Raw genomic sequence first — 114919 nt, 5'->3', positions numbered from 1 at the left:
TCGACGAAATTCGAAAACGTCGGCGCGGCGCGATCAACCACAGGAACGGTGTAAGGCGCGCGCGGTTCGCCCTCACCCTGCCAGTCGGCGAAGACCTGCGCGATCTTCGCCTCAATCGCGTCAGGGTCGATGTCGCCGACCACGACAAGGGTCGCGCGGTCGGGACGGTAATAGGCCCGGTAGAACGCCTGAAGTTCCTGCGCGGAAATCCCACGAATGCGCTCGGCATTTGCCGTGACCCTGTCACCAAGCGGCGTTCCGGGCAGTGCTGTTCGCAGATAATCCGCCGCGCGGCGTCGGTTGGCATCGTTGCGGTCCTGCGCCTCGCGAAGGATGACGCCGCGTTCCCGCTCGACCGCCGCCGGATCGAATGTCAGGCGACCGGCCATCTCGCGCATTACCATGAACGCGGTATCGACTGTTTCGTTATCGGTATTGGGCAGGCCTAGCTTATACATGGTGTAGTCCAATGACGTCTCGGCATTCGTATCCGCACCGAACGCAAGGCCGAGCCGTTCGAGCATCGGCAGCAGTTCGCCTTCGGGAATGTTCGTCGATCCGTTGAACGCCATATGTTCAACGAAATGCGCGGCCCCATTTTCGGCATCGGTTTCGTCCCGTCCGCCGACCAGCAAGTTGAAACGTATGACTGCCTCGCCCGGCGGGGTCGTGTTGCGCCGGATCGCATAGCGCATGCCGTTAGGCAGCGTGCCGAAAACCACGCCGGGGTCGGCTTCGAAATCGGAACTAGTGATACCCCATTCCGGAATGCCGCCAGACGATGCCGGCTCAGCGGCAGCTGCTGTCTCCTGGGAACATGCCGGAGCCGGCGGTGCCCCGATGGCGACCGCTAAGGCGATCGAGGACACGAGTATGGAATGAATGCGCATGATTAGACCCCGTGTTTTCTAGACTTGCAACTTGAATTAGCGATCGCGCTGTTGCTGATAACCGATAATCGATCAACGACAGATGTCACAGCACAATAAGCGAGTTGCCCTCCAACGCGTCCGGTGCCTGCCCCGCATTTTTCCTCATACGAAGAAATCGGGTATGCGAGAGCGGCGGATCGAGGAGTGGCGCTGTGCGATTGAACGGAGCGGGACGATGCATGATCGATGTCCGCACTTTCCGCCACAACTGAAACGTCTGCTAGTCAGAAAAGTTGCTCCGCCTTTGGAAGGTTTGCAATTGAGGTCGCTTGCCGAAGGGCAGCTTTCCGCAGTTTTGCAACTGGGACCGGACAGTCCGAAAGCGGCCCAACTTCCGCCGTTCAATGAGGCGGTTGAGCTGCCAGTTTTCGCACATTAGTCGGCCGATCGCACCCTTGTAACGGTTTGGCGCAAATTCGGGATTCTGGGGGTATCGGTGGGGGTATTTTCCAAGAGTTGGGCGGAAAAAACGATCAATGTCAGAACGTTATATGTTCGCTATATGTTCCTCCTCCGCTACCAAAATTCCCACTTTGCAGAACTTTCTATGCCTCGGTGGCCTTGCAGTACTGCGCGAGGTAAGCCTCGTGATGAGGTAGTCCGGCGACTGTCTTCGTCACGTTCTGACGCAGCGTGGTGAGGAAGCGGTCGATTTCCTCGTCGCTCATCTTGCCTGCGACCGGGTGATGCGCGTGCGGAGTGATTCCCTGGCCCATCATGACCTGCACCCAGCTGTTTTCGACGAACAGTTCGTCATTCTTGCGAAAGACCCGCCCGGTGTCGCGGAACAGCTCGATCTTCTGCTGCAGCGTGTCTGGCACCTCCATCGCCGCGCACTGACGCCAGAAGGCGCTGTCGCGGCGGTCGGTGGCCTTGTAGTGCAGGATCAGGAAGTCGCGCACCTGGACCATGTCTGTAAGCTGCTGGTCGTTGAATTCGGCAACGTCGCGCTCGCTGATGCGGCCCGATGGCATCATCCGGATGAGGCGCACCACGGCACGCTGGATCAGGTGGATGCTGGTGGATTCGAGCGGTTCGAGGAAACCACTCGACAGTCCGATGGCGACGCAATTTCGGTGCCACTGTTTTCGCCGCGCGCCGGTACGAAAGGGGATCGCGCGCGGTTCGCTGATGGGTTTGCCCTCCAGCGTCGACATCAGCCGTTCGCGCGCTTCGTCCTGCGATAGATAGCGGCTGCAGTAGACGATCCCGTTGCCGCCGCGATGTTGCAGCGGAATGCGCCATTGCCACCCTGTATCATGCGCGATGGCGCGGGTGTAGGGCAGCGGCGGTCCGGTCAGCTCGGTCTGAACGGCAATGGCGCTGTCGCACGGCAGGTGGTGGGTCCAGTCATCGTAGCCGACATGGAGCGCACCTTCGATCAACAAGGCGCGAAAGCCCGTGCAATCGACGAACAGGTCACCTTCGATGCGGCTGCCGTCTTCAAGCGTGATGGCCGCGATGTCGCCGCTTTCGCCGTGAAGGTCGACGCTGGCGATCTTCCCCTCGCGCCGCGAAGCGCCTGCCTTCTCCGCGACGTCGCGCAGGAACGCCGCATAGGCCGTCGCATTGAGGTGGTAGGCATAGTTGAGGCCGTTATCGGGCAGATGCGCGAACTTGCGCGCATAGGCCGCCTTTAGCTCGAGGCAGTAGTCGTCGTAGCTCTGTTCGTGCCCGCGCGCCTTTCCCTCGGCCCAGAAATGCTGAAATCCGGCGGACCAGTGGTCGCGGCCCGTCGTCCCGAACGAGTGAAAGTAACTCTCGCCATCCACGCGCCAGTTCTGGAATTCGATGCCCAGTTTGAAGGTCGCCTGCGTTGCGCGCATGAAATCGGCTTCCTTCACGCCGATCAGACGATTGAACAGGACCAGCGGCGGGATCGTCGCTTCGCCAACGCCGACGGTGCCGATCGCATCGCTTTCGACGAGCGTAAGGTCGACTGCCTTTCCCATGGTATGCGCGATTGCGGCAGCGGCCATCCACCCGGCGGTGCCACCGCCCGCGATCACGACGCGCATCGGCGTTTGCTGAAACGTCATCGGTTGAGTGCCCTCAGAAGGAATGCGCGAATGCTGCCAGCGCCCTCGGCCGTGAGCGGGGCAAGGATGCCGCGCGCCTTTTCCGGGATGTGCTCGGTGACTTCCGGCGGGTTGTCGAACACGTAATGGTCGAACAACTGGCGCCAGAAAGCGCGCTCTTCGCGCGGAAGGTCGCGCAGGGCGAGGATCGCATGGTTGAGCGCCTCCTGCGGCTGCCCGAGGAAGGCGGGCGTGTCACGCCACCAGTAATTGACGAGAATGTTGAACGGCTCCAGCCCTTCGACATGGTGCCACCACATGGACGGGATGTAGACGGCATCACCCGGTTCCAGCTCGACGACCAGCGCATGGCGCAGCGCATCCGCAAAACGGGGATAGGCGCCGAAATCGGGCGCGTGGAAATCGACCATGCTCACGGCCCGACCGGCTGGCGTGTTCTCCAGCGGACCGATGTAGAGGTTGGCGAATTGCTCGGGCGGGAAAATGGTGAACCGCCGCCGCCCGACGGCGCAGCAAGCGAGATTGCGCGGAAAATCGTTGTGCGCCGCGATGCGCGTGTCCGTGCCGATCCATATGCTTTCGAGCGGTTCGCGATCCGCAACCGGAGACGGGTTGTCCTCCACGAGGCCGTCAAAAAACAGCTTCATGTCGACAGAAGTCAGGTAGATTGCGGGGGCGTCACTGCGGCCTTCATTGTCGTCGAAGCCGCGGAATATGTCGGCGAGCCTGCCTTTCGCTGTGCGAAAGTTCATCGCGTAGTCGTCGTCGTAGAACAGCCTCCCGTCCCGGCCGGGCTGTCCGATGGTCACGGTGAACGGGGCGGGCCGGGCGCGTTCCAGCAGATATTCGCGCGCAGCCCTGGAGGACGTCCTGCCGGCCTTGATCAGCGGCCAGTCCCGAACGAGGCCGCGCACCACGAAGGGGCGGTCGGCGCTATCGAGCAAGTCGGAAAGTGCCGCGGGCGAGCTTGCTTGCCGCTCCTCCACCGGCGTCATGTCGTCGAAAATACTGGCGGCCGCACTAGCCACGGGCGAGCTTTGCCTCCTTGCGCGCAATCAGGTCGGTGAAATGGGAGAGCGAGGCGAGGGACATGAAAATCGGCATCAGGTGACCTTCGGCGTGCAATGCGCCGAGCGCCTCGCCATCGAGGCTGCGCAATTTGGCTTCGTCGATGATGTGGAAGCCGACCAGCGCCTGTTTCGATCCGTCGCTCAGAGGGACGTTGAGGGTGAACGGCTCGAGCAATTCGTAACGGGCAAGGGCGGCGAAGAACGCACCGCTTGCCTCGAACGCGGAATGGAGCAGTCCGAGCTTGTCGGCGATGCCTTCCAGATACGGTGTCGCGCGGCCGGTTGCGTCGAAGACGCGCGTGCCCTCGCCGTTAGGTGAGATGCGCGGGTGATCCATGTCGACATGGACCTGCCCGTCGCCTTCGCCACTCGCGGGTCGGCCGAACAGGAAGGGCTGAATGTCGATCGAGAGCGGGCGGTAGGCCGCGTCCCAATTCTCGCCTTGCAGAAACAGGTTCTCCCCGTTCTCGAAACCGAACAGCGCCAGCGCGGAGAAGTTACCCTTGTCGTCGCGGCGAAAGACAATGGGATAGTGCGCCTGCAGCTTGCGGAATTCCTCCGGCACAGCCAGCGCGGCCATCACCGCGTCGCCACGGTCCGCGCTGGCGCCCGTGTGCACGCGCAGCTCGGCGTGATCGTTTGTATTGAGGATCTGGTGGTTGCTCATTGCTGGACGGCTTCTTCCCGTAATGGATTGAGTGCATCGAAATAGGCGCGGTTGGTCGGCAGTGCTGCCGCCAGCGCGCGCGCCCGTTCGGCGGTTTCCCGAACCTGCGCGAGAGCAGTATCCGAAGGCGTAGGCGAAGCGCAGGCAGGTGTCGGCCACCCCATGCCGTAGAGCACGTATTGCTGGCTGGCTGCGGAGAACATCTCGTCCACTTGCGGGAGGTCGATGGTGGAAGGCGGATGGTCGCGCCAAAGGGCCAGCTGCTCCTTCAGCGCAGGCGGAAGGGTCGCCGGGTCGCGTTGATCCCGCCAGTAGTCGCCGGATCGCTCGCTAAGGACGTAATGCAGCTTGAGAAACTCGACCACGCGGTCCCAGCGATAGCGGAACAGCCGGTTGAACCGCGCCGCGTGCTGCGGAAGAGCTGCGCGCGATTGCGGAAAGTGGTCCGCTAAAGCTTTCACCGACAGTTCGATCAGGACGATGGCCGACGCTTCGAGCGGTTCGATGAAACCGGCGGAGAGGCCGACGGCGATGCAGTTGCCCCGCCAGAATTCGGCCCGGTGGCCGGTGCGAAACTGCAGCAGGCGAGTTGCGATCGAGGCTGCATCGGCGCCCGGCACCTTGTCCGCGATGTAGCTGGAGAGAATGTCCTTCGCCCGGTCATCGCTCAGGTGACGGGAGGAATAGACGCAGCCGATACCGCGGCGGTTCGGCAGGGAGATGTCCCACAGCCAGCCCGCTTCATGCGCAGTCGCGATCGTCTGGGAAGCGATTGGGCTGTCGGACGCCGTCGGAACCTGCACTGCCAGCGCGCGATCGTTGAACGAGGTGTCGGAACGGTCGACCCATTCCGTCCCAAGTTCTTCTCCGATCAACCGCGCGGCCATTCCGGTGCAGTCGAGGAACAGATCGCCGGTCAGCGCACCGCCGTCGCGCAGCGTCAGGGCAGCAATGTCGCCGCTTGCCCGACGTTCCACGGCAACCACGACATCGCGCTGGTGCGTCACGCCGAGCCGATCGACAGCGTGGCGGCGAAGCAGGCGCGCGAACTTGCCCGCATCGAGATGATAGCCGTAGTTCAACGCTCCGGCGTAGCCTGGCATCGCGCGTTGGCGCGGCGCGAGATCGGCATCGCAAACGGCCGCTTGCGGGGTCGCGGCATGGGCGAAGTCGCTCTTGCCAGCAGCAGCCAGCAATTCACCGACATCGCCCTGCGGCGGAGGGGTGAAGGGGTGGTAATAGCGGTCGCCCGCCGATCCGTCCTTCCATCCGTCGAAGCGCGTGCCCTGCTTGAAGGAAGCATCGCAGGCGGTCAGAAACTCTGCCTCGTCGATGCCAATGGTGGCGAGGGTCTGCCGAAGTGTCGGCCAGCTTCCTTCGCCGACGCCGACGGCCGGAATGTCGGGCGCTTCGACCAGGATAATCGCCAGACCGGGATGCCGCGCGGCAAGGTAGGCAGCGCTCAGCCAACCGGCTGTGCCACCGCCGACGATCACGACTCTCCCGAATTCCGTATTCATCCTGCTGGCCTTCTAGCCGCGAATTCGCTCCCGGACAAAAAGAGCCGCATTGCCCGTGCAGCAACGCGGCTCTCTTGTCCGGCGGAGAGAGACGGGGGACTGTGTCCAGCCCCCCAGCCGGGTTACCAGGTGAAGCGCACGCCGCCGGCGTAGCGCGCATGGCCGGGCGCTGCGAAATACACCGCCTGATCCGCACGCCGGTGGCCCTTGCGGTCTTCGTTCAGCAGGTTGATCGCCTCTGCGAAGATGGTCACGCCATTGTCGAACTCGTAGCTCGCGCTGGCATCGACCTGGCCATAGGCTTCGACGATGTACGGGTCGAAGTCGTAACCGGCGAGGAACTCGTCACGCCAGTTATAGGCAACGCGCGCCTGCAGGCCGTTCTTGTCGTAGTAGAGCACTGCGTTGGCGCTGTCCGACACGCCCGTCACGGCGAACTGCGGCTCGGTATAGCGCAGCGTGCTGTCGTACGAAGTGTCGCTGTTGACGACGGTGTAGTTCAGGATCGCCCCGAAGCCGGTGTCCCAGAAGCTGTGCTGGATCGCGAATTCGAACCCGTCGAGATTGGCCGACTGGTCGCTGTTGTCCGGCTGCGTGAAAGTGAATTCCAGTGCCGGATCGCCGGGCGCGCCCAGCAGCCCGACCGGATCTCCGTTCCCGTCGAACGTGACGAGATCCGGGAAATTCACCGCGGCGTAGTTCAGGATTTGGTCGAATGTCGCATTGGCACCCAAGGCTGCCCGCGCTGCCTGCGCAGCCGCACCCTGGCTCGGGTTGGTCAGGCCGAAAGCCGGACCCTGTGTGGTCGAAGTCGTGATGAAGTTGGTGACGTTCTTGTGGAAGTAACCGACCGAAATGTAGCTTTCGGGCCCGTAATACCATTCGCCCGAGACATCGATATTCTTCGACAGATACGGGATCAGCCCCGGGTTGCCGGCGCCCCCGGTGCTTCCGCCATTGGGGCGGGCAGGGGAGTTGACCGTCAGGCCGCCATTGAGCTGGTTATAGGCTGGTCGTGTCAGCGTGTGGCTGTACGATGCGCGCAGCACCACGTCCGCGATCGGAGAAATGTCGAAGTCGACCGATGGCAGCCAGTTTTCGTAGCTGCCCTTGAAGGTGGTGAAGCCCGCTTCGCCGCCATCGTAACGGATGGCGATTTCGTTTTCCGACGACTGCTCCGTCCCGGTCGGGATCGGAACCAGCGCGGACGAGGTCACGTCGGTGACTTCGTAGCGCAAACCAAGCCGCAGATGCGCTTCGTCGGCGAGAATATCGAAGCTGTGGAGCGACTGGATGTACGGTGCGACCGTCTTTTCGTTGAGGCGACGGTCCACGGAATATTCCGCAAGGCAGCCCACCCCGGTCGGCGTGCCGACGAAGGGAGTGGTGCAGATGCCGAGTTCACGGTCCAGCAACTCGATAAGGTCTTCGGTCGCTATGTCGTAATAGGTCGAGATGATGCCGGCGGCATCCGACCCGCTCATCCCGGCAAGATTGTCCGACACGCTGCGAGGAATGAAGAAATCGTCCGGCGTGTCTTCCGCGCTCAGCGTGCCGCCCCAGGTTTCGTTCTGGAGGAAGCCGTAAGCCGTGCGCACCTTGTTGTCGGTGTAGGTGACGCCGAAATCGAGGCTTTCGATGAAGCCCGCGTCGAAGTCATATCCACCGCGGAAGGTCGCTTCGATGATGCGATCCTTCATGTAGGCATTGCGGAAGGCGTTGCCCGAAGGACGAATGTTTGAAGGATCGATTTCCGAGCCCGGATACATGTCGACCGAGATGACCGGCAGGTCGGTGGTGAAATCGGTGTTCTGGCTCTGCACCCCGAAGATCGCGGTGCCGACAGCGCTGTTGCTGCCATAGGGCGAGGTCGGCTTGGACACGGCGGTCGAGTGATGACCGTCGAGCACGAAGCGGAAGCCGCTGGGATGGTTCCATTCCAGGTTGCCGCCGATGGAATGATTGATGCTGCGATTGGCCGCGACCGCGCCGGTGATGGCGAGGTCCTTGCCATTGTCACCGATCGTCGGGTTGGGTGCGCCGAAGTTTTCCGAATAGAAGTTCGGGCCGGCGACCGGTCCGTCGGTCCAGCTCGAGCTGACATCGCCGTGATTGTACCACACGCCGATGCTGCTCGTCCGCGCGTCGATGGTATTCTGCGAGAATGTGTAGTCGAGCGTTGCGTTGAACTGTTCGGACGGCTGCCACTGCAGCACGGCCTGGCCGTTGATACGCTCCCGATCGATGTCGGTGAAATCATAGGCCGTGTTCTGCGGCACCTGATAGATGTCGTCGCCTTCCGGACGGTTCTCCACATTGGCGTAGCGCGGATCGCCGGGGAACGGGAGCGACCCCCAGTTGCCTTCGCTCGCCAGATAACCCTCGCGCCAGCCGGCGCCGAACTGCGAAAGGCTCGCCTTGCGGCGCTGGTAGGAGCCGCTGACCAGAATGCCGAAGGTGTCGTCGGCAAAGGTGTTGCTGACGATACCCGAGACTTCCGGTGTGACCTTCGTGTCTTCGAACGTGTAATCGAGCACGGCCTTGGCGCCGATGCTGCCCTGGAAACCGGGGCGATCGAGGGGGCGCGGCGTCTTGATGTTGATCGTCGAACCGATGCCGCCCGTCGGCAGCGATGCGCGGCCCGACTTGTAGACCTCGACACCTGCAATGCCTTCGGAAGCGAGGTTGGCGAAATCGAACGAACGCGAGGCCGGGGCCGAGCAGCAATCGCCGAGCGACGATGCCGGCATCTGACGACCGTTCAGCAGCACGAGGTTGAAGTCGGGACCGAACCCACGGACCGTGACCTTGGAGCCTTCGCCGCTCTGGCGGTCGATCGAGACACCCGTGATGCGCTGGAGCGACTCCGCGAGATTGGTGTCTGGGAACTTGCCGATGTCTTCCGCGCTGATTGCGTCGACGACGCCGATCGCTTCGCGCTTGATGTTCATCGCGTCCTGGAGACTGGCGCGGATGCCGGAGACGACGATGACGTTCTCGTCATCCGAGCTGCTGGCGGCTTCCTGCGCGGAATCGGCCTGCACTGTGTCCTGTGCCATAGCGCTCGACGCGCTCATGCCGAGGGCGACGACGGACGCGCCGGCCATCCACACGGCAAGATTCGGCTTGCGGCCAAAGTTCATCAGTGATTCTCCTCCCAAAACATGCACTTGATGTGCATTGCAACTTTTGTGAACGTTCACCTAAATGATAACGTTCACTTGGTCAATTGCATCGTCTTGACCGGGGGGGTGGGAGGAGGTCAGGGATAGCCCGTTGCAACCGTGAGAGCGATCGCAATGCGCGAGGAAGTCTGCGCGCCGCGCGAAGGGTTGCAACGGGTGCGAAACTGTTACGTCAGAAGACCCGTCGCAGATGTGGGGCGCTTTCCGAACCCGCGCCGGAAGAGCGACGCAACTCTTCCTCCAGCGCGCGGTGTTTCTCGCGCTCGGCACGGGCGTCGAGCAGGCGCTGGACCTTGTAGGTCAGGTCTTCCGGTCGGAACGGTTTGCGGACGTAGTCCTGCGCGCCGTTGTACCGGGCGGCCTCTTCGTCAGCGATGCCGTTCATCCGGGTAAACATGATCACCGGCAGGTCGTAATGATAGGCAGACCCGCGCAGCTCTCGCAGGAATTCGCCCCCCGTCACGCCGGGCATGTCGTGGTCGAGAAGCAACATGTCGGGCCGTCGCCACTTGAGCAGCGCGCGCGCCTGTTCCACCCCCGTCACCCAGCCGCAGGCATGACCCGCTTCCACGAGAATATCCGATGCAAGTCGGGCGATCAGTTTGTCGTCGTCGACAATGATTATCATGGCCATGGCGTGCGATCCCTTCGGGGCTGGTGTGGGCCGAAACATCGACACTCTTTCACGGCAGGGCTACGAACGCCTGAATGTGCCGCTAGGGGCAATTACGCAGCCGCTCCTGCGCGCAGATGTGGATGAGTGATGCGGGTGTGGCGTGACTCGCGCGCATCGCTTCCCATATAGGCGGGACTTTGCACCCCAGGACGACAGAAGGCTGTTTCATCATGGCGACCCATTCCACCCGCATGCTCATCATCGGATCGGGCCCGGCGGGACTTTCGGCGGCAATCTATGGCGCGCGCGCCGGGATGGAGCCGATCGTGGTTCAGGGACTTCAGCCGGGCGGGCAGCTGACCATCACGACCGATGTCGAGAACTATCCCGGCTTCCGCGACGTCATCCAGGGTCCGTGGCTGATGCAGGAAATGCAGGCGCAGGCCGAGCATGTCGGCACGCGGATGATGTGGGACACGATTACGGAAGTGGACATCGCGGGGGGCTCGCCCTTCCGCGCGAAGGGCGACAGCGGCGATGAATACGTGGGCGACGTTCTGGTGATCGCCACCGGCGCGCAGGCCAAGTGGCTGGGCGTTCCGGGCGAAGCGGATCTGGGAGGCAAGGGCGTGTCGGCATGCGCGACATGCGACGGCTTTTTCTATCGCGGCAGGAAGGTCGCAGTGATCGGCGGCGGCAACACTGCGGTGGAAGAGGCGTTGTACCTCACCAATCATTCCGACGACGTGACGCTGATCCATCGCCGCGACGAGCTTCGCAGCGAGAAAATCCTGCAGGATCGCCTGTTCAAGAGCAACAAGATCAGCACCATGTGGAACAAGACGGTGAAAAGCTTCGAGGCGGGCGAGGACGGGATGCTCGATCACCTCGTGCTCGAAGATACGCAGACGGGCGAGCTTTCCACACTGCAGGTCGACGGGGCCTTTGTCGCGATCGGTCATGCGCCCTCCACAGAGCTGTTCAAGGGCAAACTGCCGATGGACAAGACCGGCTATCTGATCGTCGAGCCCGGAACGCCCAAGACCGAAGTCCCCGGCGTGTTCGCCTGCGGCGATGTGATGGACCACACCTATCGTCAGGCCGTGACGGCGGCAGGCACCGGCTGCATGGCCGCGCTCGATGCGGAGCGCTTCCTCGCTGGCCTCTCGGTCGACCTCTCCGGCCATGTGGAAGCCGCAGAGGCCGCCGAATAAGGCCTAGTGAAACACCGCGATCGCGGCGTGCAAAACCAGCGCAATCAGTGCCAGTGACGACAGCATGAAAATCGCGAAACGCAGTGCGATGCGATTGACCGTTGCCTGCACCAGCGAATGGGCGACGCGCAGCGCGACGTAAATCCATGCGATGATCGCATTCCAGCCATCGCCCTGACCGACTATGGCGAGGGTGATCGCAATCGCATAGAACACCGTCGGCGCTTCGTGGAGATGGTTGTAATTGTCCGCTTTCCACTGGACGTCCTGCGGCAGCACGCCCTTCAGGTCCGCCCCGGTCCCTCCGCGCAGGGCGCCGATGTCGATCTTCGCGCGGCGCATGGCAGGCAGGCGGGTTATATACATCCATAGCCACATGACCATCGTCCAAGCCGCCAGCGCGACGACCGGGCCGAGCGTTCCCATCCCGATCATGCTGCCACCGCCGGACCGGCGAACAGCGTCAGGGCGAGCGCGCGCCATGCCAGCACGACCAGCGCAATCGTCGAGACCACGAAGAGCATGAAGCGGATGGAAACGATATTGACCATCGCTTGCCAGATCGAGTGGACAATCCGCAGCGCCACGTAAATCCACGCGACAAAGACATCGAAATCGGAGCCGCCCATCATCGCAATGATCACGACGACCGCGTAGAACAGGGTCGGCTGCTCCATGAGATGCGCGTAATTGTGCGCTTTCCAATTGATGCGATTATCGAGCACGCCCTCGAGGTCTTGTCCCCTGCCACCGGGTTTCGCCTTGCCAATCCCGCCGGTCGCCTTCGAAAGCGCTGGCAGGCGCGTGCCGGCCATCCACAGCAGCATCACCAGCGACCACGCGATCAGCACCGCGGCGGGTGCGAGTATCTGTGCCTGCATCGTCAATTCCCCCTACAAGCGACCCGGCGGGAGACTGCGTCGGGCAAATTTGATTGTCAATTGCAACCGATCGCGCCGACGACCGAGGCGAACTGCGCGGGATCGACGTTTCCGCCGGTCAGCATGATCACGGTGTCCGCGTCGAGCGGGACTTTGCCCGCAAGCGCGGCCGCCAACGCCGCGGCTCCGCCGGGTTCCAGCACGAGCCGCAGCTGCGAGAAGGCGAACGCCTGTGCTGCGCGAACCTCATCGTCCGTCACGCTGACGCCCCGTTCGGCGCGGCCCTGCAGGACAGAAAGGTTTATTGGCTTGGTCGCATCTGGTTGCAGGGCATCGCAAATCGTCGAGGGCGGGTTGGCTGCCGCGCGGACCACGCTTCCTGCCGCCATCGCCTGCCCACCATGTCCCAGCCCAATGGCTCGACGACATGGATTGCCGCGCGGGGGCAGGCGAGGGCGAGCCCCGCGGCCAGCCCGCCGCCGCCGCAACAGGCAATGAAGCGTGAAGGGGTGTGGCCAAGCTGGGCCTCGGCTTCGATACCGGCGCTGCCCTGACCCTCGATCACCCACGGGTCGGCAAAGGCGTGCACCAGCGTACCGCCCTTTTCCGCGATCAGGCGCGCGGCGACCTCGTCACGGTCTTCTCCGGGCCGTTCGTAGAGCACGATCTCGGCGCCCAGCGCGCGTGTCGCGTCGAGCTTCACCTGCGGCGCGTTTCGCGGCATCACGATGGTTGCCTTGATACCGAGCCGCTGCGCCGCCCAGGCCACGCCTTGCGCGTGATTGCCGCTCGACACGGCAACTACGCCGCGCGCGCGTTCTTCCTCGCTCAATTCGGTCAGCCGGTGCCAAGCGCCGCGAATCTTGAACGCGCCGATGGGTTGCAGGCTTTCGCATTTCACGCGGAGCGTCACGCCGCGGATCGTCACCGGAAACAACGGCGTCGGCGGCAAGATCGCAGAGACCTTCTCCGCCGCGCGCAGGACGCCTTCGCGCGTTGGCGCACGCGACGCAATCACTGCGAACGTGCCTCAGGATGAAACACATGGAACACAGTCCTGAGACTGGAACCGGAAGCGGGCGGGCGGGGGAATCTCATCGCCCGCCTTCATGCGCCAGCGCGATAACATAGGAAAGCATCGGACCGTTTATTTGCCCCGCGCATTCCCCTAATGCGCCCGCAACAGCGAATCCCATTCGGAGAAATCCCCATGTCCACAGTCCTCGTCATCGGTGCCGGCGGCGTCAGCTCGGTCTGCGTCCACAAGATGGCCTTCAATCCCGACATCTTCTCGGAAATCCATCTCGCCAGCCGGACGAAGTCGAAGTGCGACGCCATCGCCGCAAGCGTGAAGGAACGCGCCGGAGTGGACATCGCAACGTATGAGATCGACGCCGAGGAAGTGCCTGCGATGGTCAACCTGATCCGCAAGGTCGGACCCGAACTGGTCGTCAATCTCGCCCTGCCGTATCAGGATTTGCCGATCATGGACGCCTGCCTCGAAGCGGGCGTCGACTATCTCGACACCGCCAATTACGAACCCAAGGACGAGGCGAAGTTCGAGTACCACTGGCAATGGGCCTATCAGGACCGCTTCAAGAACGCGGGCCTCATGGCGCTGCTGGGGTCGGGCTTCGATCCGGGCGTGACCAGCGTCTTCACCATGTGGCTGAAGAAGCACAAGCTTAAGACCATCCGCCAGCTCGACATTCTCGACTGCAACGGCGGCGATCACGGTCAGGCCTTCGCCACCAACTTCAACCCGGAAATCAACATCCGGGAAGTAACCGCGCCCGCACGTCACTGGGAAAACGGCGAATTCGTCGAAACCCCGGCGATGGGCAAGAAGGTCGAATTCGACTTCGAAGGCGTCGGCCCGAAGAACATGTACATGATGTATCACGAGGAGCTGGAAAGCCTCGCCAAGTTTAATCCGGAAATGGAGCGCGCGCGCTTCTGGATGACCTTTGGTGATGAATACATCAAGCATCTCACCGTGTTGCAGAACGTCGGCATGACGCGGATCGACCCGGTGAAGTATCAGGGCAAGGACATCATCCCGCTGCAATTCCTCGCCGCCGTGCTGCCCAAGCCCGAAACGCTGGGCGAAACGACCAAGGGCAACACCAATATCGGCGTGATCGCCACCGGCGAGGCGCTGGATGGCTCAGGCGAGAAGACGTTCTACATCAACAACATCTGCTCGCATGAGGCGGCTTACGAGGAAACCGGCAATCAGGCGGTGTCCTATACTACAGGTGTCCCTGCGATGATCGGTTCGGCCATGATGATGACCGGCAAGTGGGCAGGCGACGGCGTCTTCAACATGGAACAGATGGACCCCGATCCGTTCATGGAAATGCTGAACGCGCATGGCCTGCCGTGGCAGGTTGAGGAGCTGGACGGCCCGGTTCAGTTCTGATGGAAACCAAAGCCGGCGATCCGGGCGCCTTCGCCCAATTCGATCTTTCGCGCGTAGATAGCCCAGCCTTCGTCGTCGATGCGGCGAAGTTGCGGGCGAATTGCCGCGTGCTGGCGGAAATCCGCGACGAGGCGGAGATCAAGATGCTTGCCGCCTTGAAGGCGTTCTCGATGTTCTCGGTCGCGCCGATCATCGGGGAGTATCTCGATGGCGTCTGCACCTCCGGTCTGTGGGAAGCATTGCTCGCCGCGGAACATTACGACGGCGAGATCAGCACCTATTGCGCCGCCTACAAGCCGGAGGACCTGCCCGAGGTCATCCGCCTGTCCGACCACGTGATCTTCAATTCGCCGCAGCAGATCGTGCGGGCGAGCGCGATGATCGAGCACGCGCGCGCGCGCGGCGAGACCTTCGATGTGGGCCTTCGGATCAATCCGATGGTGCCGACCGGCGAAGTGCCGCGCTATGATCCTTCCAGCCCCGGCAGCCGCCTCGGCTTTCCGATCGACCAGCTGACGCCAGAGCACATGGAGCTGGTCGACGGCATCCATTTTCACAATCTGTGCGAGCAGGACTTCGAGCCACTGTCGCGGACCTGGGACAAGGTCTTCGACGCGATCGAACCCTGGTTCGGGCAGCTCAAGTGGATCAACATGGGCGGCGGCCACCACATCACCCGCGCCGATTACCAGCGCGAGGAGCTGGTGGAATTCCTGCGCGACGCGAAGGAAGATTCCGGCGCGGAAATCTACCTCGAACCGGGTGAAGCGGTGGCGCTGGATGCCGGCATACTGGTGGGCACCGTGCTGGATACAGGAGTGAACGAAGTGCCATTTGCGATCACCGATGTTTCCGCCACCTGCCATATGCCTGACGTGATCGAGGCGCCCTACCGCCCGGCAATGCTGGGGGAGGGTGGCAACGGCGCTGCGGTGCGGCTGGGCGGTCCTTCATGCCTCGCGGGCGACATCATCGGGGATTACCAAGTGCCGGGCGGGGCGGAGGTCGGTACGCGCTTCGCCTTTCTCGATCAGGCGCATTACTCGATGGTCAAGACGATGACCTTCAACGGCGTTCCGCTTCCCAGCATCTGGCTGTGGGACAGCGAAACCGACCAGCTCGAACAGATCCGCAAGTTCGGATACGAGGACTTCCGCGATCGGTTGAGCTGAGCGCCTAGCGTTCCGGTTCCTGCAAGGCGTCGGCAAGGTCGGCGAGCCGCGCGAACTGGTCGATCGTGCGCGCGACGCGGATGTGATCGTCGCCTGCGTCGATCGAGCCACTTTCGAACAGGTTGCCGCAATTGAGCGCCACCACCAGTTCGCCGTCGGAAAAGATGCTGGTGATCTTCTCGCCCGCGAACGCCTGCTCCACGGCGATCAGCCGTTCGATATAACGGGGGTGCACGATGTAGCGCGCCTCCACCTGGTCGTTGGTGTAGACGTCGAAAGTGTCGACGAACTCGGGATGCACCATGTCGGCAAAGTCGAGCCGAACACCCTCGACCGAAATGTAATCCCTGCTCCCGCCGAACAGCTTGCCGTGCCGACCCTTGCGCGCGACCAGCGTGGTGCCGTGGAACCTGCGGCGAAACCCCATGGTCAGGATGGAGCCGCGGAATACGGTGACCCAGCGGGTGTTCTTGCCCGAACCCCGGCGCTCTTCCAGATGCGCTTCGTGCAGCACGAAGGGGTGGCCCGCGTAATGCCCGCTCCACATGTCCTCGAAGCTCGCGCGGTCGTAACCGGGCACCATGTGCGCCGCCTTGGCCAGGGCAAAGCCGCGGCCCGGTTCCAGATCGTGAACATAGGCCAGGCCGAGCGCGCCTGCGATGGCCTCGTTGATGCCGGTCTTGACCTGCTTCACCGCCGCGCGTTTCGGGGCTTGCGACCAGTACCAGATCATCGCCGCCGCACCGAACCCGAAGTAGAGCAGGGTCGTCGGTTCGAGCACTCCGAGGATTCCGACGAACAGCCAGACCGGCCCGGCAATGATCGCGCCCTTCCACAGCCGGTTGATCGCCTCTTTCTTGGCGTCTTCGCGCACGGCGACCTGCGAATGGAGCCACTGGCCCAGTTCACCGGCCATCAGGCGTTCTGCGCTGGGATACTCCGCCATTACCCTACGAAACCCCCGCAATCCGTTTGCTTAACCCTTCGCATCCTATACTATGCCGCTATTGGCAATGGGAGGTTAAGGCGTGACGGTTGTCATCATTGTTCTGGCGATTATCGTGTTCGTCGCGATCCTTGTCGTCGGGATTTACAATTCGCTCGTCGGGCAGCGGCAGAACGTCTATCAGGGCGTTGCCGATATCGATGCGCAGTTGCGCCAGCGGCACGATCTGATCCCCAATCTCGTCGCCACGGTGAAGGGCTATGCCACGCACGAGAAAGACACGTTCGATGCGGTGATCAGCGCGCGCAACCAGGCCGCCAGCGGCGCGATGAACTCGGGCGACGAAGGGCAGCTTCGCATCGCGCTCGACAGGCTGCTGGCCCTCGCGGAAGCCTATCCGGATCTTAAGGCGAACGTGAACTTTCAGGAATTGCAGCGCGAACTGAGCGACGTTGAAGACAAGCTTGCTGCCGCACGCCGCGCGCTCAATGCTGCGGTCTCGCGCTACAATACCGCGCGTGAAAGCTTCCCGGCCGTGATGTTCGCATCCGTGCTGGGGTTCCAGCAGGCCGACTTCCACAAGCTCGACGACAGCGAGAAGGGCGTAGTCGACCAGGCACCGCGCGTCGATTTCCAGCCAAGCTGACACCGGCGGTCACGTCCCGGCGAACAAGCGCCACGGCTCGGCCACTCTGCGGGAGCCAATCTGCAGCCCACTCGCTAACCCCTAAACCAGGGCACATTTCCCTTGCGGTTCGGTCGCGGCTCTCTATATGCGCCCTTCCTGCCCCAAGGGACACGAACCGCAAGGCAGCCCTGTTGACCGAAAGGTCAGAAACTAAACCTTCTGGGGGTCCCTTGAATTGCACATCTATCCTGACGCTCGGTCTGTAGTTCGCGACCTCGCACCGGACGAACCGGTCATCTGCAATCGCCCGCACGCCGCCGCGCGCGCTGGCCATTTCTTCGCGCAGAAATTCCCCGGCAAGTCGATGTATGCGGTGAAGGCGAATCCGTCGCCTGACTTGCTGCGCGTGCTCTACGACAGCGGAATCACCCATTACGACGTCGCTTCCATCGCCGAAGTGCGGCTGGCGCGTGAAACGCTGCCCGAGGCGACCCTGTGCTTCATGCACCCGGTCAAGACTCGCGCCGCGATTCGCGAGGCGTATTTCGAGCATGGCGTAAAGACCTTCAGCCTCGACCATATCGAGGAACTGGAGAAGATCGTCGAATGCTGCCGCGGAGAAGACGGCGAAGCCGCCAGCGACCTGCGCCTGCTGGTGCGGCTGCGCGTGTCGTCCGACTATTCGGAGCTTTCGCTGGCGTCGAAGTTCGGCGTCGATCTTGCGGACGCGGCGCCGCTGCTGCAGGCGACCCGCCAGCATTGCGACTGGCTGGGCGTGTGCTTCCACGTCGGCAGCCAGGCGATGACGCCATTCGCCTATGTTCAGGCGCTGGAGCGTGTGAAGGCCGCCGTGGCGGAAGCCGGCGTCGTGATCGACATGGTCGATGTCGGTGGTGGTTTCCCGAGTGTCTATCCCGGCATGGAGCCGCCGCCGCTCGAAGATTACTTCGCGATCATCCACAAGCATTTCGAGGCGTTGCCGATCGCCTACAACGCGGAACTCTGGTGCGAGCCCGGTCGGGCCCTGTGCGCCGAGTATTCCTCGATGATCGTACGCGTCGAAAAGCGCCGCGGGAACGAGCTTTACATCAACGACGGTGCCTATGGTGCGCTGTTCGATGCGGCCCACGTAGGCTGGCGCTTCCCGGTCGCCTCGCTGGAGGAAGGCCGCCAAGGACCGCAGGAAGATTTCGCGTTCTTTGGCCCGACCTGCGACGACATCGACTTCATGCAGGGGCCGTTCCAGCTTCCCGGCGACATCAAGTCCGGCGACTATATCGAGATCGGTATGCTGGGCGCCTATGGTGCGGCGATGAAGACCGGCTTCAATGGCTTCGGTAATGCGCAGCAGGTCGTGACCGGAGACGAGCCTATGGCGAGCCTCTATCGCGGCGACCGCGAAGTGCGCCAGAGCGACAATGTCGTAAGCCTGCGGTGATGCGCGTGTTCCGGCGAGGCCTGCTGTGTCTCGCCGGGGTTTTTATGGCGTCCGACGTCGCTGCGCGAAGATCGCACCGCCGCATCCATCGACGTTAGACTGATTCGATTCCGGGTCGATGCCCCAAGAGACAATGCGCGGCCGGCTGCTGACCGGAAACGTCGAGCCGGCGAAACGCCAGAAGGCGCTCGCCGGCTCGTAGAAGGGCAGGGCAGCCCGCAGGCCGTCCTTGTGCAAACAGACCTAGAGTCCGTCGACGGCCTTGCTGACCATGATGTTCACCGCCACGCGGCGGTTCTGGGCCATGTTCTGCGCGGAATCGTTCGGCGCAATCGGGTCGGCCTCTGCCATGCCGGTCGGCGTCAGCATCCGGTAGGGCTTCCAGCCGCAGGCCTGCTGCAGGTAGTTCACCACGCGGGCCGCACGCTTCTCGCTCAGATCCTGGTTGAACTCGTAGTCGCCGGTCGAATCGGTGTAGCCGACCACCAGCAGCAGGGCGTTGTCCATGCCTTCCGCTTCGGTCGCGGCGTTGCACAGCGCGGCCTCGGCATCGGGCGACAGCGCGGCCTTGCCGGTGTCGAAATAGACATTGGTGGTGTTCTTGAGGTTGTAGTTGTCGATGTCACCGACGCGCCCGCGCAAAGCCTCCGTCGCGGCAGTCTGTTCGGCGAAGCCCTGCGCCGTGCCGGTGCGGATCATCGTCGCGGTCTTCATGTCCTTGGTCTTGAGCGCGATCTTGCTCGCCACGAGGCCGTTGGCCCATTCGACGGTTTCGACTTCGACCGGCAGGCCGTTCATCAGTTCGTTGACCGACAGCTTCTCCTTCGACAGTCCGAGGAAGCCGCCGCTGGAGCGAATTTCGGTGCCCTGGCTGAGCGAAACGACAGTGCGCTCGCCGCCCGGCGTCGTAACCTGGATGCGGTCGCCCGAACGGGCCGAGATGAAGCCTTCGAGATCGGGCCCTTCGTTCATGCCCGAAAGGTCGGATGGCGGGGAGCCGTAGACGGTGGTGAGGACTTCGCCTTCGCCTTCACTCGCCTGCTGGGCGCCCGCGGGGACGGACATCGCCAGTGCGGCCAGCGCGCTGGCCGAAACGATAGTCTTGGAAATGGTGGTCATCGCAATTCTCCTTACGTAATCAACGAGCCTTCATCCTTCCCTTGCGAACCTGCTGAAATTGCAGGCCCATTTCCCTGTCGGACGCTTATGGCTTCAACTGCCCCCTTGAAAATATTGAACAAATTTTTCGCAGTCGCCCACAGGTTGTGAGCGGGTCGACCGGAACCAGCAGGCTCCGGATTGCCAGTCAATGAACTGAACCCGCCTCGTATCCTACCATGAGGACGGGCGGGGCGGGTGGTGCGATGAGTCGAGTTGTGCGTTTCGCGCGGTCAGTCGCCGAATCCGACGAAATTCGCTGCGTCCGACACTTCGCGGCGGGTGATCTTGACCGCGTTTGCGGGGAAGTCCGGATCCGGCCAGCCCATCGCCACCGCCTTCATGATGACCTGGTCGTCGGGTATCCCGGCGTGCTCTCGCACGACGGGCGACTGCATGATCCCCTGCGAGTTGATGACGCAGCCCAGCCCGCGCGACCACGCGGCGTTGACCAGCGCAGTCGTGACGGCACCGCAATCGAAGGCGGTGTCGTCGCTGCCGGAAAGCTCCCTGTCGTAACTCACGATCACGCAGACCGGCGCGTCGAACTGGCGGAAGCCGCGAAGCACCCACTCCTGCCGCATTTCCTTGTCGTCGCGTTCGATGCCCATCGCTTCGAACAGCTGCACGGCGCAACCGATCTGACGTTCGCGGTGCTTGCCCGCGAAAGCGTCCCCGCGCCGGAACTCACGGCTGTCGGGCAGGCCGGCGAGAATGTTCTCGGTATTGCCCTTGCGAATCCGATCGAGCGGCTCGCCCGTAATGACGTGGAAGTGATAGGGCTGGGTGTTCATGGACGAAGGAGAGCGCATGGCGAGAGCCAGCACTTCCTCGATCAGTTCGCGCGGTACGGGCTTGTCGAGGTAGCCACGGATCGAGCGGCGGCCAAGCACCACGTCATCATAGGTCTGTTCGGAATTGCCGCGCATGTTCTCTCCTTGTGGGAGAGCGGCCTAGCGCAGGCCGAAGCAATCGCAAATTCCGCTACGGCAATCCTGCGCTCAGGCTGCCCTTGCCAGCTCCAGTTCCATGCGATCCCAGATTTCGACCAGCGCGCGGACAAGCTCGCGCATCATCTCCTCGGTATGGGCGGGGCCGGGAGTGAAGCGCAGACGTTCCGTACCACGGGGCACGGTCGGGAAGTTGATCGGCTGAACGTAGACGCCGTATTCGGCGAGCAGGATGTCGCTGATCTTCTTGGCGCGCACCGGATCGCCCACCATCAGCGGCACGATATGCGTGGTGCTGGGCATGACCGGCAGGCCGGCCTGCGCCATCAGCGCCTTGAGCTGCGCCGCGGCAGCCTGTTGTGCGTCGCGCTCCTCGCTCGAAGACTTGAGATGCTTCACCGCCGCGAGCACGCCTGCGACCAGCGCCGGGGACAGCGAAGTGGTGAAGATGAAGCCCGGTGCGTAGCTGCGGATGCAGTCGACGATCTTGGCGTCGGCGGCAATGTAGCCACCCATCACGCCGAAAGCCTTGCCGAGCGTGCCTTCGATAATGTCGATGCGATGTGCGGCTTCGTCGCGTTCCGTGATGCCGCCGCCGCGTTCGCCATACATGCCGACCGCGTGAACTTCGTCGATATAGGTCAGCGCGTTGTATTTCTCCGCGAGGTCGCAGATTGCGTGGACCGGGGCGACGTCGCCATCCATCGAATAGACGCTTTCGAAGGCGATGACCTTCGGCGTGTCCGGATCCTCTGCGGCGAGCAGTTCTTCGAGATGCGCGATGTCGTTGTGGCGGAAGACCCGCTTCTCGCACCCGGCATTGCGGATGCCGGCGATCATGCTGGCGTGGTTCAGCTCGTCGGAGAAGATGATGCAGCCCGGAAGCAGTTTGGCTAGCGTCGACAGCGTCGCGTCGTTGGAGACATAGCCGCTTGTGAACAGCAGCGCGCTTTCCTTGCCGTGGAGGTCGGCCAGTTCACGCTCAAGCTCGATGTGGTAATGCGTGTTGCCGCCGATGTTGCGGGTGCCGCCAGAGCCTGCGCCGACATCGTGCAGCGCCTCTTCCATGGCGGCGATGACCTTCGGGTGCTGACCCATGGCGAGGTAATCGTTCGAGCACCACACGGTGATCGGCTTGGGGCCGTTGTGCCCGGCGAAACAGCGGGCGTTGGGATAGCCGCCCTTGTTGCGCAGGATGTCGATGAAGACGCGGTAGCGCCCTTCCTCGTGCAGCCGGTCTATGGCCTGGTCGAAGATCTGGTCGTAATTCATGTCAGCGGGCGCATTACGCGCGGAAAGCCGCGGTTTCTACCGCGATCTTTGCGAGTGATTCGCAGCTAGAGCCGCTCTACCCGGACAAGACCCGCCGCCTGCAACGAGCGTTGCAATCTTTGAAACGAGGGCAGGTCGCCTGTCGTGAGGGCCAGATCGGGGTTTACGCGGCCGATCGGCTGACCTTCGACGAGGTGAGCGATGCGGCGGGCTATGCCTTCGCTGCCATCAACGAATTGCACCTGCGGACCGAAGACCTGCGCCAGTTCGTCGCGGAGCAAGGGGAAGTGGGTGCAGGCGAGCACCAGCGTATCAATCTCTGCGCCGCGTTGGTGGTCCAGCAGACCGGCGACTGCGTCCCGAACCTGGGCTTGCATCACGGCATCACCGCGCAGCTTCGCCTCGGCGAGAGAGACCAGTTCCGGCGCAGCGTGGCGCAGCAGCACCTTGTCGGCGGCGAACTCCGCCTCCAGCCGGTCGACATAGGACTGCCGGATCGTGGCCGCCGTGCCAAGGAGGCCGATCACGCCGGTCTTCGTCAGCACGGCGGCTGGCTTGATCGCGGGCACGGTCCCCACGATGGGCACTTCCAGCACCTCGCGCACCATGCCCAGCGCGATCGTGCTTGCGGTGTTGCAGGCGATGCAGATCAGGCGCGGATCGTAGCGTTCCGACAGGCGGCCGAGCAATCCGCACACCCGTGCGGCAATCTCCGCCTCCGACTTGTCGCCATACGGCAACCCCGCCTCATCCGCGACGTAGATCACCGGCGCATCGGGCAGTACTTCGCGAAGCGCGTGCAGCACCGTCAGCCCGCCGACGCCGGAATCAAACAGCAGGATAGGGGCGGACGGGTCCAAAGTGACGGTTTCCAATGGCAGCAAGCTTGTCGAAGCCCCGTACTTAACTTTACAGCGGTTTCAAACATCAAGGCGGATGGCCTTGCGACGGAGACGGCTGTGAACGCGTTTTTCGCACTCTTGCTGGGATATGCCTGCGGTTCGATCCCGTTCGGCCTGCTGCTCGCGAAGGCAGCGGGGCAGGGGGACATCCGCAACATCGGCAGCGGCAATATCGGCGCGACCAACGTGTTGCGGACGGGCAGGAAGGGGCTGGCAGCGGCAACGCTGCTGCTCGATCTGGCGAAGGGGTTTCTCCCAGTCTTCATCGCATGGCGATGGGGCGAAACGGCGGCTGGCGTCGCAGCGCTTGGCGCGGTGCTGGGGCACTGCTTCCCGGTCTGGCTGAAGTTTCGCGGCGGGAAGGGCGTAGCGACGCTGGCGGGCGTGTGCTTCGGCATCGGCCTTTTCGTCGGGCTGGCCTATGCCGTGGTCTGGCTGGGCCTGCTGGCGGTGACGCGGATCAGTTCGCTTGCCGGGATGAGCGCGGCGGTGATCGCACCGGTTGCGGCCTGGGCGTTCGGCTTCGTCGCGGCGGTACCATTTCTCGCGGTGATCGCAGTGCTCATCCTGTGGCTCCACCGCGCCAATATCGGTCGCCTGCGCGCCGGGACCGAACCGAAGGTCGGCGCGAAAACGTGAGCCTGACACAGGACGAAGCCTTCGCGCGCATCCGCCTGCTGCGCAGTCCCAATATCGGGCCGATCACCTATCGCCAGCTACTCCGCCGCTTCGGCAATGCCGTCGCCGCGCTGGAGGCTCTGCCCGACATCGGCACGCGCGGCGGGCGGCAGTATCGTGCCGTCGGGACCGACAAGGTGGAGCGCGAGATCGAGGGCGTGCGGGCGGCCGGTGCGCGCTACCTGTTCCACGATCAACCCGACTATCCCGCGCTCTTGGCGCAGGTCGACGGCTCGCCCCCGATCCTGACCTGGCGCGGCCGGCTGGAACTGGCCTCCGCGCCCTGCGTCGCGATGGTCGGCGCCCGAAATGCGAGCGCGGCGGCAGTCAAGCTGACGCGCGACTTCGCGGCCGTACTGGCAGACGCGGGCCTCACCGTGGTTTCCGGCCTTGCACGCGGGATCGACGGGGCGGCGCACCAGGGCGCAATGCCTGCGACCATTGGCGTCATCGCCAGCGGGATAGAAATCGCATATCCTCCGCAGCACGCCGAGTTGCAGGAGAGGATCGCGCGGGAAGGTCTCCTCGTCGCCGAGCAACCACCGGGCACCGAACCGCGCGGCAGCCACTTTCCCAGCCGCAACCGGATCATCGCTGGCCTGGCGAGCGGTACGCTGGTGGTGGAAGCGGCGCCCAAGTCCGGCTCGCTCATCACCGCGCGGTTGGCGGGGGAGGCGGGGCGCGAGGTCATGGCGATCCCCGGCAGCCCGCTCGAACCGCGCAGTCTGGGTTGTAACCAGCTGATCCGCGATGGCGCAGTGCTGGTGCAATCGCCCGAGGACGTGGTGGAACTGCTCCACGGCTTCGACGGCACAAGGCGCTCCGCCTTCCGCGAGCCCTCCGCCGGCTTCGACTACGCGCCCGACGAACTGGCCGAGGCGGAAGCTGCGGATATCGCGGGGATGCTCACTCTCGCGCCGGTTGCAGTCGACGAACTGATCCGCCAATCTGGGGAAAGCACCGCCGCCGTGCAGCTCGCGCTGATGGAGCTGGAGGTGACAGGGCAATTGCAGCGTCATGCCGGGGGACGGGTAAGCCTGGCGGGCTAAGAAATTTCAGGGGGAACACAATGGAACGCGAAGCCGATTTTTCAGGGATTCTGAGCGAGACTTTTTCTCTCGTCAGTGCCAGCGCGAAGGCGATTGCGCTCTACGTCGCAGTCGTGGGCGGGCTGAATGCGGTCGGATTTGCGATGGGCATCGTCGAGCAGAGCGAACTGTTCAACGGCCTGGATGTGGGCTTCATGGTCAACGCCGAGCAGGGGCTGTTGGTCGCGCTGTTCCAGATCGTGATCGCCGTCGTCTCTCTGGTCGGAAGCTACCTCGTCTTGCGCGATCTGCTCGCCAAGCGCGGGCGCTTGCACGATAAGCGGATGCGGTTCTGGGGCTATCTCGGAATGTCGATCCTTGCACTGCTGGGGCTCATGCTCGGCCTCATCCTGCTGATCGTCCCCGGTCTAATTGTTCTGGTCCGCTGGTCCGCCGCCAACGGCTTCCTTCTGGGTGAGGGCGAGGGCATTACCGACGCTCTCGGCAAAAGCTGGGAGGCTACAAGGGGCCACGGCTGGGCAATCTTCTTTGTCGGGGTGGTCATCACCATCGGCCTCAGCATCGTGGGTGGCGCGATAGCAGCTGCCGCGCTTTCGACCAATTTCGACATCGCGATCTTCGCGGTCAGCGCGTTCGTCGACGCCTTTTCGAACGCCCTGCTGCTGGCGCTGAGCATCGCGGTCTTCCACCTCGTCGCACCAATGGACACCAGCGTCAGCGAAGTGTTCGAGTAACGCCCCCAACAACCCCGCTTGACGGGCGGCGGCGCGGGGCCAAACTCGCGCGTACGTACACGTATACGCGTAAGGGAACGCTGAAACCGCAATGCAACTCGTTATCGTCGAATCGCCTGCCAAGGCCAAAACCATCGAGAAATACCTTGGGGGGGATTACAAGGTCCTCGCCAGCTACGGCCACGTCCGCGACCTGCCGCCCAAGGACGGCAGCGTGCGCCCGGACGAGGACTTCGCGATGGACTGGGAGGTCTATTCCGACAAGCGCAATCGCGAGCAGGTGAAGGCCATCGCCGATGCCGCGAAGAAGAGCGACCGCCTCGTCCTCGCGACCGACCCCGATCGCGAAGGGGAAGCGATCAGCTGGCACGTCCTCGATCTGCTGAAGAAGCGCAAGGCGCTGCCCACCAAGGTGGAGCGGGTGACCTTCAACGCGATCACAAAGCAGGCGGTGACCGATGCAATGAAGGCCCCGCGCCAGATCGACAGTGATCTGGTGGAGGCTTACCTTGCCCGTCGCGCACTCGATTACCTGTTCGGCTTCACGCTCTCGCCGGTGCTGTGGCGCAAGCTGCCCGGTGCCAAGAGCGCGGGCCGCGTCCAGTCGGTCGCCCTGCGGCTGATCTGCGAGCGGGAACGGGAGATCGAGGCCTTCAGGCCGGAGGAATATTGGTCCGTCATCGCTCGCATGGAGCATGACGGGACGGCTTTCGATGCGCGACTGGTCAAGTTCGCGGGCGACAAGCTCGACAAGATGACCCTCGGCAACGAAGGCAGCGCGATGGCGGCCAAGGCCGCGGTCGATGGCGGGCGTTTCACGGTCGAGGACATCGAGACCAAGCCGCTCAAGCGAAATCCCTCTCCGCCGTTCACCACTTCCACCCTGCAACAGGAAGCAGCGCGCAAGCTCGGCTTCTCCGCCAGCCATACGATGCGTTGCGCGCAGTCGCTCTACGAAGCGGGCGCGATCACCTACATGCGTACCGATGGCGTGCAGATGGACATGAGCGCGATCATGGCGGCTCGCGATGTGATTGCCGAGCGCTTCAGCGACGACTATCGACCCGAAAAGCCGCGCTTTTACAGCAGCAAGGCGAAAAATGCTCAGGAGGCGCACGAAGCCATCCGCCCGACCGATTTCCGCAAGGATCGCGCCGGCAGCGGTGACGAGGGGCGCCTTTACGACCTGATCTTCAAGCGCGCTATGGCGAGCCAGATGTCGGCGGCCGCGCTGGAACGCACGACCGTCACCCTGCGCGATCCGACCGGCCAGCACGAACTGCGCGCCACCGGGCAGGTGGTAAAGTTCCCCGGCTTCTTCGCGGTCTACCAGGAAGGGCGCGACGACAGCGCGGACGAGGATGACGACAATCTCCTCCCCGCCATGAGCAAGGGCGACCAGCCCGCCAAGAAGAGCGTCGACGCGAACCAGCATTTCACTCAGCCGCCACCGCGCTTCTCCGAAGCGAGCCTGGTCAAGCGGCTGGAGGAGCTGGGCATCGGCCGTCCTTCGACCTACGCCTCCACCATCCAGACGCTACGCGATCGCGACTATGTCAGGATGGAGAAAAACCGTTTCTTCGCAGAGGAATCGGGCCGTTTGCTGACAGCATTTCTGGAGCGTTTCTTCCCGACCTACGTGGCCTACGACTTCACCGCGGGAATGGAAGACGAACTGGACGAAGTTTCCGGCGGGCGGGAGAACTGGAAGAAGCTGCTGAGCGAGTTCTGGAAGGACTTCAAACCGAAGACCGACGAGGTGATGGAGCAGCAGCCCTCCGACGTCACGAAGGCGCTGGACGAATATCTCTCCGACTTCCTCTTCCCGCCGAAGGAAGACGGGTCGAACCCGCGCGCCTGTCCGCTGTGCCTTGCCGAAGGGCGCGACGGTGGGGAATTGCATCTGCGCGGTGGCCGCTTCGGTGCATTCGTCGCCTGCGACAATTACCCCGAATGCAAGTACACGCGCCGCTTCGCCCAACCGGGCGCGGATGGGGAGGATGCTGCCGAAGACGGCGTGATGGGCCAGCACCCGGAGACGGGCGAGGACATCACCCGCAAGACCGGGCGCTTCGGCCCCTATGTCGAGATGGGCGAAGGCAAGGAGGCCAAGCGCGCCTCGATCCCCAAGGACTTGCCCGATTTCGATCTCGAATGGGCGGTGAAGCTCCTCTCGCTGCCGCGGATCATTGGCGGGCATCCGGAAACCGGCAAGGAAATCGAAGCTGCCATAGGACGTTACGGTCCGTATCTTCGGCACGATGGCAAATACGCCAAGCTGCAATCGACCGCCGACGTGTTCGAGACCGGCATGAACGCCGCTGTCACCCTGCTGGCCGAGGCCGTCAACCGCAAGGGCGGCGCGCGCGGCAAGGCGGAGCCGATCAAGACGCTCGGCAAGCACCCGACCAGCGAAGGCGAGATGCGGGTCATGCCGGGCCGCTACGGTCCCTACGTCACCGACGGCACGACCAACGCGACCATCCCGAAGGACATGAAGCCGGAAGACGTCACCGATGCCCAGGCGATCGAACTGATCGATGCCCGCGCGGCCAAGGGACCGGCCAAGAAGAAGAAAAAGGCAGCGCCGAAGAAGAAGGCGGCCCCGAAGAAAAAACCGGCTGCCAAGAAAAAGCCCGCTGCAAAAGCGAAGGCGGACTGATGGCGAAGGAACGCTTCGAACGCCACAAGCAACCGTGGAAGTCCGACGAGGCCGGTCAGCTGCGTACGCTGGCTGCCAAGGGCAAGGGGCTGAAGGAAATCGCCAAGGCGATCGGGCGCAGCGAGGAATCCACCAAGGACTTCGCCAAGGCGAACAAAATCGAGATACTCAAGAAACGCTGAGCGCGGCGCTCGCGCTCAGCGCACCCAGTCGAGCCCGATTTCCTCGAACAGTTCCTTGTCCTCGCTCCAGCGTTCGTCGGTCTTGACGTGCAGGAAGAGGTGGACCTTCTGGCCGAGCAGTGCGCTCAGCTCCTCGCGGGCGGCCTGCCCGATCGCCTTGATGCGGCTGCCGCCTTTGCCGAGAACGATGGCGCGCTGGTTGTCCCGCGCGACAAGGATTTGCTGGTGAATTTCCACGCTGCCGTCCGGCCGCTGGAGGTATTTTTCCGGCCGAACCGCGCTGTCGTAGGGCAGTTCCTCGTGCAGCTGGCGGTAGAGCTGTTCGCGCGTGATCTCGGTCGCGAGCAGGCGTTCGCTGGCGTCGCTGACCTGATCTTCGGGATACATCCACTCGGCCACCGGCATCATCGCGGCGAGCGCGGACTTCATTTCGGCCACACCGTCGCCGGTCAATGCCGAGATGAAGAAAACCTCGGTGAAATCGACCTTGGCTGAGAGTTCTTCGGCCAGAGCCAGCAGCGGCTCCTTCTTCGCGCGATCGACCTTGTTGAGGACAAGGATCTTGCGCTCGGGCCGCCCGGCGACCTGCTCAATCAGCGGTTCCAGTTCGTGGCGGCGTTGCTTGATCGGATCGACCAGCAGCAGCAGCGCATCGGCGGCCTCCGCGCCTTCCCATGCCGCGCTCACCATTGCGCGGTCGAGCCGGCGCTTGGGCGCGAAGATGCCCGGCGTGTCGACGAGGATCATCTGCGTGACGGGATCGGGATCCGGATAGAGAGCGATGCCCATCATCCGCGCGCGGGTGGTCTGCGCCTTTGCGCTGGTGATCGCGACTTTCTGACCGACGAGCTGGTTGACCAGCGTGCTCTTGCCCGCGTTGGGCGCACCCAGCACGGCGACGATGCCGCATTTGTGCTCTGTCATGCGAATTGCTCCATGAACGCCTTAGCGGCGGCTGTTTCGGCTTCCTGCTTGCTGGCGGCGACGGCTTCCGCCTCGCCCACGCGGTGGACGGAAACGCGTACGGTGAAACGTGCCGCGTGGTCCGGGCCTTCGCGCTTCAGCAGTTCATATTCGGGTGGACGGCGGCGATTGCCCGCGGCCCATTCCTGTAGCGCGCTCTTGGGGTGTTTCTTCTCCCCGGTCCGACCGTTGAGCTTGTCGTCCCACAGGCGCAGAATCATCGCGCGCGTGCCCTCGAAGCCGTGGACGAGGAAATGCGCGCCGAGCAGCGATTCGGTCACGTCGCCAAGAATGTTGTCGCTGTCCGCCCCGCCGTCTTCGCGCGCCTGCTTGCCCAGCCGAACCACCTGCGACAGACCGTTGGCGCGGCCGATGGCGGCGCAGGTGGCCTTGCTGACCAGCGCGTTCAGCCGCTGCGCCATCTTGCCTTCCGGCGCGTCGGAACCTTCATACAGTGCCTGCGCGATCGAAAGGCCGAGCACGCGGTCACCCAGGAACTCGAGACGCTGGTAATCGCGGGGCGCCTGGGCGCTGCCATGCGTCAGCGCCTCTGCCCAGAGCTGTTCGTCGCCAAGGTTCGTCACGCCAAGCTGCATCAGGAACGCGCGCTCGTCGGAGGAGAGCGCGGCGAGCAGAGCGCTCAAAACGTGCCCCCGATCCGGTTCCAGCGCGCGGCGCTGAACCAGGTCCACGGGAGCAGCCATTCCGCACTGCCGTCGGTCGACCATGCCATCACCGTCGCGCGGCCCACCAGCAGTTCCTGATCGACGATGCCGACCCCGCCGCCGACCGCTGCGGGAAAGCGGCTGTCCTGCGAATTGTCGCGATTGTCGCCCATCAGGAACATCTTGCCTTCGGGCACCACGACTGGTCCGAAGGTGTCCTTCGGCATCGGCCCGAAATCGAGAACGTTGAAGCTGACGCCATTGGGCAGCGTTTCGCGGAACTGCTGGTATCGGCAGACGATGTCGCCTTCCGGCGTCTCGACCGTTTCCGAGAAGGGATGGCAACCGGTGTTGGGAGAGGCGGGGATGTCGAAATTGGCGATCCGCACCTTGGGCACCGGCTTACCGTTCAGCACGACCTGCCCGGCACGCATCTCGACCTGGTCGCCCGGCACGGCGATGACTCGCTTCACGTAGTCGGAAAGGTCGACCGGATGCTTGAAGATGACGATATCGCCCGGCTCGGGCTGGCTGGCGAAGACGCGGCCTGGAATCAGCGGCGCATTGAACGGCAGCGAATAGCGCGAATAGCCGTAGGGCCACTTGGCGGCGAACAGGTAATCGCCGTTCCACAACCGCGGCAGCATCGACTCGCTCGGAATGACGAAGCTGGAGAAGATGAAGCTGCGGAAAATGAACACCGCCAGCGCCAGCTTGAGCAGGAATTGCCAGAACGGCCCTTCCTCTTTTTTCTCCGGCTTGGCGGGCGTGGTCTCGGTCGTGACGGCGGTGTCGTTCATGCGCGCGACCCTTGTTGGCGGCCCTCGCGCTAGTCAAGCGCATTTGCGGAAGACCGGCGGGCTTGCAATGGCGTGACGCAAGGTTAGGTGCCGGAGGACTCAACTCCCAACCGAAAGCCCTTCGCCGATGACCGACGCAAAAGCCTGCTGGAAAGCCATTTCGCTGCACAACGACCCCACGCTGGAGCAGCTGTTCGCGAAGGACAGCGACCGGGTGGCGAAGCTGAGCGGACGGATCGGCTGGGGTCAGGCAGGCGACGATGCGGCGGTTCCTGCAAACTCCATCCTGTTCGACTGGTCTAAGACCCATCTTGATGACGACCTGCTGGCCGATTTCGAGGCGCTGGCCGGGGCGATGGATTTTGCTGGCAAGCGCGACCAGTTGCTGGGCGGCGAGGCTATCAACGTCACTGAAGGTCGCGCGGCGACCCACACCGCGCAGCGCGGCGTCGGCAGCGCAACGGATGTGGAGGAAGCCCAGGCTCTCCACCAGCGCATGAGGCTGTTGGTCGAAGCGATCCACGACGGCGCGATGGGCGAGGTCAAGCACCTCATCCACATCGGCATCGGCGGCAGCGCGCTCGGCCCGAAGCTGGCGGTGGACGCGCTGACGCGCGATCTCGCGCTGGTGGACGTCCATGTGGTCTCGAACATCGACGGGCTGGCGCTGGAACAGGCGTTCGCGGCCTGCGACCCGGCAACCACGCTGGTCGCGGTGGCGAGCAAGACCTTCACCACCATCGAGACCATGACCAACGCCCAGAGCGTGCTCGACTGGTTGCAGGCCGGCGGCGTCGGCGACCCCTCGGGCCGGGTGGTGGCGCTCACCGCCAGCCCCGACAAGGCCGTGGAGTGGGGCGTGGACGAAACACGCGTCCTGCCATTCCCCGAGAGCGTGGGCGGGCGTTATTCGCTGTGGTCGAGCATCGGCTTCCCCGTGGCGCTCGCCGTCGGCTGGGCGGAATTTGCCGCCATGCTGGAAGGCGCGCGCGCCGTGGACGAGCATTTCCGCGATACCGCCGGGCGCGCCAACCTGCCACTGCGCGCCGCTTTTGCCGACCAGTATTACACCCGCGTGCGCGGGTGTCAGACGCGCGCCTGCTTCGCCTATGACGAGCGGCTGGCGCTGCTTCCCGACTATCTTCAGCAGCTGGAAATGGAATCGAACGGCAAGCGCGTCACGGCGGAAGGCAATCCGCTCGACGCGGCCAGCGCGCCGATCACATGGGGCGGGGTGGGCACGGACGGGCAGCACGCCGTGTTCCAACTGCTGCACCAGGGGACGCACCTGATCCCGGTGGACTTCATCGCCAGCGTTGCGCCGGGCGACGATCTCGACCCTGCGCACCACCGCATCCTGCTGACCAATTGCTTCGCGCAAGGAGCGGCGCTGATGGCGGGCGGCAACATGAGTTCAGATGGCAAGGACCCTGCGCGCGCCTTCCCCGGCAATCGCCCAAGCGCGACCATGCTGGCAGATGATCTGGACGCCGGCGCCCTTGGCGCGCTGATTGCCTTTCACGAACACCGGACCTTCGCCAATGCCGTTCTGATGGGGATCAACCCCTTCGACCAGTTCGGCGTCGAACTGGGCAAGAAAATGGCCAAGGATGCTGAAAGCGGTGGTGGCGATTTCGACCCCAGCACCAGGGCGCTGCTGTCCGCGGCCGGTCTCGCGTGAGACCTTAGGCTGGCTTGACCGGCGGCGGGGCCGAAGCCTAACCGCCGTCAAACGATTTCAGGAGAAACCATGTCCGCCAACATCGCCGAAATGGAACGCCGCCGTGCCGCAGCCGAACTCGGCGGGGGGCAGAAGCGGGTCGAAGCGCAGCACGCCAAGGGCAAGCTGACAGCGCGCGAACGGCTCGATGTGCTGCTCGACGAAGGCAGCTTCGAGGAGCTGGATCGCTACGTCGAGCATGACTGCGTCGATTTCGGCATGGAGACGCAGAAAATCCCCGGCGATGGCGTGGTCACCGGCAGCGGCACGATCAACGGGCGACTGGTTTACGTCTTCAGCCAGGACTTCACCGTTTTCGGCGGCTCGCTGTCCAAGCGTCATGCGGAGAAGATCTGCAAGGTGATGGACACCGCGATGAAGGTCGGGGCGCCGGTCATCGGCCTCAACGATTCCGGCGGCGCGCGCATTCAGGAAGGCGTCGCCAGCCTCGGCGGCTATGCCGAGGTGTTCCAGCGCAATGTGCTGGCGAGCGGCGTGGTGCCGCAGATCAGCCTCATCATGGGGCCGTGTGCGGGCGGGGCGGTCTATTCGCCCGCCATGACCGACTTCATCTTCATGGTGGAGGACAGCAGCTATATGTTCGTTACCGGACCGGACGTGGTGAAGACGGTGACCAACGAGGTCGTCACGCAGGAAGAACTGGGTGGGGCAAAGACGCACACCACCAAGACCTCCGTTGCCGACAACAGCTTCGCCAACGACATCGAAACGCTGCTCGCAACGCGCGATTTCTTTGATTACCTACCGCTGTCGAACCGCGAGGAAGTGCCGGAACGCCCCACCGCCGACGCATGGGACCGCGAGGAGCCGAGCCTCGACACGCTGATACCCGACAACGCCAACCAGCCCTACGACATGCACGAAGTGCTCCGGAAGACGCTGGACGAGGGCGAGTTCTTCGAGATCCAGCCGGGCCATGCCGCCAACATCATCTGCGGCTTCGGGCGTGTGGAAGGGCGCACGGTCGGCGTGGTGGCGAACCAGCCAATGGTGCTCGCCGGCGTGCTCGACATCAATTCTTCCAAGAAGGCCGCGCGTTTCGTGCGCTTCTGCGATGCCTTCGAAATCCCGATCCTGACCTTCGTCGACGTACCCGGCTTCCTTCCCGGCACGGCGCAGGAGCATAACGGCATCATCAAGCACGGCGCCAAGCTGCTGTTCGCCTATGCCGAGGCCACCGTGCCCAAGATCACCGTCATCACCCGCAAGGCCTATGGCGGCGCTTATGACGTGATGTCATCAAAGCACCTGCGCGGCGACCTCAACTACGCATGGCCGACCGCCGAAATCGCCGTGATGGGCGCGAAGGGCGCGGTGGAGATCATCTTCCGCCAGGACCGCGACGATCCCGAAAAGATCGCCGAGAAGACGAAGGAATACGAAGACCGCTTCGCCAATCCCTTCGTGGCAGCGCAACGCGGCTATATCGACGAGGTGATCTACCCGCACTCCACCCGGCGGCGGATCGCGCTGGGGCTCAGGAAGCTACGCGGTAAGCAGCTTGAGAACCCGTGGAAGAAGCATGACAATATTCCGTTGTGAGGAAAAATTTTTGTGAAAAAATTTGAAGGTCAAGTAGATCGAATGACTGCCGCGCGCGAACGCTTAATCGAACTTGATATTGAGCGTTTTTTCTCGATAACACTCGATCTGTTCAAGTGGGTTATGGCGACCACTTTGACCATCAACGGAGCACCGTTGGCAGCGATGCTGAGCTCTGATTATCTCCGGCCTATGCTTCTGGGCCCCGGAATCGTCTTTAGTATAGGGTTGGCGTTTTCTGTTTTCGGAAACTTGCTACTTGTCAGAGGTCTGGCGTTAGCTGGCGACGCTTTGTTTAAGTCCCATTGGGCTGGGGTCGCAGTTACCGAACAAGATTACGATAATGTTGCCCCGGAAGCGGGCGTTAACGGTGCTTCGATGACGGCTGCAGTACTTTTGGGGCTATCTATACTGTCTTTTCTCGGGGGAATCATTTGGCTGGCATTATCATTGGAGACAAAATGAAACTCGGTCGCCTCAACCATATCGGCGTCGCGACGCCCTCGATCGCGGAATCGCTGCGCTATTACCGGGACGTCATGGGCGCCAAGATCACGCATGAGCCGTTCGATCTGGAGGAGCAGGGGGTGAAGGTTTGCTTCGTCGATACGCCGGGCGAGAATGGCACTCACGGCACGCAGATCGAGCTGATCGAACCCTTCGACGAAAGCTCGCCGATCAATGGCTTCCTCGCCAAAAACCCGGCGGGTGGTCAGCACCACCTATGCTACGAGGTCGAGGATATCGAGGAGGCGCGCAGCTGGTTCGAGGGATTGGGCAAGCGCATCCTTGGCCCGACGCGCATCGGCGCGCATGGCACGCCCATCTTCTTCCTCCACCCCAAGGACATGATGGGCCAGCTTACCGAAATCATGGAAACACCGAAGGACGACGCGCACTGGTCTAACTGACCGTCGCACCCTGCCGCAGCGCGTCCTAGCGGACTTGCCCTTGCCCCCCATCCGCGCCAGAGACGGTTGCGATTGAAAACATATCGGGAGAATGCGCGCGTGAGCTACGAAACAATCCTGGCGGAACGCGAAGGGGACGTCCTCACCGTCACGCTCAATCGGCCCGACCGGCTCAACGCTGCCTCGCTCGACCTCGCGAGCGAACTCAGCGACGCGCTCTACGATCTCGGCGATGCGCGCGCGGTGGTGATTACCGGCGCAGGCAAGGGCTTCTGTTCCGGCGCGGACCTTGCCGCGCGGGGCGAGGGCGGCCCGCTGCGCGGCAAGGGCGGCAGCCATCAGGCGCTACAGAACTTCTACAACCCGCTGATCAGCCAGATCCTGCGCACGCCTGTCCCGGTCATCTGCGCGGTCAACGGACCTGCGGCGGGTATCGGATGCTCCATGGCTTTGGCGGGCGACTTCGTGATTGCAGGGCAGAGCGCCTATTTCCTGCAGGCCTTCGTCAACATCGGTCTGGTGCCCGACGGCGGATCTTCATGGTTGCTCGCCCGCGCCATCGGTCGCGCCCGCGCCACGCGCATGATGATGCTGGGTGAGAAGATTGGCGCCGCGCAGGCGGAGGAATGGGGCCTCATCTACAAGGCCGTCGCCGACGAGGCTCTGATGGAAGAGGCAAAGGCGCTGGCGCACAAGCTCGCCGCCGGACCGACCGTCGCCTACGCCACGATGAAGGCCAACATCGCCACCGCGCTCGACGGGACGGTGCAGGACGTGCTGCTGGCCGAGGCCGAGGGGCAGCGCACCGCCGCCGCCAGCGAAGATGCGATGGAAGGCGGAATGGCGTTCCTCCAGAAGCGCGCTCCTGCGTTCAAGGGGTGCTGAGCGATGCTGTTCTACGATAGTGCCAATCCCGCGCCCAATCCGCGCCGCGTCCGCATCTTCGCAGCGGAAAAGGGCATCGAGCTACCCGTTCGGGACATCTCCATCCCCAAGCGAGAGCAGAAGTCAGACGAATATCTCGCCATCAATCCGCGCGGGCAGACGCCGGCGCTGGAAACCGACGATGGCGATGTGATCACCGAAAGCGTGGCGATCATGCGCTATCTCGAAGCGCTCCGGCCGGAGCCTGCGCTGTTCGGCAGCACCCCGCTGGAAATCGGCCGGGTCGAAATGTGGAACCGGCAGGTCGAACTGAACCTGATGCAGGCTGTCGGGCAGGTGTGGGTTCACACGCACGCCTTCACTGCCGCGCTGCCGGGCCGCAATGCCGAATGGGGCGAGACCAATCGCCCGCGTGTCGAAAGCGGCTTCAGCTATTTCGACCGTGCGCTGGAGGGGCGGGAGTTTCTCGCCACCGACAGCTTTTCTGCCGCCGACATCACCTTGCTGACGACGATGGATTTCGCCAGCTTCGTCGGCTGCGGGGCGGCGGACGATCTCGAACACCTGCACGACTGGCACGCCCGCGTCTCCGCACGCCCGAGCGCCCGCGCCTGAGAGGACCATGACCCACAAGACCCCCGGATATGACGACTGGAAGCCCCTCTCTGAAAAGGAGGTGAAGGGCGCCGAAAATCTTGACGCTCTGACCTGGCATACGGCCGAAGGGATTGCGGTGAAGCCGCTTTACACCAGCGAAGACACCGAGGGTCTCGACCCCGGGGTGCCCGGCATCGCGCCCTTCACGCGTGGGCCCTATGCCTCGATGTACACCGGTCGCCCGTGGACCATCCGCCAGTATGCGGGCTTCTCGACCGCGGAAGAATCGAACGCCTTTTATCGCCGCAACCTCGCGGCGGGACAAAAAGGCTTGTCGGTCGCCTTCGACCTTGCCACCCATCGCGGCTATGACAGCGATCACCCGCGCGTGGTCGGTGATGTCGGCAAGGCGGGCGTCGCGATCGACACGGTGCGCGACATGGAAATCCTGTTCGACCAGATCCCGCTCGACACCATGAGCGTTTCCATGACGATGAACGGCGCGGTGATCCCCGTCCTGGCATTCTACATCGTGGCGGCAGAGCGGCAGGGCGTTCCTCAGGACAAGCTCGCCGGGACCATCCAGAACGATATCCTCAAGGAGTTCATGGTCCGCAACACCTATATCTACCCGCCCGAGCCGAGCATGCGGATCGTCTCCGACATCATCGCATATACATCCGTGAACATGCCGAAATTCAACAGCATTTCGATCTCGGGCTACCATATGCACGAGGCCGGGGCGACGGCGGTACAGGAACTTGCCTTCACCATCGCCGACGGCAAGGAATACGCCAAGCGCGCCATGGAGGCGGGGCTGGACATCGATGCCTTCGCGCCGCGCCTGTCCTTCTTCTGGGGCATCGGCATGAACTTCTTCATGGAGATCGCCAAGATGCGGGCCGCGCGCGCGCTGTGGCACGACGTGATGGAAGGGCTGGGGGCGCAGAACCCGAAGTCGAAGATGCTCCGGACCCACTGCCAGACCTCCGGCGTCAGCTTGCAGGAGCAAGATCCCTACAACAACGTCATCCGCACCACGATCGAGGCGATGGCGGCCGTGCTGGGCGGCACGCAATCGCTCCACACCAACGCGCTGGACGAAGCCATCGCGCTGCCGACAGACTTCTCCGCCCGCATCGCACGCAATACGCAGCTGGTGATTCAAGAGGAGACGGGCGTCACCAAGGTCGCTGATCCCCTGGGCGGCAGCTACTATATCGAAAGCCTGACTGCTGCGCTGGTCGAAGAGGCGCGCACCATGCTCGACGAGGTCGAGGCGGCGGGCGGGATGACCGCATACGTCGCCAGCGGCAAGCCCAAGGCACAGATCGAGATGGCAGCAGCAGCGAAGCAAGCCAGCGTCGACAAGGGCGAGACGGTGATCGTCGGCGTCAACAAGTACCGCCGCGATACGGAAGACGAGATCGACACGCTCGATATCGACAACCACGCCGTGCGTCAGAGCCAGATCGCACGGCTGCAGGAAGTCCGGTCAAAGCGGGACGAACCGGCGTGCCGCGCCGCCCTTGATGCGCTGACCCAAGGCGCGAGCGGCGGGGCGAACGTTCTTCAGCTGGCAGTCGAAGCCGCCCGGCACGATGCGACACTGGGAGAGATCAGCGCGGCGATGGAAGCCGTATTCGGACGCTACGACACGACGCCGAAGCCAGTGCGCGGTGTGTATGCCAAGGCCTATGCCGACGACGACCGCTACAATCAGGTGGTGGAAGGTGTGGAGGCGGTGGCCCGCAGGCTCGGGCGCGCGCCCAGGCTGATCGTCGCGAAGATGGGCCAGGACGGCCACGATCGCGGCGCGAACGTGATCGCCAGCGCATTCGCCGACATGGGCTTCGACGTCCTCAGCGGCCCGCTGTTCCAGACCCCGGAAGAAACGCGCGACATGGCGCTCGCCGAAAACGCCGACGCCATTGGCGCAAGCAGCCTTGCCGCCGGGCACAAGACGCTCATCCCCGAACTGATCGGCCTGTTGAAGGATGCTGGCCGCAGCGACATCAAGGTGATCGCCGGCGGGGTGATCCCGCAGAAGGATTACGAATTTTTGCGCGATGCAGGGGTGCAGGGCATATACGGACCGGGCACGAACGTGATCGAGGCAGCCGCCGACGTCCTGCGCCTGCTGGGTCACAATATGCCGCCTGCAAACGAGACAGTGGAAGACGTGCCATGAGCGGTCAGACCGGAAGCAGTTTCCTGCCTTTAGCCGCCAAGATGTTCGCCGCGGGGCTGGGCATACCGGTGTTCGCCGCCCTCAACGCCGGCCTTGGCCAGCAACTTGGCGGCCCGGTCGCGGCGACCGCGGTGACCTTCGCGATCGGCTTCCTGATTGCGATGATGATGCTGACTTTCACCGGCTACCCGCCAGCCAGCGCATTCACCTTCGAGCGGCCGTGGCTCTGGATCGGAGCGGTGATGATGCTGTTCTACGCCACGTCGGTCGCCTATTCCGCGCCGCGGATAGGTTTGGGCAATGCCATTTTCTTCGTCCTGCTTGGCCAGATCGTGGCAGCCGCGCTTATCGACCATTTCGGCCTGCTCGGTTCCATCAAGAGCGCGATTACGCCAAGGCGCGCGCTCGGCCTCGCGGTCATGGCCGCCGGTCTCTATCTGGCTAGGAAACCCGTATGAACTCCGTCCGTACCGACTGGACCCGCGAAGAAATCGCGAGCCTGTTCGACCTGCCATTCACCGAACTGCTGTTCCGCGCTGCGACGGTGCATCGGGAGCATCACCCGCCGGAGCAGGTGCAACTGTGCACGCTGCTGAGCATCAAGACCGGCGGGTGTCCGGAGGATTGCGGCTATTGTTCGCAGTCGGTGAAAGCGGATTCCGGCGTCGAAGCGAGCAAGCTGATGGACGTGCAGGCCGTGCTGCAATCCGCAGCGCAGGCGAAGGACCACGGTAGCCAGCGCTTCTGCATGGGTGCTGCCTGGCGCAACCCCAAGGACCGCGATATGCCCGCGATCGTCGAGATCGTGAAGGGCGTGCGCGCGATGGGGCTGGAGACCTGCATGACGCTCGGCATGCTGACGCCCAGGCAGGCGGACATGCTCGCCGAGGCGGGGCTCGATTACTACAACCACAACATCGACAGCAGCCCCGAATATTACGAACGCGTCATCACCACGCGCACGATGGCCGACCGGCTCGACACGCTCAGCAACGTGCGCGCGGCGGGGATCAACGTGTGTTCGGGCGGGATCGTCGGCATGGGCGAGACGCGCGATGACCGCGTCGGCTTCGTCCACACGCTCGCCACGCTGGAGCAGCATCCCGAAAGCGTGCCGGTCAACGCGCTGGTGCCGGTCAAGGGCACGGTGCTGGGCGACATGCTGGCGGACACCCCGCTCGCCAAGATCGACGACATCGAATTCGTCCGCACCGTCGCGGTCGCGCGCATTACCATGCCGCTCAGCATGGTGCGCCTCTCCGCCGGGCGCGAGAGCATGAGCGAGGCGACCCAGGCGCTGTGCTTCCTCGCCGGCGCGAACTCGATCTTCACCGGCGACAAGCTGCTGACCGCGCCGAATGCGGGCGACGACAGCGACGCCGCGCTGATGGCGAAGCTGGGACTGACGCCGCTGAAGGGCGAGGAGCCGCTGCGGGCTTGCAAGGTTGTGGAGGCGGCGGAGTGATCACCCCCCCATCTCGTCACCCCGGACTTGATCCGGGGTCCCGCTTTTCTTCGAGCGCCGCGCCGGAAAGTAGCGGGATGCCGGATCAAGTCCGGCATGACGTAGTAGGAAAGTGGTCGGATGTTTCGTAGTTTGACGATCTTTGCGTTCGCGTTAGCCACTCTCGCATTGTTCGGCTGGATGTTGCTCGTTTGGATGTCGCTCAATCTCCTGAGCTTCCCCTGCGAACAGGCTCATCCCGGCTATACTTGCTCGCAATCCATCTGGATCGAATTCGGGTTGCAAGCGGGAATCCCGCTCGCAATCTGGGCCGTCGCCGCAATCATCATTTATCGGAAATGGGCTCGCTGATGTTCTCCAAAATCCTCATCGCCAACCGGGGCGAGATTGCTTGCCGGGTCATCAAGACCGCGCGCCGGATGGGTATCGCGACCGTCGCTGTCTATTCGGACGCCGATGCGCGCGCGCCGTTTGTGCGGATGGCGGACGAGGCGGTGCACATCGGACCTGCGCCTGCGGCCGAGAGCTACCTGATCGCGGACAAGATCATCGCCGCGTGCAAGCAGACGGGAGCCGAGGCGGTGCATCCGGGCTACGGATTCCTCTCCGAACGCACCAGCTTCGCCGAGGCGCTGGCGAAGGAGAACATCGCCTTCATCGGCCCTCCGGTGAACGCGATCGCGGCGATGGGCGACAAGATCGAATCCAAGAAGCTGGCGAAGGAAGCGGGGGTCAACGTCGTCCCCGGCTTCGTCGGCGAGATCGAGGATACCGAGCATGCGGTCCGCATCTCCAACGAGATCGGTTACCCGGTGATGATGAAGGCCAGCGCCGGCGGCGGCGGCAAGGGCATGCGCCTCGCCTACACCGAGATCGACGTGCGCGAAGGCTTCGAAAGCGTGAAACGCGAAGGCCTGAACTCCTTCGGCGACGACCGCGTGTTCATCGAGAAGTTCATCCTCAATCCGCGCCACATCGAGATCCAGATCCTCGGCGACCAGCACGGCAACATCGTCTATCTGAACGAGCGCGAGTGCAGCATCCAGCGCCGCCACCAGAAAGTGGTCGAGGAAGCGCCGTCGCCCTTCGTCACCCCCACGATGCGCAAGGCCATGGGCGAGCAATGCGTCGCGCTCAGCCGTGCCGTGGGATACTACAGCGCGGGCACGGTCGAACTGATCGTAAGCGGTGCGGACCCGACGGGGGAGAGCTTCTACTTCCTCGAAATGAACACCCGCCTTCAGGTCGAACACCCGGTGACCGAGGCGATCACCGGCATCGACCTCGTCGAGCAGATGATCCGCGTCGCGGCGGGCGAGAAGCTGCCGTTCACGCAGGATGACATCGGCATCGACGGCTGGTCGATCGAGAACCGCGTCTATGCCGAAGACCCCTATCGCGGCTTCCTGCCGAGCATAGGGCGGCTGGTGCGTTATGAACCGAACGCAGCGGATGTGCATCAGCAGCCGCTGCTCGACCGAAGCGATGACGCCGCCTACATCCGTGTCGACGACGGCGTAGCCGAGGGCGGCGAGGTGTCGATGTTCTACGACCCGATGATCGCCAAGCTGATCACATGGGCACCCACGCGCGGCGAGGCGGCGGACTTGCAGGTTAAGGCGCTGGACGCCTTTCGCATCGAGGGGCTGGGCCACAACATCGATTTCCTTTCGGCCCTGATGCAGCACCCGCGCTTCCGCAGCGGCGAACTGACGACGGGCTTCATCGCCGAGGAATATCCGGACGGTTTTACCGGCGCGCCCGCCGACACTCGGCTCACGGGTGTGCTGGCGGCCGTGGGCGGGGTCATCGCGACTGCCGAGGCGGACCGCGCGCGCCGGATCAACCAGACGCTTCACGACGAGTTCTTCGCACCGGGCGACTGGTCGGTTCGGATCGGGGAGCGTGATGCGGATGCCACCACGCATCAGGTCCGGCTGGAAGAGAACGCGATCACGGTCGACGGCGAACCGGTTACGCTCGAAATGGCCTACACTCCGGGCGACCGGTTCGTGCAGGTCGACCTGTTTGCCAGTGCGGACGAGGACGCGGAGATTGTCGACAGCTATGGCCTGCAATTGCAGCCGACCCGGACCGGCTATGCCGTAACCACGCGCGGCGCGACGCATCAGCTTCGCATCCTGCAAAGCCGGATCGCGCATCTTGCCGGACACATGATCGAGAAGGTGCCGCCCGACCTTTCGAAGCTGCTGATCTGCCCGATGCCGGGTCTGCTTGTGAAGCTGCACGTGGCGCAGGGCGACACGGTGCAACCGGGCCAGCCGCTCGCCACGGTAGAAGCTATGAAGATGGAGAACATCCTGCGCGCCGAGAAGGAAGGGACGATTGCCGCGATCAACGCGGGCGAGGGCGACAGCCTCGCGGTCGACGAAGTGATCCTGGAGCTGGAGTAGAGTGCACCTGCTTCACGCCCCTGACGCGCCGCGTTGCGACGAGATCTGTTTCGAGGACTTCTTGAAGGTCGACATTCGCATCGGAACGATCGTTTCGGCAGAGGACTTCCCCGAAGCGCGCAAGCCCAGCCTGAAGTTGCAGATCGACCTCGGCCCGGCCATCGGCGTCAGGAAAAGCAGCGCGCAGATCGCTGCCAATTACGACGCGGAAACGCTCGTGGGGCGGCAGGTCGCGGCAGTGGTCAACTTTCCCCCACGACAGATCGGGCCGATGATGTCCGAGGTGCTGACCATCGGTTTCGCAGACGAAGCGGGCCAAGTGACGCTTTTCGCGCCGGACAGTCCCGTTCCCAATGGAGCACGCCTGTTCTGAGCGGAAATTGCGGTGCCGGGACATGAAGTGTCCCGGCTACGTTCATTCGTTGCGAAAATTGCGCCCCTCACAACGATGCACTTTATGGTGCAGCGCAGCACGTGATATGTCCGCAGCCATAAAATCGAGTCGCATTGGACACCAGCATGAGGGGTGAACGATGGCACACCGGGGAACGGCTTATTTCGACAGCCGCGGATTATACCACAAGACCCCCGAAGACGCGACGCTGAGCGATCTGGCTTCGCTACTCGGGAAAATCGGCGATGGAGAGAGCCTTGCGCCGGGCATCGCGCACATGTTGCTCGATCGCAGGACCGACCTCGACCGCATCTTTGCCGAGCATGACGCGATGAAGCAGGCCGAGGACGAAGCGCGACAAGCTGCGATCGATGCGGATAATGTGACTCCGTTGAAGGTGCCGCGGGACTGAAAACGCCCCCGCGCAGTTGACGCAACCGGCCTGGCTGGCATGGAAGCCGGCATGAGCTTTACCGACCTGATCGACGGCGCGCGCCGCACGGACACCGGCTTCGCGCTGGATATTCCCGAAACGTGGCATCAAGGGCGCACGGCCTACGGCGGTTTCTCTGCCTCGCTTGCGCTGGCGGCATCGCGAATGCTGGCGGACGATCTGCCGCCGCTCCGGTCCGCGCAGATCAGCTATGTGGGGCCGCTGTTCGGCACGGCAGAGGTCAGCGCGCGTATGCTCCGTCGCGGACGCAACGCGAGCTGGGTGAATGCGGAAATCGTCAACGAAAAGGGCGTCGGGCTGACCGCGACCTTCGTTTTCATGGGACCAGTGCAAAGCGCGCTCGCCTTCAACGACAGCGCACCACCGGACGATGTGATCGCGTGTGATGAAGCTAGCGTGTTCGACAACCCACACGCTCCGCAGTTCATCGCCAACAATTTCGAACAGAAGTTCGCCGTTCCGCGGACGGAGGCGAAGCAGCCACGGGTGACCTGGTGGGCGCGCCAGAAGAACCCCGGCCGCATGGACCCGATGGCCGATGTCCTGATGTGCGCCGACGCGCTGCCACCGGGCGTGATGCCAATGCTGGGTCGGGGCGTTCCGGTCAGCACGATGCAGTGGCAGGTGAACCTGCTGACGGCCGAACCCCGGACGCGCGATGGCTGGTGGCTATTGCAGGCCGAAGCCGACTATGCCGAGAACGGATGCTCGAGCCAGCGGATGATGATCTGGAACGCCGATGGCGAGCCGATCGCCGCGGGCAAGCAGTCGGTCGCCGTTTTCGGCTGACGGTTCAGTCGGCGCGCAGCTCGCCGTCGAGAAACGCCGCGACATCGTCCAGCGCGACATCGTGTGCCAGCACGGCATTGCCGATGCCGTCCAGCAGGATGAAGGGCAGGGTGCCTGCGTCCATCTTCTTGTCGTGGCGCATATGGTCGACCAGTTTGGCGCCGTCGCAAGTCAGGCCGAGGGATGCGACATCGGCAGGGAGCCCCGCCTGCTCCACCGCCAGTGCAACGCGATTCGCAGCCGCGCGCTCGATCGAGCCGCGGCGGACCGAATAGCGCGCCGCCAGCACCATGCCGAGTGCAACCGCCTCGCCATGCAAAAGACGGCTGGAAAAGCCGGTTTCCGCCTCCAGCGCGTGGCCGAATGTGTGGCCCAGATTGAGCAGGGCTCTTCGCCCGCTCGTCTCACGCTCGTCCTCGGCAACGATGCGCGCCTTCGCCGCGACGCTGGTTGCGACCGCTTCCTCCAGCGCTTCCGGTTCGCGCGACAGGACAGCTCGACCATTGCTTTCGAGCCAGCCGAAGAACTGTGCGTCGCCCAGCACACCGTATTTCAGCACTTCGGCATAGCCAGCGCGCATCTCGCGATCGGGCAGCGTAGCAAGACAGTCGAGATCGGCCAGCACCAGCGCGGGCTGGTGAAAGGCGCCGATGAGGTTCTTGCCTGCGGTCGTATTGATAGCCGTCTTGCCGCCGACGGAGCTGTCGACTTGCGACAGCAGCGTGGTGGGCAGCTGGATGAAGCCGCACCCGCGCTTCAGAATGGCACAGGCAAAGCCGGTGAGGTCGCCCACGACGCCGCCGCCCAGCGCCAGCACGTGGTCCCCGCGCTCGACGCCCTCGGCCAGCATCCAGTCGGTGAGATCGCGCAGGCTGTCCCAGCTCTTGGAAGTCTCGCCCTGCGCGACTTCGTACCAGACAGCGGTCTTGCCGACCTGCGCCAAGGCACGTTCGAGCCGAGGCCCATGCAGGCGCCGCGCGTTGACGTCGGCCACCACCGGCACACTGGCCTTGCGCAGCAGCGCCGCGCCAAGCTCGCCCGCGCGGTCGAGCAGGGCAGGCCCGACGTGCACGTCGTAGCCGCGGCCAGCCAGTTCCACCGGAATTACAGCCATCGATCGATTGCCTCCAGAATACGCCCGGCCATCGCTTCGTGCGGGCCTTCCATGCAAGGCACCCGGATGTGTGCCTGCTGATAAACGGGATTGCGCTGCTCGAGCAGGCTGGAAAGGATTTCGCGCGGATCGCCAGTCTTCAGCAGCGGACGATTGTTGCGCCGCCCCACGCGCTCGACAAGCGTGTCGAGATCGCAGTCGAGCCAAACGGCAATTGCCCCTTCGAGGATAAGCGCGCGCGTTTCGTCCTGGATAAAAGCCCCACCGCCGGTGGCGATCACGCCGATCGACGCATCCTCCATCAACCGTGCGATCACCCGGCGTTCCCCATCGCGGAAGTAGTCTTCGCCAAACCGCTCGAATATCTCGGTGATGGAAAGCTGCGCGGCCTGCGAAATCTCGTCGTCGGCATCGTGGAACGGCGCGTCCATGAGTTCGGCCAGCTTGCGCCCGACGGTGGATTTGCCGACGCCCATCATGCCGACCAGCACCACGGGGCGATCGATCCGCCGGACGATTGCGCGGATCTGGTCGCTGGACAGGTCGGTTTGCGCGTTGGACATTGCAGCCAAGCCTATAGATGGGCTAACCCGCCGCGCAAGCGCCGCGGGAGGTGCTTGGTTGTGAAGGTGGGTCGCGTGTCACTGTTAAATCGCCGCAATGTTCTGCTGCTTCTGCTTGGTGCCACGGCGGCGCTGCTCGTCGCGGCGTGGATCGCGGGCGGATCGGTGGAGACCCGCACGATCACCGAGCCCGTGGCTTTGCCGGAGAGTGCACGATGAAGGCCCGGTACCTGATCGGCGGCGCGCTGCTGGCGACCTGCTCGACACTGGTGCTTGCCGGTCCGACATCCCTGCTGCCGCCGGGGTTCGAACAGCCGACGCCTGCTCCGGCACCCGCACCGACGCCATCCCCTGCTCCGACCCCGGCTCCGAGCTCGACGCCGGCCCCCTCGTCGGGCAGCACATCACAGCCGGTCGTCCAGGCGACAACGGGCGGATCGTCGAATGCGTCCGCGAGCGGATCGGAAGACGGGTCGGACAGCGATTCCGATGGTCCGCGCCTGAAACGCCTGCCTTCGGTCCAGGAACTGGAACGGATGAGCCCGGAGGCGTTCAACGAACTGTTCGATCTCAATCCTGAATATGACGTGCCGCCGACTGCACGCCGCTCGCTCGACATGGTCGGAGTGATCGATGCCGAGAATGGCGGATTGCCGGGCGGGTCGCTCGCACGTCAGCCTGCCGCGCTGGTGCGCGCGGCGTTGGCCAGCAATACGGGTCGACTGACATCGCGCTGGGGCCATATCCTGCTGCGCCGTGCGCTTGCCAGCCGGATGGATGCGCCGGACGGGATGGGCGGAGTGGAGTTCGCCGCTCTGCGTGCGGGCCTGCTCAACCGCATGGGCGAGAATGCCGTGGCGCGCACGCTGGTGCAGGACGTCGATTCGGCCAATTACAACGGTGCGCTGGCAAGCGCGGCGGTCGATGCCTTCGTCGGCACCGGCGATATCGTCGGTATTTGCCCCGTAGCGCGTCTGAAGACCGATGCCCTCGATTCCGATCAGTGGAACATCCTGAAGCAGGTTTGCGCCGCTTATGCCAACGATGGCCTCCGGGCCAACCGCGAACTTCGCCGCTACGTCAACAACGGCAAGGTACCGCAAATCGACGCGCTGCTGGCGCAACGCTTTGCCGGTGCATCTGGCGAGAGCGGGCAGGCGGTCAACATCGAGTGGGACGACGTCGAGGAACTGACCCCTTGGCGCTACGGTTTCGCAAGCGCGCTGGGCATCGATTTTCCCGACGAGCTGTGGAACGGCTCGAACGGCGCTTTCGATGCGCAGGCAGCGATTTCGCCCGCCATGCCCCTCGACCGTCGGTTGCAGGCCAGCGCTGCTTCCGCGGCGCGCGGCGTGATGTCGGCCAGCGCGCTGGTGGACCTCTATTCGCAGGCATACGCCGACGCGGAAAGCCTGCCCGACTGGACGAGGCAGGCGCGCAGTCTGCGCCGGGCCTATGTCGACGAACAGCCTGCGGAACGGCTGAATGCAATCCGTTCGCTGTGGGATGACGACCGGGTCGGCAGCGGCGACGTGCTGACCGCCTATGCCTCCGCGCGCATGACGCCAAGCGGGGAATTCGCAGCAGATGCGGACCGCCTGATCGGCTCCATGCTGACCGCCGGGCTGGATCGCAATGCCATGCGCTGGGCCTCTGTCGTGGACGAAGGTTCGATAGCATGGGGCCTGCTCGCCTTGGCGCAGCCGAACGGTGACACGGCGGTGGACGAAGGCTCGGTCCGGGATTTCGTGGGGAACGACGAGAGTGTCGACCAGCGCCGGTCGGGTTTTCTCGTGGCCGGCCTCGCGGGGCTGGGCCGTCTGGACGGCGATGCGGTATCGGAACTGGATGCCGATCTTGGCCTGTCGCTCGGTCGACGCACGAAGTGGAGCAATCTGATCGATGCGAGTGCGCGGGTGGACAATCAGGCGCTCGTCGCCCTTCTCGCGGGGCTGGGAATGCAGGGCGAAAGCTGGGACAAGATGACGCCGCGCCATCTCTACCACATCGTGCGCGCGCTCAACGACGTTGGCCTTTCTGCCGAGGCACGCATGATCGCCGCCGAAGCGGTTGCGAAGGGCTGACCCGATCAGCGCCGCGATAGAGGCGTTCCTGCAGATGATGGCCGCGGAACGCGGTGCATCGGTCAATACGCTGGCGGCCTATCGGCGCGATCTTCAGGGCGCTGCCGAGATCGTTGACCGTCTTGAAGCAGCGGACAAGGACCAGCTGGCGACCCTCGGAAGCGAATGGAGCGCGCTTGCACCGTCCTCGCTCGCTCGAAAATCCTCGGTGCTGCGCCAGTTCTTTGCCTTTCTGCAGGACGAGGGGTGGCGGGAGGACGATCCATCGGGCGCGCTGCCACGCCCCAGAGCGCGCAGACCCTTGCCGAAGATACTCTCGCACGACGAAATCGGCCGCCTCTTCGCGCTGGCGGAACAGGAGGCCGCGACGGACAGGCCCGGCGCCGTCCGGATGCTGACCCTGATAGAGCTGCTTTACGGTTCCGGCCTTCGGGCGACGGAACTGGTTTCCCTGCCCCTGAGCGCCGTCCCGCGCGATGCGCCGTTTCTGACCGTGACGGGCAAAGGAGGGCAGGCGCGCATGGTGCCGGTCAGCAAGCGCGCGGGCACCGCGATCCACCGTTGGTTGCCGCTTCGCGATACCTCGTCACGTTACCTTTTTCCCAGCCGAGACAAGCACTTGTCGCGTGTGCGGCTGTTTCAGTTGTTGAAGGCGCTCGCCGCGCGTGCCGACATCGCGCCTGAAAAGGTCAGCCCGCACGTATTGCGCCATGCCTTCGCAACGCACCTGCTGGAAGGGGGGGCGGACCTGCGCGTCCTGCAAACGCTGCTAGGCCATGCCGACATCGCCACCACGCAGATCTACACCCATGTCGACGCGGCGCGGCTTGTGGCTCTGGTGAACGAGCGTCACCCGCTTGCGGAAAAGCGCGCGCGCGACTAGCGCAGCGCCATGATTTCCTATCTCGAATTTGAAAAGCCGGTCGCCGCGCTCGACGCGCGCGTGGAAGAATTGCGCAAGGCGGCCGAGGGCGACGAAGTCGATATCGGGCAGGAGCTCGACCGGCTGGAAAAGAAGAGCGCCGACTTGCTGGCGAGCACCTATGCTGCGTTGACGCCGTGGCAGAAGACGCAGGTTGCGCGGCATCCGGCGCGCCCGCATCTGCGCAATTTCCTTGAGCATATCTTCACCGATTTCGTGCCGCTCGGCGGGGATCGGCTGTTTGGAGATGATCTTGCCATTATGGGCGGGCTCGCCACGCTGGACGGGCGCAAGGTCATGCTGATCGGGCACGAGAAGGGCCACGACACCGAAACCCGGCTCAAGCACAATTTCGGCATGGGCAAGCCGGAAGGCTACCGCAAGGCGATCCGGCTGATGCAGATGGCGGACCGCTTCGGACTGCCGGTGGTGACGCTCGTCGATACCTCCGGCGCATTTCCCGGCATCGAGGCGGAGGAACGAGGACAGGCCGAAGCGCTCGCCCGTTCGACCGAGGCTTGTCTCGCGCTCGGCGTGCCGATGGTCGCTACCATCGTGGGCGAGGGCGGTTCCGGCGGCGCGCTGGCGCTTGCGAGTGCGGAACGCGTGATGATGTTCGAGCACGCGGTCTATTCGGTGATTTCCCCCGAAGGCTGTGCCTCGATCCTGTGGCGCACAGCGGACAAGGCCCCGGATGCTGCCGATGCGATGAAGGTCACCGCGCAATCGCTGCTCGAACTCGGCGTGATCGATCGCATCGTGCCGGAACCTGTCGGCGGGGCGCATCGCGCGCCGCAGCAGGCGGCAGAAACGCTGGGCAGGGCAATTGGCGAGGAACTGGATAAGCTGACCGGAAAGCCGGCGGACGAGCTGCGCGCCATGCGCGAAGAACGATTCCTGCGCATCGGAAATTTCTGACGCGGGCCTGCCGTGCGGCGGCTCGTCGCGACCTCGGAACAATTGACCCAATCTCCGGTTAGTGGAGCAGACTTCCCACGAGGCGAAGCTGCGTCGCCAACAAACCGGAGAACCCGATGCCCAAAGCCCTTACCACGCGCGCCAAGGCGCTAGCTCTTGCCACCACTGCCAGCATGGCCCTGTCAGGCTGTGCCGCGACCGGCCTGGGCGGTTCCGTTCCGTCGGCTGGCACGCCCATCACCACGTCCGAAGCCCAGCAGGGGGCCGAAGCGCATCCCCAGATTCTCGCAGAATTCGGCGGTGAAGTCAGCGGCCCGGCCGCTACCTACGTCGAAGGCATCGGCAAGAATATCGCGGTGCGGTCCGGCCTCGGCGGTGCGCGTGACAGCTTCAACGTCAGTTTCCTCAACAGCTCGGTCAACAACGCCTTCGCGGTGCCGGGCGGGTATATCTACGTCACGCGGCAGCTCGCCGCCCTGATGAACAATGAAGCGGAAATGGCCGCCGTGCTCGGACACGAAGTCGGCCACGTGGCGGCCCGCCACTCGCAGCGCCGCCAGGCCAACGCGCAGCAGAACTCGCTGCTGGGCGCAATCGGCGCGATCCTGACGGGTGTGGTGTTGGGCGACAGCAGCATCGCGCAGGGCCTTCAGCGTACCTTCCTTCAGGGCTCGCAACTGCTGACGCTGAAGTTTTCGCGCAGTCAGGAACTCGAGGCCGATCAGCTCGGTATCCAGTATCTGAACAGCGCAGGCTACGATCCCAAGGCAATGTCGACGCTGCTTGCCAGCCTCGCAGCGCAGAACACCCTCGACGCGCGTTTGCAGGGTCGCGATTCGGCGCAGGTTCCGGCGTGGGCGTCGACCCACCCCGATCCGGCCAGCCGCGTTTCGCGCGCATCGCAGCTTGCTGCCGGTGGAACGGGCACGATCAACCGCGATACCTATCTGACGCGCATGGACGGCATCATCTATGGTGACGATCCGCAGCAGGGCGTGATCGAGGGACGGCAGTTCATCCACCCGGACCTGAGGCTTTCGTTCACCGCGCCCAGCGGCTTCTACATGGTCAACGGCACCCGTGCCGTGACGATCAACGGCCAGAGTGGCCAGGCCCAGTTCTCGACCGGGCAATACAACGGCAATCTGGAAACCTACGCTCGCCAGGTTTTCCAGGCGATCGGCGGCAACCAGCAGAACATTCAGCCAAGCAGCCTGCAGCGGACTACGATCAACGGTATTCCAGCGGTGATCGGTCAGGCGCGGGTCGCGCAACAGAACGGCTCGGTTGATGTGACCGTGGTCGCCTACGAGTTCTCGAACAATCAGGCGTATCATTTCGCCGCATTGACGCGAGCAGGCGGGGCGAATGTGTTCAACCCGATGTTCCAGTCGATGCGGAAGATCTCGACGCAGGAGGCCGCCAATGTCGTCCCGCGTCGCCTCGATGTCGTGACCGCAGGCAGCAGCGATACGATCCAGACGCTGGCACGCCGCATGGCCTACAGCGACGCGCAGGTCGAACGCTTCATGGTGTTGAACGGACTCTCATCTTCCGAGCGCATCCAGCCGGGTCAGAAGTACAAGGTGGTTGTACGCTCACGCTGATACGATCAAACCTCGAAAAAAAAGGGGCCGCAGTAGATTGCGGCCCCTTTTTCGTATGCGTCATCCAAAAGAAAAGGCGGCGGGTTTCCCCGCCGCCTCTTGCTTTTTGGCTTTGCAGCCGAACCGATTAGACGTTCGTGTTCGCCGTGGTCAGTTCGCCCGAAACCGTCGAGAAGGTCTTGGTGAGTTCGCCACCGAGGGTGCCCATTGCGGTCATGGCAGCAACGGCGATGAGAGCAGCGATCAGGCCGTATTCGATAGCGGTCGCGCCGTCTTCGTCACGGATGAGCTTGTTGATGAAGGTCATTGTAAGTCTCCTGGTTTTCAATCTTCGATACCCGGCTCTTCCCAAGTACAATCCCGGATCGAGCCATTCCGGGATAGTTGTCAGAAGTTGACAAATCGCTAAGCAGTCTCACTCAAACATTCGCGGTCGCGGTGGTCATTGTATTCTCGACCTTGTTCCAGAGGGCGATGTTGCCATCACCGACCTGGCTGAGCGTTCCGACCATTGCGATCACGATAAGTGCAGCGATCAAACCGTATTCGATTGCTGTTGCCCCCGAGCGATCGTCGGACAGTTCTTTCAGGAAAGCCGTAATTCGCATCGGAAATCTCGCCATCACTTGCTGACGAGTTGGCTTATGATGGCGAGTTCCTAACAAATCGTTTCAGCAGGACGCACGCTTGGAAAAATTTCCGACATGGATGCCAGTTGTGGCAGCCGCTCTCACCCGCGCAGACGGGCGATGCCTGTTGCAGCAACGGCCCGTGCACAAGCGCCACGGCGGCCTGTGGGAGTTTCCCGGCGGCAAAGTCGAAGTGACTGAAAATCCACGCGAAGCCTTGTGCCGCGAACTTGCCGAAGAACTGGCCATCGCTGTCCTGCCTGAGCATTGCGAGCCGCTGCTGCTGGCGGACGAGGCAGGGGAAGGGCCGGTTGTCCTGATGCTTTACAGAATTGCGGTCTGGCAGGGTGTGCCCGAATCGCAGGAAGGGTGCGAACTGCGATGGATTCGCCAGGACGAAGCGACGGAAATGCCGCTTGCGCCGATGGATCGCGACTTCCTGTCGCGTATGTCGGGGTAGGGTCCGCAAAATCGCAAACAGGGATTGCCAAGCCAGCAAGCCCCCCCTATGTGCCGCCCTCCAAGCGCGCCAGTAGCTCAGCTGGATAGAGTACCTGACTACGAATCAGGCGGTCGGAGGTTCGAATCCTTCCTGGCGCGCCAAAGATGGCCATCCTCCGACGGGAGGGTGGCCTTCTTTGGTTCTGGCCTTCCGCATTTGAAAACGGTGCCAGACCATCCGCAACCCGTCTTGCGGACTTGCGGTCGTTTAACTTTCCTGCGGCCACGCTGCCGTGCGGCCGGAACTCTCGCGCGGGTTGGCGGTTCGGTCTGTGTATCCACACAGGGGAATTGCCATGAGCCACGCCGACGCCATCTTCGAACGCCTGAAGCAGGACCACGACAAACATCGAGATCTTCTCGACCGGATCGGCGCAACCAGCGGCGACAGCGAGGAACGCGAGCAGCTGTTCGTCGAGCTGACGAAGGAACTGAAGGGGCACGCGGCCGCTGAAGAGCAGGCGCTCTATTCCACAATGTTGCGCAAGCCCGAGACGACGGACGAAACTCGCCACTCCGTCGCCGAGCATCATGAGATCGACGAAGCACTGAACGACCTCGCGGCAACCGATATGTCTTCGGGCGCGTGGCTGACGAAGTTCAAGACCTTCGAACATGACTATCGTCACCACATCGAGGAAGAGGAGGAAGAACATTTCCCGGACTTCGCGAAATATCTCGATGCGGAAGACGAAAAGCACATGGAAGAGGTGTTCGAACGTCGCAAGCAGGCCGAGAAGGCCGACGCCGAGGTGACTCCGGAGAAGAAAGAAGACGCCAAGGAGTGATCAGCGGGCGAGGGGGCTTTCCAGGGACATGAGTGAAAAGAAAGCGGACGACGGCGGTTTCAGCGGCGACGAGAGCGTGGAGCAGGGTGTCTGGCGCTACGCCAGGGCGACCCGCGCGAGCGTGATCGTCGATGCGGAGCATTATTTCGCGCACATGCAGCAGGCGATGTTGAAGGCGCAGGACCGAATCCTGCTGATTGGTTGGGACTTCGATTCGCGCATCCACCTCACGCAGGGCCGGCGGTGGTACAAGCGGCTGACCTCGCATGAATACCCTGCGCGTCTGGGAAGCTTCGTTTTGTGGCTGAACCGCCATCGCAAGGGCCTCGACATCAAGCTGCTCAAATGGAGCTACGGCGTCGTCAAGTTCTTCGGTCGCGGGTCCATGGCGCTCGACCTGATCCGGTTCGCCCGTCACAAGCGCATCGATTTCAAGTTCGACACCGCGCATCCGGTCGGTTGCAGCCACCATCAGAAGCTCGCCGTCCTCGACGGGCAAGTCGCGGTGTGCGGCGGCATCGACATGACGACCTTCCGCTGGGACACGCGCGAACACCGCGAGGACGACCCGCGGCGCAAGCGTCCGCGTGGCAAGCCTTACGGGCCCTGGCACGACGCGACGATGATGCTGGAGGGCCCGATTGCGGGCGATCTGGAACAACTCGGCATCGACCGGTGGAGCTGGGCTGGGGGCGAGCAGCTGGAGCGGACCGAACCGGGCGACAAGGACTGCTGGCCGGAAAAGCTCGAGGTGCAGTTCGAGAATGTCGAGATCGGCATTGCCCGCACGCGCGCCGAATATGACGAACGGGATGCCGTTCGCGAGATCGAGGAACTGTTCGAGAAGCACATCGCCGAGGCAAAGCACTTCATCTATGCCGAAACGCAGTACTTCGCCTCGCGCAAGATCGCCGATGCGGTCTGCCGGCGGCTGAGCCAGCCCGACCCGCCGGAAATTTTCATCGTCCACCCCTGCAACGCCGACGGTTGGCTTGAACAACAGGCGATGGACCACGCGCGCGCGCAACTGGTGCGGGCGATTGGCGAGAACGATCCGGCCAAGCGCTTCAACCTGATGGTGCCATATACGGGCGAAACGCCGATCTACGTCCACGCCAAGCTGATGATCATCGACGACCGTATCCTGCGGATCGGTTCGGCCAATATGAACAACCGCTCGATGGGCCTGGACAGCGAATGCGACCTGTTCATCGATTGCAGCCGTCCCGGCAACGAAAGCTGCGGAGACCAGATCGCGCGACTGCGCTATTCGCTCCTCGCCGAGCATTGCAGTCTGGAAGAGGACGAGGTGCCCGGCCTGCTTGCCCGGTATGGCTCGATGATAGAGATGGTCGACCGGATCGGGACCGATCGCAATCGCACCTTGCAGCGGCTGGATCTGCCCGAATTGAACGCGGTGCAGGAAAAACTGGCCGATTCCGAATTGCTCGATCCGGAATGTCCGGACGATATGTTCGAGCCCTTTGCCGAGGGCGGGCTTTTCCGCGAAAGAACCGTGCTGCAACGGATGCGCGATCGGATTCGCAGGAGAAAAGAAAAATGAGCAGCCTTGTAGGGCCCGACGAAGACGATCCGCGCGGCAAGCCGCCGGTGCCGGAGAACGTGCAGGACGCGATCCGCACATTGATCGAATGGGCGGGCGATGATCCCGCGCGCGAGGGATTGCTGGACACGCCATCGCGCGTCGCGCGGGCGTGGAAGGAATACTGTCTCGGCTACACCGAGGATCCGGCGGTTCACCTCAGCCGGGTGTTCGAGGAAGTGGGCGGCTACGACGAAATCGTTTTGCTCAAGGACATCCCGTTCCAGTCACATTGCGAGCATCATATGGCACCGATCATCGGCAAGGCCGCGATTGCGTACCTGCCCACCGACCACGTGGTCGGGATCAGCAAGCTGGCGCGGGTTCTGCACGGCTACGCCCGCCGGCTGCAAATCCAGGAGCGGCTGACCGCAGAGGTCGCCCAGTGCATCTGGGAACACCTCAAGCCGCAAGGCGTCGCCGTGGTGATCGAGGCGAGCCACGCCTGCATGACGGCGCGGGGAGTCCGCACGCCGGGCGTCGGCATGGTGACGAGCCGCGTGATGGGCACATTCCGCGAGGACCATCGCAGCCGCGAAGAAGTGCTCAAGCTCATGGGTTACGGCTGATCCGAAACCGTCACGCCAAATAAAAAGGGCGCCCACCGGGCGCCCTTTTGCTGTTCGGGGTTGGCAGGCTCAGAGCTGGCCGAGCATGTGTTCCGCGCTGGAGACCTTGAAGTCGCCCGGTTCCTCGACATTGAGTTCGGTCACCACGCCGTTGTCGACGATCGCCGACCAGCGCTGCCCACGCTTGCCCATGCCGAATGCCGAGCCGTCCATGGTGAGGCCAAGCGCTTCCGCGAATTCGCCATTGCCGTCAGCCAGCATGGTGATGTCGTCCGAACCCGCGGCGCTGTTCCATGCGCCCATCACGAAAGCATCGTTCACGGCGGTCGCGGCGATTTCGTCAACGCCCTTGGCCTTCAGTTCCTCTGCCTTTTCGACGAAGCCCGGCAGGTGCTTGGCGGAACAGGTCGGGGTGAACGCGCCGGGGACGGAGAAGAGTGCGACCTTCTTGCCCGCGAAATATTCGCTCGCCTGCACCTGCTGCGGGCCTTCGGCGGTGGCTTTCACCAGTTTGGCGTCGGGAAGCGTGTCACCTTTGGAAATCGTCATGTCGCGTATGTCCTTCTGCGAGTGTTCGCTGCCCTAGTTAGTGCGCGGCGCGACGGGTGCAAGCGGGCGCGGCCCCTTTACTCTGCTCCGGGTGGCTACTATGTGCCGCGTCCAGAAACGCGCTGCATGGAGCCCCGGCCGCGCCTCACCCGAACATTGTTACAGGAGAAGTGCGCGTGGCCACTGCCGCTAAGGACGCAGACTACATCGTCAAGGACATCAGCCTCGCCCAGTACGGGCGCGACGAAATCGACATCGCGGAAACCGAAATGCCTGGCCTGATGGCCCTGCGCGAGGAATACGGCAGCGAACAGCCGCTCAAGGGCGCGCGGATCACCGGGTCGCTTCACATGACGATCCAGACCGCCGTGCTGATCGAAACGCTGGTCGCGCTGGGCGCGGACGTTCGCTGGGCGACCTGCAACATCTTCTCGACGCAGGATCACGCAGCTGCCGCGATCGCCGAACAGGGCATTCCCGTGTTCGCCATCAAGGGCGAAAGCCTGGCCGATTACTGGGATTACGTCGGTCGCATCTTCGACTGGTCGAGCGACGAGGACGAAGATCGCACCGCGAACATGATCCTCGACGATGGCGGCGATGCCACCATGTTCGCTCTTTGGGGTGCGCGCATCGAAGCCGGTGAAGAGATGCCGGCACCCGCGAATGCCGAGGAAATCGAATTCCAGCGCGCGCTCAAGGCTTTCGTCAAGGCGAAGCCCGGCTACCTCACCGCCAGCGTCAAGAACATCAAGGGCGTGTCGGAAGAGACCACCACCGGCGTGATGCGGCTCTACCAGATCGCCAAGCAGGGCAAGCTGCCGTTCCCGGCAATCAACGTGAACGACAGCGTCACCAAGTCGAAGTTCGACAACCTCTACGGCTGCAAGGAATCGCTGGTCGACGCGATCCGCCGCGCCACCGACGTGATGCTGGCCGGCAAGGTCGCCTGCGTCGCGGGCTACGGCGACGTCGGCAAGGGTTCTGCCGCTTCGCTGCGTGACGGCGGTGCGCGCGTGATGGTGACCGAAATCGATCCGATCTGCGCGCTTCAGGCGGCAATGGACGGGTTCGAAGTCATCACGATGGAAGAGGCGACCAAGCGCGCCGACATCTTCGTCACTGCGACCGGCAATGAAGACGTCATCACCGCCGAACACATGAAGGCGATGAAGAACATGGCCATCGTCTGCAACATCGGTCACTTCGATTCCGAAATCCAGATTTCGGCGCTCGACAATTACGACTGGAAGGAAATCAAGGAAGGCACCGATCTCGTCACCTTCCCCGATGGCAAGTCGATCCTCGTGCTGGCCAAGGGCCGCCTGGTGAACCTCGGCTGCGCGACCGGCCACCCCAGCTTCGTGATGAGCTCCAGCTTCACCAACCAGACGCTGGCCCAGATCGAGCTGTTCAAGAACACTGACAATTACGACAACGACGTCTACGTGCTTCCCAAGCACCTCGACGAGAAGGTGGCAGCGCTGCATCTCGACAAGCTGGGCGTGATGCTGACGCAGCTTTCCAAGAAGCAGGCCGACTACATCGGCGTGCCGCAGGAGGGCCCGTTCAAGCCGGACCACTACCGTTATTGATCGTTCAAGCGCGCGAACCGGTTTCGGCTGGTCCCGTGCAGGAGGAGAACCCCCGCTTTTGCGGGGGTTTTTCGTGCGCGGCGCAGTTGCATCGAACGCGGTGGGCGCATAGCTGCTAGGCCATGGAGCTGACCCCCACCGCGATTGCCGTGATCGGCCTGTTGCTGGCCGCATGGACGGCGGCGGCGGGCTGGGCGTGGCTGCGCGCGCGTGCGACCGGGCGGCGCGCCGATGGGGTGGCCAAGCGTGCCAAGCGGCTTTCGCGGATGCTGGACGAAGCCCCCGCGGTTCCCCTGCTGGTCCGCGTCGATGGCCGGGTCGAAGCGCCGCCGCGCTTGGCGCAGTGGCTAGGGCTGGCAAAAGTGCCGGAATTCCTGTCTGAATTCGAATGCGAGGACGGGGGGCTCGAGGCTCGCGACCTCTCCCGCCTGAACGACGCCGTGCGCGCCACGCAGAAAACCGGCGCTCCGTTCCAGATCGCGCTGACCCCGGCGGGCTCGCGCCGCAGTCTCGCCATGCGCGGGGCGCTTGCGGACCCGCAGGTTTCGCCAGGCGGCGCGGCGCTTGTCTGGGTGTTCGATTTTTCAGACAGTCACAACGAACTGGCTGATCTGCGCGAGGAAGCGGCGCAGGCCAAATCCGACTTCGCTGCGCTCGTCGGCCTCATCGAATCCGCTCCCATCCCAATGTGGTTTCGCCGCAACGACGGTCGGCTCCGGCTCGTCAATTCCGCCTATGTCGATGCTGTCGGCGCGGCCGATGCCGCCAGCGTGGTGGAAGACCAGATCGAGCTGATCGAAGCCTCGGAAGGGCGAACTGCGGCCGAAGTCGCACGACTGGCGCGCGAATCGGATGCGCCATCGGAACGGGTCGTCAGCGCCACGGTCCACGGCCAACGTCGTTCGATGCAGGTGAGCGACCTGCCGGTGGGTCGCGACGGCGTGGCCGGATATGCCATCGACATCGAGGAAATGGAGGAGCAGGCCCGCGCCTTCCGCGCCTTCCGCGAAGCGCAGCGTTCCATGCTGGACCAGCTTTCGATCGGCGTCGCCCAGTTCAACGCGAAGCACGAAATGGTCTTCGCCAACCAGCCGTTCCAGCGCGTGCTGGCCATAACGCCGGACTTCATCGCGGATGCGCCCCATTTCAGCCGGGTGCTCGACCGCGCGCGGGAGCAGGGCAAGGTGCCCGAGATGCGCGACTATCCCGCGTGGCGACGCGAGATCGAGCAGTGGTTTGCCGCCGACAAGACGATAGAGGACCACTGGGCGCTGCCCGGCGCGATGCATCTGCGCGTCGTCGCCCAGCCGATGCCCGACGGCGGGCTGGTGATGATCGCGGAGGACCGCACCGAACAGCTCGCCATGTCGGCGGCGCGCGACCAGTTGCTCCGCACCCGCACCGCGACCTTCGACAGCCTCTTCGAAGCGCTCGCTGCCTTCCAGCCGAACGGTCAGCTGCAACTGTGGAACAAGCGGTTCGCGGATTTGTGGGAGCTGGAGGAGGAATTCCTCATCGGCCATCCGAAAGCCGACGCCATCATCGCCGCGATTGCCGACAAGCTGGCGCGCCCCGCCTTCGCCACGCGGCTGGGCGATGCGGTGAAGGCTGCCGCGCTCGACCGGCGCTCCAAGACTGGCCGCATCGACCTTGCCGACGGGCGCATCCTCGAATTCGCAGGCGTCCCGCTGCCCGATGGCAATGGCCTGCTCACCCTGCTCGACGTAACCGACAGCCAGAAGGCAGAAGCCGCGCTACGCGACCGGGCGGAGGCGCTGGAGGAGGCCGACAAGGTGAAGACCCGCTTCCTCGCCAACATGAGCTACGAATTCCGCACCCCGCTGACCTCCATCGGCGGATTTGCCGAGTTGCTTCAGGCTGGCGCTGCGGGCGAGATGAGCGCGCAGGGGCAGGAATATGTCGCTGCGATCCTCACCTCGGTCGAGCGGCTGGGCGAACAGATCGAAACCGTGCTCGACCTCTCGCAGAGCGAAGCGGGCCTGCTGCCGCTGGATCGCAAACCGATCGAGATGTTGCCGTTCATCACCGGGCTCGTTCGCGAGCGGGAACAGGCGATCATCGATGCGGACCTGTCGCTCGATCTCAAGGGCGATCGCAGCGCGGGCAAGGTCGAAGGCGACGCGCGCAGGCTGGGCCGGGCCTTCGGTCACCTGCTCGACAACGCCATTTCCGCGACGCCCAAGGGCGGGCGCATCCTGGTGATGGTTGGGCGGGAGAACCGGCAATCCCGCGTGGTCATCTCCGATAATGGGCGCGGAATGGACGGCAAGGAACTGGCCCGCGCGCTCGAAGGCGTGCGGCTGGGCAAGGACGGAAAGCAGGTCGACCGGCGACAGGGCCTCGGCCTTCCGCTCGCGCGAGAATTGGTCGAAGCGCATGGCGGGAAGCTGGAAGTCCAGTCCGAACGCGGCGCAGGCACCACGGTGGTAATAACCCTGCCGTGACGCGCGACTTGCCCGACCTTGCCGCGATGGAGCGCTTCGGTGCGGATATTGCCGCACGATTGCGGGCCGGTGACGTGATCGCTCTGACGGGCAATCTCGGCGCGGGAAAGACCACGCTGGCTCGCGCAATTGTCACATCGCTCGGCTATGCGGGCGAAGTGCCATCTCCCAGCTTCACGATCATCCAGACCTACGACCCGCCGCAGGTCACCCTCCCGCTGGTCCATGCGGACTTCTACCGGCTCGACGATCCGGCGGAGGCGGAAGAGCTTGGCCTCGACGATTATCGCGACGGCGCGGCACTGATCGCCGAATGGCCAGAAAAAGCAGGCGGCTTCTCCCACGAGCCAGCCTGCCTCACCATCCGCCTCGAAATTGCGGACGAGGGGCGCAAGGCCGTTGTCGCGGGCGGCGCGGATTGGCAAGGACGCTGGCCATGAGCGACCTGCCCGACGGAATCGACCAGTTTCTCGCAGATGCCGGATGGGCGGGGGCGGATGTCCAGCCCATGCCGGGCGATGCCTCTTTCCGGCGCTATTTTCGCGTGGTCGATGGGGGTCGCAGCGCGATCCTGATGGATGCGCCGCCGCCGCACGAAGATCCCGGACCGTTTCTCGATGTGGGTGATTGGCTCACCGAACACGGCCACCGCGCGCCGCTCACCTACGCCGCGGACCGGGCACGCGGCCTTGCGCTGATCGAGGATTTCGGCGCCGACCGTATGCGCGACTGGCTGGACGAAAATCCGGCGGCGGAGGAGGAGACATACGCCCGCGCCATCGACGCGCTGGTGGCCTTGCACCAATCTCCACCCGGACCGTTCGCGCCTTACGACATGGGGACGTACCAGCGCGAGGCGGCGCTGCTTCCCGAATGGTTCGCACCGGCAGCGGAGATAGACGTCGATGCAAGCGGGTATGCGACGGCGTGGGAAGAAGCGCTCGCCCCGATGCTCGAACGGCAGAACCCCGGCGTGACCGTGCTGCGCGATTATCATGCCGAAAACATCATGCTGCTGGAAGGCGGCGCGCAGGGGCTGATCGACTATCAGGACGCGCTCGTCGGACACCGCGCATACGATCTGGTGTCGCTGTTGCAGGATGCACGGCGCGACGTTTCGCTGGAATTGGAACGGGCCATGCTCGACCGCTATCAGGCGCTCGCTTCGCCGGGGCCGGAGTTCGAAGCGGATTACGCCCGGCTCGGCGCGCAGCGAAACGCCAAGATCGTGGGCATCTTCGTGCGCCTGTGGAAACGCGACGGCAAGCCGCGCTACCCCACGCTCATACCGCGCGTATGGGATGCGCTCGAACGCGATCTGGCGCATCCCGCGCTGGCCCCGGTTGCAGCATGGTTCGACGCGAATATCCCGGCGGAAATTCGTGAGCGTCGCGGCGGAGGGCTGGTCACGTGAGGCAGCTTGCCAGCGACACGGCGATGGTCATGGCCGCCGGCATGGGCAAGCGGATGCGACCTCTCACGGCCACCCAACCCAAGCCGCTGGTGCGCGTTGCCGGCAAGCCGCTGATCGACCACGCGCTCGACCGGCTGGCCGAGGCGGGCGTGGCGAAAGCGGTGGTCAACGTGCACTATCTCGCCGACGCGCTGGAGGCGCACGTGGCGGGACGAAAGACGCCGCAAATCGTCATTTCGGACGAGCGCGGCGAACTGCTCGAAACCGGCGGCGGCATGGTCAGGGCGCAGCAGCATCTGCCCGACCCGTTCTTCTGCCTGAACTCCGACAACATCTGGCTCGACGGGCCGCGCAATGCCTTTGCCGATCTCAGCCATGCCTGGGACGCGGACCAGATGGACGCGCTGTTGCTGGTGGTGCCGCACACCGGCGCGCATAATTTCCGGGGGAAAGGGGATTTCCATCTCGACGCCGCGGGCCGGGTGACGCGCCGCCGCTCCGGTCGCATCGCGCCGTTCATTTATTCGGGCATCCAGCTCGTTTCCCATCGCCTTTTGCGCGACGCACCCGAGGGACCGTTCTCGACCAACGTGCTGTGGTCGCGCGCTATCGAAGAAGGGCGATTGTTCGGCATCGGCTTTACCGGCCAGTGGTTCGAAGTCGGCACCCCCGATGCGATCCGGCCGACCGAGGCGGCATTGCGCGATGGCTGATCCGGCGCGGCCGGAAATCTATTCGATCGCGGCGCACCGCGGATTCGCCGATGCGCTGGTCGCAGGGCTGGTGCCGCGCTATCGCGAAGACGGTTTCGGCCTTGCGCGCACCACGTTGCTGTTGCCCAGCCGCCGGGCCGCGCGCACCGTGTCGGAAGCCTTCATCCGCCACTTCGGCGCGGCAGGTGAACCGGGCCTGTTGATGCCGCGCATGGCGGTGGTCGGGGATCTCGACCTCGACGAGACGCTTGGCAGCCTGCTCGACCCGATTGGCCAGGGAGCTGAGATTCCTCCCGCCGCCGATCCGATGCGGCGCTGGCTCATGCTGGCGGACATCGTACGCGATGCGATGGAAAAACTCGGCCAGACCGTGCCGCCGCGTCCTGCGCTGCTGACCCTGGCGCGCGAGATGGGCCGCACGATGGACCGGCTGCTGGCAGAAGATGTCGCGCCCGATGACCTGTGGAGCGAGCGGGTTGCAAGCGCGCTCGCCGATCAGTCCGCGCATTGGGATCGCAACACGCGCCTGTTCGCCGCCGTGCAGAGCACGTGGCTGGCGGAACTTGGAGCGCGCGGAGAAGTCGACGCCGCGACCCGGCGCAACCTCTTGTTCGACCACGCCGCGCGCCGCTGGCGGGAGGATCCGCCGCAATCGCCGATCATCGCCGCAGGCGTGACCAGCGCGGCGCCCGCACTTGCCCGGCTGTTGCGGGTCGTCGCAGGCCTGCCGCAGGGCGCGGTCATCCTGCCCGATCTCGACCTGTCCTTGCCAGACGACGCGTGGGACGAACTGGGTACGGCCGGCGATCCCGCAGCGGAGCAGGCCTTCGCGCGCGGCGATGCCGTCACCCACCCGCAATATCATCTCAAGCTGCTGCTCAACCGCATGGGCGTGGCGCGGGGCGAGGTGCAGCCGTGGCACCGCGCCGGTCTGGGCAAGGGACCGCCAGAGCGAAGCCATGCAATCTCCAGCCTGTTCCTGCCCCCGCAGGCCAGCGAGGTGTGGGTGACGCTGCCGCCCGATAAGCGCCGCCTTGCCGGCGTGCGGCTGATGGAAAGCGCCAATCCCGAGGGCGAGGCACAGGCCATCGCGCTCGCTATTCGACAAGCGGTGGAAGAGCAGGAACGCCGCGTTTCGCTCATCACCCCGGACCGGGCACTCGCGAGGCGCGTGAAGGCACATCTCGAACGCTGGAATATTCTGGCTGACGATACCGCCGGTCAGCCCCTGTCGCAAAGTGCCGCGGGTCGGGCGCTGCTGCTGCTGGCGGAGGTCATTGCCGAGCGTGCCGCCCCCGTGCCGTTGCTCGCATTGCTCGGCCATCCGCTGGTCGGGCAGGGCGACGATGGCGCAGTCCGGGCCGACTGGCTGAGGCGCGTGCGGGCGATGGAACGAAGCCTGCGGGGTCCACGCCCTGCGCCCGGCATCGAACCCCTGATGCCGACAATCGCGAAGCTGGCGGCTCGCGATGCCGGTGTGCGCGACTGGTGGGATGGCGTGCAGGCGATCCTCGCCCCGTTGCTGGCCGGGGACAGCGATGCGCCAGCGCCGCTTGCCGACTGGATCGAGCGATTGGCCGCCGCTGGCGAGGCCTTGTGCGGGGAACGCCTTTGGGCCCGCGAAGACGGGCGCGCGCTGGCTAGTTTCGTCGAGGAACTGCGTGCGAATGCGGCCAAAGTCGGCACCTTGCTGGCGCCGGACGACCTCCACACCGTGCTTCAGGCTGCGATGAACGAAATTGCCGTGCGCCCGCCCTATGGCGGCCATTCGCGCGTCGCGATCTATGGCCTGCTCGAATCGCGCATGACCCGCGCCGATCTGACAATCTGCGCCGGCCTAAACGAAGGCGTCTGGCCGCAGGTGCCGTCCACCGATCCGCTGCTCGCCCCGGCGATCCTGCGCGTGCTCGGTGTGCCGGGGGCGGACTTCCGCATCGGACTTTCCGCGCACGATCTAGCCGGAGCGCTCGGGGCGCCCGAGGTTATCTTGTCGCGCGCACGGCGCGACACTGGCGGTCCGACCATCCCCTCGCGGTTCTGGCTGCGGGCGGAGGCGCTGCTGGGCGACGCAGCGAACACCGCTGCGGACTTGCGCGGCGGGCACGAAGAACGCGCTCTCCCGCTGCTTGCCGAAACGCTCGACGCCGCGCGGGAAGAACCTGCGCCCTATCCACGACCGGCACCGATGCCGAGCGCGGCGCAGCGCAGGGTCGACATTCGTATCACCGCACTCGACAATCTCATCGGTGACCCGTTCCAGTTCTACGCGCAGCACATCCTGCGGCTGAGCGCGTTCGATCCGCTGGACGACGAGCCGAGCCCGAAGTGGCGCGGCATCGCGGTGCATGAAATCCTCGAACGCTGGCACCGCGAGGGCGGCGATCTGCTGGCGATGGCCAGAACGGTGCTGCGCGAGATGAACGCGCACCCCTTGATGCGCGGTCTCTGGCTCCCGCGCCTGCTCGCAGGGCTGCAATGGGTCGAGCAGACGATTGCCGCGCAGGATGACCGCGACGTGATCGCGGTGGAGCGCAAGGCCGAAACCACGTTGCACGGCATCCGCATCCTTGGCCGCGCCGACCGGATCGACCGGCTCGCGGACGGCTCGTTCGCGATTGTCGACTACAAGACCGGCGGCGCGCCCAGCACGAAGTCGGTGGAAAAGGGCTACAAGCTGCAACTCGGCCTGATCGGTCTGATGGCCGAAGCGGGCGGGATCGAGGGCCTACCCGCAGCACCGGCCAGCGCCTTCGAATACTGGTCGCTTACCAAGGACAAGCGCAGCGCCACCGATTTCGGCAAGGTCAGCTCGCCGGTCAAAACGGTCGGAAATAAGGCGAAAATCCAGCCTGAGGACTTCGTTGCTCACACGCAGGATCATCTCGAGGACGCCATAAAGACCTACCTCCTCGGCGATGCGCCGTTTCTCGCCCGTCTGGCGCCGGATTATCCCGGTTATGCCGACTACGATCAGCTCATGCGCCTCGACGAATGGTTCGGGCGCGAGGACGGTTCGGCATGAGCGGCCGGATTTTTCCGCTGAAGGAGCAGCAGGCCGACGCGGTCGATCCGCGCGAGACGGTGTGGCTGTCCGCCAGTGCCGGGACCGGTAAGACGCAGGTCCTGTCCGCCCGCGTGCTGCGCCTGTTGCTGGAACCGCACGTCGATGCCTCGCAAATCCTGTGCCTCACCTTCACCAAGGCAGGCGCGGCGGAAATGGCGAACCGCGTCAACGAAGTGCTCGCGCGTTGGGTTCGGATGCCTGCCGTCGATCTGGCGGGCGAACTGGCGCATATCGGCGCGCCGGTCGATCCCGACACGGTCGCACGGGCGCGGACGCTGTTCGCCAGCGTGCTCGACAGTCCGGGCGGCGGTCTCCGCATCGACACGATCCACGCCTTTTCGCAGTGGTTGCTGTCTGCCTTCCCGGAGGAAGCGGGGCTCGTACCCGGAACGAAGGCGATGGACGACCGAGAGCGCGACCTGCTGGCCCGCAAGGTGCTGTCAGACCTTCTGGAAGACGCCGAACGTACGGGCGACGAGGCGACGCTGGAAAGTCTCGCGGAACTTAGCCGGCGGCTGGGCGCGGACGGGGCGCAGGGGTTCCTCATGCGCTGTGCCGCCGCGCGCGATTTGTGGTTTGGCACGGGTGCCTGGCAACCGCCCATGCGTGCGCGGATCAACAATGTGCTCGGTCTGCCGAGCGAGGCCGGGCCTGCGAACCTGGCGGCGTTGTGTGCGGACGACCGTTTCGACCTCGCGTCCCTGCGGGATTGCCAGCGGATCAATCGCGCATGGTCGGCCAAGACGGGGCAGGGCAATGCCGACGTGATCGACGCCTGGCTTCTGGCCGAGCCGGTGGCGCGGGTCGAAGCGCTCGATGATCTGGCGCGGGTTTTCCTCACCCAGAAGGGTGAGCCGAAATCAACGACGTCGCTCGACAAGATCGATCCGGGGTATGCGGCTGCGCAATCCCGCGTGATCGGCGGCATTGCCGCCGTGGCGGACTTGCGCGCGATGCTCGACCTCGCAGCATTCCTTGACCCGACACTCACGCTCGGTCGGCGCTTCGCCCTGGCGTGGGACGAGGCCAAGCAGCGCGAGGGGCTGATCGATTTCGACGACCAGATCCGCCGCGCCGCGCAATTGCTCCAGCGCAGCGAGACTGCGCAGTGGATCCGCTTCAAGCTGGACCGGCAATTCGACCACATCCTGATCGACGAGGCGCAGGACACCAATCGGTCGCAGTGGGACATCATCGATGCGCTGACCGACGACTTCTTCGACGGCGTCGGCCAGCGCGAGGGGCGGGTGCGGACGCTGTTCGTGGTCGGCGATTACAAGCAGGCGATTTTTCGCTTCCAGGGCACCAGCCCGGAAAACTTCCGCCTCGCCCGCGAACGGGTGAGTGCGCGAATGGACAGCACGGCGGAAAATGCCGAGACGCTGCGCGGGCTGGGCGAAGCCCGGCGCTTGCGCGAATACGGGCTGGGCCACAATTTCCGCAGCACACAACCGGTGCTGGATTTCGTCGATGCGGCGATTGAGCGGATCGGGTTCGAGCAGTTCGGGCTGGAAAAGGCGCCGGAGCGTCATGTCGGCCTCGGCGAGCACGGTCAGGTCGTGCTCTGGCCGCCCGTCGCGGGCGACGAGAATGCCGACAGCGGTGACGACGACAGCGAGCCGCAGAACTGGATCTCGCAACCGGAACGCCTGCTGGCCGACCGGATCGCGCTGCAAGTGCGGCAGTGGATGCGCGAGGGGTTCCCGCTGCTGCGAGGGCGCGATGGCAAGCCTGCGCGTCGCGCCGGTCCGGGCGATGTCATGGTGCTGGTAAGGAAGCGGCGCGAGCTTGCCGGCCTGCTAGTCGCGCGGCTCTACGCTGCGGGTGTTCCGGTGGCCGGGGTGGACAGGCTCCGACTAGGCGCACCTCTGGCGGTGCAGGATCTGATGGCCGCGCTGCGCTTCGCCGTGCAGCCGGCGGACGACCTCTCGCTCGCCAGCCTGCTGGTTTCGCCGCTGGTCGGCTGGAGTCAGGAAGACCTGCTGGAGTGCGGTTATCGCGATCCGGGGGTCACCTTGTGGCGACACTTGCGCGATAGTGAGGATGCCCGCAGTCGCGCAGCCGTATCCCGCTTGCGCGATATGCTGGCGCGCGTCGACTTCCAGACACCGCAGGCCCTGCTGCACTGGATGCTGGTCGGGCCGTGGCGCGGTCGCGCGAAGCTGCTCGCCCGGCTGGGGCGCGAGGCTGCGGACCCGATCGACGAGCTACTGAATGCAGCGCAGAATTACGAGGCGGCACATACCGCCAGCCTGCAGGGATTCATCCAGTGGTTCGATGCCGGCGACGGCGAACTCAAGCGCGAGGCTGAGGGCGCAGGCGGCCAGGTTCGGGTGATGACCGTCCACGGCTCCAAGGGCTTGCAGGCGCCGATCGTCATTCTGGCCGACGCGACCGGGCGGATCGGCAACGGGCGTGCGAGCGACCTTGCCCTTGACGAGGTGGTGGCAGGTGAGCCGACCGGTCGCGCCATGCCCTTGCCGCCGCTTTCCGGTCAGGAGCGTGTCGGGATAGTCGCCGATGCCGCGGAGGAAGCCGCGCTGGAGGAAGCGCGCGAGCACTGGCGGCTGCTTTACGTCGCGATGACGCGCGCGGAAGAAGCGCTGTTCGTGGGCGGCGCACTCGGCACGCGGGACAAGGGCGAGCCGCCCGAAGAGAGCTGGTATGCGCATCTCGCGCCACTGTTCGCCAATGCGCCGGCAATCGAAGAATGGCCGTGGGGAGCGGTGAAGCGGTTGGGAGCGATGCCCGATGTGCCGATGGAACGGGCAGATGAGGAGCGCGCTGCGTTGCCCGTCCTGCCGCACTGGGCCACCACGCCCGTGGGGCCAGAACCGCGCCCGCCGCGCCCGCTTGCCCCGTCATCGGCAGGTGAGGACGAATCGCCCGACCCGCCGCTGCCGCCGGGGGTTGGCAAGGATGCCGCGCGGCGCGGGGTGCTGATCCATGCCCTGCTTGAACGGCTGCCGGCGGTGCAGCCGGAAATGCGGGAGGCCAGCGCCGCCGCGTGGCTCGACGGGCAAGCGCGCGACCTCGCGCCTGCGGACCGCAGTGAAATCTCCGCCAGCGCGCTTGCAGTGCTGTCTCATCCGGGCTTTGTCGAGGTGTTCGGCCCCGATGCGCTCGCGGAGGTTCCGCTTGCCGCGACAGTCGGGGGGCGCGTGATCGCAGGCACGGCGGACCGCCTGCTTGTGCGGGACGAAGCCGTCACCGTGGTCGATTTCAAGACGGCGCGCCGTCCTCCAACGTCGGTGGAGGAAGTGCCCGACGCCACGGTGCGCCAGATGGCGGCCTATGTGCTTGCACTGGAAGCGATCTATCCCGGAAAGCGGGTCGAGGCAGCGTTGCTCTATACGCAAACGCCGCAAATGATTGCGCTTTCCGACGCGGCTCTGGCCCAACATAAGGCGGCGTTGGCGGGGTCGCAGGAAAGCTTTGCCGGGTGATACGTTGCACTAGGGCGACCAGCACCTAGATTGTCGAAGATCAGAATTCAGGAGATTTCCCATGGCCACCAAGCAAGTCACCGACGCGAGCTTCCAGTCCGACGTCCTCGAATCGGACAAGCCCGTGCTCGTCGATTTCTGGGCGGACTGGTGCGGCCCGTGCAAGATGATCGCCCCCGCGCTGGAGGAAATTAGCGAGGAACTGGGCGAGCAGGTGACCATCGCCAAGATGGACATCATGGAGAACACCGAAATTCCCGGCCAGATCGGCGTTCAGTCGATCCCGCTGATGGTCCTTTTCAAGGATGGCAAGCCGGTCGCGCAAAAGCTTGGCGCGGCGCCCAAGAACCAGCTCAAGAGCTGGCTGGAAGGCGAGCTTTAATCCAGCCTTTCGTAAAGCGCGGCCAGATCGTCCCACAGCGCCGGACTGGCCGCGCCGATCATCCCGGTGCGCCCGACCTCGTCCACGCGATAGGGTGATCCGTCGGGTCGGCAGACCTTGCCTCCCGCTTCGTTCAGCCACAGCGTTCCGGCCGCATGGTCCCATGCCAGCGTCCGCTCGAAGAACGACACGTCGTTTTCGCCCAGCGCGAGGCGCGGGTATTGTTCCGCCGCGCAGCGCGGTGTCTCGACCACGCGGTAGTGCGGCATGATATGCTCGGTCACGGCGGCCCGGCGCGCCGGATCGAGGAAGATGGTGGAGATCGCGGCGACCGGCCTATCCTCGCCCGTTGCGCTCGCCGTTACCCGCTGTCCATCGACGAAGGCGCCTTCGCCGCGGCGCGCATGGCAGAACCGTTCCGCGACGGGATCGTAGATCCAGCCTGCCACTGCTTCTCCTGCATCGGCGAGCACGAGCATGATGCCGAACGGCCCTTCGCCACGGGCGAAGTTATGCGTGCCGTCGATCGGGTCGATGATCCAGCACGCGCCGGATAGGTGATCGAGCACGCCGGGGTCGGCGTGGGCGGCTTCCTCGCCGACGATTGCGACGCCCGGCGCGAGCTTCGCCAGCGCTTCGGTCAGGAAGGCCTCGCTCTCCCTGTCGGCGACGGTGACGAGATCGTCTTCCGCCTTTTCGATGATCTCGCCAGCAGACAGGTTCTTCCACCGCGGCAGGATCACGCGGTCCGAAACGTAGCGCATCAGCGCCAGGATCTCCGCATCCAGCGCGCTTTCGCTCATGACCTGTAGTCCGCGTTGATCGAGATGTAGCCATGCGTCAGGTCGCAGGTCCACACGGTGGCGCGCCCATCGCCCAGACCGAGGTCGATCTGTATGGTGATGTCCTGCCCGCGCAGATGTTCGGCCACCGGGGCTTCGTCGTAATCCGCGAGCGGCAAGCCCTCGCGCGCTGCCCAGGTGCCGCCAAAGCCAATGGAGAGCTTGTCGCGGTCCGCCGGTTCGCCCGCCTTGCCGACCGCCATAACGACCCGGCCCCAGTTGGCATCCTCGCCCGCGATAGCGGTCTTCACCAGCGGTGAGTTTGCCACGGCGAGACCGATCCGACGCGCGCTGTCATCCGATTGCGCGCCCGTGACTTCAACCGCGATGAACTTCTGCGCCCCTTCGCCATCGCGCACGACCAGTTGCGCAAGCTGGCGGCAGACGTCTTGCAGCGCGGCGGCAAAAGCATCCGCGCCCTCGCTGTCGTAGCTGGCCAGCGGAATGTTCCCCGCCTTGCCCGTAGCGAAGGCAAGCACCGTGTCGCTGGTGGAGGTATCGCTGTCCACCGTGATGCAGTTGAAGGTGCCGGCATTCGCCTCGCTGAGCATTTGCTGGAGGAAGGCAGGCTCCACTGCCGCGTCGGTGAAGATGTAGCCCAACATGGTCGCCATGTCGGGTGCGATCATGCCGCTGCCCTTGATGATCGCGCATAGTTCCACGCGCGTCTCGCCGATCATCGCGCTGGCGTGGGCGCCCTTGGCGAAAGTGTCGGTGGTTGCGATCGTGTCGGCGGCGTCCTGCCAGCCGCATTCGTCCGTTCTCAGCGCGGCCGCCACGCCGTCGCGCGCCTTGTCGCGGGGCAGGGGAACGCCGATCACGCCGGTGGAGGAAACGAACACCTCATTTGCCGAGCAGCCGAGGTGCTGCGCGATCTGCTGCATGATCTGTTCGACCGCCTCCCGCCCGCGATACCCGGTAAACGCATTGGAATTGCCGGCGTTCACGACCAGTGCGCGAGCAGCGCCGCGCGCGGCCTGTTCGCGGCCAAGCTCGACTTCGCTCGAACAGCAGATATTGCGCGTGAAGACCCCGGCGACGCTCGTGCCTTCGCTCAGTTCGACATAGGTCAGGTCGCAGCGGTCCCATTGCTTGTAGTGCGCCCGGGCAACGCGCAGTCTGACGCCGTCGATGGCGGGCATATCGGGGAAGGGCCGGGCGAGGGGGGAGCGGGCGAGTTCCATGGCCGGGCCGTGTAAGGTCGCGGGAAGCTTTCCGCAATCTCCGCCTGTCCCCGACGCACGAATGTTGCGAAGCGGCCACGTCTGCCTGCTTTATCGGCTCATCACTCTGGACGAACGGCTGGTCGCGCGCTATGTCCACACCCGATATGCGTCATCTGCTCGCTCTCGTTGCCTTGTTCACCGGACTTGCCGCTCTCGGCAGCCCGGAAACCGCGCGCGCCGGGGCGATCGAAAACGCACTGACCGAACTTGCCGAGCAATGCGCCAAGGGTGGCGTTTGCATCCAGGAACCGACGCGGTCGCAGCCGACCTCGCGTATGCCTGTCGACAATCGCCGCAAGACCGGCCACGATCGCCGCCGCTCGGTGACGGTGATCATCCCGACGCTGCAGTACGGCGTCGACCGCGCTCTCGAATAGCGTTTAACCGCCTTTTCCAGTTCCGCTGACGGGATGCGCCTGCTGCGCGTCCCGCTGCTTGCATATAAACTCCCTATTATCGCGAGGAATCGCCCGTGCTCCAGTCCCTCGGCAAGGCCCTGTTCGGCTCGTCCAACGACCGTTACGTCAAATCGCTCGGCAAGATCGTCACCCAGGTCAACGCGCTGGAAGACAGCATAAAGCCACTGTCCGACGAACAGTTGCAAGGCAAGACCAAGGAATTCCGCGACCGCCTGAGCGCAGGCGAGACGCTCGACGACATTCTGCCCGAAGCATTCGCCGTGGTGCGCGAAGCCTCGCTCCGCGTGCTCGGGATGCGGCATTTCGACGTACAGATGATCGGCGGGATCACGCTGCATCGTGGCGAAATCGCGGAAATGCGCACGGGCGAAGGCAAGACGCTGGTCGCCACGCTGGCGACCTATCTCAATGCGATCGAAGGCAAGGGCGTCCACGTCGTCACCGTGAACGATTACCTCGCCCGCCGCGACGCGGAATGGATGGGGCAGCTTTATCGCTGGCTCGGGCTGACGGTCGGCGTGATCGTGCCCAATCTCGACGAATTCTCGCGCCGCGAAGCCTACGCCGCCGACATCACCTACGGGACGAACAACGAATTCGGCTTCGATTACCTGCGCGACAACATGAAGCACGAGCGCAGCCAGATGGTGCAGCGCCCCTTCAACTACGCCATCGTCGACGAAGTCGATTCGATCCTGATCGACGAAGCGCGAACGCCGCTGATCATCTCCGGCCCGACCGAGGACAAGTCCGAACTCTACGTCGCGCTCGACGAAGTGGTGAAGACCATTCCAGAGGATTGGTACGACAAGGACGAGAAGTCCAAGAGCATCATCCTGACCGAGGATGGCGTCGAGGAAGTCGAGAAGATCCTGATCGAACGCGGCCTGCTCGAAAGCGACAATCTCTACGACGTGGAGAACACGCAGGTGGTGCACCACCTCGACCAGGCGCTGAAGGCGAATGTCATGTTCAAACGTGACACGGATTACATCGTGAAGGACGACAAGGTCGTCATCATCGACGAATTCACCGGCCGCATGATGGATGGGCGCCGCTGGTCCAACGGCCTGCACCAGGCAGCCGAGGCCAAGGAAGGCGTCAAGATCGAGCCCGAGAACCAGACGATGGCCTCGATCACCTTCCAGAACTACTTCCGCATGTATCCCAAGCTGTCGGGCATGACCGGTACGGCCGCGACCGAGGCGGCGGAATTCTTCGACATCTACAAGCTCAACGTCACGGAAATCCCGACCAACGTGCCGGTCCAGCGGATCGACGAGGACGACGAGTTCTACAAGAATACGCAGGACAAGTTCCAGGCGATCGCCAAGGCGATCCGCGAGAAGAACGAGATCGGGCAGCCGGTGCTCGTCGGCACGGTCAGCATCGAGAAGTCCGAACTGCTCAGCCAGTTCCTCGACCGCGAAGGGGTGAAGCACTCCGTTCTCAATGCCCGCTTCCATGAGAGCGAGGCGCATATCGTGGCGCAGGCGGGCCGCCTTGGCGCGGTGACTATCGCCACCAACATGGCGGGCCGCGGCACTGACATCCAGCTCGGCGGCAACCTCGAATTCCGTATCGACGACGAAGTCGGCGATATGCCCGAAGGGCCGGAACGCGATGCGGCGATTGCTCGGATCTCCGAGGATATCGAGAACGAGAAGCAGAAGGTGAAGGAAGCGGGCGGCCTGTTCGTGCTTGGCACCGAACGCCACGAAAGCCGCCGCATCGACAACCAGCTGCGCGGCCGCTCCGGCCGTCAGGGCGACCCCGGCCTGTCGCGCTTCTACCTCTGTCTTGAGGATGACCTCCTGCGCATCTTCGGCCCGGACACGCTGTTCGCCAAGATGATGAACTCGAACCTCGAGGATGGCGAGGCGATCGGATCGAAGCTGCTCAGCAAGGCGATCGAGACCGCGCAGAAGAAGGTCGAAGCGCGCAACTACGAAGTTCGCAAGCAGGTTGTCGAATACGACAACGTGATGAACGACCAGCGCAAGGTCGTGTACGAACAGCGCGCCGAAATCATGGACAGCGCGGCGGTGGACGTCGTCGTCGTCGACATGCGCCACGATACGGTGAACGCGGTCGTTTCCACCCATTGCCCACCGGGGACCTATCCGGAACAGTGGGACGTCGAAGGGCTGAAGGAACGCCTTGCCGACGTGTTCGATATCGCTCCGCCGGTCGAACAATGGCTCACCGAAGACGAGATCGATCCGGAACTGATCGAGGAGCGCGTGGTCGCCGAAACCGACGGCATAATGGATGCCAAGGTCGCAGGCAGCGATGCGGAGATCTGGCGCTCGGTGGAAAAGAGCGTGCTGTTGCAGAAGCTCGACTACCACTGGAAGGAGCATCTCGCGACGCTCGACGCGCTGCGGCAGGTGGTGTTCCTGCGCGCCTACGCCCAGCGCAAGCCGATCGACGAGTACAAGCGCGAAGCCTTCGGCCTGTTCGAATCGATGCTGGAGACGATCCGCGAGGATGTCACCCGCACGCTCATGACCAGCCAGCTGCGGATCATGCCGCCCGAGCAGCCGGAATTGCCCGAGCTGCCCGACTTCCTGACCGGCCATATCGATCCGCTGACGGGTCGCGAGAATTCCGACGATGGCGATGGCTCGGCGCAGCGCGCGGCGCTGTTCGGCGCTCTGGCAGGTTCGACCTTTGCTGCGGTGGGGCCGGGCGGGGCGGACAAGGCGAATCCGTACGCGGACATGGAAATCAGCCGCAACGCGCAGTGTCCTTGCGGTTCGGGCAGCAAGTACAAGCATTGCCACGGCGCCGCAGCCTGACCTGACCAGCAAGCAGCGCGGGTAGGATGAGCGGCATCGCCCTGACGGCGGCGTTCTTCGTCACCGCGCTGCTATATGCCTCGGTCGGCTTCGGCGGAGGCTCGACCTACAGTGCCCTGCTGGCGCTGAGCGGGTTCGACTATCGCCTGCTGCCGGTGCTGTCCCTGCTGTGCAATATCGCCGTCGTTGCCGGAAGCACGGTTCGCTTCGGGCGGGCGGGGGTTATGCCATGGCGCGGCGCGATGACCCTCACCGCCGTGGCGGCGCCAGCGGCGCTTGTGGGCGGTCTGACGCCGGTCGGGGAAGGCGCGTTCTTCATCATTCTGGGTGCCAGCCTCGTGCTCGCGGGTCTGGCGCTGTTCGTGCCGCAGGCCTCCGGCGGGGACGAACCGACCCGCTTTGCCCGTCTCATGCCCGCCGCCGCGCTTCCGCTGGGGTATGTCGCGGGGCTGGTGGGCATCGGTGGAGGCATCTTCCTTGCCCCTCTGCTGCACCTCGTACGCTGGAATGACTCGCGCCGGATCGCAGCGACGGCCAGCGTGTTCATACTGGTCAATTCGCTGTTCGGCCTTGCGGGCCAGCTTCTGAAGAACGGACCAGACAGGCTGGGGGAGGCGGTGGCATTCGGATTGCCGCTCATGCTCGCCGTCGTGGTGGGGGGGCAGATCGGGAGCCTGTTGGCCCTGAAGGTCCTGCACCCGCGGGTCATCCGCTGGTTCACCGCCGCACTGACGATCTGGGTCGGCTCGCGCCTGTTGCTGGGATCGTGACAACCGAGCTGACCGGAAACCGGTCTCAGCTAGCGAATTGTCGGAATAGTGGCTCCCCGAGTTGGATTCGAACCAACGACCAAGTGATTAACAGTCACCTACTCTACCGCTGAGCTATCGGGGAGCAGCCCTTGCGAGCGAGCCGCGCCTATATTCAGCGTCCCGGTCTTTGGCAAGACCCGGATTTGCTCAATTGAGGAATTGTTCGGCTACGATGCGTTCGTCAAGGCTGTGGCCGGGGTCGAACAGCAGGGTCAGTTCCTGGTCGTGGGAGACTTCCAGCTGCACCTCGGCTATGTCGCGCAATTCCTTCTGGTCGGCGACGGCGGCGACGGGTCGCTTGTCCGCTTCGAGGATGCGGAAGCCGACGCGGCTCTTGTCGGGCAGGATCGCGCCGCGCCAGCGCCTGGGGCGGAAGGGGCTGATCGGCGTGAGGGCGAGCAGCTGCGAATCGAGCGGCAAAATCGGTCCGCGCGCGGACAGGTTGTACGCGGTCGATCCGGCAGGCGTCGCCAGCAGCACGCCGTCGCAGGCGAGTTCGGCGATGCGAATCTTTTCGTTCACCGACACTTCGATCTTCGCGGTCTGGCGCGTCTCGCGCAGCAGGGACACTTCGTTGATGGCGCTGAAACGGTGCGTCTGGCCGTCCTGCGTGGTCGCGCTCATGGTTAACGGCGCAACGATGATCGCCTTCGATTTCGCCACCCGCTCGATCAGCTTGGTGCCGTTGCGAAAGCGATTCATGAGGAAGCCTACGGTGCCGAGGTTGAGGCCGTAGACGGGCAGGATATGCCCGCTGTCGAGCATCTGGTGAAGCGTCTGAAGCATGAAGCCGTCGCCGCCCAGCACGACGGCGGCATCCGCTTCCTCCAGCGGAACCCAATCTGCCATGTCGGACAATGCCATGCGCGCGGTCTGCGCCGCCTCGGTATCGGAGGCGAGAAGCGCGAGCCTGCGGTAGCCGTTATTCTGCGTCACCTCCGGTCCTCCCCAACCGTATTCGCGCTACCTATGGCGCGTGCCAAGCAATTGCAACGCGCGCGCTTGGGCTTTCCGCGCAACAGGAACGCTTTGCTAACCGCTGCAAGTCTAGGGAAGCGCAATGGTTTTCGCCGTGAAACGTCCTTCGAGCCGAGACGACCGCGACCCGCTGACGGGCCTTGCAGGGCTGGCCAGCGCGCGCGAACAGATCGCTCACTGGCAAGCCGAGGCGCGGGAGCGGGGAGACAATCCGCCGATCCATGCGCTGTTGCTGGGGCTCAAGCGGTTCGACACGGTAAACCTTGCCTATGGCGAATCCGCTGGCGACGCCGCGCTGGTCGAAATCGCTGCGCGCATACTCCGCTTCGCCGGGTTCGAACTGGAAGGCGAATGGATCGCCGCGCGTCTTTCCGGCGGCACCTTCCTCGTCGCAGCGAACGAGCCATGCAGCCGGGAGCGGTGGGAATGGCTGGCGCAGGCGCTGGCCGACAGCATCAGCCGTCCGATGGGCGGCGCCGACGGAAACGCGACGCTGCGCCTGTGGCCCCGCGTCGCGCTGATGCGGGCGCTGCCGGCAGACGAGCTGGACGTCATGCTCGATCGCTTGTCGGAAACGCTCAATGTCGCGCAGCACGCCCATGGCGCGCGCTCGCTATGGGTGGATGGCGAGCGTAACCTTGCAGGGCGCAGCGCCGCGCAGCTGGAAGCGGACCTTCTCGCCGCGCTTGACCGGGACGAGATCGAGATCCTGTTCCAGCCGCAATATGCCGGGCTCGACGACAGGCTGGTCGGAGCGGAGGCGCTTGCCCGCTGGCAGCACCCGGAGCTTGGTCGCATCGGTGCAGGGGCATTGTTCGCGATTGCCGACAGGGCGGACCACGTCGCGCACCTGTCGCGCCATATCGCCCGCCGCGCGCTGGAAGGCGCGGCGACCTGGCCGGACCACTTGCGGCTCTCTCTCAACGTCACGCCGACCGACATGACGGCAGGCAGCTTCGCTCATTCCCTTCGCGAAATGCTGGAAGCGACGGGTTTCGATCCGGCGCGTCTCACGCTGGAGATCGTGGAGCAGGCGTTGCTGTCCAATCTGGAGCAGACAGCGGACAGCCTGAGCCGCCTCGTCGACCTTGGCGTCAGGATCGCGCTCGACGATTTCGGCGCTGGGTTCTGCAACTTCCGATATCTCAAGTTCCTGCCGCTCCACTACCTGAAGCTCGATCGGGCAATGTTGGAGGATATCGCCCGCGACAGCCGCGATCTCGCGGTGCTTCGCGGCATCATAGCCATGGCTCACGCGCTTGACCTCGAAGTCATAGCGGAAGGGATCGAGGACGAGGTGCAGCGCGCACTCGTGGTGCAGGAAGGCTGCGCTTTCTATCAGGGTTTCCTGCGCGCCGCGCCCATGTCCGGCGATGATTTCGCGGCGTTGGCAGGCAGGGCCTAGGCCGCCTCCGTCGCGCGCTTCGCCTTCTTGGCGAGGATGTTCGACAAGCCCCTGGTCAGCTGGAAAAGGCCGTTGAGGCGGCTCTTGGGATCGCCCCAAGCGCGGTTGATGACCAGCTTCATGTCCGGGCGCAGCTTGGCCGTCCCTTCCAGCCGGTCGACATAGGCAAGCAGGCCTGCAGGATCGGGGAAATCGTCCTTGTGGAAGGTGACAAGCGTGCCGCGCGCGCCGACGTCGATCTTGGCGATATTGGCGGCAATGGCCTGGTGCTTGATCTCGATCAGGCGGACGAGGTTGGCGGTCGCATCGGGCAGCGGGCCAAAGCGATCGATCATCTCGGCCGCCATCGCCTCGATCTCGGCCTTGTCCCGCGCATCGTTGAGGCGGCGATATAGCGCCATGCGCACGGCAAGGTCGGGGACGTAATCGTCCGGGATCATGATCGGCGCATCGACTGTGATCTGCGGGCTGAGGCCGGTGCGGTCGCTCTCCAGCCCCGCATCGCCTGCCTTGGCGGCCAGGATCGCGTCTTCCAGCATCGACTGGTAAAGTTCGAACCCGACTTCGCGGATATGACCGCTCTGCTCGTCGCCCAGCAGGTTTCCTGCGCCGCGAATGTCGAGGTCGTGGCTGGCAAGCTGGAAGCCAGCCCCCAGGCTATCGAGATCGCCCAGCACCTTGAGCCGCTTTTCTGCCACTTCGCTCAACTGCGTGTTGGCGGGCGTGGTGAGGTACGCGTAGGCGCGGATCTTGCTGCGTCCGACGCGCCCGCGAAGCTGGTAAAGCTGGGCAAGGCCGAAACGGTCGGCACGGTGGATGATGATCGTGTTGGCGCTCGGCAGATCCAGCCCGCTCTCGACGATGGTGGTGGAAAGCAGGACTTCGTACTTGCCTTCGTAATAGGCGCTCATGCGCTGTTCGATTTCGCCCGCGCCCATCTGGCCGTGCGCGGTGATGGACTTCACCTCCGGTACGTTGTCCTTCAGCCAGCCTTCCAGCGCTTCGAGATCGGATATGCGCGGCACGACGATGAAGCTCTGCCCGCCGCGGTGGTGTTCGCGCAGCAAGGCCTCGCGCATCACCATGTCGTCCCACTCCATCACGTAGGTCCGCACCGCGAGGCGGTCGACCGGCGGGGTCTGGATGGTCGACAACTCGCGCAGGCCCGACATCGCCATCTGGAGCGTACGCGGAATCGGCGTGGCGGTCAGCGTGAGCACGTGAACGTCGGCGCGAAGCTGCTTCAGCTTTTCCTTGTGCGTGACCCCGAAACGCTGCTCCTCGTCGACGATCACGAGGCCGAGATCCTTGAACTTCGTGCTCTTCGACAGGATCGCGTGCGTCCCGATGACAACGTCGACCGTACCGTCGGCAAGGCCTTCGCGGGTCTCGGTCAATTCCTTGGCCGGGACGAGGCGCGACAGGCGGCCGACTTGTAGGGGGAAGCCTGCAAAGCGCTGAGTGAAGTGCTGGAAGTGTTGCCGTGCGAGCAGGGTGGTCGGCGCGATGATCGCGACCTGCTGGCCGTTCATCGCTGCGACGAAGGCGGCGCGCAGGGCAACCTCGGTCTTGCCGAAGCCGACATCGCCGCAGACGAGCCGATCCATCGGGCGCCCGCTTTCGAGATCGTGCAGCACATCGGTGATGGCACGATCCTGATCGTCGGTTTCCTCCCACGGGAAGCGGTCGACGAACTGGTTGTAGCTTGCGCCATCGGCGGACAGGATCGGTGCCTTGCGAAGTGCGCGCGCGGCAGCGGTTTCCATCAGTTCGCCCGCGATTGCGCGGATACGCTCGCGCAGCTTCGCGCGGCGTTTCTGCCATGCCTCGCCGCCCAGCCGGTCGAGCTGCACCGCTTCTTCGCTGCTGCCGTACCGGGTGAGGACATCGATGTTCTCGACCGGGATAAACAGCTTGTCTCCGCCGCGATATTCCAAGGCCACGCAGTCGTGCTGGCTCTTTCCGACGGGGATCGGTTCTAGGCCGAGGTATTTGCCGATGCCGTGCTCCAGGTGGACGACGAGATCGCCGCGAGCGAGCGATTGCAGCTCGGCCAGGAAGGCATCGGCATCTTTGCGGCGTTTCTTGCGGCGGACCAGCCGGTCGCCGAGCAAATCCTGCTCGGTAACGATCTCGAGGTCGTCGCTGGCGAAGCCGTTGTCGAGCGGCAGCACCATGGCGGTGAGCTTGCCCTTGGCCGATTTGCCGAGTGCATCCTGCCAGCTTTCGGCAAGCACGGCGGGCGTGCCGGCCTCGCCCAGGATGGACGCGATGCGGCTCCGCGACCCTTCCGAATAAGCGGCCAGGAGCGGCCTCTTGCCCGATTTCGACACCGCCTTGAAATGCTTTGCGGCGGCTTCGTAGACGTTCTCGCCTCGCGCACGCTCCGGGGAGAAATCGCGCGCTGCGGAATAATCGAAGTCGAGCACACTCTCGCGCTCCGGCTCGCTGAACGGATTGGCGCGATGTACGGTGCGCGCGGCCAATGCGCTGCGGAATTCGTCGCCCGACAGGTAGAGCGCATACTCGGCCAGCGGCCGGTAGCTGCCCTTGGCCTGCCCGGCATTCTCGGCGCGGCTGCGGCGGTAGTCCGTGATGTCGGTCAGCCGTTCGTCGGCGGCGCCGATGGCGGCGTTCTCGATTACCGCGACGTCATCACTGCCGAGATGGTCGAACAGCGTTGCCAGCTTGTCCTCGAACAGCGGGAGCCAGTGTTCCATTCCTGCTAGGCGACGACCCTCGCTCACTGCCTGATAGAGCGGGTCCTGCGTGGCGTTGGCGCCGAACATCTCACGGTATCGGCTGCGGAAACGCTTGACGCTCTCCTCGTCGATCAGTGCCTCGCTGGCGGGCAGGAGAAGATGCGAATCGAGCGTCCCGATGGTGCGCTGCGTCGTTGGGTCGAACAGGCGCAGGCTTTCCAGCTCGTCGCCGAAGAAATCGAGCCGCAATCCGCCTTCGAGGCCGGATGGGATGATGTCGAAGATCGAGCCACGCACGGCGAATTCGCCCGCATCGATGGCGGTGTCGCTGCGCGAATAGCCCTGCCGACGCAACAGGCTGGTGAGGCTGTCGTGGCCGATCTCCGTGCCCGGCTTCAGTTCGCGCACGCATTCCCGGATGCGGAACGGGGTGAGCACGCGCTGGAGCGCGGCGTTGATGGTGGTGACGAGCAGCTGCGAACCGCTCTTGCCAGCCTGCAGGCGGTGGAGCGTCGACAACCGCCGCGCGCTGACCGACAGGGCCGGGCTGGCGCGGTCGAAGGGCAGGCAGTCCCACGCGGGAAACTCCAGCACTTCCAGCTCTGGCGCGAAGAAGCGCGCGGCATCGGCCAGCGCCCGCATGGAACCTTCGTCTGCAGCGATGAAGACTGCGCGACCCTTCGCCGCGCGGGCGAGGTCGGCCATCACCAGCGGCTGCGCCCCGCGCACCAGCGAGGCGAGCGTCAGCGGCTGTTTGGCGGACAGGATGCGGGAAAGGTCGGGCATGGACGTCTTGCAGTTAAAGCGGGGCAGGGCGGTGTCGTTCCCGCCGGGGCCGGCAGGGGAGAAGGTCAGATAGTGACGTAGTCGAGCTTTTGCATCAGTGCCATCTGCTCGCCTGCGAAGTCCGGCGGCACTTCCGCGCCGCCCAGGACCCAAGCGAGGATGTCGTGATCGTCGCGATCGAGCAGCATTTCGTACCACGCCAGCTCAGCCTCGCCCCAGCTCTCGTGATAGCGGTCGAAGAAGCCGCCGACCATGTAGTCTGCCTCGCGCGTGCCTCTATGCCACGCGCGGAAGCGCGCGCGGGCGATGCGGGTCGCGAAATCGGGCGAATTATCCGGCACGCGCGCCGGGTAGGCCACTCGCCTTGCGCGCGCAAGCGGCTATACTGCGCGGCTTCATGCGCCCCGAAATACTCAATCCTCTGTTTGCCGAGACCGAGACGCTGGAAGGCGTCGGCCCGAAGCTGAAGAAGCCGCTGGAGAAGCTGGGCCTCACGCGGCTGCGCGACCTCGTCTATCACCTGCCCGAACGCTTCGTTTCCCGCCGCGCGATCGCCAATCTGGACGAGGGCGCGGAGGGCGAACAGATCGTCGTGGCGCTCACCCCGACGGAGCATCGCGCCCCGCGGTCCGGCCGCGGGCCTTATCGCGTTCTCGCACAGGACGAGGCCGGCAATATCTGTGCCCTGACCTATTTCGGCCGCGCGAGCTACACCGCGAAGAAGCAACTGCCGGTGGGGGAGAAGCGTTGGGTCGCCGGACGGCTCGACCGGTATGGCGATATGCTCCAGATCGTTCATCCCGACCACGTGGCAGACACCAGCGGCGCGCTGACCGGCAAGCTGACCGAGCCGGTCTATCGCCTGGCAGAAGGGCTGACGCAGCCCCGGATGGTTTCGCTGTGCACGCAGGCACTGGCCGCTGCGCCGGAGTTGCCCGAGTGGATCGAACCGGGCGTGTTCGAGCGGGAGAAGTGGCCGGGATGGCGCGACGCTTTGACCCTCTGCCACCGCGACCGTCACGAAACTGCGCGCGACAGGCTGGCCTATGACGAACTGCTCGCCAACTCGCTTGCCTTGATGCTGGTGCGCGCTGCCAATCGCAAGGCGCGCGGGCAGGCATTGCAGGGCGACGGGCGCTTGCGCGACAGGCTGCAACTGCCCTTTGCGCTGACGGGCGCGCAATCGCGCTCCGTCGCCGAGATCGAAGGCGACATGGCGCAGGAATCGCCAATGCTGCGGTTGCTTCAGGGCGATGTCGGCTCGGGCAAGACGGCGGTTGCGCTCCACGCCATGCTGGTGGCCGTGGAAGCAGGCAAGCAGGCCGCGCTCCTCGCGCCGACCGAAATACTGGCGCGCCAGCATTTCGAGACGATCCGGGCAATGGCCGCACCGACCGGCGCGGAGGTTGCTCTGCTCACCGGCCGCGACAAGGGGCGTGCGCGGGAATCCATCCTGATGGGTCTGCTCGATGGCAGCATCGACATCGTTATCGGCACGCACGCGATCTTTCAGGATACTGTCGGATACAAGGACCTGGCGCTGGTCGTGATCGACGAACAACATCGCTTCGGTGTCGGCCAGCGGCTGATGCTCGCGAAGAAAGGCCGCCGCACGCCTCACACGCTGGCGATGACCGCCACGCCGATCCCGCGTACGCTGACGCTGGCGCAATATGGCGAGATGGACGTCAGCAAGCTCGACGAAATGCCACCGGGCAGACAGGCCATCGACACGCGGGTCGTCTCGCAGGACCGGATGGCCGATGTCATTGCCGCGGTCGAGCGCCACATGGCGAGCGGGCAGCAGGCCTATTGGGTCTGCCCCATGGTCCGCGACAACGAAAGCGACGACATCGCCGCCGCCGAGGCCCGCTATGCGGCCTTGCGCGAGAGGTTCGGCGCGGATGTCGTGCTCGTCCACGGCCAGCTTGCGCCCGAGGTGAAAGACGCAGGTATGGAGCGTTTTGCAAGCGGCGCGGCAAAGCTGCTGGTTGCCACCACGGTGATCGAAGTCGGCGTGGACGTGCCCTCATCAACTCTCATGGTGATCGAGCAGGCCGAACGCTTCGGCCTTGCCCAGTTGCACCAGCTGCGCGGGCGCGTGGGGCGGGGGAGCGAGAAGTCGGTCTGCCTGCTGCTGCGCGGAGAAACGCTATCCGAAACCGCACGTGACCGGCTGGCTCTGATGCGAGAGACGCAGGACGGCTTCCGTCTTGCCGAAGAGGATCTGCGCCTGCGCGGCGGGGGCGAGCTGCTCGGCACGCGGCAGTCGGGCGACACGCCGTTCAATGTCGCGAACCTCGAACAAATTCAGCGGCTGCTTCCCATAGCTCATGACGATGCGCGGCTGCTGATCGAACGCGACGGCGGCCTCGATAGCGAGCGCGGGCAGGCGGCTCGCGTGCTGCTCTACCTGTTCGAGCGGGACTGGGGCGTGCAGCTGTTGCGCGGTGGATAGGGTGCCTGCGCCCGCGCCAATTCAGTTGCCAGCAAGGGCCGTCCTGCCTAAGTGCCGGCGCGCAACTTGCCGCCTTTTCGGGACCATCGCTTGATCCTTTCCACCTTCGAATGGACGATTGCCAAACGCTACCTCCTGCCGGGCAGGGGAGAGGCGTTCATTGCGCTGGTCGCCGCGATCAGCGTGGGTGTCGTCATGCTTTCCGTCGGCCTGCTGGTCATCGTGATGAGCGTGATGAACGGCTTTCGCGCAGAACTGATCGACAAGACCACCAGCCTCAACGGCCATGCCATCGTGCAGGCCTATGGCGGGCGACTGGAAAACTGGGAGCAGGTGCTGGAAGAGGTGCGAAACACCCCTGGTGTGACGGAAGCCTCGCCCCTGATCGAACAGCCGCTGCTTGGCACCTACAATGGCCGGGTGGAGGCGATCCTGGCGCGCGGAAACACGCAGGAAGACATCGACGCGCTGGCGGACAAGACGATCCTCGGCGAAATTTCCCAGCTCCGCCCCGGCGAGAGCAAGGTCGCGATCGGCGCGCGGCTGGCGGAAAACCTCGGCATCAGGCTGGGCGAGACGATCACCATTATTAATCCGCAGGGGCGCAGCACCCCCTTCGGCACGGTCCCGCGCCAGATCGGCTACGAGGTCGCCGCGATCTTCGAAGTCGGCGTCTACCAGTATGACGAGGCTTTCGTCGTTATGCCGATGGAAGACGCGCAGACCCTGCTGCTGATCGGCGATACGGTCGGCATGATCGAGGTGCAGACCGAGGACGCGGAGCGGGTCGAGGAAATCATGGCTCCGGTGGTGCAATCGTTGACCGGTCGTGCAGTGGTCAACAACTGGAAGACCATCAACAGCTCGATCTTCGAAGCGATCCAGATCGACCGCATGGTAACTGCCTTCGTACTGTCCTTCATGGTGCTGGTCGCATCGTTCAACATCCTTTCCTCGCTGGTGATGCTGGTGCGGTCCAAGACGCGCGACATCGCGATCATGCGAACGATGGGCGCGACGCGGCGCTCGCTGGTGAAAATCTTCGTAACCACTGGCTTCGTCGTCGGCGCGATCGGGACATTCGCCGGGCTGATCTTCGGCCTGCTGATGGTCGAATTCCGGCAGGGCATCTCGCGCGGGATCGAGCTGGTGACGGGCCGCACACTGTGGGACCCGGAGGTCCGCTTTCTGACCGAACTTCCGGCCAAGACCGACCCGCTCGAAATCCTATTCATCGTCCTGCTGGCACTCGGCATGAGCCTGCTCGCCACGCTTTACCCGGCGTTCAAGGCCGCGAGCACCGATCCGGTGCAGGTGCTGCGCTATGAGTAACCCGGTCATCCAGCTCAAAAATCTGACTCGCAGCTTCGAGCAGGGTGGCATTCGCATCGATGTGTTGCGCGGGGTCAATCTGTCGGTCGCGCCGGGAGAGATCGTTGCGCTGCTCGGCCCGTCCGGTTCCGGCAAGTCGACGATGCTTCAGGCCGTCGGCCTGCTGGAAGGCGGCTTTGGCGGCAGCATCGCAATTGCCGGACAGGAAGCGGCATCCATGTCGGGCGACGAACGCACCCGACTGCGCCGCGACCACATCGGCTTCGTCTACCAGTTCCACCACCTGCTGCCCGACTTCAACGCGCTCGAAAACGTCGTGCTCCCGCAGCTCGTCGCCGGGCGGGCGCGACCAGAGGCAGAGGCACGGGCGGCGGAACTGCTCGAGGCGCTCGGTCTTGCCGCGCGGCTCGACCATCGGCCCAGCCAGCTTTCGGGCGGCGAACAGCAGCGCGTCGCCGTCGCGCGGGCGCTTTCCAACCGGCCCGATCTGGTGCTGGCGGATGAGCCGACCGGCAATCTCGACGAGCACACCGCCGACCGCGTGTTGGAGGAATTCCTGCGACTGGTGCGGGGTGAGGGCAGCGCCGCGCTGATCGCTACGCATAACGAGCGGCTGGCAGCGCGCATGGATCGGATCGTTCGTCTGCACGAAGGTGTGCTCGAATAGGAAACGCCTCGGGCTTTGCAGCGTTAGGCTTGGCAAAGGAGGAATTCATGACCGATCACCCATCGACATATCGTGGCCCCGACGGACGCTGGAAAGGCGTGCAATGGGACGACCGCGCTTCGCTGCACCGCAAGGATGACGGCGGCGGCGTCTTCGACGGCGCAAACGCGCTGCGCCGTGGCACTTTCGCCGAACTGATCCGCCACATTATGATGCTGCCTGAAGACGACCGGCGCGAATATGTTATCCAGAAGGCCGGAGACCGCGAATATGGCGCGACCGAGATCGCCGAACTGGCTGCGGTGGAAGGCTTTCCGGCCACAGGCGAAACGGGCGAAGGCGAGGGCGCGGAATGACCGCGCTTGGCGACTTTACCGTCAAGACCAACCGCGGCGAGCCGCTCGACCTGTCGGAGAAACTCGGCACGGTCCTGCTGGTGGTCAACACCGCAAGCAAGTGTGGCTTCACTCCGCAGTATGACGGGCTGGAAGAGCTTTACAAAAGCTACAAGGATCGCGGCTTCGAAGTGCTGGGCTTCCCCTGCAACCAGTTCGGCGCGCAGGAGCCGGGAAGCGCGGACGAAATCTCCGAATTCTGCAAGGTCAACTTCGGCGTCACCTTCCCGCTGATGGAGAAGATCGAGGTCAACGGCCCCGATGCCGCCCCGCTGTTCGACTGGATGAAAGGCGAGGCACCGGGCCTGATGGGCTCGAAATCGATCAAGTGGAACTTCACCAAGTTCCTGATTGACCGTGAAGGCAATGTCGTGAAACGCTACGCCCCGACCGACAAGCCGGAAAGCATTGCGAAGGATATCGAGAAGCTGCTTTGATTGGCGGGAGGGCTGACTGGTCTGCTATACGAAACAGTGTAGCTCAAAGCTGACTGTCAGTTCGCGACCCCAATTGCGGTCATTCAGAAGTTAATCTCGTTTCACCAAATCCCGACTTGTAGGGTTATTCCGAGATACGTGCCACCAGCACCGTTGGTTGGGGACGGGCAGCCAAAGCGCGACCGCCGACCGGTTGATGACGCATCTAAGAAATAACCCTGCGACGACGGTGGGCACCAAGACTAGATATTCCCGATCAGCCGCGTGCCATGGCGAAGGCAGGGAATAATGCACGAGCGATCAGTAATGCTGTCTTTTTCATGCTAATTTCCTATTCTATTTACGATGAAGCCTCGTTGTGGACATGAAGTGCCAGAAATTTCCTGTCCTGGTGGTCCAGAGAACCCCCCGTAGAAGGTATAGCTTTCGCCCACGGAAGCGACGAAAGCTCCGTTCGCGGTTGGCAGTCGCACCGTTTCCCCCTGCAGTCTTGTGCCATCTGGCAGAATTGCACGAACCGTTTCTGTTTCGGCAGCAATAGCCAAGCATCCATCTTGCAGAACCAGAGGTCCGGTCACCGCGGCACCTAAATCAAAGCCTGCATATTCGTAAGTATCGAAGGATGGGGTAGCTGCACATGCGCTCAACCCGACACAGGTTAGAATGAGGAGGTAGGCATTGCGTAGCATTTCTTTTCTCCTGATTTGTTAGAAGGAATTTTGTTACCGAGCGACAGGTTAATGCCAATTTTGAACGATTGTAAAATCAGGAGGTTTGTCGATCAGTCCAGCTAATTTTAAATATTTTTGGACCGCTTACATAACCATCTCGTCGCCGTCGGCACTTTGGATTGAGGGCCGATTTTTCAAGGCTCGCTCTGAAAGCAGACGGTCCGCTTCCCACCCCATGTCGGTCGTAGGTGAGCAGTTGGCTGAATAGTAAAACAGTCACTCATCCGGCCGGCACCCTGTGGAGAATTAGCGCCGCAAACCGCTTCCGAATCCCGCAGCAATTCCTAATGTAGCAGCATGGCTTTCGCTCCCTTCGTCCCGCTGCGCGTCCTGTCGAGTTACTCGCTGCTGGAGGGGGCGATCGACCCCAAGGCGATTGCGCAGCTGGCCAAGGATCGCGGTTTTCCTGCCATCGCCATTTGCGACCGCAACGGCCTCTACGGCAGCGTCATGTTCGCGGGCGCTTGCATGGAGCGCGGGGTGCAGCCAATCACCGGAACCCTGCTCGGCGTGTCGCGGCCTGCGGATTGCGGCGGGGACGAGGCGGGGGAGACGATCGACTACCTCCCGCTCTACGCGCAGAACGAGGATGGCTACCAGAACCTGTGCCACCTCGTCTCGAAAGCGCATCTGGAGCGGCCGCTGCACCTCGAACCGCACGTTCGGCTGGACGATCTGCAAGGCCGTTCCGGTGGCCTGATAGCGCTCACCGGCGCGAATGAAGGTGCACTGACTAGACTGCTGGCCGAGGGGCAGGGCGACCAGGCCGGCCGCTATAGCGACCGGCTGGAGACGCTGTTCGGCGGCCGCCTCTATGTCGAGCTCGCCCGGCGCGGCAATGCGGTGGAGCAGGCTGCGGAAGCGGCGCTGATCGACCTCGCCTATGCGCGCGACCTGCCGCTGGTCGCCAGCAATCCGGCCAATTTCGCCGACCCGCATTTCCACCCCGCGCATGACGCCATGCTGTGCATCGCCAATTCGACGCATATCGAGGCGGAGGAACGGCCGCGGTCGGCCAAGCACAGTTTCGTCAAGTCCGCGCCGATGATGGACGAGGCGTTTCGCGACCTTCCGGAAGCGACCGCCAACACGCTCGTCATCGCGCAGCGCTGCGCCTACGCGCCGCCCAAGCGCGCGCCGATCCTGCCCAGCCTCGCCGGCGATCTGGAGGGCGAGGCCAAGGCGCTGGCGGAAGATGCGCGTAAGGGCCTCGAAGCGCGGCTGGCGGTGTATGAGGATCTCTCCGAAGAAGACCGCAAAGCCTATTTCGAACGCCTCGACTTCGAGGTCGAGGTTATCGTCGGCATGGGCTTTCCCGGTTACTTCCTGATCGTTGCCGACTTCATCAAATGGGCCAAGGACAACGGCATCCCCGTTGGGCCGGGCCGTGGCTCGGGCGCGGGCAGCGTGGTGGCCTGGGCGCTGACCATCACCGATCTCGACCCGTTGAAACTCGGCCTGCTGTTCGAACGCTTTCTCAATCCGGAACGCGTGTCGATGCCCGACTTCGACATCGACTTCTGCGAAACCCGCCGCGGCGAGGTGATCCGCTACGTCCAGGCGAAATACGGCGCGGACCACGTCGCGCAGATCATCACCTTCGGCAAGATGAAGGCGCGCGCCGTGCTGCGCGATTGCGGCCGTATCCTCCAGATGAGCTACGGCCACGTCGATCGTCTTTGCAAGATGGTGCCCAACCATCCGACCGATCCGTGGACGCTGCCGCGCGCGCTCAACGGCGTCAGCGAGTTCAAGAACGAGTATCACAACGACAACGAGGTCAAGCGGCTGATCGACCTCGCCATGCAGCTGGAGGGGCTGCCGCGCAATTCCTCCACCCACGCGGCAGGCGTGGTGATCGGCGACCGTCCGCTCGACCAGCTGGTGCCGCTCTACCGCGATCCGCGCTCCGACATGCCGGTGACGCAGTTCGACATGAAGTATGTCGAGAGCAGCGGGCTGGTGAAGTTCGACTTCCTCGGACTGAAAACGCTGTCGGTTCTTCGCAAGGCGACGGATCTGCTGTTGAAGCGGGACATCACGATCGACTTGTCCGCTTTGCCGCTGGATGATCCGGCGGTGTTCCAACTTCTCAAATCCGGCAACACCGTGGGCGTGTTCCAGCTGGAATCGGAGGGGATGCGCCGTACGCTGACAGCGGTGAAGCCGACCAAGTTCGAGGACATCATCGCCCTCGTCTCGCTCTACCGCCCCGGCCCGATGGACAACATCCCGTTGTTCGGGAAGCGCAAGGCGGGTGAGGAGCCGATCGAGTATCCGCACCCGAAGCTGGAAGGTATCCTTGCCGAAACCTACGGCATCTTCGTCTATCAGGAACAGGTCATGCAGGCCGCGCAGATCCTTGCCGGATACTCGCTCGGAGATGCCGACCTGCTGCGCCGCGCGATGGGCAAGAAGGTACAGGCAGAGATGGACGCGCAGCGCCAGCGCTTCGTCGACGGGTGCAAGGACGTGTCCGGCATCGAGAAAAAGCGCGCGAACGAGCTGTTCGATTTGATCGACAAGTTCGCAGGCTACGGTTTCAACAAGTCGCACGCCGCCGCCTACGCGCTGCTCGCCTATCAGACGGCATGGCTGAAGGCGCATTATCCGGAAGAATTCTACGCCGCTTCCATGTGCTTCGACATGAACCAGGCGGAAAAGCTGGCGGTGTTCGTCGACGATGCGCGCCGTTACCCCGGCAAGAATGGCGGGGTGGAGGTCGCCGCGCCCGACATCAACGCATCCGAGGCGGAGTTCACCGTCGAACAGACCGACGATGGCTATGCCGTGCGCTACGCGCTCGCGGGCATTCGCAATGTCGGTGAAAAAGCCATGGAAGCCGTGGTGGGGGAGCGGGAGGCGAATGGCCCGTTCACTGGCTTGCAGGACCTGTTCGAACGCCTGCCGAAGGGCGCGATGAACAGCCGGCAGCTCGAAGGGCTGATCGCGGCGGGCGCGCTCGACGGGCTGGAACCCGACCGGGCAAAGCTGCACGCCAATGTTGATACGCTGCTCGCCGTTGCCGATGCCGCCGTGCGCGAGCGCGAGAGCGGGCAGGCCGGCCTGTTCGGCGAAGCGGCTGAGAGCGGGGATACGCTGCGCCTCAAACCCGCGGAGCCATGGTCCCGCACCGACCAGATGGCGAAGGAGCGCGAGAATTTCGGCTTTTTCTTCGCCGCCCATCCGGTCGAGGCTTATCGTCAGATCGCCAGCGCCAACGGCGCGCGCAGCTATCAAAACCTGATGGAAAGCGGGGCGCCGCCGGGCGGGCGGGCACCTGCCGTGATGTCGGTCATGGTGGAAAGCGTGAACAAGGGCCGGACCAAGCGCGGGGCCGACTTCATTCGCGCGGACTTCTCCGACAGCTCGGGCCAGTTCAGCGCGGCTTGTTTCGAGGAATCGCTCGTCCCCCTGTTCCAGAAATGGGCCGCGGACGGCACCTGCCTGCTCCTCAATGTCGAACTCGATTCGCCCAGCCCGGACGAGCCGCCGCGCATCACCGTGCGCGGTGCGCGACCGCTCGACGAGGTGAAGAGCGCGGCGAGCATGTTGCTGGAACTCGACGTGACCTCGCCGGAGGCTCTGGCGGAACTGGCGCTCGCCTTGCCGACCGCACCCGATGCCAAGGGCGAGGTGCTGGTGAAGCTGCGGATCGGTAGCGAGGATGAGCCGTGTCTGCGCCTTGGCCGCAACTTCGCGCTCGACGGCGAAAGCGCGGAACGCTTGGCAAGCATCGAAGGGATTGCCAATATCGCGCTGAGCGCGCGGCGGGGGGCATCGCATCTGCGACTGGTCGCCTGACCGCTTACACGCGCCGTAAGAAAGTTTAGGGAGAGAGACCGATGCTGGGTGCCATGCAGGACTGGACCATGCGCGTAACGCGTGTGATCGATCACGCCGCGAGGGAGGCCGGATCGCGCGAGATCGTGACCCGCTGGGCCGACGGTAGCGAGACGCGCACCGACTGGAGCGGCATTCGGCGCGATGCGTTGAAGATGGCGCAGGCGTTGCAGGCGCTTGGCCTGAAGCCTGGCGACAAGGTCGCTAGCCTGGCGATGAACCACTCGCGCCATTTGGTCAGCTGGTATGGCGTCGCCGGAATGGGCGGCGTGCTTCACACGGTGAACCCGCGGCTGTTCGACGACCAGCTCGAATACATCGTCAATCACGCCGACGACAAGGTCATGCTCTACGACGCGGCCTTTCAGCCCATCGTCGACCGGATGCGCGACAAGTGGCCGCAGGTGGAACATTACATCTGCTTCGATTCCGGCGAACACTCGCAAAGTTTCGAAGACTGGATCGGCCAACAGGACGGCGACTTCCAGTGGGTTGAGGGAAGCGAGCGCGACCCCTGCATGATCTGCTACACCAGCGGCACCACCGGCAATCCCAAGGGCGTGCAGTACGAACACCGCTCCACCATGATGCACGCCATGGCGGGCCTTCAGCCTGCGGGCTTCAACTTCAGCGCGTCTTCCGTGATGCTGCCCGTCGTGCCGATGTTCCATGCGGCGAGTTGGGGGCTTCCCTATGCCGGCGCGATGGCGGGTATCAAGTTCGTCTTCAGCACGGTCAACGATCCCGCCGTGCTGCATGAATTGATGTTGCGCGAAGGCGTGACCGACAGCGCGGGCGTGCCGACCGTCTGGCTCGCGCACTTCCAGTATTGCGACAGGGAAGGTCTGGACCTGCCGCCGCTCAAGGCGGCGACCGTAGGCGGCTCGGCTGCCCCGAAGTTCATGATCGAGCGATTGATGAGGAACGGCACCCGCGTACAGCACGCATGGGGCATGACCGAGACTTCGCCCATCGGCACGGTCGGTGGGCCGACAGCGGACTGGGAGCACCTCAGCTTCGATGAAAAGGTCGCCAAGACCGCGATGCAGGGCCGCCCGATCTTCGGCGTGGAACTGCGCACGGTTGATCTCGACGACATGAAGACCCCTCTTCCGCGCGACGGCGAGACGAGCGGCGCGTTGCAAATCCGGGGACCGTGGATCATCCAGCGCTACTTCAAGGCGGAAGAAGACGCGGTGAGCGCCGAAGGCTGGTTCGACACCGGCGATGTCGGCATCATCCACCCTGACGGCACGCTGCAACTGACCGATCGCACCAAGGACGTTATCAAGTCCGGCGGCGAGTGGATCAGCTCGGTCGAGCTGGAAAACGCCGCCGTAGGCCACCCCGGCGTCGCCGAGGCCGCTTGCGTCGGAATGTTTCACCCCAAGTGGGACGAGCGCCCGGTTCTGTTCGTGGTCAAGAAGGACGGCGAGGATTTGAGCGCTGAAAGCGTCATCGCCTTCCTCTCCGACAAGGTCGCCAAATGGTGGCTGCCCGACGCGGTCGAGTTCGTCGACGACATCCCACACACTGCGACCGGCAAGATCAGCAAGAAGGACCTGCGTGAACGGTTCGCGGACTACAAGCTTGCCGACACCGGGGCGTGAGCAGGCTTATCCTGCTTAACAAGCCGTTCGGCGTGCTCTCGCAGTTCACAGGCGGCAAGGAAGGCGTGGACGACACGCTGGCGCATCTGGTCGATGTGCCGGGGGTCTATCCCGCCGGGCGGCTCGACAAGGATAGCGAGGGGCTGCTGCTGCTGACCGACGACGGGCGGTTGCAATCGCGCATTGCGGAGCCGCGCTACAAGATGGCGAAGACCTATCTCGCGCAGGTAGAGGGGGAGGCGGGGGACGAGGCGCTGGCACAACTCGCACGCGGTGTGCGGCTGAACGATGGCGTGACGCGGCCCGCACAGGCGAAACGCGTCGAGCCGCCGCCGCTGTGGGAGCGTGACCCGCCCGTCCGCTATCGCAAGAGCGTGCCCGACTGCTGGATCGCGCTGCAGATCACCGAAGGCCGCAACCGGCAGGTCCGCCGCATGACCGCCGCCGTCGGGCTGCCCACCCTGCGCCTCATCCGCTGGCGCATCGGCGAATGGAGCGTCGAAGGCCTCGCGCCGGGCGAGTGGCGCGAAGTGCAAGTCTAGGAGAGCGAGGAATGCCCGAAAGCTACATCGACCCCAGCCGCGCTAATTTCGACGCCTTCAAGGCCCTGCCGCGCGACGAGCCGATCCACATGCTCAACCTGCTGCAATTTCGCGAGACGGCGGAATTTCCTACAGGCCACGAGCACGCCGACAAGGGCTGGAGCGGCCGCCGCGCTTATGAGGAATACGGCAAGACCAGCGGCCCGATCTTCCGTCGCGTGGGCGGCACCATCGTCTGGCGCGGCGCGTTCCAGGCCGTGCTGACCGGGCCGGAAGCGATGCACTGGCACGACGGGTTTGTAGCGCAATATCCCAATGCAGGCGCGTTCTTCGAAATGGTCAAGGACGCGGAATATCAGCAAGCGGTCGTGAACCGCACGGCGGCGCTGGTCGACAGTCGATTGGTGAGGTTCGCGCCGGGCGAGGGTGGAGAGGTGTTTGGGTGAATTTCCGTTCGCGACCCGATTGGGCACTCTCCAGAAATACGACATCCGTAACCCATGGAGAACGCAATGTTGCGCGATCGAGAATTTTTACGGGGAACGGTAGTTCAGTTTCTGCCCTTCGTGCTGCTCCATGCCATTTTCACTGATGCCGATTTGCTATTGATCTTGATGGCGGCACCGCTGCTTAGCGTGTTCACCTACCTACTTGCCATCGGTTGGTTTCCACTCATTAAATTTCGGAAGCCGAGGTTGGTTTGGTACCTTCTGTTTACGCTGTACACGCTTCTGTTTTTGTTGAGCGAGATCATCAAATCCAGATAATTCGACTGTTGCTGTCAGCTCTCCAAACAATCGCGACACTCACAACAACCGCATCTGCCCTCCCACCTCCGGCGCTCTGAACTGAGTGCAATCCAGTTCGAACTTCGCGCCGGTGGACTTGCTGCCGATGCCTGCGCGTTTGCAGGCGATACGGAAACGGGTGCGGAAGAGGTCGGCCCAGACGCCGGTGGGCTTCAGGCGGGTGAAGAACTGCGGATCGTTGTCCTTCCCGCCGCGGATCGACTGGACGATGCTCATCACCTTGCGCGCGCGGTCGGGATAGTGGACGGCGAGCCATTCGCGGAACAGCGGCGCGACTTCATGCGGCAGGCGTAGCGGTATCCAGCCCGCCGAGTGCGCTCCGACCTCGGCGGCGCGCTCGACGATCTCCTCCATAAACTCGTCGGTGATCGCGGGGATGATCGGCGCGATCGAGCAATGGACCGGCACGCCCGCCTCGGCCAGCCTGCCGATTGCCGCCATGCGCTTCGCCGGCGCTGCCGCGCGCGGTTCGAGCAGGCCGGAGAGGCGCGGATCGAAAGTCGTCACCGAAATCGCCACCGCCACCAGCCTCCGCCGCGCCATCTCCACCAGCAGGTCGAGATCGTCGCAGACACGGTCCGACTTGGTGGTGATGGTGACGGGGTGGCGCGTCTCCAGGCACACTTCAAGGATGGAGCGCGTGATGCGGTATCGCCGCTCGATCGGCTGGTAGGGATCGGTGTTCGTGCCCATCGCGATGGGGCGGGGCGTGTAGCCGCGCTTCGCCAAAGTCGCGCGCAGCAGCTTTGCCGCATCGGGCTTGGCAAACAGCTGCGTCTCGAAATCCAGCCCCGGCGAGAGATCGTGATAGGCGTGGGTCGGTCGCGCGAAGCAATAGACGCAGCCATGCTCGCACCCGCGATAAGCGTTGATCGAGCGGTCGAAGAAGATGTCCGGCGACTGGTTGAAGCTGAGGATAGTCTTCGGCCGCTCCTCCGTCACATGGGTGCGGAGTTTTACCGGAGGTCCATTGAGCGCCACCATATGGTCACGCCAATCGCCATCCGCCTCCCGCTCCGCCAGCCCGAAACGCGTCGGCACCGCGCCGGACTGCGCGCCGCGACCGTGGATCGACTCAGGTGGGGCTGACATCCGTCTGCATTAGAACATAAGCGGAACATCGGCAATGGGTGAGTTCGCGTCAGGCGGCGAACTTGTCCTGCAATGCGAGCATCGCCATCGCCGCCTTGGCCGCTTCGCCGCCCTTGTCCTTCTGCGACTTATCGGCGCGAGCGATGGCCTGCGCCTCGTTCTCCGTGGTGATGATGCCGTTGCCGACTGCGAGCCCGTCCATGGTCAGCGCCATGATCCCGCGCGCGCTTTCGCCCGCGACGATCTCGAAGTGATAGGTCTCGCCCCGGATGACCACGCCGATGGCAACGAAGCCGTCGTAACGCTCGCTCTCAGCGGCCAGCGCGATAGCGCCGGGGATCTCGAGCGCGCCGGGCACGGTGACGACCTCCACGCTGTGTCCTGCTGCATCGAGCGCGGATTTCGCGCCGTCGATCAGCATGTCGTTGAGGTGGTCGTAGAAACGCGCTTCGACGATGAGGAAATGGGCCATGGGTCGCTCCTTTGTCGCCGCGCCTAGCCCAAGCGTCGCGTCAGGGAAAGCGCGACAATATCTTTCGCGGGGCGGCAATATCTGCAAATAGGTGCGACCACGCGAGAGGAAAGGCGACAACGCATGGCGGGCCCGATTGCCAGCGCACAGGACAGCTTTGCGGAGCTGCTTTCGGCAGGCGCATTGCCCAATCCGCAGGGCGGTGCGGGTGACCTATCCGCGACCGATCTGGTGCAATTGTTCGAAAGCCAGGCGACCAGCCGGCGGCTCGACCTGGAGGCGCGGCGGCTGGGGGCGGAGCGGCGTGCGTTCTATTCCATCGGCAGTTCGGGGCACGAAGGCAATGCGGCGGTGGCGCGCGCGCTGCGGCTGACCGACATGGCTTTCCTGCACTATCGCAGCGGTGCCTTTCTGATCGAACGGTCGCGACAACTCCCCGGCTCCACGCCGATCTGGGACATGGCGCTGTCCTTCACCGCGTCGAGCGACGACCCGATTTCCGGCGGGCGGCACAAGGTGCTCGGCTCAAAGCCGCTGAACATTCCGCCCCAGACCTCGACCATCGCAAGCCACCTGCCCAAGGCGGTGGGCGCTGCCTACGCCATCAGCCTCGCGCGCGCGCTTTCGTTCGAAGGCAAGGTCATGCCCGACGATGCGCTGGTACTGTGCAGCTTCGGTGACGCATCCTCCAATCATTCGACCGCGCAGGGGGCGTTCAACACCGCTGCGTGGACGGCATTCCGCAACATTCCCCTGCCGCTGATCTTCCTGTGCGAGGACAATGGCATCGGCATTTCCGTGCCCACGCCGCACGGCTGGGTGGGGCGCAACTTCAGTCAGCGCGCGGGGCTGGAATATGTCGCCTGCGACGGGCGCGACGTCGCGAGCGCCTTTGCCGGGGCGCAAAAGGCGGCCGACGTTGCACGGCGGCGCCGCAAGCCGGTGTTCCTGCACATGAAGACAGTGCGCATCGGCGGCCATGCAGGGTCGGACGTGGAAGCCGCTTATCGCAGCCGGGCAGAGATCGAAGTGGCACAGCGCGAAGATCCTCTGCTGATGACGGCGGCGCGGCTGGCGTCCGAGGCGGGGATATCCAGCGGCGAGATCGCAGGAATTTACGCCCGCATTTCGGATCAGGCGCGCCATGCGATGGAAGCCGCGACGGAACGGCCAAAGTTGACCAGCGCCAAGGACGTTATGGCGAGCGTGGTGCCCCCCAGGGTCGAGACGCACGCGGCACCCGCAACACCGCTTGACCATCCGGCCGCGAACGAGCCGCAGCACCTCTCCCGCATGGTCAGTCTCGTGCTCGCCGAGCAGATGCAAAGACATGAGGAAATCGTCGTCTTCGGCGAGGATGTGGGGCGAAAGGGCGGCGTGTACGGCGCAACCACGCGGTTGCAACAGCAGTTCGGGCGGACGCGAGTGTTCGACACGCTGCTGGATGAGCAGGCCATCCTTGGCAATGCCATCGGCTTTGCTCACAACGGCCTGCTGCCGATCCCGGAAATCCAGTTCCTCGCCTACGTCCACAATGCCGAGGACCAGTTGCGGGGCGAGGCAGCGACGCTCTCCTTCTTCTCTCGTGGGCAATACACCAACCCGATGGTCGTGCGGATTGCGGGGCTGGGCTACCAGAAGGGCTTTGGCGGGCACTTCCATAACGACAACTCGGTCAACGTCTTCCGCGACATACCCGGCATCGTCGTCGCCTGCCCGTCGAGCGCTGCCGAGGCGGCGCGGCTGATGCGCGAAAGCGTGCGGCTTGCGCGTGAGGAAGGACGCGTGGTCGTGTTCATCGAACCGATCGCGCTCTACGGCACCAAGGATCTGCATGAGGACGGCGATGGCGAGATGCTGGCTGTTCTCAACGAGATTTCGGACGCCGCGCCGCTGGGCGAGCTCGCCGTCCATGGCGAGGGGCGCGACCTCCTGATCGCGACATACGGCAACGGCACCTACATGGCGCGCCGCTGCGAGAAACGGCTGGCTGCGGAAGGCATCGCGACCCGCGTGCTCGACCTGCGATGGTTACACCCGCTGCCGGTCGACGCGGTGCTGGCAGAGGCGCGCGATTGCGAGACCGTGCTGGTGGTCGACGAATGCCGCCGCACGGGCTCGCTGGCAGAGGAAATGGTCTGCCGCCTGGTGGAAGACGGTTTCGACAAGCCGCTCGCACGGCTGAATTCCGACGACAGTTTCATCCCGCTTGGCCCGGCGGCCGAAGAAGTGTTGCTCAGCGAGGCACAGATCCTGGCCGCCGCGCGCAAACTGACCGGCAAGGGGGACGCAGCATGAGCGCGCGCAAACGGGCCGTCGTCGTATTTCCGGGGCGCGGTTCCTACGGTGCGGCGGAGCTGGGCTATCTCGGCAAGCGGCAGGGGCAGGCCGAACTCATTGCGCAGCTGGACGCGGTCGTGACGGGGCGGGGCGGCACCTCGATCCGCGAACTCGATGCTTCGAAGAAATTCTCGCCGTCGCGGCACTTGCCGGGGCGCAACGCCTCCAACCTCATCTACGCCGCAGCGCAGGCCGATTTCGCGGCGATCGACAGCGCGCAATACGATGTCGTCGCAGTGTGCGGCAATTCGCTCGGCTGGTACCTGACGCTGGCGGCGGCCGGCGCGGTCTCGCTAAGCGACGGTGCGCGGATCGTCGACACCATGGGCGACATGATGGAGCGCGAAGGCATCGGCGGACAGGTGCTCTACCCGCTGTTCGACCGCGACTGGCAGGCGGACGCCGGACTGGCGGCAGATGTGGCCAAGGCATTGGAGGAAGCAGACAAGGTTGGGCGGGCCTTCGTTTCCATCCGCCTCGGCGGTATCGCCGTGCTGGCTGGTGACGATCCTGCGGTGACGACGCTAATGAAAGCTCTGCCACCGCTTGGCGACACGTTCCCCTTGCGCCTGCCACGACACGCGGCATTTCACACGCCGTTGCTGGCGGACATCAGTGCCAGGGCACTGGCAGAACTTTCGCCGACCCTGTTCGGCCAGCCCCGGATTCCGATGATCGACGGACGTGGAGCGATCTGGACGCCGCACGCTTGCGACCTGTCCGCATTGCACGACTACACCTTCGGCGCGCAGATCGTGGAAACCTACGATTTCGGCAAGAGCGTGGAAGTCGCGCTCAAGGAGTTCGCGCCGGACTGCCTCATCCTCTGCGGTCCGGGCACCTCCATGCTCACGCCCGTCGGACAGACCATCGCGCGCCTGAACTGGTGCGGCGTGGATTCGAAAGCGGCTTTCGAAGCCCGGCAGAACGATCAGGACTCGTCCGGGCAAGGACGGATCGTTCGCCTCGACTGAAGCGACGCCTGTAAGCCGGTTTGCCGTTGGCGGTTCGCAGCCGCATGGAACAAGGCCGTGAACGCGAGATTCGCGCGGCACTGATGCGCCGACACGCCCTTGTCTGTCACGAACGTCAAGTCATCGACGCTGCGCTGTTTCACCAAGCCCTGAATGAGCTTCCCAGCGTCATGGCGGTGACAGAAACTATGACGCCTACACCCCAGCGTTGACAGAGCCTGCTGCCCCTGCCGTAACGGCAGCACCCGCACCGTCAGCGGACAATCTGCGCACGGCGCTCGGTTTCACCTAACCACATTGGCGCGGTCAGGGCACTATCTCGCCGAGTGGCTAGGATAGAACGCGAAGGGAAGTCGAGGTCTTCGCCGTTCGTGGTCATGTTCGGTTCGTTCGATCTGTTCGTCGAAATAGCAGTGCTGCCGGAGATCGAAGCGGGACACCTGTCTCGTGCCGACATGGTCGATGTGGTCGCCGCTCTTCGCTCTTGGGAAGAGAATGGGACTTGGGGTCGACCTGTATAGTTTTGGGTCTGAAATTAGGGTTGCTGCTAAGTATCACGAACCCACGAATCTTGGGCGATCCCGTCCTTCCAACGGACCTCCAGAATCCAGACGTCCATGAAGCTAGGACAGAGGTGCCAATGGCTGAGGCTGGCGTCGCTTGCTTCGTTCTCATCAGGACCAAGCAAATCGGTCAACTCTTCTCTCGTTTTTCCTTCGATCTCTATTCTCGTCCGAAGGTCCGCAATCATTGCGCAGCGCGTGTCTCCCCAATGGTCCACGGCTTTCCATCTTTCCCAATTGAACGGTCGCGGCAAAGCTTCTGTGTAAGCCCCGCCTCCGATGTAAAGCATTGGCAGCAGTATGAAGGCTGCCAGCATCAATGCGCATCCTGCTACGGGAGTCTTGCCACTCATCCGATAAGACATAAGCTTCAAATAACTGACCCAATTGCCTTTAGCCAGCAGGCGATTTGTGTCGCTGACCACTAAGCAGAGCGGCTAGAAATACGCTAGAGTGCACGCACATCCATTGAGGAGACGTGGCTCGCACTGCGATTAAATAATTGTTATAAAAGCTGAAAAATGGTGGACGCACTAGGGCTCGAACCTAGGACCCGCTGATTAAGAGTCAGCTGCTCTACCAACTGAGCTATGCGTCCACATCGCCGCTTGAGGCGAATATCCGAATCGCGCTGCAACCCGGAGAGGGGCCGCATATAGCGACTGCTCGCGGCATTTGAAGCGCTTTTTTCGCAGGCCGCTTCGGCAATGCGCTCAGCTTGCGAAACTGCTGCTTCGGCCGCGCTGGTTCCAGCGGTCTACGGCCATCAGCAGGCCAAGACATATCATGTTGGTCAGCATGGACGAGCCGCCGTGACTCATGAAGGGGAGGGGGATGCCCACCACCGGCGCAAGTCCCATCACCATCATGAGGTTGATCGCAACGTAGAAGAAGATCGTCGCCACCATCCCCGACGCGAGCAGGCGGGAAAAACGGTCCGGCGCGTTGCGGGCGACGATCAGGCCCCAGCGCAGGATTATGCCGAATACGAGCAGCACGAACAGCCCGCCAATCAGCCCCCATTCTTCCGCCATGGTCGCGAAGACGAAATCGGTCTGCGGCTCGGGCAGGTATTGCAGATGACTTTGCGAACCTTCGCCAAAGCCCTTGCCGCTGAGCCCGCCCGAACCGATGGCGATCTTCGACTGGGTGATGTGATAGCCCGCGCCCAGCGGGTCGCTCTCCGGGTCGAGAAAGGTCGTCACCCGGCGCTGCTGATAGGGCTTGAGACCGAAGAAGAATGCCAACGGAGCTATCACGAGCCCTGCGGCTCCTGCCATGGCGAACCAGCGCATGGGCAGTCCCGCGAGGAACATCACCACCACGCCGCCGAAGCCGATCGCCAGCGCAGTGCCGAGGTCGGGTTGCAGCAGCACCAGCAGCATCGGCACGGCGATCAACCCGCCCGCCGGAACGAGCGAGCGCCACGTCGGGATCATTCCCAGCGGCAGCAGGGAATAGAACCGCGCCAATGCGATCACGATGGCGGGTTTCATCAGTTCGGACGGCTGCAAAACGATCGGGCCGAGGTTGAGCCAGCGCTGGCTCCCGCCGCCCATCGCGCCCAGCGCCTCCACCAGCACGAGCAGGACGAGCACTGCGCCATAAATGGGGAACGCCATGAACTTCAGGAATTCCGGCTTCAGAACGAACATGACGACCAGCGCGACCGGCAAGAAGACGGCGAAGCGCAGGAGGTGCGACGACGCATAGGGGCTGAGCGAACCACCCGCCGCCGAATAAAGCACGGTAGCGCCGAACAGGACGAGCGCGGTCAGCGGCAGGATCAACTGCCAGGGCTGGCGCGCGATGGCCGCAGGGACGATCGAACGGTTCACTGGCCTGCGCCCGTGGCTCCGGCCGAGCGCGGCGTCGTGGTGCTCTCCGGCAGATTTGCGCTGTCGGGCCCGTCGCCGGACCCGCCGCGTGCCGAATTGTTGCGTTCCGCCACGCGGGCAGCGGCGCGCGCTTCCGCATCGACCTTTCGCGACAGATCCATCTGGGTCGGCGGTTCGGTCGGAATGTCGAGGCCAGCCTCGGCGGCATATGCGGCGTAGCGCTGGTCGAGCCGTTGTTGCGCAGTGCCGCCCCATTGCTTCTCGAACCCGTGCAGTGCCTCCAGCGCCTTTTCGGGATCGAACAGGAAGGTCATGACATCGCGCGCGATGGGATAGGCGGAGCCGGAGCCGCCGCCATGCTCGATCACCACCGCCCCGGCGTAGCGCGGATTGTCGAACGGGGCGAAGAACACGAACAGACCGTGGTCGCGATATTTCCACGCGCCGGTCTTGCCATCGCTTCGGCTGAGGCTGACGACCTGCGCCGTGCCGGTCTTTCCGGCCATGAGGACATCGTCGATGGGCAACCGCGCCCGGCCAGCGGTGCCGGGGCCGTTGACCACGTCGCTCATCGCCTGACGGATGTAGGTTATTTCTTCCTGCGGGAAGTTGAAGCTCTTGGGGGCGGGGGCCTTCGGGTCGAGCAGGAGGCGAGGTTGCAGCATCTTACCTGTGGCCAGCCGCGCGCTCATCACCGCGAGCTGCAACGGATTGACGAGGTAATAGCCCTGTCCGATCGAGGCATTCACCGTGTCAAACACGGCCCAGTCGTTGCCGTATTTCTTCTTCTTCCACGCCGGATTGGGAACGGTGCCGTAGAACTGGCTGAGCACGGGCAGCTCGTATTCCTGGCCAAGGCCAAGCCGCGTGGCCATTTGCGCCACGGCATCGAAGCCCGTCTTCTGGGCGAAGTGATAGAAATAGGTGTCGCAGCTCTGGTAGATGGCCTTGGCCATGTTGACCTGGCCATGGCCGCCGCGCTTCCAGCAGCGGAAGAAGCGGTTGCCGACGCGCAGGCCGCCGCCGCAAAAGACGGTTTCTTCAGGGTCGATGCCGGCTTCCATGAAGCCCAGGCAGTGCATCGGTTTGACGGTGGAGCCCGGCGGATAGAGCCCCTTCAGCACCTTGTTGCGCAGCGGAACACGGTCGTTCTCGCTCAGCATCTTGTATTCGACGCGGCCGATCCCGTCGGAGAAGCTGTTGGGATCGAAGCTGGGCATCGAAGCCATGCAGACGATATCGCCGGTGAGGCAGTCCATCACCACGACGCTGCCGGATTCCAGTCCGATGCGCCGCGCGGCGTAATCCTGCAGCGGTCCGTCGATCGTCAGGCGGATGGGCTGGCCCTGCACGTCCTCGCGCGTTTCGAGGTCGCGCACGATCTTCCCGCTGGCGGTCACCTCGACGCGGCGCGCACCCGGTTCCCCGCGCAGCTGCTGCTCGAACTGCTTTTCGAGGCCGTCCTTGCCAAGCTTGAAGCCGGGTGTGACGAGCAACGGCTCCGGCTCCTCCTCGTACTCTTCGCGGCTGGCGGCACCGACATAGCCGATGAGGTGGCCCACCGCCGGACCGGTGGGGTAATAGCGTGAAAAGCCGCGCTGCGGGATGACGCCGGTCAATTCGGGCAGGCGGACCGTGATCGCGGCGTATTCGTCGATGGTTAGGCCGCTGCTGACCTCTACCGGCGCGAAGCCTGAACCCTGGCCGATCTGGTCGCGCAAGTCCTGTAATCTTACGTCAGTCAGGTTAAGAACGTCGCCGAGGATTTTCAGGGCGCTTTCGGGGTCTTCCATCCGGTCGGGAATGATGTCGACCCGAAAGTCCGCGCGGTTGGATGCGAGCGGGGCGCCGTTGCGGTCGAGGATCCAGCCACGCCTCGGCGGGATCAGCGCGAGATTCACGCGGTTGCTTTCCGCCAGCACGCGGTAACGCTCGTTCTCGGCGACGGCGATGTATCCCATCCGCGCGGCCAGCAGCACGCCCACCGTAGCCTGCAAGCCCCCGATGACCGCGCTGCGGCGGTCGAAACGGTGGCGCAGGATCGCTTGCGTCAGATTGGGTTCGCGGCGCAGCCCCAGCTTCACAGCACGCGCATCCGCAGGAGCCGCACGCTGTCCAAGCCGGCAACGAGGCGCGCGATGATGGGATAGGCCAGCAACGACAGGATCAGCACGGGGCCCATCAGATACAGGAAATGCAGGCCCGGAAGAATACCGGCGAAAAGGGTAGAGGACACGATATAGATCACGATCAGGAGCGCAGCTGTCAGCCAGTCCTGCAGGAATGAGCGCCAGGGGAAGCGTTCCTCGACGATCTCGATCGCCAGCAGGGTGAGTGACCAGAGCATGATACCACCGCCCAGTGGCTGTCCGCTGAACAGGTCGTCCCAGAAGCCCAGCGGAATGCCCGCCCACAGCGGCAGCAGGCCGGGACGCACCAATCGCCACGCGAGGAAGGACAGGTAGCCCAGCGGGGGCAGAATGGGTGAGGACGCGATGACCGGCAGCATGGGGGCAAGCGACATCAGCAGGATTGTCACCCACGGAACGCCGTAGATCAGGATGCGCGAATGGTCGCGATTGATCTTGGTGCCGTAACGGTCGCGGCGGGCGCGTGGGTTGAGACGGTCCATCAGTCCGCTGCGGCCGGTTCGGATGGTGCGGGCGTCTCGGCATCCTCGGCAGGCTCCGGGGGCGGAGCCTGCTGAGGCACGACCTGCTGCGCCTGCGGTTGCCAGATCGGGTCGACGACGACGTAATCCGTGCCGGCCGGATCGCTCAGCAGGCGGCCAATGGCGCCGTCGCGGTTGATCTCGGTCGCTACAGCCACGGCGATGCCGGGGCGATAGAGGCCGCCCGCGCCCGAGGTTACGAAGACGTCGCCTTTCTTAAGTGGATTAATGCCAAGGTTGACCAGCCGGATCCGCAGCGTGCCGTCCGAACGCCCTTCCGCAAAAGCGACCACGTCGCCGGTCGCCAGACGTACCGGCACGACGCTTTCATTGTCGGTCAGCAGCAGCACGCGGGCGCTGAGCGATCCTGCGTCCAGAACACGGCCCACCAGGCCGCGCGGGCTGCGAACGGGCATACCGGGGCGCACCCCGTGGCGTCGCCCGACGGAAAGATAGGCGAGGCGGCGCGCGCTGGTCGAAGTCGAACCGATCAGCCGCCCGCGGGTGACGGGCGGATCCTCCGCGCTGTCCGACAGGCCGAGCACGGCCTTCAGCCGCTGGTTCTCGCGCTTAAGCGCTTCCGCTTCGGCAAGGCGGATGCGGGCGACTTCCATTTCCTCGCGCAGCGCGGCGTTCTTGCTGCCCGCGCGGTAGTAGCCGCTGATGCTTTCGAAGACGCTCTGGCCGGATGTCCGTGCGACCGCGCCGCCCCTGCCGGCAGGGGAAACAAGGTCGTTGGCGCCCGAACGCAGTCCACCAAAGGCGTTGGGCTCGAACAGCGAGATGACCAGCAGCACCGCACCCAGCAGCGCGCCGGCCCCGGCCACGACATATCCGGTGAAGGCGCTGACCTGCGCCTTCTTCGAATAGCTGGAGGATTTGGTGGCTCGCGCCATCGCCGCTTGGGCTCCATCTGGCCGGCGCGGCCCGGATCGAGTCCTGGCTGAAGCGCCGTGGGTGGGATCAGGCGGTCATCAAGACGCCGCGGTAGACCGGGTCTTCCATCGCCCTGCCGGTGCCGATGGCAACGCAGGTGAGCGGATCTTCCGCCACGCTGACGGGAAGGCCCGTCTCCTCCCGGAGGAATTCGTCCAGGCCACTGATCAGCGCGCCGCCGCCGGTCAGGACGATGCCCTGGTCGACGATGTCGGCGGCGAGTTCGGGCGCGGTGTTTTCCAGCGCGATGCGGACGCCTTCGACGATGGCGCTGATCGGTTCCGACAGCGCTTCGGCGACGTTGGCCTGATTGATGGTGATTTCCTTGGGCACCCCGTTCACGAGGTCGCGACCCTTGATCGTGATCGCTTCGCCCACGCCGTCTTCCGGCACAGTCGCGATGCCGTAGTCCTTCTTGATCCGTTCCGCCGTGGCGTCGCCGATCAGCAGGTTATGGTGGCGGCGCACGTAGGAGACGATGGCTTCGTCCATCTTGTCGCCGCCAACACGCACGCTGGTTGTGTACGCAAGGCCACGCAGCGAGAGGACGGCGACTTCGGTCGTGCCGCCGCCGATGTCGACCACCATGGAGCCGACCGGCTCGGTCACCGGCATATCGGCGCCGATCGCCGCGGCCATCGGTTCCAGGATCAGGTACACGTCGCTTGCCCCGGCATTGCTTGCTGCGTCGCGGATCGCGCGGCGTTCGACAGAGGTCGAACCGCTGGGCACGCAGATGGTGATTTCAGGGTAGCGAAACAGGCTCTTCTTTTCGTGGACCTTGCGGATGAATTCCTTGATCATTTCTTCCGCGATTTCGATGTCGGCGATGACACCGTCGCGCAGCGGACGGATGGCTTCGATGCTGTCGGGCGTCTTGCCCATCATCATCTTCGCGTCGTTGCCGACCGCCTTGACGCGCTTCACGCCATTGATGGTCTCGATTGCCACAACGGAAGGTTCGTCGAGAACGATGCCGCGATCCTGCACGTAGACCAGCGTGTTGGCCGTTCCGAGGTCGATAGCCATGTTCTGCGAGCCGAACTTGAAGAAACGCGACATGAATGAGCTCATTGCAAAATCCGTGATGATAGCGTGGCAGGGACGACGAGAATCGCCCACACGAAAGGTTGTTACGGCGGGATTGAGCGGGTCTCTAGCGCGGGCAGTCGGCAAAGGCCAAAATTTTGTCGCAAAATCGGGGAAGTTTTCCTCGGCTCAACTCGAATATTCCGCCGCTCGTCGCTAGGCTGTCCTGCCCATGCCCCAAATCCGTCGCCTGCCCGAAACTCTGGTCAATCGCATTGCCGCTGGCGAGGTGGTCGAACGTCCGGCATCCGCGCTCAAGGAAATCGTCGAGAACGCCGTCGATGCAGGAGCGCGGAGCATCGCGATCGTGCTGACCGAAGGCGGTCTCGACCGCATCGAGGTGACCGACGACGGTTGCGGGATGGAAGCCGAACAGATGGCGCTCGCGCTGGAACGGCACGCCACCTCCAAGCTGCCGGACGAAGCGATCGAGCAGGTCTCGACCCTTGGCTTTCGCGGTGAAGCGCTGCCCTCCATCGCCAGCGTCGCGAAGCTCACTATCGAAAGCCGGGTACGGGGCAGCGAACAGGGCTGGCGGCGTGTGGTCGATCATGGCGCGCTGACGGAAGACGCGCCCGCCGCCCTGCCGCCGGGCACCCGCGTCCGGGTCGAACACCTGTTCGCCAAGGTGCCTGCGCGGCGCAAGTTCCTGCGCACGGCGCGCAGCGAATATGCAGCCTGCCTCGATGTGGTGAAGCGGCTGGCAATGGCGCGGCCCGACATTGCTTTCACCCTGACACACGGCGAGCGGCGCGTGTTGAAATTGCAGGGCGACGAAAGCGTCGAGCAGCGCGTGGCGCATATCGTTGCGCGCGAACTGGCGGACAACGCGGTCTCGCTCGACATGGAACGGGCGGGCGCGTCTGGCGCAATGCGGCTGACCGGCGTGGCGGGTCTGCCGACCTACAATCGCGGGATCGCCGACCAGCAGTTCCTGTTCGTAAACAGGCGCCCGGTGAAGGACCGCCTGCTGACCGGCGCCGTGCGCGGAGCCTATGCCGACATGCTCGCGCGCGACCGGCACGCGGTGCTGGCGCTGTTCCTCACGCTGCCGTGCGAGGATGTGGATGTGAACGTCCATCCGGCCAAGACCGAGGTGCGTTTCCGCGATGCGCAGGGTGTGCGCGGCTTCATCGTCAGCGGGTTGCGGCAGGCGCTCTCGACCGGCGACCGTCGCAGCGCGCAGGCGCCGGATGCGGCCGCGATGGGGCGCTGGCAACGCGAAGGAGATACGCCGCCCGCCTTGGCGAGCATTTTCTCCGGCCGGGATTGGTCGCGGCCTTCCAGCGGGGTGTCCGAACCGTCGCAGGCATGGCGCGGCTATGACGCCGAAGTGATGACGACGGCGCGGTCAGACATGGCCTTGCCGCAGGGCAGGGCAGAGGAGGCCGCCCCCGCCAGCGCCGACGGGGCGCAATACCCGCTCGGCATCGCGCGCGGGCAGATCGCGGAAACCTATATCGTCGCGGAAGCAGCGGACGGCCTCGTCATCGTCGATCAGCACGCCGCGCATGAGCGGCTGGTTCTCGAACGGCTGCGCGCGGCAGGGGCGGGGGACAAGGTCGCCGCCAGCCAGGCGCTGCTGATCCCGGAGGTCGTCGAATTGGAAGAGCCCGATTGCGATCGGCTGGAAGACCATGTCGATGGCTTCGCGCGCTTCGGCCTCGTGCTCGAGCGCTTCGGGCCCGGCGCCATGCTGGTGCGAGCGCTTCCCGGCGCGATCCGCTCAGGTGATCCGCAGAAACTGCTACAGGATCTGGCTGACGACATTGCGCGTCACGGAGATGCGCTGTTGCTGGAAGAAAAGGTCGAGCACGTCCTTGCCACGATGGCCTGCCACGGCTCGGTGCGGGCGGGCCGCGTCCTGCGGGTCGAGGAAATGAACGCCCTCCTGCGGGAAATGGAAGCGACCCCGCGTTCGGGCCAGTGCAATCACGGGCGCCCGACCTGGGTCAAGATGAAGATGGAAGACGTCGAAAAACTGTTCGGGAGACATTGATGGGTAACGACAGGGCCACCTGCGAAGGAGGGCGTTTCTCCCGTACAGCGCGCCGGGCGGCAAACTCGCCCCAACTGCGATGGGCATCGGTAATTGCTCTGGCGATCGCGCTGAGCGCTTGCAGCGAGGAGCCGTCGGCCGCCGAGAAAGCGGCGCAGGACGCCGCCGACATCGCCAAAGTCGAGGCGATCAACGACAGCGTGCCACCGCCCCAGCAGATCAAGCTGGAAGCGATCACCTATCCCGACATCGAGAAACACGACCTGTTCGGTGCGGGCTGCAATTTCGCGCCGGAAGGTGGCGGGATCGGCGCGGTTTTCCTCGGCATGAAGCAGACCGGCTATTTCAAGCACGAAGGGCGCATCGTGCGCCTTGCCGCCGATGCGGGTTCGCCTGAATTGCCGCTCGAATCGCACGAACAGTACGACGGGAAGGAATACTCCGCCGAGCTGAAGATCGAAGAAGGGGAAGGGGAGCAGTCCGGTATCGAGACGGTCGATTTCTCGGGCCATCTTACCGTTCGCGACAGCAGCGAGCAGCCTGTCTACGAGGCCGACGGCGTCGTGCAATGCGGCAGCTGAGTTAGTCTTCTGTCGGCGCGTCGGGATCGCGAACCACGATTAGTCCGTTGGACACCATTTCAAGCACCACTTCGTCGTTCTGGTTGAGCGTGCGCGAACGGCTTTTGAAGATGCCCATGTCAGGGCGGGACTTGCTGCGGCGCTTTTCCAGCACTTCGCTTTCCACCCGCAGCGTGTCGCCGGGATAGACCGGTTTCACCCAGCGCAAATTGTCCACGCCGGGAGAGCCCAGACCCGCTTGCTGGTGCGTCTTCATGTTCTCGACCAGCATCGCCATCGTCATCGCGCAGGTGTGCCACCCGCTGGCGCTGAGCCGCCCGAAGTGGGTGTTTGCCGCCGCCTCGTCATCGAGATGAAACGGCTGCGGATCGTATTTTCCCGCAAACTCCATCACCTCGTCGCGAGTGACTTCGTAATGGCCGAAAGAGCGCGTTGCGCCGACTTCGATGTCTTCGAAATAGTGCATGGCCAGCAGGATTGCGTCAGATCGCCGGGCGGAGCAACATCCAAATGCCCATGCCGATCATGGCGAGGTTCTCCGTCAGGGAAACGAAACCGAGCGGGACGTTGCCCGACCCGCCGACGCAGGCACATTTGATTTCGCGCTTCTGGACATAGACGGCGTAGAACACGCTGGCAGCGCCGATCGTGCCGATGGTCAGGGCGATGGGGATGGACAGCCACGGCAGGACGCGGCCCGCCATCAGCACCGCCGCCGTCGCCTCCAGAAACGGATAGGCATAGGCATAGGGCACGAACCGCACGCCCAGAAGGTCGTAACCCACGAACATCGTCGAGAACTGCTCGACATCCTGGAGCTTCAGCATCGCGAGCATCGCCATCGAAAAGGCGACGAACCACTCCGCGGTGCGGACGGTCAGGAGATCCCCGAAAGCGAACTGGCTGAGCGAAAGAGCGAGCGCCGCCGCGACGCCGAACACGGCGATCACGGGGGTATAGCTCGTCTTGTGCTTGTCGACCGGGCTGCCGAACCGGGCGCGCAGCGCGTCATAGCCACCGATACGTTCGCCATCAATGAAGGTCTGCGGCGTCGTCTTGACGTCGTACTTCGCCTTGAACGCGTCCGTTGCCTCGCGCGTGGTTAGGTGGTGATCCTCGACCTTGAAGCCGTGTCTTTCCAGCAGCCACTTCGACTTGGTGCCATATGGACAAATGTGCTTGTCCATAACCATGCGGTACAGTTGTGCGGTCTTTTCCATAAGTGATCAGGCCCGGAACGCGGGAACCTTGCCGTGATCGCCGAGGTTAGGGATGATGCGATAGCGCGCCAGCACTAGGCTGAAGAGGCCGAACATCAGCAGGCCAATCGCGACCAGCGTGAAGACGATGCCTTCCCCGGCGAGCGAGGCGACCGCGTCGCCCAGCGTCTTTACCTGCGAACTGCCGCCGCTGCCGAAGCCCGCTTTCACCAGCGACCAGCCGATCACGCCGTAAACGACACCACGCGCAGCGTAGCCGGCAATGCCGAGATATTTGGTCTGGTTGGGTGCGGCACCGGAAATCCGATGCATAAATTCACCGGTGTAGGCCTTCTTGAACTGAAAGAAGGCCGTGGCGAAAAAGGCAATGCCGAGCAGGCCGAGAACCGCGCCGCCGAAGTCGATGCTGATCACGCCGGCTGCAGCTTCCTGCGCCCCTCCGCCGCCTTCACCGCCGTCGCCAGCGCCTTCGGCCTTGGCGAACTGGGCTGCCGACCATGCGAGCGCGAGATGGCCGATGCCGCTGCCCGCGTGACCGATACGCTTGGCCCAACCCTTCGAATCTGAACCTTGGTTCTCGATATCGAAAGCGGTCGATGCGAAACGGAACAGGGCATAGCCAACAAGGCCGATGGTCATGATCCAGAGGATCGCGGTCCCTGCCGGAAACTCCTCGATAGCCAGGAAGATACCGTCGGTCCCCTCTCCCACCTTGCCTGCGCTGGTCAGCGCGATCAGCCCGAGGACCGAATAAAGGATGGCGCGGCTGAAATAGCCCGCGCGCACCAACCAGCTGAATTTTTCCGACTTGTCGACCATGCATAACTCCCTGTTTGCAGGCCTAACGGGCGAGCGGCGGAATAGTGCCGGACAAAGGCCCGCCGCCGCATGCAGCATTGTCGGCGCGATCAGCAACGCAATGGAAAGGTAAGCAGCACGGAGCGCGTGTGCGCAATTCAGGCGCAGAGCCGCGCGATGCTAATCAGACGTTGAACTTGAACAGCATGACGTCGCCATCCTGCACGAGGTATTCCTTGCCCTCTTGCCGCAACTTGCCCGCTTCCTTCGCGCCGTTTTCCCCGCCCAGCGCGACGTAATCATCGAAGGCGATGGTTTCGGCACGGATGAAGCCACGTTCGAAATCGGTATGGATTTCGCCGGCAGCTTGCGGAGCCTTTGCGCCCTTCGGGAACGTCCAGGCGCGCGATTCTTTCGGTCCGGCGGTGAAGAAGGTGTTGAGGCCGAGCAGCTGGTAGCCGGCGCGGATCACGCGCGCGAGGCCGCTTTCCGTAAGGCCAAGCTCTGTGAGATATTCCGCACGGTCTTCTGCCGGCATGGCCACGAGTTCGCTCTCGATGGCGGCGGAAACGACCACCGCCTGTGCGCCTTCGGCTTCCGCTTTCGCAAAGACGCGGGCCGACAGTTCGTTGCCCTCGGCTGCATCTTCCTCGGCAACGTTGCAGACGTAAAGCACGGGCTTGGCCGTGAGCAGCTGCGCCTGCGCGAAGACCTTTTCCTCGTCATCGCCATTGGGCTGCGTCAGCCGCGCGGGCTTGCCGTCGCGCAGCAGTTCAAGCGCCTGACCCAGAACGCTGGCCATGATCTTGGCTTCCTTGTCGCCGCTGGTCGCGCGCTTCTGGGCTGCCGGCACGCGCTTTTCGAGGCTTTCCAGGTCGGACAGCATCAGCTCGGTCTCGACCACTTCGGCATCGGCGATCGGATCGACCTTGTTGGCAACGTGCTGAATGTCGTCGTCCTCGAAACAGCGCAGGACGTGGACGACGGCGTCGACTTCGCGAATGTTGCCGAGGAACTGGTTGCCGAGGCCTTCGCCCTTGCTCGCGCCTTTTACCAGACCCGCGATGTCCACGAAGGCGAGCTGGGTCGGGATGATCTTGGCCGACTTGGCGATGGCAGCGATCTTGTCGAGCCGCTCGTCAGGGACGGAGACCTGCCCGACATTGGGCTCGATCGTGCAGAACGGATAGTTGGCCGCCTGCGCCGCCTGCGTTTCTGTCAGCGCATTGAACAGGGTCGATTTGCCGACATTGGGCAGGCCGACGATACCGCAACGGAAACCCATGGATGACTCCGGTTGATATATGGGTGTGAACGGGGAAGTGGCGCGGCTTAGCGCCCCCGCGCGGCGCGGGCAAAGAAAAAGGGGCTCCGATAAGGGAGCCCCGTGAAGGTAGCCTTTCGAGAAGGCCGGGTACACAACCACAAGGGTGCGGGCAGTGGTTCCGGACCCGAATCGCAAAGGGTCCGCCGCCCACCAGGAGTGGTCATTCCGAACAGCGCGGCGATGGGACGCCGCGCCGAAATCAGTATGTCAGCGCTTGCCGCGCGCCTGGCGACGGCGGGCGACGACGAGGCCGGCAAGCCCGAGGCCCATCAGGCCGAGCATTCCGGGTTCCGGAACCTGCGTCGCGCCGCCGCTCGACCCGGTCGGGCTCTGCGGTTCTTCGGGGGGCTTGGTCATCGCGGCAGAAGGCACGGCGGTGAATGCAAACGCTGCTGCGGCGCTGGCGGAAAGAATTTGGATCGCGGTCATGGTCAGTTGCCCCTCTGATGTCTTGGCCGTTGCGTAAGCTGCCTGCGCGCGAAAGCCCAAGGCGTTAACCCGGGGCGTTTCGTTATGAAACAGAAGCGGGCGGGGCGTTAACTCGCCCCCGCGCGGATCAATCCTGCATCCGCAGGGCAAGGTCGCTCATGAAGCGGGCGTCGTCGCCCCTGGCAAGCCAGTCCGCCTCCGCCCCGATACCGCCGAGCATCTGGATGAGGTCGTCCTGTTCCGCCTTGGCGTAGTCGCCCAGCACATGGCCGTGAACTCGGTCCTTGTGGCCGGGATGGCCGATGCCGATTCGCACGCGGCGAAACTCCGCACCGCAATGCTGCGTGATGGAGCGCAGGCCGTTGTGTCCGGCATGACCGCCACCCTGCTTGACCTTCACCTTGAACGGCGCGAGGTCGAGTTCGTCGTGGAATACCGTAAGCACATCGGTGTCCAGCTTGTAGAAGCGTAGCGCCTCGCCCACGGCGCGGCCGCTTTCGTTCATGAAGGTGGCGGGCTTCAGCAGCAGCACCTTCGCCGTGCCGATGCGCCCTTCCTGCACCCAGCCGGAGAACTTCTTCTGCACCGGGCCGAAGCCGTGCATTTCCGCGATGACATCCACCGCCATGAAGCCCACGTTGTGCCGGTGCATGGCGTAACGCGGGCCGGGATTTCCAAGGCCTGCCCAGATCTGCATGTCCGCCCCCTAGCGCCGTGTGGCCGCAAAACAAAACACCGGACTTCTCGCGAAGCCCGGTGCCTTGGTGATCTCGTAACGGCGAGACGAGCTTATTCGCTCTTTTCTTCCTGTTCGTCCGCGGCATCGTCGTCCGGACCCTGTTCGGTCGCGGCAACGCCACTTGCGGGAACATCGTCGCCGTCGTCGCTTTCTGCGCCTTCGCTCTTCTTGAGCGCGGACGGTGCGACGAGGGTTGCGATGGTGAAGTCACGATCCGTGATTGCGCTTTCCGAACCTGCGGGAAGCTTCACTTCGCTGATGTGGATCGAATCGCCGACTTCCTTGCCGGTGACGTCTATTTCGATCTCGCTCGGGATCTTGTCGTTATCGCAGACCAGTTCCAGCTCGTGACGGACCACGTTCAGAACGCCGCCCTTCTTGAGACCGGGCGAGCCTTCTTCGTTGATGAACACCACGGGAACCGCGACATCGACCTTCGCGCCCTTCGAAAGGCGGAGGAAATCGACGTGCTGCGGACGGTCGTTGACCGGATGGAAAGCGACATCCTTGGGCAGGGTGCGAACCGTCTTGCCGCCGATTTCGATTTCGACGATCGAGTTCATGAAGTGGCCGGTGCCAAGCTGCTTGCGGAGCAACTTTTCCTCGACGTGGATCGGGGTGGGTTCTTCCTTGCCGCCGTAGATTACGGCTGGGACGCGGCCTTCACGACGCAGTGCACGGGAGGCTCCCTTGCCTGCCCGATCGCGCGTCTCGGCCGGCAGTGTCAGAGCATCGCTCATGGTGCATACCTTTCGAGTGTGGTGTCAATTGCGGCACGCCTCCAGGGATGACCATGCCTTAGTGAAGCGCGCGCCTATACCGGGGCGGGCAGGTTTTGCAACACTATTGGATGCGAGACACGGTGTAGCCGCGCCTGGCGAGCAGGGCGGGTAGGCCGGTTTCGCCAACCATGTGCGCTGCGCCGACCGCCACGAAGGGCTTTGGCGCGCGTGCGAGCATCGGGGCAAGCTTGCGATCCATCGCGATGTTCCGGTCGCTCATCAACCGGCGGTAGAGTTCCGGATGGCGTGCGATGTCTTTCGCGAGATCCTTTCGGATTGCCTCCATGTCGCCTGCTAACCAGTAATCGCGCAATTCGTCGTCCTGCGTGGCGCCGTCGGCGTAATCCTCCACCACCGAATCGAGCAAGGCGCGCTGCTGCGCCGCTGGCATGGTGTCGAACATCCGCAATTGCGCTTCTGCACCTTCGAGTTCGCGCACCGGCTTGGCGGAGCCTGCCCGGTCGATCAGCGCGCGATCGACGCCATTTTCAGGATCACTTTTGCTCAGCATGGAAGCAAGTGTCAGGGCGGCGGCCCAGTCCTCCATATCGACGAAACGCGGCTCGATACCTCCCAGGCTGTCCGACAAGGCCGCCATGTCGCCACGCAATTGCGGGGAGACCCGCGCCGACAAGGGGCCGGAGCCGCGCGTGGTGGCGAGGCGCGCGAAGACCTGCGCGACGTCGAAATCCGCGATCTCGACCACCAAGACATCGCTATCCTCGAAGGCGGCATCCATGCGCGGGGTGTCCCAACGCGCATCGTCGGGCAGGGCGTGGATGGTGCCGAACAGGTACCCTTCGGTGCCTTGCGGGCCGGTGATCTCCCACAGGGCGGGCTTGGCAGGTGGAGAGGGCTCCGACTGTCCGCAGGCCGCCGCTGCCAGCGCCAACAGAGCCGGCAGCAGCGCGTTGCGCCGTACGATCATTGCAGGCGTGTCACCTCGATGCCCAGTTCGCCCAGCTTGTCCTGCACGCTGCCTTCGCCGGCCAGATGGCCCGCACCCACGGCCACGAACACCGTACCGGGCTGGTCCATCCGATCGTCGATCCAGCGCGCCCAGTTCGCGTTACGCTGCACCAGCAGCCGCTCGTAAAGCATCGGGTTGTCCATCGATGCGTTCATCATCTCGGCCAGCGCGTCGGCATCGCCTTCGAGCCATTCGGTGACCATCTGGTCGATCATGTCTCCGGTCATCGGCACTGCATCGACCACCTGGT

Annotated in this window: 101 protein-coding genes, 3 tRNA genes and 1 pseudogene (2 of these 105 only partly in view); 58 read left to right on the top strand and 47 right to left on the bottom strand. The window is 64.1% G+C overall.

Annotated features, from left to right (window positions below; translation table 11 throughout):
• The 7 genes from ACXYN8_RS08160 to ACXYN8_RS08130 form a co-directional block, all read right to left on the bottom strand.
• Nucleotides 1-890 carry the beginning of a M16 family metallopeptidase gene (locus ACXYN8_RS08160; protein WP_458888865.1) on the bottom strand. Its footprint begins 1966 nt before the window's first position, so only the first 890 of its 2856 coding nucleotides appear in the window; it begins with the start codon at nucleotides 888-890; its stop codon lies off the left edge, out of view.
• 587 nt (nucleotides 891-1477) lie between these two features.
• Nucleotides 1478-2971 (bottom strand): tryptophan halogenase family protein, encoded by a 1494-nt coding sequence (locus tag ACXYN8_RS08155; protein ID WP_458888864.1) that lies wholly within the window; start codon nucleotides 2969-2971, stop codon nucleotides 1478-1480.
• On the bottom strand, nucleotides 2968-3999 hold the full coding sequence (locus ACXYN8_RS08150) for a cupin-like domain-containing protein (RefSeq protein ID WP_458888863.1): 1032 nt from the start codon (nucleotides 3997-3999) through the stop codon (nucleotides 2968-2970). Before ACXYN8_RS08150 ends, ACXYN8_RS08155 begins: the two co-directional genes overlap by 4 nt.
• Nucleotides 3992-4708, bottom strand: a complete 717-nt coding sequence (locus ACXYN8_RS08145; RefSeq protein ID WP_458888862.1) for a SapC family protein — start codon at nucleotides 4706-4708, stop codon at nucleotides 3992-3994. The genes ACXYN8_RS08150 and ACXYN8_RS08145 overlap by 8 nt, the downstream gene beginning before the upstream one ends.
• The gene (locus ACXYN8_RS08140) at nucleotides 4705-6228 is read right to left on the bottom strand and encodes a tryptophan halogenase family protein (protein WP_458888861.1); all 1524 of its coding nucleotides are present in this window, start codon (nucleotides 6226-6228) and stop codon (nucleotides 4705-4707) included. The genes ACXYN8_RS08145 and ACXYN8_RS08140 overlap by 4 nt, the downstream gene beginning before the upstream one ends.
• A gap of 122 nt (nucleotides 6229-6350) precedes the next feature.
• Complete coding sequence (locus ACXYN8_RS08135; RefSeq protein ID WP_458888860.1) at nucleotides 6351-9371, bottom strand: TonB-dependent receptor; 3021 nt, start codon at nucleotides 9369-9371, stop codon at nucleotides 6351-6353.
• Between the two features lie 214 nt (nucleotides 9372-9585).
• Nucleotides 9586-10047: a response regulator gene (locus tag ACXYN8_RS08130; protein WP_458888859.1), complete on the bottom strand. Its 462-nt coding sequence runs from the start codon at nucleotides 10045-10047 to the stop codon at nucleotides 9586-9588.
• A 212-nt stretch (nucleotides 10048-10259) separates the two neighbouring features.
• Between ACXYN8_RS08130 and trxB the strand changes: the two genes are divergently transcribed.
• Nucleotides 10260-11243 (top strand): thioredoxin-disulfide reductase, encoded by a 984-nt coding sequence (trxB, locus tag ACXYN8_RS08125; protein WP_458888858.1) that lies wholly within the window; start codon nucleotides 10260-10262, stop codon nucleotides 11241-11243.
• Nucleotides 11244-11246: 3 nt separating this feature from the next.
• Here trxB and ACXYN8_RS08120 read toward each other — a convergent pair whose 3' ends face one another.
• From ACXYN8_RS08120 to ACXYN8_RS08110, 3 genes and pseudogenes are all read right to left on the bottom strand, one after another.
• Entirely contained in the window at nucleotides 11247-11678 is a 432-nt protein-coding gene (locus ACXYN8_RS08120) for an MAPEG family protein (protein WP_458888928.1), read from the bottom strand.
• Nucleotides 11675-12124 (bottom strand): MAPEG family protein, encoded by a 450-nt coding sequence (locus tag ACXYN8_RS08115; protein ID WP_458888857.1) that lies wholly within the window; start codon nucleotides 12122-12124, stop codon nucleotides 11675-11677. Before ACXYN8_RS08115 ends, ACXYN8_RS08120 begins: the two co-directional genes overlap by 4 nt.
• A 56-nt stretch (nucleotides 12125-12180) precedes the next feature.
• Nucleotides 12181-13142, bottom strand: a pseudogene (locus ACXYN8_RS08110) (threonine ammonia-lyase).
• A 192-nt stretch (nucleotides 13143-13334) separates the two neighbouring features.
• Here ACXYN8_RS08110 and ACXYN8_RS08105 point away from each other — a divergent pair.
• On the top strand, nucleotides 13335-14546 hold the full coding sequence (locus ACXYN8_RS08105) for a saccharopine dehydrogenase family protein (RefSeq protein WP_458888855.1): 1212 nt from the start codon (nucleotides 13335-13337) through the stop codon (nucleotides 14544-14546).
• Nucleotides 14546-15718, top strand: coding sequence for a carboxynorspermidine decarboxylase (locus tag ACXYN8_RS08100; RefSeq protein WP_458888854.1), 1173 nt, complete (start codon nucleotides 14546-14548; stop codon nucleotides 15716-15718). Before ACXYN8_RS08105 ends, ACXYN8_RS08100 begins: the two co-directional genes overlap by 1 nt.
• A 4-nt stretch (nucleotides 15719-15722) precedes the next feature.
• On the opposite strand, the gene ACXYN8_RS08095 is transcribed toward ACXYN8_RS08100, so the two are convergent.
• Entirely contained in the window at nucleotides 15723-16664 is a 942-nt protein-coding gene (locus ACXYN8_RS08095) for a DUF3137 domain-containing protein (RefSeq protein WP_458888852.1), read from the bottom strand.
• A gap of 82 nt (nucleotides 16665-16746) precedes the next feature.
• On the opposite strand from ACXYN8_RS08095, the gene ACXYN8_RS08090 reads away from it, so the two are divergent.
• Nucleotides 16747-17310 (top strand): LemA family protein, encoded by a 564-nt coding sequence (locus ACXYN8_RS08090; RefSeq protein ID WP_458888851.1) that lies wholly within the window; start codon nucleotides 16747-16749, stop codon nucleotides 17308-17310.
• Nucleotides 17311-17527: 217 nt separating this feature from the next.
• The gene (locus ACXYN8_RS08085; RefSeq protein ID WP_458888850.1) at nucleotides 17528-18730 is read left to right on the top strand and encodes a type III PLP-dependent enzyme; all 1203 of its coding nucleotides are present in this window, start codon (nucleotides 17528-17530) and stop codon (nucleotides 18728-18730) included.
• Nucleotides 18731-18973: 243 nt separating this feature from the next.
• Here ACXYN8_RS08085 and ACXYN8_RS08080 read toward each other — a convergent pair whose 3' ends face one another.
• The 4 genes from ACXYN8_RS08080 to murI form a co-directional block, all read right to left on the bottom strand.
• Nucleotides 18974-19849 (bottom strand): OmpA family protein, encoded by an 876-nt coding sequence (locus ACXYN8_RS08080; protein WP_458888849.1) that lies wholly within the window; start codon nucleotides 19847-19849, stop codon nucleotides 18974-18976.
• A 272-nt stretch (nucleotides 19850-20121) separates the two neighbouring features.
• On the bottom strand, nucleotides 20122-20817 hold the full coding sequence (locus tag ACXYN8_RS08075) for a nitroreductase (RefSeq protein ID WP_458888848.1): 696 nt from the start codon (nucleotides 20815-20817) through the stop codon (nucleotides 20122-20124).
• A gap of 72 nt (nucleotides 20818-20889) precedes the next feature.
• The gene (gene hemA, locus ACXYN8_RS08070) at nucleotides 20890-22110 is read right to left on the bottom strand and encodes a 5-aminolevulinate synthase (RefSeq protein WP_458888847.1); all 1221 of its coding nucleotides are present in this window, start codon (nucleotides 22108-22110) and stop codon (nucleotides 20890-20892) included.
• Nucleotides 22111-22175: 65 nt separating this feature from the next.
• Nucleotides 22176-22985 (bottom strand): glutamate racemase, encoded by an 810-nt coding sequence (gene murI, locus ACXYN8_RS08065; RefSeq protein WP_458888846.1) that lies wholly within the window; start codon nucleotides 22983-22985, stop codon nucleotides 22176-22178.
• Nucleotides 22986-23069: 84 nt separating this feature from the next.
• Between murI and plsY the strand changes: the two genes are divergently transcribed.
• The 5 genes from plsY (at nucleotide 23070) to ACXYN8_RS08040 (ending at nucleotide 28317) form a co-directional block, all read left to right on the top strand.
• Nucleotides 23070-23651 (top strand): glycerol-3-phosphate 1-O-acyltransferase PlsY, encoded by a 582-nt coding sequence (gene plsY / locus ACXYN8_RS08060; RefSeq protein WP_458888845.1) that lies wholly within the window; start codon nucleotides 23070-23072, stop codon nucleotides 23649-23651.
• Nucleotides 23648-24739 (top strand): DNA-processing protein DprA, encoded by a 1092-nt coding sequence (dprA, locus tag ACXYN8_RS08055; RefSeq protein WP_458888844.1) that lies wholly within the window; start codon nucleotides 23648-23650, stop codon nucleotides 24737-24739. Before plsY ends, dprA begins: the two co-directional genes overlap by 4 nt.
• Before the next feature lie 20 nt (nucleotides 24740-24759).
• Nucleotides 24760-25473 carry a hypothetical protein gene (locus ACXYN8_RS08050; protein WP_458888843.1) on the top strand — a complete coding sequence of 238 codons (714 nt, stop codon included), beginning with the start codon at nucleotides 24760-24762 and terminating at the stop codon, nucleotides 25471-25473.
• Nucleotides 25474-25564: 91 nt separating this feature from the next.
• A complete protein-coding gene (topA, locus tag ACXYN8_RS08045) occupies nucleotides 25565-28135 on the top strand; it encodes a type I DNA topoisomerase (RefSeq protein ID WP_458888842.1) in 2571 nt (856 codons plus the stop codon).
• On the top strand, nucleotides 28135-28317 hold the full coding sequence (locus tag ACXYN8_RS08040; protein ID WP_458888841.1) for a hypothetical protein: 183 nt from the start codon (nucleotides 28135-28137) through the stop codon (nucleotides 28315-28317). The genes topA and ACXYN8_RS08040 overlap by 1 nt, the downstream gene beginning before the upstream one ends.
• 15 nt (nucleotides 28318-28332) lie before the next feature.
• Here ACXYN8_RS08040 and era read toward each other — a convergent pair whose 3' ends face one another.
• The 3 genes from era to lepB are packed head-to-tail and all read right to left on the bottom strand — an operon-like array spanning nucleotide 28333 to nucleotide 30745.
• Entirely contained in the window at nucleotides 28333-29241 is a 909-nt protein-coding gene (era, locus tag ACXYN8_RS08035) for a GTPase Era (RefSeq protein WP_458888840.1), read from the bottom strand.
• Complete coding sequence (gene rnc / locus ACXYN8_RS08030) at nucleotides 29238-29876, bottom strand: ribonuclease III (RefSeq protein ID WP_458888927.1); 639 nt, start codon at nucleotides 29874-29876, stop codon at nucleotides 29238-29240. The genes era and rnc overlap by 4 nt, the downstream gene beginning before the upstream one ends.
• 44 nt (nucleotides 29877-29920) lie before the next feature.
• Nucleotides 29921-30745, bottom strand: coding sequence for a signal peptidase I (lepB, locus tag ACXYN8_RS08025; RefSeq protein WP_458888839.1), 825 nt, complete (start codon nucleotides 30743-30745; stop codon nucleotides 29921-29923).
• A 127-nt stretch (nucleotides 30746-30872) separates the two neighbouring features.
• Here lepB and pgi point away from each other — a divergent pair, with 127 nt between their 5' ends.
• The 13 genes from pgi to ACXYN8_RS07960 all read left to right on the top strand — a co-directional run bounded on the left by pgi (nucleotide 30873) and on the right by ACXYN8_RS07960 (nucleotide 44128).
• Nucleotides 30873-32426, top strand: coding sequence for a glucose-6-phosphate isomerase (gene pgi, locus ACXYN8_RS08020; protein ID WP_458888838.1), 1554 nt, complete (start codon nucleotides 30873-30875; stop codon nucleotides 32424-32426).
• 69 nt (nucleotides 32427-32495) lie between these two features.
• Nucleotides 32496-34028 carry an acyl-CoA carboxylase subunit beta gene (locus tag ACXYN8_RS08015; RefSeq protein ID WP_458888837.1) on the top strand — a complete coding sequence of 511 codons (1533 nt, stop codon included), beginning with the start codon at nucleotides 32496-32498 and terminating at the stop codon, nucleotides 34026-34028.
• Nucleotides 34029-34040: 12 nt separating this feature from the next.
• Nucleotides 34041-34493, top strand: coding sequence for a hypothetical protein (locus ACXYN8_RS08010; RefSeq protein ID WP_458888836.1), 453 nt, complete (start codon nucleotides 34041-34043; stop codon nucleotides 34491-34493).
• Nucleotides 34490-34939: a methylmalonyl-CoA epimerase gene (gene mce, locus ACXYN8_RS08005; RefSeq protein ID WP_458888835.1), complete on the top strand. Its 450-nt coding sequence runs from the start codon at nucleotides 34490-34492 to the stop codon at nucleotides 34937-34939. Before ACXYN8_RS08010 ends, mce begins: the two co-directional genes overlap by 4 nt.
• A 99-nt stretch (nucleotides 34940-35038) precedes the next feature.
• Nucleotides 35039-35824, top strand: a complete 786-nt coding sequence (locus tag ACXYN8_RS08000; RefSeq protein WP_458888834.1) for an enoyl-CoA hydratase-related protein — start codon at nucleotides 35039-35041, stop codon at nucleotides 35822-35824.
• A gap of 3 nt (nucleotides 35825-35827) precedes the next feature.
• The gene (locus ACXYN8_RS07995) at nucleotides 35828-36439 is read left to right on the top strand and encodes a glutathione S-transferase family protein (RefSeq protein ID WP_458888833.1); all 612 of its coding nucleotides are present in this window, start codon (nucleotides 35828-35830) and stop codon (nucleotides 36437-36439) included.
• Nucleotides 36440-36446: 7 nt separating this feature from the next.
• A complete protein-coding gene (gene scpA / locus ACXYN8_RS07990; protein ID WP_458888832.1) occupies nucleotides 36447-38612 on the top strand; it encodes a methylmalonyl-CoA mutase in 2166 nt (721 codons plus the stop codon).
• The gene (locus ACXYN8_RS07985; protein ID WP_458888831.1) at nucleotides 38609-39070 is read left to right on the top strand and encodes a DMT family transporter; all 462 of its coding nucleotides are present in this window, start codon (nucleotides 38609-38611) and stop codon (nucleotides 39068-39070) included. The genes scpA and ACXYN8_RS07985 overlap by 4 nt, the downstream gene beginning before the upstream one ends.
• On the top strand, nucleotides 39067-40077 hold the full coding sequence (gene bioB, locus ACXYN8_RS07980; protein WP_458888830.1) for a biotin synthase BioB: 1011 nt from the start codon (nucleotides 39067-39069) through the stop codon (nucleotides 40075-40077). The genes ACXYN8_RS07985 and bioB overlap by 4 nt, the downstream gene beginning before the upstream one ends.
• A gap of 350 nt (nucleotides 40078-40427) precedes the next feature.
• Nucleotides 40428-42491 (top strand): ATP-binding protein, encoded by a 2064-nt coding sequence (locus tag ACXYN8_RS07975; RefSeq protein WP_458888829.1) that lies wholly within the window; start codon nucleotides 40428-40430, stop codon nucleotides 42489-42491.
• Between the two features lies 1 nt (nucleotide 42492).
• Nucleotides 42493-42864, top strand: a complete 372-nt coding sequence (locus tag ACXYN8_RS07970; protein ID WP_458888828.1) for a tRNA-binding protein — start codon at nucleotides 42493-42495, stop codon at nucleotides 42862-42864.
• Between the two features lie 160 nt (nucleotides 42865-43024).
• Nucleotides 43025-43297 (top strand): hypothetical protein, encoded by a 273-nt coding sequence (locus tag ACXYN8_RS07965; RefSeq protein WP_458888827.1) that lies wholly within the window; start codon nucleotides 43025-43027, stop codon nucleotides 43295-43297.
• A gap of 51 nt (nucleotides 43298-43348) precedes the next feature.
• Nucleotides 43349-44128, top strand: coding sequence for a thioesterase family protein (locus tag ACXYN8_RS07960; RefSeq protein WP_458888826.1), 780 nt, complete (start codon nucleotides 43349-43351; stop codon nucleotides 44126-44128).
• 4 nt (nucleotides 44129-44132) lie between these two features.
• On the opposite strand, the gene aroB is transcribed toward ACXYN8_RS07960, so the two are convergent.
• Nucleotides 44133-45242, bottom strand: a complete 1110-nt coding sequence (gene aroB / locus ACXYN8_RS07955; RefSeq protein ID WP_458888825.1) for a 3-dehydroquinate synthase — start codon at nucleotides 45240-45242, stop codon at nucleotides 44133-44135.
• A complete protein-coding gene (locus ACXYN8_RS07950; RefSeq protein WP_458888824.1) occupies nucleotides 45233-45805 on the bottom strand; it encodes a shikimate kinase in 573 nt (190 codons plus the stop codon). Before ACXYN8_RS07950 ends, aroB begins: the two co-directional genes overlap by 10 nt.
• Before the next feature lie 75 nt (nucleotides 45806-45880).
• On the opposite strand from ACXYN8_RS07950, the gene ACXYN8_RS07945 reads away from it, so the two are divergent.
• The 5 genes from ACXYN8_RS07945 to ACXYN8_RS07925 all read left to right on the top strand — a co-directional run bounded on the left by ACXYN8_RS07945 (nucleotide 45881) and on the right by ACXYN8_RS07925 (nucleotide 51336).
• Entirely contained in the window at nucleotides 45881-46024 is a 144-nt protein-coding gene (locus ACXYN8_RS07945) for a hypothetical protein (protein ID WP_458888823.1), read from the top strand.
• Nucleotides 46021-47889 (top strand): hypothetical protein, encoded by a 1869-nt coding sequence (locus tag ACXYN8_RS07940; protein ID WP_458888822.1) that lies wholly within the window; start codon nucleotides 46021-46023, stop codon nucleotides 47887-47889. Before ACXYN8_RS07945 ends, ACXYN8_RS07940 begins: the two co-directional genes overlap by 4 nt.
• The gene (locus ACXYN8_RS07935; RefSeq protein WP_458888821.1) at nucleotides 47876-48772 is read left to right on the top strand and encodes a tyrosine recombinase; all 897 of its coding nucleotides are present in this window, start codon (nucleotides 47876-47878) and stop codon (nucleotides 48770-48772) included. The genes ACXYN8_RS07940 and ACXYN8_RS07935 overlap by 14 nt, the downstream gene beginning before the upstream one ends.
• 9 nt (nucleotides 48773-48781) lie before the next feature.
• Nucleotides 48782-49729, top strand: a complete 948-nt coding sequence (locus ACXYN8_RS07930) for an acetyl-CoA carboxylase carboxyltransferase subunit alpha (RefSeq protein ID WP_458888820.1) — start codon at nucleotides 48782-48784, stop codon at nucleotides 49727-49729.
• A gap of 116 nt (nucleotides 49730-49845) precedes the next feature.
• A complete protein-coding gene (locus tag ACXYN8_RS07925) occupies nucleotides 49846-51336 on the top strand; it encodes a M48 family metalloprotease (RefSeq protein WP_458888819.1) in 1491 nt (496 codons plus the stop codon).
• A gap of 127 nt (nucleotides 51337-51463) precedes the next feature.
• On the opposite strand, the gene ACXYN8_RS07920 is transcribed toward ACXYN8_RS07925, so the two are convergent.
• Entirely contained in the window at nucleotides 51464-51643 is a 180-nt protein-coding gene (locus ACXYN8_RS07920) for a Flp family type IVb pilin (RefSeq protein WP_458888818.1), read from the bottom strand.
• Between the two features lie 112 nt (nucleotides 51644-51755).
• Nucleotides 51756-51944: a Flp family type IVb pilin gene (locus ACXYN8_RS07915; protein WP_458888817.1), complete on the bottom strand. Its 189-nt coding sequence runs from the start codon at nucleotides 51942-51944 to the stop codon at nucleotides 51756-51758.
• Nucleotides 51945-52044: 100 nt separating this feature from the next.
• On the opposite strand from ACXYN8_RS07915, the gene ACXYN8_RS07910 reads away from it, so the two are divergent.
• The 5 genes from ACXYN8_RS07910 to folE all read left to right on the top strand — a co-directional run bounded on the left by ACXYN8_RS07910 (nucleotide 52045) and on the right by folE (nucleotide 55426).
• Nucleotides 52045-52425, top strand: coding sequence for a (deoxy)nucleoside triphosphate pyrophosphohydrolase (locus ACXYN8_RS07910; protein WP_458888926.1), 381 nt, complete (start codon nucleotides 52045-52047; stop codon nucleotides 52423-52425).
• Nucleotides 52426-52491: 66 nt separating this feature from the next.
• A tRNA-Arg gene (locus tag ACXYN8_RS07905) sits at nucleotides 52492-52568 on the top strand.
• A gap of 194 nt (nucleotides 52569-52762) precedes the next feature.
• The gene (locus ACXYN8_RS07900) at nucleotides 52763-53254 is read left to right on the top strand and encodes a hemerythrin domain-containing protein (protein ID WP_458888816.1); all 492 of its coding nucleotides are present in this window, start codon (nucleotides 52763-52765) and stop codon (nucleotides 53252-53254) included.
• Nucleotides 53255-53282: 28 nt separating this feature from the next.
• A complete protein-coding gene (locus tag ACXYN8_RS07895; RefSeq protein ID WP_458888814.1) occupies nucleotides 53283-54818 on the top strand; it encodes a phospholipase D-like domain-containing protein in 1536 nt (511 codons plus the stop codon).
• Nucleotides 54815-55426, top strand: coding sequence for a GTP cyclohydrolase I FolE (folE, locus tag ACXYN8_RS07890; RefSeq protein ID WP_458888813.1), 612 nt, complete (start codon nucleotides 54815-54817; stop codon nucleotides 55424-55426). Before ACXYN8_RS07895 ends, folE begins: the two co-directional genes overlap by 4 nt.
• A 69-nt stretch (nucleotides 55427-55495) precedes the next feature.
• On the opposite strand, the gene ACXYN8_RS07885 is transcribed toward folE, so the two are convergent.
• The gene (locus ACXYN8_RS07885) at nucleotides 55496-55975 is read right to left on the bottom strand and encodes a redoxin family protein (protein WP_458888811.1); all 480 of its coding nucleotides are present in this window, start codon (nucleotides 55973-55975) and stop codon (nucleotides 55496-55498) included.
• A 176-nt stretch (nucleotides 55976-56151) separates the two neighbouring features.
• On the opposite strand from ACXYN8_RS07885, the gene ahcY reads away from it, so the two are divergent.
• The 8 genes from ahcY to trxA all read left to right on the top strand — a co-directional run bounded on the left by ahcY (nucleotide 56152) and on the right by trxA (nucleotide 69054).
• Nucleotides 56152-57570, top strand: a complete 1419-nt coding sequence (ahcY, locus tag ACXYN8_RS07880) for an adenosylhomocysteinase (RefSeq protein WP_458888810.1) — start codon at nucleotides 56152-56154, stop codon at nucleotides 57568-57570.
• Between the two features lie 122 nt (nucleotides 57571-57692).
• Nucleotides 57693-60035, top strand: coding sequence for a PAS domain-containing sensor histidine kinase (locus ACXYN8_RS07875; RefSeq protein ID WP_458888809.1), 2343 nt, complete (start codon nucleotides 57693-57695; stop codon nucleotides 60033-60035).
• Nucleotides 60032-60475 (top strand): tRNA (adenosine(37)-N6)-threonylcarbamoyltransferase complex ATPase subunit type 1 TsaE, encoded by a 444-nt coding sequence (tsaE, locus tag ACXYN8_RS07870; RefSeq protein WP_458888808.1) that lies wholly within the window; start codon nucleotides 60032-60034, stop codon nucleotides 60473-60475. Before ACXYN8_RS07875 ends, tsaE begins: the two co-directional genes overlap by 4 nt.
• On the top strand, nucleotides 60472-61449 hold the full coding sequence (locus ACXYN8_RS07865; protein WP_458888807.1) for an aminoglycoside phosphotransferase family protein: 978 nt from the start codon (nucleotides 60472-60474) through the stop codon (nucleotides 61447-61449). Before tsaE ends, ACXYN8_RS07865 begins: the two co-directional genes overlap by 4 nt.
• Nucleotides 61446-62162 carry a nucleotidyltransferase family protein gene (locus ACXYN8_RS07860; protein WP_458888806.1) on the top strand — a complete coding sequence of 239 codons (717 nt, stop codon included), beginning with the start codon at nucleotides 61446-61448 and terminating at the stop codon, nucleotides 62160-62162. Before ACXYN8_RS07865 ends, ACXYN8_RS07860 begins: the two co-directional genes overlap by 4 nt.
• Nucleotides 62155-65184, top strand: coding sequence for a double-strand break repair protein AddB (gene addB, locus ACXYN8_RS07855; RefSeq protein WP_458888805.1), 3030 nt, complete (start codon nucleotides 62155-62157; stop codon nucleotides 65182-65184). Before ACXYN8_RS07860 ends, addB begins: the two co-directional genes overlap by 8 nt.
• On the top strand, nucleotides 65181-68672 hold the full coding sequence (gene addA, locus ACXYN8_RS07850) for a double-strand break repair helicase AddA (protein ID WP_458888804.1): 3492 nt from the start codon (nucleotides 65181-65183) through the stop codon (nucleotides 68670-68672). Before addB ends, addA begins: the two co-directional genes overlap by 4 nt.
• 61 nt (nucleotides 68673-68733) lie before the next feature.
• Nucleotides 68734-69054 carry a thioredoxin gene (trxA, locus tag ACXYN8_RS07845; RefSeq protein ID WP_458888803.1) on the top strand — a complete coding sequence of 107 codons (321 nt, stop codon included), beginning with the start codon at nucleotides 68734-68736 and terminating at the stop codon, nucleotides 69052-69054.
• Here trxA and ACXYN8_RS07840 read toward each other — a convergent pair.
• Nucleotides 69051-69857 carry an inositol monophosphatase family protein gene (locus tag ACXYN8_RS07840; protein ID WP_458888802.1) on the bottom strand — a complete coding sequence of 269 codons (807 nt, stop codon included), beginning with the start codon at nucleotides 69855-69857 and terminating at the stop codon, nucleotides 69051-69053. The two genes, trxA and ACXYN8_RS07840, sit on opposite strands and share 4 nt — an antisense overlap.
• Nucleotides 69854-71080, bottom strand: a complete 1227-nt coding sequence (gene argJ / locus ACXYN8_RS07835) for a bifunctional glutamate N-acetyltransferase/amino-acid acetyltransferase ArgJ (RefSeq protein WP_458888800.1) — start codon at nucleotides 71078-71080, stop codon at nucleotides 69854-69856. The genes ACXYN8_RS07840 and argJ overlap by 4 nt, the downstream gene beginning before the upstream one ends.
• Nucleotides 71081-71211: 131 nt before the next feature.
• On the opposite strand from argJ, the gene ACXYN8_RS07830 reads away from it, so the two are divergent.
• From ACXYN8_RS07830 to ACXYN8_RS07820, 3 genes are all read left to right on the top strand, one after another.
• A complete protein-coding gene (locus tag ACXYN8_RS07830; RefSeq protein WP_458888799.1) occupies nucleotides 71212-71499 on the top strand; it encodes a hypothetical protein in 288 nt (95 codons plus the stop codon).
• 95 nt (nucleotides 71500-71594) lie between these two features.
• Nucleotides 71595-74342 (top strand): preprotein translocase subunit SecA, encoded by a 2748-nt coding sequence (gene secA, locus ACXYN8_RS07825; protein ID WP_458888798.1) that lies wholly within the window; start codon nucleotides 71595-71597, stop codon nucleotides 74340-74342.
• A 26-nt stretch (nucleotides 74343-74368) separates the two neighbouring features.
• Complete coding sequence (locus ACXYN8_RS07820) at nucleotides 74369-75112, top strand: sulfite exporter TauE/SafE family protein (RefSeq protein ID WP_458888796.1); 744 nt, start codon at nucleotides 74369-74371, stop codon at nucleotides 75110-75112.
• A gap of 49 nt (nucleotides 75113-75161) precedes the next feature.
• Here the strand turns inward: ACXYN8_RS07820 and ACXYN8_RS07815 are convergent.
• Both ACXYN8_RS07815 and ACXYN8_RS07810 read right to left on the bottom strand, forming a co-directional pair.
• Nucleotides 75162-75236, bottom strand: a tRNA-Asn gene (locus ACXYN8_RS07815).
• A gap of 65 nt (nucleotides 75237-75301) precedes the next feature.
• Entirely contained in the window at nucleotides 75302-76090 is a 789-nt protein-coding gene (locus ACXYN8_RS07810) for an NAD kinase (protein WP_458888795.1), read from the bottom strand.
• Nucleotides 76091-76226: 136 nt separating this feature from the next.
• On the opposite strand from ACXYN8_RS07810, the gene ACXYN8_RS07805 reads away from it, so the two are divergent.
• Nucleotides 76227-77537 (top strand): EAL domain-containing protein, encoded by a 1311-nt coding sequence (locus ACXYN8_RS07805; RefSeq protein WP_458888794.1) that lies wholly within the window; start codon nucleotides 76227-76229, stop codon nucleotides 77535-77537.
• On the opposite strand, the gene mfd is transcribed toward ACXYN8_RS07805, so the two are convergent.
• The gene (gene mfd / locus ACXYN8_RS07800) at nucleotides 77534-81025 is read right to left on the bottom strand and encodes a transcription-repair coupling factor (protein ID WP_458888792.1); all 3492 of its coding nucleotides are present in this window, start codon (nucleotides 81023-81025) and stop codon (nucleotides 77534-77536) included. The two genes, ACXYN8_RS07805 and mfd, sit on opposite strands and share 4 nt — an antisense overlap.
• Nucleotides 81026-81090: 65 nt before the next feature.
• On the bottom strand, nucleotides 81091-81384 hold the full coding sequence (locus ACXYN8_RS07795; protein WP_458888791.1) for a succinate dehydrogenase assembly factor 2: 294 nt from the start codon (nucleotides 81382-81384) through the stop codon (nucleotides 81091-81093).
• A gap of 38 nt (nucleotides 81385-81422) precedes the next feature.
• Here ACXYN8_RS07795 and recG point away from each other — a divergent pair, with 38 nt between their 5' ends.
• The 9 genes from recG (at nucleotide 81423) to ACXYN8_RS07750 (ending at nucleotide 93486) form a co-directional block, all read left to right on the top strand.
• The gene (recG, locus tag ACXYN8_RS07790; RefSeq protein ID WP_458888790.1) at nucleotides 81423-83483 is read left to right on the top strand and encodes an ATP-dependent DNA helicase RecG; all 2061 of its coding nucleotides are present in this window, start codon (nucleotides 81423-81425) and stop codon (nucleotides 83481-83483) included.
• Between the two features lie 90 nt (nucleotides 83484-83573).
• Complete coding sequence (locus ACXYN8_RS07785; RefSeq protein WP_458888789.1) at nucleotides 83574-84815, top strand: lipoprotein-releasing ABC transporter permease subunit; 1242 nt, start codon at nucleotides 83574-83576, stop codon at nucleotides 84813-84815.
• Nucleotides 84808-85482 (top strand): ABC transporter ATP-binding protein, encoded by a 675-nt coding sequence (locus ACXYN8_RS07780; protein ID WP_458888788.1) that lies wholly within the window; start codon nucleotides 84808-84810, stop codon nucleotides 85480-85482. The genes ACXYN8_RS07785 and ACXYN8_RS07780 overlap by 8 nt, the downstream gene beginning before the upstream one ends.
• Before the next feature lie 47 nt (nucleotides 85483-85529).
• Complete coding sequence (locus ACXYN8_RS07775; RefSeq protein WP_458888787.1) at nucleotides 85530-85838, top strand: hypothetical protein; 309 nt, start codon at nucleotides 85530-85532, stop codon at nucleotides 85836-85838.
• On the top strand, nucleotides 85835-86314 hold the full coding sequence (locus tag ACXYN8_RS07770) for a glutathione peroxidase (protein WP_458888786.1): 480 nt from the start codon (nucleotides 85835-85837) through the stop codon (nucleotides 86312-86314). Before ACXYN8_RS07775 ends, ACXYN8_RS07770 begins: the two co-directional genes overlap by 4 nt.
• A 1028-nt stretch (nucleotides 86315-87342) precedes the next feature.
• On the top strand, nucleotides 87343-90849 hold the full coding sequence (dnaE, locus tag ACXYN8_RS07765; RefSeq protein WP_458888785.1) for a DNA polymerase III subunit alpha: 3507 nt from the start codon (nucleotides 87343-87345) through the stop codon (nucleotides 90847-90849).
• Nucleotides 90850-90890: 41 nt separating this feature from the next.
• Nucleotides 90891-92498, top strand: coding sequence for a long-chain fatty acid--CoA ligase (locus ACXYN8_RS07760; RefSeq protein WP_458888784.1), 1608 nt, complete (start codon nucleotides 90891-90893; stop codon nucleotides 92496-92498).
• Nucleotides 92495-93040: a pseudouridine synthase gene (locus tag ACXYN8_RS07755; RefSeq protein ID WP_458888783.1), complete on the top strand. Its 546-nt coding sequence runs from the start codon at nucleotides 92495-92497 to the stop codon at nucleotides 93038-93040. The genes ACXYN8_RS07760 and ACXYN8_RS07755 overlap by 4 nt, the downstream gene beginning before the upstream one ends.
• 11 nt (nucleotides 93041-93051) lie before the next feature.
• Nucleotides 93052-93486, top strand: coding sequence for a DUF1330 domain-containing protein (locus ACXYN8_RS07750; RefSeq protein ID WP_458888782.1), 435 nt, complete (start codon nucleotides 93052-93054; stop codon nucleotides 93484-93486).
• Nucleotides 93487-93846: 360 nt separating this feature from the next.
• Here the strand turns inward: ACXYN8_RS07750 and ACXYN8_RS07745 are convergent, their stop codons facing one another.
• Together ACXYN8_RS07745 and ribH are read right to left on the bottom strand one after the other, a co-directional pair.
• Nucleotides 93847-94941: a PA0069 family radical SAM protein gene (locus ACXYN8_RS07745; protein WP_458888781.1), complete on the bottom strand. Its 1095-nt coding sequence runs from the start codon at nucleotides 94939-94941 to the stop codon at nucleotides 93847-93849.
• Nucleotides 94942-94990: 49 nt separating this feature from the next.
• A complete protein-coding gene (gene ribH / locus ACXYN8_RS07740; RefSeq protein WP_458888780.1) occupies nucleotides 94991-95413 on the bottom strand; it encodes a 6,7-dimethyl-8-ribityllumazine synthase in 423 nt (140 codons plus the stop codon).
• Nucleotides 95414-95536: 123 nt separating this feature from the next.
• Here ribH and ACXYN8_RS07735 point away from each other — a divergent pair, with 123 nt between their 5' ends.
• Nucleotides 95537-97711 (top strand): dehydrogenase E1 component subunit alpha/beta, encoded by a 2175-nt coding sequence (locus ACXYN8_RS07735; protein ID WP_458888779.1) that lies wholly within the window; start codon nucleotides 95537-95539, stop codon nucleotides 97709-97711.
• Nucleotides 97708-98727, top strand: a complete 1020-nt coding sequence (locus ACXYN8_RS07730; RefSeq protein WP_458888778.1) for an ACP S-malonyltransferase — start codon at nucleotides 97708-97710, stop codon at nucleotides 98725-98727. Before ACXYN8_RS07735 ends, ACXYN8_RS07730 begins: the two co-directional genes overlap by 4 nt.
• A 547-nt stretch (nucleotides 98728-99274) precedes the next feature.
• Here the strand turns inward: ACXYN8_RS07730 and ACXYN8_RS07725 are convergent.
• The 7 genes from ACXYN8_RS07725 to ACXYN8_RS07695 form a co-directional block, all read right to left on the bottom strand.
• Nucleotides 99275-99715 (bottom strand): hypothetical protein, encoded by a 441-nt coding sequence (locus tag ACXYN8_RS07725; protein WP_458888777.1) that lies wholly within the window; start codon nucleotides 99713-99715, stop codon nucleotides 99275-99277.
• Nucleotides 99716-99812: 97 nt separating this feature from the next.
• A tRNA-Lys gene (locus ACXYN8_RS07720) sits at nucleotides 99813-99888 on the bottom strand.
• Between the two features lie 115 nt (nucleotides 99889-100003).
• Complete coding sequence (rodA, locus tag ACXYN8_RS07715) at nucleotides 100004-101128, bottom strand: rod shape-determining protein RodA (RefSeq protein WP_458888776.1); 1125 nt, start codon at nucleotides 101126-101128, stop codon at nucleotides 100004-100006.
• Nucleotides 101125-103212 (bottom strand): penicillin-binding protein 2, encoded by a 2088-nt coding sequence (gene mrdA / locus ACXYN8_RS07710; RefSeq protein WP_458888775.1) that lies wholly within the window; start codon nucleotides 103210-103212, stop codon nucleotides 101125-101127. Before mrdA ends, rodA begins: the two co-directional genes overlap by 4 nt.
• Nucleotides 103209-103760, bottom strand: coding sequence for a rod shape-determining protein MreD (locus ACXYN8_RS07705; RefSeq protein ID WP_458888774.1), 552 nt, complete (start codon nucleotides 103758-103760; stop codon nucleotides 103209-103211). Before ACXYN8_RS07705 ends, mrdA begins: the two co-directional genes overlap by 4 nt.
• On the bottom strand, nucleotides 103760-104695 hold the full coding sequence (gene mreC / locus ACXYN8_RS07700; RefSeq protein WP_458888773.1) for a rod shape-determining protein MreC: 936 nt from the start codon (nucleotides 104693-104695) through the stop codon (nucleotides 103760-103762). Before mreC ends, ACXYN8_RS07705 begins: the two co-directional genes overlap by 1 nt.
• A 67-nt stretch (nucleotides 104696-104762) precedes the next feature.
• Nucleotides 104763-105809, bottom strand: a complete 1047-nt coding sequence (locus ACXYN8_RS07695) for a rod shape-determining protein (protein WP_458888772.1) — start codon at nucleotides 105807-105809, stop codon at nucleotides 104763-104765.
• Nucleotides 105810-105996: 187 nt separating this feature from the next.
• Between ACXYN8_RS07695 and mutL the strand changes: the two genes are divergently transcribed.
• Together mutL and ACXYN8_RS07685 are read left to right on the top strand one after the other, a co-directional pair.
• Entirely contained in the window at nucleotides 105997-107823 is a 1827-nt protein-coding gene (gene mutL, locus ACXYN8_RS07690; protein ID WP_458888771.1) for a DNA mismatch repair endonuclease MutL, read from the top strand.
• Entirely contained in the window at nucleotides 107823-108404 is a 582-nt protein-coding gene (locus ACXYN8_RS07685) for a hypothetical protein (RefSeq protein WP_458888770.1), read from the top strand. The genes mutL and ACXYN8_RS07685 overlap by 1 nt, the downstream gene beginning before the upstream one ends.
• A gap of 1 nt (nucleotide 108405) precedes the next feature.
• Here ACXYN8_RS07685 and ACXYN8_RS07680 read toward each other — a convergent pair whose 3' ends face one another.
• The 9 genes from ACXYN8_RS07680 to ACXYN8_RS07640 form a co-directional block, all read right to left on the bottom strand.
• A complete protein-coding gene (locus tag ACXYN8_RS07680; RefSeq protein WP_458888769.1) occupies nucleotides 108406-108870 on the bottom strand; it encodes a MaoC family dehydratase in 465 nt (154 codons plus the stop codon).
• Between the two features lie 16 nt (nucleotides 108871-108886).
• Complete coding sequence (locus tag ACXYN8_RS07675) at nucleotides 108887-109624, bottom strand: MauE/DoxX family redox-associated membrane protein (RefSeq protein ID WP_458888768.1); 738 nt, start codon at nucleotides 109622-109624, stop codon at nucleotides 108887-108889.
• Nucleotides 109625-109630: 6 nt separating this feature from the next.
• Nucleotides 109631-110443, bottom strand: a complete 813-nt coding sequence (locus ACXYN8_RS07670) for a DUF1206 domain-containing protein (protein ID WP_458888767.1) — start codon at nucleotides 110441-110443, stop codon at nucleotides 109631-109633.
• 163 nt (nucleotides 110444-110606) lie between these two features.
• Nucleotides 110607-111707, bottom strand: coding sequence for a redox-regulated ATPase YchF (ychF, locus tag ACXYN8_RS07665; protein ID WP_458888766.1), 1101 nt, complete (start codon nucleotides 111705-111707; stop codon nucleotides 110607-110609).
• A 249-nt stretch (nucleotides 111708-111956) separates the two neighbouring features.
• Nucleotides 111957-112178 (bottom strand): PEP-CTERM sorting domain-containing protein, encoded by a 222-nt coding sequence (locus ACXYN8_RS07660; protein ID WP_458888765.1) that lies wholly within the window; start codon nucleotides 112176-112178, stop codon nucleotides 111957-111959.
• Between the two features lie 127 nt (nucleotides 112179-112305).
• Nucleotides 112306-112875: an aminoacyl-tRNA hydrolase gene (gene pth, locus ACXYN8_RS07655; protein ID WP_458888764.1), complete on the bottom strand. Its 570-nt coding sequence runs from the start codon at nucleotides 112873-112875 to the stop codon at nucleotides 112306-112308.
• A gap of 92 nt (nucleotides 112876-112967) precedes the next feature.
• Entirely contained in the window at nucleotides 112968-113657 is a 690-nt protein-coding gene (locus ACXYN8_RS07650; protein ID WP_458888763.1) for a 50S ribosomal protein L25/general stress protein Ctc, read from the bottom strand.
• 103 nt (nucleotides 113658-113760) lie between these two features.
• On the bottom strand, nucleotides 113761-114627 hold the full coding sequence (locus ACXYN8_RS07645; RefSeq protein WP_458888762.1) for a TraB/GumN family protein: 867 nt from the start codon (nucleotides 114625-114627) through the stop codon (nucleotides 113761-113763).
• Nucleotides 114624-114919, bottom strand: the 3' end of a protein-coding gene (locus ACXYN8_RS07640; protein WP_458888761.1) for a TraB/GumN family protein. 637 nt of this gene lie beyond the right edge of the window; only the last 296 of its 933 coding nucleotides appear in the window; the start codon falls outside the window, past its right edge; its stop codon occupies nucleotides 114624-114626. The genes ACXYN8_RS07645 and ACXYN8_RS07640 overlap by 4 nt, the downstream gene beginning before the upstream one ends.

This window comes from Altererythrobacter sp. CAU 1778, from assembly GCF_054482795.1.
This window is presented reverse-complemented; position numbering and strand designations above follow the sequence as displayed.

What these genes read in the sequence shown, in the direction of transcription:
- ACXYN8_RS08155 (WP_458888864.1), bottom strand. Translation starts at nt 2,971, where the DNA reads ATGACGTTTCAGCAAACGCCGATGCGCGTCGTGATCGCGGGCGGTGGC.
- ACXYN8_RS07920 (WP_458888818.1), bottom strand. Translation starts at nt 51,643, where the DNA reads ATGACCTTCATCAACAAGCTCATCCGTGACGAAGACGGCGCGACCGCT.
- ACXYN8_RS08080 (WP_458888849.1), bottom strand. Translation starts at nt 19,849, where the DNA reads ATGACCACCATTTCCAAGACTATCGTTTCGGCCAGCGCGCTGGCCGCA.
- rnc (WP_458888927.1), bottom strand. Translation starts at nt 29,876, where the DNA reads ATGCAGCTTGGCGTGACGAACCTTGGCGACGAACAGCTCTGGGCAGAG.
- scpA (WP_458888832.1), top strand. Translation starts at nt 36,447, where the DNA reads ATGACCCACAAGACCCCCGGATATGACGACTGGAAGCCCCTCTCTGAA.
- ACXYN8_RS07950 (WP_458888824.1), bottom strand. Translation starts at nt 45,805, where the DNA reads ATGTCCAACGCGCAAACCGACCTGTCCAGCGACCAGATCCGCGCAATC.
- topA (WP_458888842.1), top strand. Translation starts at nt 25,565, where the DNA reads ATGCAACTCGTTATCGTCGAATCGCCTGCCAAGGCCAAAACCATCGAG.
- ACXYN8_RS07730 (WP_458888778.1), top strand. Translation starts at nt 97,708, where the DNA reads ATGAGCGCGCGCAAACGGGCCGTCGTCGTATTTCCGGGGCGCGGTTCC.
- ACXYN8_RS07680 (WP_458888769.1), bottom strand. Translation starts at nt 108,870, where the DNA reads ATGCACTATTTCGAAGACATCGAAGTCGGCGCAACGCGCTCTTTCGGC.
- ACXYN8_RS07930 (WP_458888820.1), top strand. Translation starts at nt 48,782, where the DNA reads ATGATTTCCTATCTCGAATTTGAAAAGCCGGTCGCCGCGCTCGACGCG.
- ACXYN8_RS07660 (WP_458888765.1), bottom strand. Translation starts at nt 112,178, where the DNA reads ATGACCGCGATCCAAATTCTTTCCGCCAGCGCCGCAGCAGCGTTTGCA.
- ACXYN8_RS07650 (WP_458888763.1), bottom strand. Translation starts at nt 113,657, where the DNA reads ATGAGCGATGCTCTGACACTGCCGGCCGAGACGCGCGATCGGGCAGGC.
- ACXYN8_RS07925 (WP_458888819.1), top strand. Translation starts at nt 49,846, where the DNA reads ATGCCCAAAGCCCTTACCACGCGCGCCAAGGCGCTAGCTCTTGCCACC.
- addA (WP_458888804.1), top strand. Translation starts at nt 65,181, where the DNA reads ATGAGCGGCCGGATTTTTCCGCTGAAGGAGCAGCAGGCCGACGCGGTC.
- lepB (WP_458888839.1), bottom strand. Translation starts at nt 30,745, where the DNA reads ATGAACGACACCGCCGTCACGACCGAGACCACGCCCGCCAAGCCGGAG.
- ACXYN8_RS08075 (WP_458888848.1), bottom strand. Translation starts at nt 20,817, where the DNA reads ATGCGCGGCAATTCCGAACAGACCTATGATGACGTGGTGCTTGGCCGC.
- ACXYN8_RS07780 (WP_458888788.1), top strand. Translation starts at nt 84,808, where the DNA reads ATGAGTAACCCGGTCATCCAGCTCAAAAATCTGACTCGCAGCTTCGAG.
- ACXYN8_RS08040 (WP_458888841.1), top strand. Translation starts at nt 28,135, where the DNA reads ATGGCGAAGGAACGCTTCGAACGCCACAAGCAACCGTGGAAGTCCGAC.
- ACXYN8_RS07910 (WP_458888926.1), top strand. Translation starts at nt 52,045, where the DNA reads ATGCCAGTTGTGGCAGCCGCTCTCACCCGCGCAGACGGGCGATGCCTG.
- ACXYN8_RS07975 (WP_458888829.1), top strand. Translation starts at nt 40,428, where the DNA reads ATGTTCTCCAAAATCCTCATCGCCAACCGGGGCGAGATTGCTTGCCGG.
- ACXYN8_RS08095 (WP_458888852.1), bottom strand. Translation starts at nt 16,664, where the DNA reads ATGGCGGAGTATCCCAGCGCAGAACGCCTGATGGCCGGTGAACTGGGC.
- ACXYN8_RS07695 (WP_458888772.1), bottom strand. Translation starts at nt 105,809, where the DNA reads ATGAGCTCATTCATGTCGCGTTTCTTCAAGTTCGGCTCGCAGAACATG.
- mutL (WP_458888771.1), top strand. Translation starts at nt 105,997, where the DNA reads ATGCCCCAAATCCGTCGCCTGCCCGAAACTCTGGTCAATCGCATTGCC.
- ACXYN8_RS07995 (WP_458888833.1), top strand. Translation starts at nt 35,828, where the DNA reads ATGCTGTTCTACGATAGTGCCAATCCCGCGCCCAATCCGCGCCGCGTC.
- pth (WP_458888764.1), bottom strand. Translation starts at nt 112,875, where the DNA reads ATGCAGATCTGGGCAGGCCTTGGAAATCCCGGCCCGCGTTACGCCATG.
- trxA (WP_458888803.1), top strand. Translation starts at nt 68,734, where the DNA reads ATGGCCACCAAGCAAGTCACCGACGCGAGCTTCCAGTCCGACGTCCTC.
- ACXYN8_RS07770 (WP_458888786.1), top strand. Translation starts at nt 85,835, where the DNA reads ATGACCGCGCTTGGCGACTTTACCGTCAAGACCAACCGCGGCGAGCCG.
- ACXYN8_RS07830 (WP_458888799.1), top strand. Translation starts at nt 71,212, where the DNA reads ATGTCCACACCCGATATGCGTCATCTGCTCGCTCTCGTTGCCTTGTTC.
- ACXYN8_RS08130 (WP_458888859.1), bottom strand. Translation starts at nt 10,047, where the DNA reads ATGGCCATGATAATCATTGTCGACGACGACAAACTGATCGCCCGACTT.
- folE (WP_458888813.1), top strand. Translation starts at nt 54,815, where the DNA reads ATGAGCAGCCTTGTAGGGCCCGACGAAGACGATCCGCGCGGCAAGCCG.
- ACXYN8_RS07705 (WP_458888774.1), bottom strand. Translation starts at nt 103,760, where the DNA reads ATGGACCGTCTCAACCCACGCGCCCGCCGCGACCGTTACGGCACCAAG.
- ACXYN8_RS07840 (WP_458888802.1), bottom strand. Translation starts at nt 69,857, where the DNA reads ATGAGCGAAAGCGCGCTGGATGCGGAGATCCTGGCGCTGATGCGCTAC.
- aroB (WP_458888825.1), bottom strand. Translation starts at nt 45,242, where the DNA reads ATGGCTGTAATTCCGGTGGAACTGGCTGGCCGCGGCTACGACGTGCAC.
- ACXYN8_RS07745 (WP_458888781.1), bottom strand. Translation starts at nt 94,941, where the DNA reads ATGTCAGCCCCACCTGAGTCGATCCACGGTCGCGGCGCGCAGTCCGGC.
- ACXYN8_RS08050 (WP_458888843.1), top strand. Translation starts at nt 24,760, where the DNA reads ATGGAACGCGAAGCCGATTTTTCAGGGATTCTGAGCGAGACTTTTTCT.
- ACXYN8_RS08140 (WP_458888861.1), bottom strand. Translation starts at nt 6,228, where the DNA reads ATGAATACGGAATTCGGGAGAGTCGTGATCGTCGGCGGTGGCACAGCC.
- ychF (WP_458888766.1), bottom strand. Translation starts at nt 111,707, where the DNA reads ATGGGTTTCCGTTGCGGTATCGTCGGCCTGCCCAATGTCGGCAAATCG.
- bioB (WP_458888830.1), top strand. Translation starts at nt 39,067, where the DNA reads ATGAACTCCGTCCGTACCGACTGGACCCGCGAAGAAATCGCGAGCCTG.
- ACXYN8_RS08015 (WP_458888837.1), top strand. Translation starts at nt 32,496, where the DNA reads ATGTCCGCCAACATCGCCGAAATGGAACGCCGCCGTGCCGCAGCCGAA.
- dnaE (WP_458888785.1), top strand. Translation starts at nt 87,343, where the DNA reads ATGGCTTTCGCTCCCTTCGTCCCGCTGCGCGTCCTGTCGAGTTACTCG.
- ACXYN8_RS07865 (WP_458888807.1), top strand. Translation starts at nt 60,472, where the DNA reads ATGAGCGACCTGCCCGACGGAATCGACCAGTTTCTCGCAGATGCCGGA.
- ACXYN8_RS08105 (WP_458888855.1), top strand. Translation starts at nt 13,335, where the DNA reads ATGTCCACAGTCCTCGTCATCGGTGCCGGCGGCGTCAGCTCGGTCTGC.
- ACXYN8_RS07895 (WP_458888814.1), top strand. Translation starts at nt 53,283, where the DNA reads ATGAGTGAAAAGAAAGCGGACGACGGCGGTTTCAGCGGCGACGAGAGC.
- mce (WP_458888835.1), top strand. Translation starts at nt 34,490, where the DNA reads ATGAAACTCGGTCGCCTCAACCATATCGGCGTCGCGACGCCCTCGATC.
- mreC (WP_458888773.1), bottom strand. Translation starts at nt 104,695, where the DNA reads ATGGCGCGAGCCACCAAATCCTCCAGCTATTCGAAGAAGGCGCAGGTC.
- ribH (WP_458888780.1), bottom strand. Translation starts at nt 95,413, where the DNA reads ATGGCCCATTTCCTCATCGTCGAAGCGCGTTTCTACGACCACCTCAAC.
- ACXYN8_RS07645 (WP_458888762.1), bottom strand. Translation starts at nt 114,627, where the DNA reads ATGATCGTACGGCGCAACGCGCTGCTGCCGGCTCTGTTGGCGCTGGCA.
- addB (WP_458888805.1), top strand. Translation starts at nt 62,155, where the DNA reads ATGGCTGATCCGGCGCGGCCGGAAATCTATTCGATCGCGGCGCACCGC.
- ACXYN8_RS08100 (WP_458888854.1), top strand. Translation starts at nt 14,546, where the DNA reads ATGGAAACCAAAGCCGGCGATCCGGGCGCCTTCGCCCAATTCGATCTT.
- ACXYN8_RS07900 (WP_458888816.1), top strand. Translation starts at nt 52,763, where the DNA reads ATGAGCCACGCCGACGCCATCTTCGAACGCCTGAAGCAGGACCACGAC.
- recG (WP_458888790.1), top strand. Translation starts at nt 81,423, where the DNA reads ATGCGCCCCGAAATACTCAATCCTCTGTTTGCCGAGACCGAGACGCTG.
- hemA (WP_458888847.1), bottom strand. Translation starts at nt 22,110, where the DNA reads ATGAATTACGACCAGATCTTCGACCAGGCCATAGACCGGCTGCACGAG.
- ACXYN8_RS08115 (WP_458888857.1), bottom strand. Translation starts at nt 12,124, where the DNA reads ATGCAGGCACAGATACTCGCACCCGCCGCGGTGCTGATCGCGTGGTCG.
- ACXYN8_RS07675 (WP_458888768.1), bottom strand. Translation starts at nt 109,624, where the DNA reads ATGGAAAAGACCGCACAACTGTACCGCATGGTTATGGACAAGCACATT.
- ACXYN8_RS07875 (WP_458888809.1), top strand. Translation starts at nt 57,693, where the DNA reads ATGGAGCTGACCCCCACCGCGATTGCCGTGATCGGCCTGTTGCTGGCC.
- ACXYN8_RS07670 (WP_458888767.1), bottom strand. Translation starts at nt 110,443, where the DNA reads ATGGTCGACAAGTCGGAAAAATTCAGCTGGTTGGTGCGCGCGGGCTAT.
- ACXYN8_RS07735 (WP_458888779.1), top strand. Translation starts at nt 95,537, where the DNA reads ATGGCGGGCCCGATTGCCAGCGCACAGGACAGCTTTGCGGAGCTGCTT.
- ACXYN8_RS08135 (WP_458888860.1), bottom strand. Translation starts at nt 9,371, where the DNA reads ATGAACTTTGGCCGCAAGCCGAATCTTGCCGTGTGGATGGCCGGCGCG.
- ACXYN8_RS07915 (WP_458888817.1), bottom strand. Translation starts at nt 51,944, where the DNA reads ATGCGAATTACGGCTTTCCTGAAAGAACTGTCCGACGATCGCTCGGGG.
- ACXYN8_RS07940 (WP_458888822.1), top strand. Translation starts at nt 46,021, where the DNA reads ATGAAGGCCCGGTACCTGATCGGCGGCGCGCTGCTGGCGACCTGCTCG.
- trxB (WP_458888858.1), top strand. Translation starts at nt 10,260, where the DNA reads ATGGCGACCCATTCCACCCGCATGCTCATCATCGGATCGGGCCCGGCG.
- ACXYN8_RS08120 (WP_458888928.1), bottom strand. Translation starts at nt 11,678, where the DNA reads ATGATCGGGATGGGAACGCTCGGCCCGGTCGTCGCGCTGGCGGCTTGG.
- ACXYN8_RS07685 (WP_458888770.1), top strand. Translation starts at nt 107,823, where the DNA reads ATGGGTAACGACAGGGCCACCTGCGAAGGAGGGCGTTTCTCCCGTACA.
- ACXYN8_RS07820 (WP_458888796.1), top strand. Translation starts at nt 74,369, where the DNA reads ATGAGCGGCATCGCCCTGACGGCGGCGTTCTTCGTCACCGCGCTGCTA.
- argJ (WP_458888800.1), bottom strand. Translation starts at nt 71,080, where the DNA reads ATGGAACTCGCCCGCTCCCCCCTCGCCCGGCCCTTCCCCGATATGCCC.
- ACXYN8_RS07750 (WP_458888782.1), top strand. Translation starts at nt 93,052, where the DNA reads ATGCCCGAAAGCTACATCGACCCCAGCCGCGCTAATTTCGACGCCTTC.
- era (WP_458888840.1), bottom strand. Translation starts at nt 29,241, where the DNA reads ATGACAGAGCACAAATGCGGCATCGTCGCCGTGCTGGGTGCGCCCAAC.
- ACXYN8_RS08145 (WP_458888862.1), bottom strand. Translation starts at nt 4,708, where the DNA reads ATGAGCAACCACCAGATCCTCAATACAAACGATCACGCCGAGCTGCGC.
- ACXYN8_RS07775 (WP_458888787.1), top strand. Translation starts at nt 85,530, where the DNA reads ATGACCGATCACCCATCGACATATCGTGGCCCCGACGGACGCTGGAAA.
- ACXYN8_RS07985 (WP_458888831.1), top strand. Translation starts at nt 38,609, where the DNA reads ATGAGCGGTCAGACCGGAAGCAGTTTCCTGCCTTTAGCCGCCAAGATG.
- ACXYN8_RS07885 (WP_458888811.1), bottom strand. Translation starts at nt 55,975, where the DNA reads ATGACGATTTCCAAAGGTGACACGCTTCCCGACGCCAAACTGGTGAAA.
- pgi (WP_458888838.1), top strand. Translation starts at nt 30,873, where the DNA reads ATGACCGACGCAAAAGCCTGCTGGAAAGCCATTTCGCTGCACAACGAC.
- mfd (WP_458888792.1), bottom strand. Translation starts at nt 81,025, where the DNA reads ATGCCCGACCTTTCCCGCATCCTGTCCGCCAAACAGCCGCTGACGCTC.
- ACXYN8_RS07960 (WP_458888826.1), top strand. Translation starts at nt 43,349, where the DNA reads ATGAGCTTTACCGACCTGATCGACGGCGCGCGCCGCACGGACACCGGC.
- ACXYN8_RS07760 (WP_458888784.1), top strand. Translation starts at nt 90,891, where the DNA reads ATGCTGGGTGCCATGCAGGACTGGACCATGCGCGTAACGCGTGTGATC.
- ACXYN8_RS07965 (WP_458888827.1), top strand. Translation starts at nt 43,025, where the DNA reads ATGGCACACCGGGGAACGGCTTATTTCGACAGCCGCGGATTATACCAC.